Genomic DNA, 93,413 nt, shown 5'->3' on the forward strand with positions numbered 1-93,413 from the left:
CATGCCGGTCAGCGCATCAGCAGCACTGAGATCCGTCAGAGGCTTTAAAACGGTCTCAATGTGATGAGCGACAAAACGTTCAATGCGTGCAGCAACTTTATCGCGCGCTGGGCCAGTCAGCTGCTCATCAGCTAAAATGACCGCGCGCGGCTTCAACACATCATCGCCCGCAACAAGCGTAGCGACCGTCGCACCAACCCAGCGCAGAACACCGTCTGAACCGAGCGCAAAATCACCGTTGGGAGCAGCGGCAAAACGCTCCGCACGACGGTCAAATTCGGCGGCTAGCGCCTTTTGTGCAGCCGTCTTTACTGCCTTCGCATCCGGTCCATCGGACTGAACGTCAGCGGTAAAACGGAATCCTTCCAGTTGCCCGACATTATGGCCTTCGACGTTTACGTCTCCGGTCGAGCTGATTTCTGCTTCTAGCATAGCATTCTCTCTCAGGCGCCTCATAAGCACGCTTGTCCTGCGGTCTACAAAGCGTTTCGTCAACCTTTCATGCAGCGCGTCGGACAATCTGTCCTCAATTTCGCGCGTCTTTTCCTGCCAGTGTGTCGGATCGGCAAGCCATCCTGGCCTGTGCGACACAAAAGTCCAGGTACGGATTTGCGCGACGCGATGAGACAGAGTGTCGATTTCCCCCTCTGTACTATCGGCGCGGCGCACCTGTTCGCTCATATAATCTTCATCAACGCTCCCTCGGCGGACCAGATCCTGATAAATGGTTGCTATGATATCGGCATGTTGAGCCGGCGCGATCTTACGATAATCGGGGAGCGCACAGGTATCCCACAAAAGTTCAATCCGCGCAGGCGTCGTTGCAAGCCGCACAATGTCTTCGTCTTTCGACAAATTTTCAAGAGCCTGCTGATCAACAGCAGGCAAAGCTTTGGTCAAACCGACAACAGGTGTTGGTGTGTCCAAAGAATAGAGCAAGGCATTCAGCGAAGAAAAGTCGAAACGACCCGTCCGCCATTGCAGAACTTTAACTGGGTCAAAGTCATGCGCTTCAACCCGCTCAACCATTTCATCGTCCAGCGGACGAACCTGACCCGTCACGCCAAACGTACCATCACGCAAATGACGACCGGCGCGACCAGCGATCTGCCCTAACTCAGCTGGTGTCAGATCACGGAACTGATAACCATCAAACTTGCGGTTTTGCGCAAAGGCGACATGATCGACATCCAGATTAAGGCCCATGCCAATGGCATCGGTCGCAACGAGAAAGTCAACATCGCCCGACTGATAAAGCTCGACCTGTGCATTGCGTGTGCGTGGGCTCAGCGCGCCCATAACCACCGCAGCACCACCGCGCTGACGGCGGATTAACTCGGCAATCGCATAAACTTCATCGGCAGAAAAAGCGACAACCGCAGAACGGTTGGGCAAACGGATAATCTTCTTGGAACCTGCGTAGGTGAGATGTGACAGGCGCGGACGCGTCACCACCGTAATGCCACGCAACAGCTTTTCCAAAATGCCGCGCATCGTGCCAGCGCCGAGCAACAACGTTTCCTGCCGCCCACGCAGATGCAAAATACGATCCGTGAAAATATGCCCGCGTTCAAGATCGCCAGCGAGCTGCACTTCATCGATAGCCACAAAGGGCATATCCGTGCGGCGCGGCATGGCCTCAACAGTGCAAACAGAATAGCGCGAATTGGGCGGAGCGATTTTTTCTTCGCCGGTGATCAGCGAAACATTAGCCGCGCCCACTCTCTCAACGACACGATTGTAGACTTCGCGCGCAAGCAAACGCAGCGGAAGACCAATCATGCCACTGCCATGTGACAACATACGCTCAATCGCGAGATGCGTCTTGCCGGTATTCGTCGGCCCAAGCACCGCAGTCACACCGCGGCCGCTCAAGGTCAGCGGCAGATCATGGGCAGGGAGTTGGTTCATGCCAATTGTAGAATTCCCGGAACAAATGCCATACGTAAAGCTATGCGATAGCACTATATGACTTGAGCCGAAAGCGCTCCTGTTAAGTTTAGACCTATGTTCTTAAAGCAATTCCGGCGCGGTCAAAGCCGCGACTGTTCTAGCCGGAACTCTTGATGCATGCACCCTCAAAAAAACAAAACGGCTTATCCATGGCACTGCGCCTCAATACACATGATTCACTCTGGGTTTTGGATGCCCGGATATCTTAACAAATACGCCGTTTAACAAATGGAACGACTCTGGAACGAATCGGCGACGAATCGCTGACTCTGCGCTCTTCGCCTTTTGTTCACGGCAACATATAGACATTGACGCCTATCCTGCCACTATATGATGAATCGTAATTGTTAATGCACGGGAGTTTTCGAGTATAAAACTGCGCGATTGTTAACCTTTGCATTCATCGACACAATTCGCAGAGCGCAATAAAATCACCCGTTTCTAAATTATCATTTTTTTCCGAGCCTTAGTTCAATTCAGGCCGATTAAAAACGTATTTTCATTAACCTTCAGTTCAAAGCCAGAACGAATCGGCGACGAATCGCTGATTGATCGATTTTCTGCCTTTGTTCTCACAATATGTAGTGGCTCCGTGATTGGAATCCCCATAGGGCAGCACATATTTGCTGCCCTAATGTCGTTTCAAAGCGTATCAGCGTTAACCTTTAAGCTGTTTATGGCCGCTCGACACACATCGCGACACCCATGCCACCACCGATGCAAAGCGTAGCAAGACCACGCTTTGCGCCACGACGTTCCATCTCATAGAGAAGGGTCGTCAGCACGCGTGCGCCCGATGCGCCTATCGGATGGCCGATAGCAATCGCTCCGCCATTCACATTGACGATCTCTGGGTTAATCCCAAGATCGCGAACCACAGCACAGGATTGCGCGGCGAAAGCTTCGTTGGCTTCGACCAGATCAAGATCAGCAACTGTCCAGCCAGCCTTTTCGAGTGCTTTGCGCGTAGCAGGAATTGGCCCTGTTCCCATGATCGATGGATCGACACCTGCGGTTGCCCAGGAAACAATCCGTGCAAGCGGCTCAACACCACGCTTTGCAGCCTCATCGGCATCCATCAGGACCAGCGCGGCAGCACCATCATTAATGCCGGATGCGTTCCCAGCCGTCACAGTGCCTTCTTTATCAAAAGCAGGCTTGAGTTTTGAAAGCGCCTCAATAGTCGTTCCCGCACGAATATATTCGTCCGCAGAAACAACCGTTTCACCCTTGCGGCTTTTGACTACAAACGGCACGATTTCATCATCGAAACGGCCAGCCTTCTGCGCTGCCTCCGCCTTGTTTTGCGAAGCAAGCGCAAAGCTGTCCTGATCCTCCCGACTCAGATGCCATTGCTTTGCGATGTTTTCGGCAGTGATACCCATGTGGTATCCGTGAAAGGCATCGGTCAGGCCGTCCTTGATCATCGTATCGATCATCTTGAAGTCGCCCATCTTCACGCCACTGCGCAGATGCGCGCAATGCGGCGCCATCGACATCGATTCCTGACCACCTGCAACAATGATTTTCGCATCACCCGAAAGGATCTGCTGCATACCAAGCGCCACGGCACGTAGGCCCGAACCACAAAGCTGGTTGATCGAAAAGGCAGTCGTCTCGATGGGACAACCAGCGACCATAGCGGACTGACGGGCAGGATTCTGCCCCTCACCCGCAGTGAGCACCTGTCCGAGAATGACCTCATCAACATCAGCAGCGTCCACACCTGCACGTTCAAGTGCTGCCTTAATCGCAGCCGCTCCAAGTTCATGCGCGGGTACATTGGCGAAAGCGCCATTAAACGCCCCCACAGCGGTACGCGCTGCACTGGCGATGACGATTGCTTTCTGGGTATGTGATGCAGTCATTCTTTCCTCCTTGAAAATCACCGACAGAGAAAGACCAAAACGCATTGCTTTGCAAGTTTCGTGCATTGCAACGATGCGAAGTATTTTTGCTCAAATCAATAATCTGTTTCGTCATGGAGCGCGCACTTAAAGCCACACGCCTCGCGCAACACGCGTTAAGTTGGGATGACGGAAACTAAGGAGATCACTATGTCCGCGCTCACCCTAGGAAAAGCCAATGCCATCATCACAGCCGCTTTTGCAAAAGCCACGGAACTGAAGCTAAAGCCGTTGGCCGTATCAGTCTTTGATGCCGGTGGTCACCTGAAGGCTTTTCAAAAACAGGACGGCGCATCGATTTTACGTTTTGAAATCGCATCCGGCAAAGCCTTCGGCGCTCTCGCTGTCGGCGCTGGATCACGCTGGCTTAACAACCAGGCAAAAGATAGGCCACATTTCCTTGAAGGCTTGTCCAACGTTTCCGGGGGGAGAATCGTTCCAGTGCCGGGCGGCGTTCTCATCAAGGATTCCAACAACGAAATCATCGGTGCGGTTGGTATTTCCGGCGACACCTCAGACAATGATGAGCTAGCCGCTGTTTCCGGAGTTGAAGCCAGCAATTTTGTCGCTGACGCGGGCTAGCGTGATAAACGCCACGTATCATTCAAGATATGTGGCGTTTGCATTCCCACTAAGGGTAACCCTATCGCAAGTTTTTATCAGCGAAACTCGTAATTGCTGCGGGTGTAAGGCTATCAGAACTCCCCACCTGACAAGGTGTATCTGATATAATTTTAGATACACCTTCATTAACATCCGTACTTTTAAATACATCTAATAAGAAAATTGATGAATTTAATGACAGATCTCCATTATGTATCAGTATATTAAAAAGACCATTCATAACTAAACCCATTTTTTTAAAATTATCTAAAATAACAATTATAAATAGTATCAAAAATCATGTTTTAATTATGATTTTTTACCTTATGGTAAAAATATAAATTCAGACAGCTGCAACGGATTAATAAAAAACGCCGCTTCCGGAAACCGGAAGCGGCGTTTTTGAAAACCATCTTTCAGCTGCGAAGCAGCTTAAGACTATTCCTTAGCTTCGAGGACCTGACGGCCACGATACATACCGCTCTTAAGGTCGATATGATGTGGACGACGAAGTTCGCCCGAGTTCTTGTCCTCGACGTAAGTCGGGGCCTTGAGTGCATCTGCCGAGCGGCGCATGCCGCGCTTCGACGGAGACGTTTTGCGTTTAGGTACTGCCATGGATTCAGCTCCACTGATCGATCAATAAACGTCCGGCACGGCCCCGAGGAGCCTGTCACATCGGACAAAATTCCGGAAAGTCACGTGCCTATACACGCTCTCGCAGCATTTGACCAGCGGAGTCTTATCTTTTTTACACGCTAACCACTTATCGCACGCAAGTCACATAAGGACCAGCGCGTGAAGCACGTCCGGCAACAATACGTGAAATGCGCTGCATGTTGCGCGTAGGTTTGGCAGGATTGCGAAGCGCAGGGTTGGGAAGCGTTACAGCAAGCAAGGCCGATTGCTGCGCATTCAGCCGAGATGCGGGGCGTTTAAAATAGTGCTGCGCCGCCGCCTCAATGCCATAGATGCCCGGACCCCACTCAGCAATATTGAGATAAATCTCCATAATACGTCGCTTTGACAATACGGCATCGGCGGCCAGCGCCAATGGAAACTCCAGCCCCTTGCGCACATAAGACCGGCCATTCCAGAGGAAAAGATTCTTCACCGTCTGCATAGTGATCGTAGAAGCACCTCGACTGGGTGCACCATCACTGTCGAGCACGAGACTAAGTTGATGCCAGTCCACGCCGCCATGGCTGCAAAACTGTCCATCCTCAGCCATCATCACCGAGTTGACCAGAACCGGCGCAACATCGTCGATACTCACCCACTGCCGATCAACACCTTGGAACAGGACATAATCCTTGACCATCAACGTGGAGATTGGACGCACAAAAGGAACTGAATAGAGCAGGATCAGAAAAAGCGGAACAATGGCAAGACCGATCAAAATCTTGAGCATAAGGGCAATTCTGCCACCCCAAACGGGATCAGCCAAGTAATTGCGACCATCTTTGCTCCTGAGAATGATTTTTGCCACATCCACCGCCCGTTATTCCTTATCAAGCGACATAAACTATTCCTTAACAATAATGAACCTGATTCCATAAAGCTTCTGACAAGAAACAACCTGTTTGATGACTGCTGGATGAAAAAGCCTGTGCTGATCGTTGTGCCCAGTTGACCAAATCTGCACTTTGGTCCATCCCCTAACATATGGAAAACGTGTCTGTAGATTTTGCTCAATCCCTGCATCTGCGCGCTCTCGAAGTCGAGACAATGCTGGTCGGGCTTCTGGATCTTCGGTTGCGCACCGGCGAAGTGGCGCGCCCCGAACGATTGCTCGCCGCGATGCGCCATGGTGTGCTGAATGGCGGAAAGCGCCTGCGCCCCTTCCTCGTTGTCGAGAGTGCCGCCATGTTCGGCCAGCACGGCGATTCTGTATTACGCGTGGCGGCGGCGCTAGAATGCATTCACTGCTATTCGCTTGTGCATGATGATCTGCCTGCCATGGACAATGATGATATGCGGCGCGGTCAGCCGACCGTGCATAAGGCTTTTGATGAAGCCGCAGCAATCCTCGCAGGCGACAGCCTGCTGACCTATGCCTTTGATATTGTCTCCTCAGACGAAACCAACCTACCAGCGAGCATTCGCATTGAGCTGGTCTCGGCGCTCGCGCGTGCATCAGGTATTGGCGGCATGGCAGGCGGTCAGGCCCTTGATCTGATGGCAGAAAGCAACAAGCCGGATGAAGCGGGTATCATTACACTGCAAGCAATGAAGACCGGTGCGCTTATTCGTTTTGCGTGTGAGGCAGGAGCAATCATTGCAGGTGCGTCGCGCGAATATCGCGAGCGCATGGCTGAATTCGGCTCAGCTATCGGCCTTGCTTTCCAGCTTGCCGATGATCTTCTGGACGTGACTGCGGATGCGGCCATAATGGGTAAAGCCACGGGAAAAGACGCAGCGGCAGGCAAAGCCACGCTCGTATCGCTTCATGGCATCGACTGGACCCGCAAGCAGCTCTCAGGCCTTGTCGAACAGGCCGAGGGGCTTCTTGAGCCATTTGGTGAAGATGCAACTATTCTCAAGCAGGCCGCTCGCTTTATCGCAGAACGGCAGAGCTAATTACGGCTGATCAGGAAGCGACTTTCTGATCAAGTCCGAAACGGTTTTCGATATATTCGGCAACCATCTTCTGGAAATCAGCGGCAATCTGAGGTCCACGCAGTGTCGTCACCTTCTTGCCATCGACAAAGACCGGTGCGGACGGCGTTTCGCCTGTGCCCGGAAGCGAAATGCCAATATCGGCATGTTTCGATTCGCCCGGACCATTGACTATGCACCCCATAACCGCCACCGAAAGCGATTCCACGCCGGGATATTTCTCGCGCCAGATCGGCATGCTACGGCGAATATCGTCCTGAATATTCTGCGCCAGTTCCTGAAACACGGTTGAGGTCGTGCGTCCGCAACCAGGACATGCGGCAACAATCGGAATAAACTGGCGAAAGCCCATGGTCTGCAACAATTCCTGCGAAACCTGCACTTCGCGCGTGCGATCACCACCCGGCTCCGGTGTGAGTGAAATGCGAATTGTATCGCCAATGCCCTGCTGAAGCAGAATACCCATTGCAGCAGAAGACGCGACAACGCCCTTGGTGCCCATTCCGGCCTCGGTGAGACCAAGATGCAGTGCATGATCGCAACGATTAGCGAGCATCGTGTAAACAGCGATCAGATCCTGCACCTGACTGACTTTGGCCGACAGGATGATCTTGTCGCGGCTCAAACCAATCTCTTCAGCAAGATTTGCCGAAATCAGTGCCGACTGCACAATGGCTTCACGCATGACTTCCTGCGCGCTCAAAGGCGCACCTTCCGCCTGATTCCGATCCATCAGCGTGGTCAACAATTCCTGATCAAGCGAACCCCAGTTGACGCCAATGCGCACTGGCTTGTCGTAACGGATCGCCATTTCGACGATGTCAGCGAACTGCTTGTCTTTTTTGTCTTTGAAACCGACATTGCCCGGATTGATGCGATATTTCGCAAGCGCTTCAGCGCAGGCCGGATGATCGGCCAAAAGCTTGTGACCGATATAATGAAAATCGCCGACCAGCGGCACATTCATGCCGAGGCGTTCAAGACGCTCGCGGATCTTCGGCACAGCCGCAGCCGATTCGTCCCGATCCACTGTAATACGCACGATCTCGGAACCGGCACGATGCAAAGCTGCAACCTGTGCAACAGTTCCATCAACATCAGCCGTATCGGTATTGGTCATCGACTGGACAACAACAGGTTCGCTGCCGCCAACAATAACTCCGCCAACGCTCACGCCAACGGATCGGCGACGGGGAAAAGGATGCGAAAAATAGCTGACGGTCTCGGAAGACATTGTGCTCTGTTCTTTTGTCCTGCTGCAATTGCCGAAGCAAATTATATTTCGCGTATCGGAAACCGCTCTTCGTACGGGCCTGTTTTCAGGTGGCGTAGCAAGGCGCAATTGTCAACGCCTGCCTGCATCGTTTTCTTGTTATATAATCACTTGCCGACGGCTTGTCGCCTCCTCATTATGCAATGATTCCAGAGGAGGAGATGAAACATGGCAAATGCTAAGGCCCACAAAACCGCTATTGTCACGGGTTCCAATTCCGGCATTGGTCTTGGCATCGCCCATGCGTTGGCCGGTTCCGGGCACAATGTTGTGATCAACTCCTTCACAGACCGCAGCGAAGACCACGATCTGGCACAAGCAATCGCCAAAGAACATGGCGTAAGCGTGATCTATATTGCCGCTGATATGTCAAAGCCCGACGATTGCCGCGCGTTGATTACAAAAAGCGTAGATGCTTTTGGCAGCGCAGACATGATCGTCAATAATGCTGGCATCCAGCACGTAGCGCCCGTCGAAGATTTTCCGACAGATCAATGGGACCGGATTATAGCGATCAACCTGACATCGGCGTTTCACACGTCAGCCGCAGCGATCCCACATATGAAAAAAGCTGGCTGGGGCCGTATCATCAATATCGCGTCAGCGCATGGCCTTGTCGCATCACCGTTCAAGTCGGCCTATGTCGCAGCCAAACACGGCATTGTCGGCTTCACAAAAACACTGGCTCTTGAACTCGCGACCGCAAAGATAACAGCCAACGCCATCTGCCCCGGCTATGTATTGACCCCACTTGTCGAAGCACAGATACCTGATCAGATGAAAGCGCATAATATGGATCGCGAAACGGTGATCCGCGAAGTCATGCTGGATAAGCAACCGACAAAGGAATTTGTGACGACTGCGCAGATCGGTGCGCTTGCGGCCTTCCTTGCAACGGATGCCGCAGCGCAGATCAATGGTGCCGCCCTACCCGTCGAGGGCGGCTGGACCGCTGAATAAACATCGAGCGATAATCGCTCGATGCATTTTTTCCACGCATTATCCTACGCAAAACCGCTACGCACTTTTGACTCAAATACTTTAATGCGAACTATCCGCGTATTTCGCCAATCCTGAGAAAGTCAGTACGACCAGCAGCAGAACGGGCAGAGACAAGAACACGACGCTGAAACCGCTATGCTTGGCGACAAAGCCAATCAGCGAAGGCGCAACCAGCATCCCCGAATAGCCCATCGTCGTGGCAATCGACAGGCCAACACTCGGGTTGATGCCAGGTATATTGCCGCCAATCGAGAAGGCAATCGGCACCATGTTGGAGATGCCAATACCGCAAATGGCGAAGCCAAAGATCACCGCATAAGGGTGGCTTGAAATGCCGACGATAACCATACCGACAATCGCTATCGACGTACAAAAGCGCAACGTGTTGATCGCACCGAAACGGTCGCGCACGACGTCGCCAGCAAAACGCATGATCGCCATGGTCATGGAGAAGGCAGCAAAGCCAAAGCCAGCAACAGTCACGGACGCGCCCAGTTCATCACGCAGATAATAAGCACCCCAATCGAGAATTGCGCCTTCCGGGATCATCGAGAACAGAGCAATAATACCCACCAACCATGGCAGTGCGGTGCGTGGCAAAGTCAGCTTCTGCTTTTCACCACTTGGATGATAATGCTTATCGGCAATAATTGAAGGCCAAGCGAAGGCAAGCACGCCTGCGGCAACGACAGTTGCAATCAGTGCATGAGCGGTTGAGCCGACATGCGCAATCAGAAAGCCGCCAGTCGCGGCACCAATCAGACCGCCAAGGCTCCAGAAAGCGTGGCAGGACGACATTATTGCGCGGCGCATGTGTTTTTCAACGCCAACCGCATTCGCGTTCATTGCTACGTCCATCGCGCCGATCATGCCACCAAAATAGAACATGACAATCACGGCTGTGACGATATTGGGCACCAGCGCAATAACGAGCAAAGCCGGGACAAGACCGATTGCAAACATCTTCACAACCGCACCAGAGCCACGATGTGCCGACAGTGCGCCTGCCACCGGCATCATCGAAAGTGAACCGATACCAAACACAAGGATCATCAGACCCATGCCGCTGGTATCAAGCCCAAGACGACCTGCAAACTCGGGTATCTTCGGTGCCCAGCCACCAAAAATATATCCGTTCATCAGAAAGAGCAGCGCTACCGCAATGCGCTCTCTGGTTACGATTGGCGCCCGATCACTCAGCGCATCATTTCGTCCTGCAGTCTGTTCCATGGCTTCCTCAGTCACGCCCTTCTGCGGCGTGTATAATCGTCATGCCTGATGCCCGATAAGGCGCAAGCACATCTTCCTTTGTATCGTATTCGACAGCCATAACATTGACCGCCTCAATGGGTATGACATCATGCGCAGCAACAGTGCCGAGCTTGTCGCTGGTGATTGCCAGCACAACCTTACGGCTACGGCCCGCAATAACCCGTTTGAATTCCGCATCTTCCAGATGAAGCGCTGTAATACCGGTTTCGGCAGAAAAGCCGCATACTCCGAGCATACAAAGATCAGGCCGCACCAGTTCCGCATCGCGCAAAGCGCGCGTACCAACCGCCGCGCTCACGCGACGATCAATAGGACCGCCAATCATCACAACATCGATCTTATCGGACTGCAGAACGATTGCTGCAATCGACGGCGTGTTGGTGACAATCGTGATTGAATCACCCCTATCCACCAACAGACGCGCAAGCGCCAAATTGGTCGAGGAGGAATCGAGAAACACAGTCATGTTCGGCTCGATCAGACAAGCCAGCGTGGCCGCAAGCGTCGTCTTGGCCTCTGGTCTTTCCGTATCACGTTCAGCAAGCGGTGCATAAGAAGGCGCGGCCTTCAAAGCACCGCCATAGACGCGCTTGCAAAGACCCGCAGCCGCCATCTCACGAAGGTCACGTCGGATCGTATCTTCCGAAACACCAAAGTATTCAGCGAGCTCGGTCGCCAATACGCGGCCAGACTGCTCAAGCAGTTGCTGAATGCGCGCTTGTCTTTCGTCCAGTAATAGCTCTGTCATCGCCCATTCCTGTTATCATGCAAAAACATGCATGAATCGGTAAAAACGTGCATAGCAGATTTTTATAGCCGCGCAAGCAAAAGAAAACGCCGCGCTCTTTTTAAGGGCACGGCGTTTTCAAGTTTAGTAAAAAGGGAATTACTCGCCAAAGACGATCAAAAGATCCTTCGCATCGATCTGTTCGCCTGGGCGCACGAGTACTTCAGCAATTGAACCATCGCGTTCAGCACGCAGGGCCGTTTCCATCTTCATCGCTTCGATGGAAAGCAATACATCGCCTGCTTTCACATTCTGGCCCTGCGAGACAGCAACCGTAGACACAACACCCGGCATTGGCGCGCCGACATGCTTGTCATTGCCGAGTTCCGCCTTGCGCTTTACGCCACCCGACGCACCCTTGGCGCGGTTTGGCACTTTGACGCGCCGCGGCTGACCATTGAGCTCGAAGAACACAGTGACCATGCCCTTCTCATCCGTTTCGGACATTGCCTGATTGACGATCACAAGCGTCTTGCCGCGTTCAAGATCAACGAAGACTTCTTCTTCCGGCTTCAAGCCATAGAAATAAACCGGGGTTGGCAGAACACTGGTCGGACCATAATTTTCCTGCGCAGCCGCATAATCCGTGAAGACCTTCGGATACATCAGATAGGAAGCAAATTCCTGATCCGTGATCTCGCGGCCAAGTGTTTCCTCAATCGACTTACGCTCGGCATCGAGATCAGCGGCTGGAAGCAGCGAACCAGGACGAACCGTGAAAGGCTTTTCGTCTTTCAGCACCTTCTTCTGCAGCGATGCTGGCCAGCCCGATGGCGGCTGACCGAGATCGCCGCGCATCATCGACACAACCGAATCCGGGAAAGCAATATCCTTGTCCGGGTTCTCAACATCGGCAACGGTCAAGTCCTGAGAGACCATCATCAACGCCATGTCGCCCACCACTTTGGAGGACGGCGTGACCTTGACGATATCGCCAAACATGCGGTTCACATCGGCATAGGCCTGTGCCACTTCATGCCAGCGAGTTTCTAAACCCAGCGAACGCGCCTGTTCTTTGAGGTTCGTGAACTGGCCGCCCGGCATTTCATGCAAGTACACTTCCGAAGCAGGTCCCTTAAGGTCACTTTCAAAGGCCGCATACTGGTTGCGCACCGCTTCCCAATAGAAGGAAATGCGGCGGATAGTTTCCGTATCAAGGCCCGGATCGCGGTCCGAACCATGCAACGCTTCGACAATCGACCCAAGGCATGGCTGCGATGTATTGCCGGAGAAGGCATCCATTGCCGCATCTACTGCATCGACACCGGCATCGACAGCAGCAAGCACAGTTGCTGCCGAAATACCTGACGTGTCATGCGTGTGGAAATGGATCGGAAGATCGGTTTCCTCGCGCAGCGTCTTAAACAGCACGCGTGCAGCCGCTGGCTTTAACAGGCCTGCCATGTCTTTGACGGCGATGATGTGCGCGCCAGCCTTTTCAACCTGCTTGGCCAGATCGACATAATATTTAAGGTCATATTTGGCGCGCTCAGGATTGAGAATATCGCCCGTATAGCAGATCGCTGCTTCACAAAGCTTGTTTTCTTCCAGAACCGCATCCATCGACACGCGCATGTTCTCAACCCAGTTGAGGCTGTCGAACACGCGGAACAAATCCATGCCGCCACGCGCTGCTTCACGCACGAAATACTTCACCACATTGTCCGGGTAGGACTTGTAGCCAACACCATTGGCGCCGCGCAGCAGCATTTGCAGCAGGATGTTTGGCGCGCCTTCACGCACCATCGCCAGACGTTCCCACGGATCTTCCGTCAGGAAGCGCATCGATACGTCAAAGGTCGCACCGCCCCAGCATTCAAGCGAGAAGAGATTTGGCAGCGCCTGCGCATAGGCATTAGCCACGCGCGCAATATCATAGGTGCGCACACGCGTTGCCAGCAGTGACTGATGACCATCACGCATAGTCGTATCGGTCAACAGAACACGCTTTTCATTGCGCATCCATTCAGCAAACTTCTGCGGTCCGAGCTTGTCGAGCAACTGCTTAGTACCATCGACCACCGGACGATCACCAAACCACGGCACAATCGGCTTGGCCGCATCCTGAGATGGCTCTGCGCGACCTTTGGTTTCCGGATGACCATTAACCGTAACATCAGCAACGTAGGTCAGGAGCTTGGTCGCACGATCCTGACGCTTCATATGCGTGAAGAGCTCAGGCGTCGTATCGATGAAGCGCGTCGTATAATCATTCGACTGGAACTTCGGATGATTGATGATCGCTTCAACGAAGGTGAGATTTGTTGCAACACCACGAATACGGAATTCACGCAACGCGCGGTCCATACGACGGATGGCTTCAATCGGCGTCGAGCCCGACGCTGTGACCTTCACCAGCAGCGGATCATAATAGCGCGTGATAACCGCACCTGAATAGGCAGTGCCGCCATCGAGACGAATGCCAAAACCCGATGCCGAGCGATAGGCCTGAATGCGTCCATAATCTGGAACGAAATTCTGCTCAGGATCTTCAGTGGTAATGCGGCACTGAAGCGCATGACCGTTGAGGCGAATATCCTTCTGCTCCGGCACGCCCGATTCTGGCGTTCCAATCGCATAGCCTTCTAGAATATGAATCTGCGCCTTGACGATATCGATGCCCGTCACTTCTTCCGTGACCGTATGCTCAACCTGAATACGCGGGTTCACTTCGATGAAGTAAAACGCCCCGGTATCAGCATCCATCAGGAATTCGACCGTGCCTGCACCAATATAATCGGTGGCATGGGCGATCTTCAGGCCATAGCTGGCCAGTTCCTGACGCTGTTCGTCATTGAGGTAAGGCGCAGGCGCACGCTCAACGACTTTCTGATTGCGACGCTGGATCGAGCAGTCGCGCTCATAAAGATGAACGGCATTGCCATGCGTATCGCCCAGAATCTGTACTTCGACATGACGCGCGCGTTCGACAAGCTTTTCGAGATAGACTTCATCCTTGCCGAAAGCTGCTTTGGCTTCGCGCTTGGCTTCCGTCACTTCGCGATCAAGGTCTTCTTCAGCGCGAATGGCGCGCATACCGCGACCGCCACCACCCCATGATGCTTTCAGCATCAGCGGATAGCCAATCTTGGCGGCAAGCTTCTTTACTTCTGCTATATCATCTGGCAGCGGATCGGTTGCAGGCACCACCGGAACACCAATCTCAATTGCGAGATTACGCGCCGCAACCTTGTTTCCAAGGCGACGCATGGTTTCAGGCTTCGGGCCGATGAAAATGATGCCGTTCTCAGCACAGGCATCGGCAAATTCGGGGCTTTCCGACAAAAGGCCGTAACCCGGATGGATCGCATCGGCACCCGAAAGCTTGGCGACGCGGATGACTTCATCAATCGACAGATAGCTTTCAATTGGTCCGAGATCTCGCGCCAAATGCGGTCCGCGACCGACCTGATAACTTTCATCCGCTTTAAAGCGATGCAGTGAGAGTTTATCTTCCTCTGCCCATATGGCCACCGTTTTTATGCCAAGCTCGTTGGCTGCACGGAACACGCGGATAGCAATTTCTGAACGGTTGGCGACCAGAATTTTTCTAATGGGCAAGGCAGGACTCCCAAAACTGCAATGATAGATAGGACTTTGATTAGCCTGCAATGTAAGCAAGCGCAAACAAACTGTGCAATCGGGAGAGAAAAACAATATGCCCGGCCAAAAGCCGGGCACACTGCTGAAATTAAAAGCAAAACTTGCTAATATATGAGGCAAAATGCACCGATTTACTCATGAATTAGTGCATTCAGCTGACTGAACATCGTTCAGCACTCATACTGACTGGCTGAGTCTGGCTTACTTCTTCTGGAAGTAGTTATATTTGCCGTCATCACCCTTGCGCCATTCAAACATCACGTAAGGCGAAAGGCTTGGATCACCCTTTGCGTCATAGGACAGATCTCCGAGAACTGTCTTGAATGGACCCTTGCCCTTGAGAGCAGCGGCAACTTCCTGCGGATCATTGTTTCCGGCAGCATTGGCTGCATCAACCAGTGACTGAACACCCGCATAAGCATAGAAGGTGTAGGCTTCTGGCTCAAATCCCTTATCACGGAACGCCTTGATCAGATCAGCATTGGCTGCATCATCACGCGGGTCTGGGCCAAAAGTATTAAGCACACCGGCAACCGCATCACCTGCAATCGAGGCCAGTTCGTTGGAAACAATGCCGTCACCCGAAATGAACTGCGCCTTCAAACCCTGATCGGCCATCTGGCGGATGATGAGTGCCGCTTCCGGGTGCATACCACCCCAGTAAACAGCAGTAATTCCAGCGGCTTTCATCTTGGAAATCAGCGCCGAGAAATCCTTGTCGCCCTGATTGACGCCTTCATAAAGCGTTTCTTCCTTGCCATTGGCATTGAGCGATTTCTTGGTTTCATCGGCAAGGCCCTGACCATAAGGAGTCTTGTCATGCAGGATGGCGACTTTGCCGTCCTTGTAGTTGTCGGCAATGTACTTACCCGCAACGATGCCCTGCTGATCGTCACGACGGCATGTGCGGAAAGTGTTCCACAGATCACGCTCGGTAAATGTTGGGTTCGTTGTACCCGGCGCAATCATCAGCACGCCGTTTTCTGCATAAATATCCGATGTCGGAATGCTTACGCCAGAATTGAAGTGACCGATAACAAACTGCACACCGTCGCCGACAAACTTGTTTGCAACGGAAATGCCCTGACGCGGATCAGCCGCATCGTCACCATAAACGACCGTGATCTGTTCGCCGTTCATGCCACCCTTAGCATTGGCTTCTGCGACAGCGGCTTCAACGCCGCGCTTGATCTGTTCGCCATAGGCAGCCTGACCGCCCGTAAGCGGTGCACCAACGCCCAAAAGTACATCAGCGAAAGAGGCTCCACCCATCGCTACCAAAGCAGAAAGGCAAACGCCACAGAATAAGGATTTCTTCAATTCAACTACTCCCTAACCAATTCACCCCTCCTCAGGGGAACGAATTATACGCCGCGATAAACACCAGCAAAAATCGTTACAGTAGTTAGATTATCTTAGTTTTTTGTTGTCCAGTTTATTTTAGACTAAAAATCATGCTTTTTTCGCATGATGTCATTCCTTTATGAAAATCTAAAATAAAAATGCCCGGCATATAGCCGGGCATCTACGATCAAAACGAAATAATACTACGAAAAACTTACTGCTGAACGTAAGTATATTTCCCGTCAGCGCCCTTTTCCCACTTATACATTACATAACCTGGGAGTTTTGGATCACCCTTCTCGTCATAGGACAGATCGCCAAGCACAGTTGGGAACGGACCTTTTTCCTTCAACGCTTTCGCAACTTCCTGTGGGTCGTTGCTGCCAGCGGCCTTTGCAGCACCTGCCAGCGACTGAACAGCGGCATAAGAGTAGAGCGTGTAAGCTTCCGGCTCAAAGCCTGCGTCGCGGAACTTCTTGACGAGTTCAGCATTTGCAGGGCTGTTACGTGGATCTGGACCAAACGTATTGAGCGTTCCAGCAACCGCGTCACCAGCAATCGAAGCCAGTTCGTTCGAAACGATACCATCGCCCGAAATGAACTGAACCTTCAGACCCTGATCAGCGAGCTGACGGATGATGAGACCAGCTTCAGCGTGAAGACCACCCCAATACAGAACATTCACGCCCTGCTGCTTGAGCTTAGCGATCAGTGCCGAGAAGTCCTTTTCGCCGACATTCACGCCTTCATAGACGGTTTCTGTAACGCCAAGTTCATTCAGCTTCTTCTTGGTTTCATCGGCAAGGCCCTGACCATAAGGGGTCTTGTCGTGAATGACAGCAATCTTGCCGTCCTTGAAATTGTCGAAGATATACTGGCCAGCAACGATGCCCTGCTGATCATCACGGCCACAGGTACGGAACGTGTTCCAGAGGTCGCGCTCGGTATAGACCGGGTTGGTTGCAGCTGGCGAGATTTCGAGAATGCCGTTTTCGGCATAAACTTCAGAAGCCGGGATCGAAACGCCGGAGTTGAAGTGACCGATCACATATTTCACGCCATCAGCAGCAAACTTATTTGCAACGGAAATACCCTGCTTCGGATCAGACACGTCGTCGCCGAGCGTGATCGTGATCTTTTCGCCATTGATACCACCGGCATCATTGATTTCCTTGATAGCCGCTTCAGCACCCTTCTGAATCTGAGCACCGTAAACAGCGTTTGGACCGGTCAATGGTGCACCGATGCCCAAAAGCACGTCTGCCCAAGCCGAGCCACTGAAAGCCATCACTGCTGCAAGAGCAACGCCTGAAAAAAGCGATTTCTTCATTTACTTGAACTCCCGATTATAGTTACCCCGAACGATGTTTTGCATCGCTTATTTTCTTGCTGATTACCCAGCAATATCTACGCTGAATTCTATTTGTTCAACGTGATCTTTTAGAAAAACTCCGCCGCCAGAGCATTTTAGTTTTTATTTTCAGAACGACTGCTTTAGAGCCGTGTTTTTCATGTCTCTTGCGGCGAAATTTTAAATTACTTTGCCTTCCAGCTCAAAGGCGAAGCCTTTTCATAGAGCCAGTTATACTGGCGCACCATCTGCTTGGTGCGGGTAAAGCGAAATCCTACTGTTCCAATGATCACCAGGACGACGAGGTCGACCAGATAATAATGCAGCGACAGCAGCGTACCGCCAAACAAGGCGTAGTGAATGAAGCGAACCGCCGCGCCCAATGGGATGAGATACAGCAGAAGCTGCGGATAAGTCCGCCATGTCTGCGCACAGGCGCGTCCAGTCATCCATGCGGCCCAGCCACCAAGAAGGCAAGTGATGAGAAAAAACAGCCAGAATGACGGTTCTTCGTAGAGAATTCCCTGCATGTTTTTGCTCCTTAATGCCTTCCGCCTTCGAGATAGGCAGCACGCACTTCCGGGTCAGCCAGCAGTTCGCGGCCTGCGCCGCTCATTGTGATTGATCCATTGACCATAACATAACCGCGATCAGCAAGCTTAAGCGCACCAAACGCGTTCTGCTCAACGAGGAACACGGTCAGACCCTGCGTGCGGTTCAATTCCTTGATCGCTTCGAAAATCTGCTTGACGATCAGCGGTGCCAGACCGAGTGAGGGTTCATCCAGAAGCAACAGCTTCGGACGTGCCATCAGCGCACGAGCGATAGCCAGCATCTGTTGCTCGCCACCGGAAAGTGTACCGCCGCGCTGCGTGATACGCTCTTTCAAACGCGGAAACAGATCGAACATCAGCGCAACATCTTCTTCAAAATATTGCTGATTATCGAGGCTTGCGCCCATCTGAAGGTTTTCGAGAACCGTCATGCGTGGGAAAATACGGCGACCTTCCGGCGACTGCGCAATGCGCAGCTTGGCGATCTCATGCGGAGGCATAGCCGTAATGTCCTTGCCACCGAAGAGAATACGGCCTGTACGCGCACGCGGCGAGCCAAAGATCGTCATCATCAGCGTGGACTTACCAGCACCGTTGGCACCAATGAGTGCAACGATTTCGCCTTCATTCACGGTGAGATCAATGCCCTTCAGCGCACGGATATTGCCGTAATAAGTCTCGACCTTTTCGACGGCCAGAAGCGGTTGTTTTGTCTGCATGGTTTCAGCCGTCATCATTCGCTTCCCTTCTTAGGCTTGGCCGGAGCTTTGGTGCCTTTCGGCGCTCGGGCTGCCTTTGCGGGAGTGGTCTTATGGCTTGTTGGGACATCGCCTGCTTCAACACGCGCTGAAAACTCCGTGGCCTGACCGGAGGCAAGCTGTGCCGCCTGTCCAACCCAGCCTTCGCGGGCGATACGACCGTCAAATTCCAGATAGGTTTCTGCCTGCACGATGTCGGCTTCGGTCCACGCGGCAATCTGATCAAAATGATAGATGCCGTGCTCGTTCAGCTTCTTTTCGTTGATTTCACCGATGCCCTTGATGAGCGTCAGATTGTCAGGCGTACCATCACGCGCAGCAGCCAGGCCACCTGCGAAACGAACCGCTTCTTCTGCCTTTTCTTCCTCAATCGCCTCTTCAGCAAGCTGAGCTGCGATAAAGTCAGCAGGGTCACCAGCACCCGGCTTGTCAGCCTCTTCGATCAGATCGGCGATCTCATCATCGTCTACGCCTAGATAGGCAGCGATAACGCGTGGATCGTTGCGGACTTCTTCCGGTGAGCCGTCAGAAATCTTAGTGCCATATTCAAGCACGATGACATGGTCGGAAATTTCCATAACAACCGACATGTCGTGCTCAATGAGCAGGATCGAAGTGCCTGTTTCCTTGCGAATATCGAGCAAAAGCTTATTCAGCTCTGCCGATTCGCGCGGATTAAGACCCGCTGCCGGTTCATCCAAGCAAAGGATTTCCGGTTCGGTGCACATGGCGCGTGCGATTTCCAGACGGCGCTGATCACCATAAGGAAGATCACCCGCCGGATCATCTGCACGATCAATCAGATTGATCTTCTCAAGCCATTGACGTGCTTTCTCAATCGCGTCCTTGGCAGCCTTCCGATAGGTCGGAAAACCAAGCAGACCGAGAATTGTATAACCCGATGAGCGCATCAACGTGTTGTGCTGTGCGACAAGCAGGTTTTCAAGAACAGTCAGGCCTGAAAACAGGCGAATGTTCTGGAAAGTACGCGCAACACGCGCATCCTGCGTGATCTTGAAATCGGGCAGACGTTCAAGAAGAAACTTCTCACCCGTCGTTCTGTTCATTGTCAGCATGCCGCCGGTCGGCTTATAGAAGCCGGTAATGCAGTTAAAAACCGTAGTCTTACCTGCACCGTTTGGGCCAATGATCGCCGTGATGTCACCGCGCTTTACGTTAAAGCTCAGATCGTTGATCGCGACGAGACCGCCAAAGCGCATCGACAGATGCTCAACTGTAAGAATGGTGTCTTTCGAACCATTGCCAGCCATAATTTTTGTCTCCGCCATCAGCCGTGCCCTTCCTTAGTAAAGGCACCTGACACCATCTTCTTCTGATTAAGGAACGCGCTTGGTTCTCGGCTTCCGACAAATCCGCGCGGCTTCCAGACCATGACAACCACCATAGCAAGACCGAAGATCAGCATGCGGTAGAGTTCAGGCGTGAAGTTTGGACCGAAGATAGCTTTCAGGAAGCTCATCTCGCGTAGAATTTCCGTGCCGCCAATCATCGCAATTGCAGCAATAGCAATCCCAACGAGCGAACCCATACCACCCAGAACAACGATAGCCAGAATGACTGCCGATTCAAGGAACACGAAGGATTCCGGGCTGACGAAGCCCTGACGTGCAGCAAAGAACGAACCCGCAAAACCACCGAACATGGCACCCGTCGCAAAGGCGGTGAGCTTTGTTGTTGTGGTGTTGATACCGAGCGAACGGCAGGCGATTTCATCTTCACGCAGCGCTTCCCACGCACGACCAACCGGCATGCGGCGCAGACGGATCGTCACGAGTGCGGTGATCAACGCTAGAATGAGAATGATATAGTAAAGGAAGAACTTGTAGTGCGCCGCCGAGAAGGTCAGACCGTAATAGGCTGCAAAACCGTCCTTGCTGGCATTAAACTGAAGGCCAAAGAACGTTGCCTTGGCGATGCCCGAAATACCAAAAGTACCCTTGGTAAGTTCGGTCCAATTTATCAGCACAAGTCTGATGATTTCACCAAACGCCAGCGTCACGATAGCAAGATAATCGCCGCGAAGCCGCAGAACGGGGAAACCGAGGATAACACCCCACGTTGCCGCCAGAAGACCTGCAATTGGCAACAGAACCCAGAACGACCAACCAAAATAAGCGGACAGAATAGCGTAGGAATAAGCGCCAACCGCGTAGAAGGCGACATAGCCCAGATCAAGCAGGCCTGCGAGGCCAACCACGATGTTGAGACCCCATGCCAGCATCACATAGATGAGGATCTGGACGCCGAAGTTATCGACCCATTTCAGCGAACCCTGCCATCCAACAAGCGCGACAATCAGGATCGGATAAGCAAAAAGAAATGCAACACCGAAATGCGAGAAATGCCTGCGGAAGAACGATGGCGTTTCGACTGCACCTACAGGGCGACTTGCCTTTTCAAACTTGCGCGCCTGAAGCCATGGCTGCAGGAACGCGATGAAAGCAAAGCGACCTACGGCAGCAATCGCAACGAGGATTGCGAGTGCACCCCAGCGCTGTGTCAGCACCAGTTCATTGCTGATATTCTGATCGGTTTTGAAGCCGACGATAAGAATGAAGAGACCCAACGCCAGAAGACCGGCAAGGAAACCTTCACGAATGGCCCGGGCAAAAAGGGAATCCGGGCGTGGACCTGTTTGTTCGGCCATGATTACACCTTTTCGACTTCAGGACGACCAAGAATGCCGGACGGCATGAAGATCAGCACGATTGCCAGGATCGAGAACGCTGCAACATCCTTGTAATCGATCGAGAAATAAGCGGACCACAAGGCCTCGATAAGACCGATCAGCAAGCCACCGACAACAGCACCCGGCAATGAGCCAATCCCACCCAGAACCGCAGCAGTGAATGCCTTAACGCCGGGGATGAAGCCGTCGGCAAAGGAAATCACGCCGTAGAAGGAGAGATAAAGCGTACCCGCAACAGCGGCCAGCATCGCACCCATCACGAAGGTCAACGAAATGACGCGGTCGACATTGATGCCGAGAAGCGCTGCCATCTTGCGATCCTGCTCACAGGCGCGCTGTGCACGACCAAGTGAGGTGCGGTTGACGATGTACCAGAAGATTGTCAGCAGCACTGCCGTCACAACGATAACCACAATCTGCTTGAGCGAGATCGTCACATCGGTTCCGAAGATGCTGTAAGAGCCGTTGAGCAACTGTGGCACCGGCTTATTGCGCGGTCCCTGCGTTACCTGAACGAAGTTGGACAACGCAATCGACATACCGATAGCCGTAATCAACGGTGCCAAACGGAACGATCCGCGCAATGGCCGGTAAGCGGCCCGCTCAATCGTCCAGCTCCACAGCCCCGTGAGAAGCATTGCAACAACCATCATCAGCATCAGCATGAGCGCAATTGGTAGCGCGCCGATGAACGTTGTTATGATTAGAAAAACAATCAGCGCCATAAAGGCGCCGAGCATAAAGACATCACCATGAGCAAAGTTGATCATGCCGATAATGCCGTAGACCATCGTGTAACCGATGGCGATCAGGCCATAAATCGATCCGAGCGCGAGCCCGTTGATCACCTGCTGGAAGAAATATTCCATCGAGAAGCCACCCATTTAACTCTGCCGGGATTTTATTGACGCATCATTATTTCGTGCGCCTTCATTTTTTTCCCGGATAATTACACCTAACGGCTGTATTAAGGATTGCAAGCCCCTTTTGTCTCAGACAAAAGGCTAATGACTTACTTCCTCCACAAACTAGTTATGTCCCCTAAAAAGCGCCTTGTATATATATTTTTCTCCTATTTGAGGCGCGTTATTCCATATTTTTCCCGAAGCGTCACAGACAAAAAATAGGGATCAGATCCCTATTTTTGCCAGCCGTACCGCTTTTACGCAACAGTGAATCCATGCGCGAACGGATCACGATCATCAATGAAGATCGTATTGTACCCGGTCATGCGTGCCCAACCGGCGATTGAAGGTATGATTCCCGCCCCGCCGCCAACTTCCACGGCCCGTTCTACGCGGCCATGAAACAGCGATCCGATGATGGATTCATGCACAAAATCGTCGCCCGGCTTGAGCTTTCCCTTGGCTGCAAGCTGTGCCATACGGGCCGAAGTGCCGGTTCCGCAAGGCGAACGGTCGATTGCCTTGTCGCCATAGAAAACCGCGTTACGTGCATGCGCTTCCGAGTGTCTTGGCTTGCCTGTCCAAAGAATATGCGTAAGGCGATTTATGTCAGCCAGTTCCGGATGCTGGAATTTATATTTCTCATTCAGGCGCTCACGCAGCACTGGACTCCATGCAATAAGTTGCAATGCGGAATAATCTTGCATGTCGGTGTAATTTTCTTGCGGTTCGACAATCGCATAGAAGTTTCCACCATAGGCAACATCAACCTTAAGCGTGCCTAAATCGGGGCATTCCACTTCCATCGCTTCCGCATAAAGGAAAGCTGGAACATTGGTCAGGCGCACCCGGTCGACATATTGGCCGTTCTGCTCATATTCGATTGCAACCAGACCGGCAGGGGTTTCGAGATTGATCTTACCCGGAACCTTTGGCGTTATAAGCCCCTGCTCTATCGCCATGGTAACAGTGCCGATCGTGCCGTGACCGCACATCGGCAGGCAGCCAGATGTTTCAATAAACAGCACGGCTACATCGCAGTCGTCGCGTGTCGGCGGATAAAGGATCGAGCCAGACATCATGTCATGGCCACGTGGCTCAAACATCAGGCCTGTGCGAATCCAGTCATACTCGCGCAAGAAATGTGCGCGCTTTTCCATCATGTTGGAGCCAACGAGGTTTGGGCCACCACCTGCAACCAGCCGCACTGGATTGCCGCATGTATGTCCGTCGACGCAGAAAAAAGAATGTCTTGCCATGATGGTCAGTTCCGAAAACGTTGTGGCTTGAATGGTTCAATATCGAGCGCCGGTGCATTACCCGTAATCAAATCACGAATGATGCGCGCCGTCGCTGCCGATTGTGTGAGGCCGAGATGGCCATGGCCGAAGCCATAGTAAATATTGCCGCCAGCGGAGGCGCGACCGATTACCGGCATGGAATCAGGCATGGACGGGCGATAGCCCATCCATTGGCGTCCACCTTCGGTTTTTAACCCCGGCAAAAACTGTGAAGCTTTTTTCAGCATTGCAGCCGAGCGGGCATAATTCGGCGCGAGTTCCAAACCGCCAAACTCAACCGCGCCACCAACGCGCAAGCCCGTAGCCATAGGCGTCACGACAAAGCCATGACCGGGGAAGGTCAACTGTCGCTTTGCATCAAAGCTGCCAACCGGAAGGGTCGTGTTATAGCCGCGCTCAGTATCGAGCGGCACAACATCACCAAAGCCTTTTGCGAGCTTCTTCGACCAGGCACCTGCCATGAGAACCAGATGTGAAGCAGCGATTTCTGTACCATTATCCAGCCGAACGACTGCGCCGCCATTCGCTACCTGCGCGGTTGTAACGCTGGCTTTGATAAAACACGCGCCTTTGCTTTCGGCATAAGCCCATATGGCCTGACCAAAGAGCTTGGGATCGCTGACATTCTTCCAGCCGGGAACAAAGGTTCCGGCGACAAAGCGTGGGTCGAGACCCGGCTGTAATTCTTTCAACCGCTCGCCACGCACATGTTCATATGCGATACCGGCTTTTGCCTTCGCATCCCAACCGGGCTGAGATGCCTTGAGTTCAGCTTCACTCTCATAGAGTTCTAGGTTGCCGTCTTCGCGCAAACGGTCACGTAAGCCTGCGCGATCAATCAGACCCAGCATCTCGCTTTGCGCAAGCTGCATCATATTGCCCTGCGCAACAGTGGTCTTTTCCAATGCTTGAGCGCTGCTTGCACGCCAAAAGCGATAAAGCCACGGGATCATTTTCGGAAAGTACGACGCGCGGATTGTGAACGGTCCAAGCGGATCCATCAGCCAACCGGGAACTTTGCCCATCACGCCTTTGGAAGCCATCGGCAGAATATCAGAGAAGGCAAGCGCTGCTGCATTGCCGGAACTGGTTTCCTCGCAAATGCCGCTTCGATCAATGACCAAAACTTCGCGGCCAGCCTCTGCGAGTAATGCTGCCGTCGCCACGCCCACGATCCCGCCGCCGATAATAACAATGTCGTGCGAGGCCTTCGGATCAGATTTCATAAATGCACGGCTCCCGACCGTTTCAGCCATAGTCGTCTCAGCACAAAGTTCTGGCACAGTTTTGCGCTGGTAGCACGCTCATCATTCACGCATCTTTTGGAATGACACCATGCGAAAAGCCCGTTATCGATGATAGTCGCTCCTTACCGTTATCGGTATTATTTTTGCGACGGCAAACTGCCTTTCATTGATATATCAGAGATATATCTATAGGCTCAATACCTGTCAATCGCAATCAGTATAAGGCTTCGACTGCATGGAACGTGCAAGTGTCATTGATAAAGCAGCCAGCAACAGCATCGCCCTCATCGACAGCTGGGGCAGCGAAAGCCTTGCTGAACAGGCTTATCGTGTGCTGGAACGTTTGATCGTTACGCTGGAATTGGAACCAGGTTCTATCGTCAATGAACGCACACTGATCGAATTGACTGGTATGGGTCGCACCCCGATCCGCGAAGCGATCCAGCGGCTTGCATGGGAAGGACTGGTTGAAGTTCGGCCACGTTCCGGCATTGCTATCGCGCCAATTGATCCAAAAGACTTCAACAAAGTTCTGGATGCACGCGAAGGTGTTGAGCGCGTATTGGCCCGGGACGCTGCACGCTTTGGCAGCGCCCGCGATTATGAACGACTACAAACTGCCGCCGATGCGATGCGAGAAGCAATCCCATCCGACAATGTTTCATTGTTTCTTGATGCTGACAAAGCCTTCGACATTGTGTTGGGAAGCGCTGCCGCCAATCCCTACGCCACGCGCCTCGCAGCTCCATTGCAAACACATAGCCGTCGTTTCTGGTTTAGGTTGCGTCCAACAACAGGCATCGTTGGCTCGGCAAATGCTCATGCGACACTCATTGAAGCGATCATATCGCGGGAACCAGACCGCGCGAGCGATACCGCCAGCGAATTGATGAGCTATCTGCGCACGCTGGCGCCGTAAAGCGAAACTTCAACCCGCGTTCAGCGTGCGATTTGAATAGAGTGTAGAACTCACGTCAGAATCTGCTGACGAACGGGTATCGAAGATAACTCCGTCATCGGTGCCAATGTCGTTGGTAGCCTGCACATAAGAATGTCGGCTACCATGCGCCATATCGACGTTTTGAACTGTCATGATCGAGAATATGGCTATAAAGCCGAATAGTGCCTGCGACGAGTAACGCATCTCCAACGCTCCGCCATGAATTTGACGGCTCAAATTAAGCGCTGCCTCATGTCAGAATAATGGCATATACATCGCAACAATAAGCGATCACATCACAAACACGCGATCAGCTTCAGCTGACTTTATGGCCTCAGCTTACTTTATGCATTGAGTCTGACATTTTCCGCATAACTTGAAGCGTTGTGTTTAAATCATCGTCGCTGATGCCTTCAAGAAGATCAACGCGCACTTCAGCCGCAAGGTCTACAACCTGCTGGGCGAGCGCTTTACCCTCTTCTGTCATGACGATGCGTTTTGCACGACGGTCGCCTTCAACGGCTTGGCGCTCAACAAATGCCTGACGTTCAAGCCCGTCAATCAGACGAACCATCGTGGCATTCTCAATTTCCAACACCTCTGCCAATTCTTTTTGGTAAAGGCCTTCCTGCTCGATCAGCGTCAACAGGGTGCGTGCGCGTGCCAATGTCAGGCCGCGCTCCTTCACACGAGCATCAAAAACAGTACGAAGCTTGCGGTTGACCTTCGCCATTGCATCGATCATTTCCGCGCTGAGTTCTGCTCTGCTCATTGCATCAACCTTTATATTAGCAACCTAACAATTCTATTATGGGATAAATTGCCGGAATATTATTTTCAAGCGATCTTCCAGACCTCACGCAAGCGTGATGGTATAAGTCGCACTACCGATCAAAACAAAAAAGCGGACCGAAGTCCGCCTTTTCAAATTCTCTTTTAATGGGAAGCCGAAGCTTGTCCCTTTCAGGCCGGAAGCACCGAGCCCTGCAACGTCATCAGCTGATGCAGGAAAATCTCTGCCTTCGTGCGATGTTCGTTGCTTGTAGCATCTTCAAGATGCTTACGTGCAATTTCAATACGCTTCTGAATATCAGCCGGATCAACGTCATCAACATGCGTTGCCGATTCAGCCAGCACAGTGCAGCCCTGTGGGGTAATGTCAGCAAAGCCGCCAAAGACCACGTAGGAATCAGATTTGCCGTCGCTCAGCTTAACCGAAACAACACCCGGCATGATGGTTGTCATCAGCGGCGAATGACCAGCAAGCGCCGTCAGGTAGCCTTCGCTGCCCGGAATGACAACTTCCGTCACTTCAGCCGAAAGCAGAAGGCGCTCTGGCGAAACGAGTTCGAATTGGAAAGCTTGAGCCATGGTTCTCACTTAAATTTCTGGAGCCTGATCCCGAAAACAAAACAGCTTCGATAAAAGATCATACTCAAACACATGAACAGGCATTTTCGGCGGGCTTTAACACCCGCCGAAAATTCAATTCATTAAGCAGCTTCAGCGGCCAGCTTCTTTGCCTTTTCGATCGCTTCTTCAATCGAGCCAACCATGTAGAAGGCTGGTTCTGGAAGATGATCGTATTCACCTGCGCAAAGGCCTTTGAAGCCCTTGATGGTGTCTTCGAGCGCAACAAGCTTACCTGGCGAACCAGTGAACACTTCAGCAACGAAGAACGGCTGCGACAGGAAGCGTTCAATCTTACGAGCTCGCGCAACGGTCAGCTTATCTTCTTCCGACAGTTCGTCCATGCCGAGGATGGCGATGATGTCCTGAAGCGACTTGTAGCGCTGAAGGATCGACTGAACCTGACGGGCAACAGTGTAGTGTTCTTCACCAACGATCATTGGATCGAGCATACGCGATGTGGATTCAAGTGGATCCACAGCCGGGTAAATACCCTTTTCAGCGATCGAACGGTTCAGCGTGGTGGTCGCATCCAAGTGAGCGAACGACGTAGCTGGTGCAGGGTCGGTCAAATCGTCGGCAGGAACGTAAATTGCCTGAACCGAAGTAATCGAACCCTTGGTCGTCGTGGTGATGCGTTCCTGCATCGCGCCCATGTCGGTTGCCAGCGTTGGCTGATAACCCACAGCAGAAGGAATACGGCCGAGAAGAGCCGAAAGTTCCGAACCAGCCTGCGTAAAGCGGAAGATGTTATCCACGAAGAACAGAACGTCCTGGCCCTTGTCACGGAAGTTTTCAGCAACCGTCAGACCCGACAGAGCAACACGAGCGCGCGCACCTGGTGGCTCATTCATCTGACCGTAAACGAGTGCGGCCTTGGAGCCTTCACCGCCACCGAGCTTGTTAACACCCGATTCGATCATTTCGTGGTAAAGGTCGTTACCTTCACGAGTACGTTCACCAACGCCTGCGAACACCGAGTAACCGCCGTGCGCCTTAGCAACGTTGTTGATCAGTTCCATGATGAGAACGGTCTTACCAACGCCCGCACCGCCGAACAGACCAATCTTACCACCCTTTGCGTAAGGAGCGAGAAGGTCAACAACCTTAATGCCCGTTACGAGGATTTCAGCTTCGGTAGACTGTTCGATGTACTCAGGAGCTTCCTGGTGGATCGCGCGACGTGCAGTGGTCTTGATTGGACCTGCTTCGTCAACTGGCTCACCAATAACGTTCATGATGCGGCCAAGCGTTTCTTCGCCAACCGGAACCATGATCGGGTTGCCCGTGTCGCGTACTTCGTGACCACGAACCAGACCTTCGGTCGAGTCCATAGCAATCGTGCGAACGGTGTTTTCACCCAGATGCTGAGCAACTTCGAGAACCAGACGGTTGCCGAGGTTGTCGGTTTCGAGAGCGTTGAGAATCAGCGGAAGCTGACCATCTTCAAACTGAACGTCGACAACAGCGCCGATGACCTGAGTGATCTTGCCGACTGCGCCAGTCGTTGCAGCCTTAGGAGCTGCGTCAGCCTTAGCAGCAGCTGTCTTAGCTGGAGCCCGCTTGGCTGGAGCTTTTGCCGCTGCTGGCGTCGCTTCGGCCGCGGCGGTAGTTTTCGGGGTCGCTGCTTTTGCCATCGATCCTTACCTTCCGTTAGCATGATCCCGAAAAGCCATAGACTTTTCGGAAAAGATCATGCGGTGAACCAAATTTTAAAGCGCTTCCGCGCCCGAAATGATTTCAATGAGCTCTTTGGTGATCTGAGCCTGACGCTGACGGTTATACGTGATCGACAATTTGTTGATCATGTCACCGGCATTGCGCGTTGCATTGTCCATCGCGCTCATCTTCGCGCCCATTTCGCCCGCCACATTTTCCAGCAGAGCGCGGAAAATCTGGACCGAAATGTTGCGCGGGATCAGTGTGCTCAGGATCTCCGCAGGATCAGGTTCGTACTCATAAATCGCATCGCTTGCAGTTCCTGCCTGCTCAGTAGCACCAGCCGAAGCCGGGATAATCTGCTGTGCAGTTGGGATCTGTGCAATCACCGACTTGAACTCGGAATAGAACAGTGTGCAGACATCAAATGCGCCCTGTTCAAACAGTTCGATGATCTTGTGGCCGATCTGGTCGGCATGCACAAAAGCAAGCTGTTTGACTTCACGCAGATTGACATGGTCGATGATCAACGAAGCAAATTCACGACGCAGAATATCTGCACCCTTTTTGCCGATCGTCAGAATCTTGACTGTCTTGCCTTCAGCGAGGAGCTTGCGGGCATGATCACGCGCATAACGCGCGATCTGCGAGTTGAAACCGCCGCAAAGGCCACGTTCTGCAGTAGCGACGACGAGCAAATGCACGTCGTCTTTACCTGTACCAGCCATCAAAGCCGGTGCATCTTCACCGCTCACGTTCTGCGCGATGTTAGCGAGAACGGCGCCCATGCGCTGCGAGTAAGGCCGTGCGGCCTCCGCAGCTTCCTGGGCACGGCGCAGCTTCGCCGCGGCGACCATCTGCATCGCTTTGGTGATTTTCTGCGTCGCCTTGACCGAGGCGATACGGTTTCTCAGATCCTTTAGTGAAGGCATCCGTTCATCCCGTCACAAAGTTCAAGCGAAAGACTTGGCGAACGCGTCGACCGCTGCCTTGAGCTTTGCTTTGATGTTGTCGGTGAGTGCCTTTTCGTCGCGGATCGCGTCGAGAACATCTTTGTGCTCGGTGCGCAGCGAGGAAAGAAGACCCGCTTCGAACTTGCCAACCTGGTTGACGGCGATCTTATCAAGATAACCATTCACGCCAGCGAAGATCACGGCAACCTGTTCTTCCGTCTTAAGCGGCGAGAACTGTGGCTGCTTGAGAAGTTCGGTCAGACGTGCACCGCGGTTAAGCAAACGCTGTGTGGAAGCATCAAGATCCGAACCGAACTGAGCAAATGCTGCCATTTCACGATACTGGGCGAGTTCACCCTTAATCGAACCAGCAACCTGCTTCATGGCCTTGATCTGAGCGGACGAACCAACGCGCGAAACCGACAGACCGACGTTAACAGCCGGACGAATACCCTGATAGAACAGGTTGGTTTCGAGGAAGATCTGGCCGTCAGTGATCGAGATCACGTTGGTCGGAATGAACGCGGAAACGTCGTTACCCTGAGTTTCGATGACTGGCAGAGCCGTCAGCGAACCAGCGCCGTTTTCGTCGTTGAGCTTCGCAGCGCGCTCAAGAAGACGCGAGTGAAGGTAGAAAACGTCACCTGGATAAGCTTCACGGCCCGGAGGACGACGAAGCAGAAGCGACATCTGACGATAAGCAACAGCCTGCTTGGAAAGATCGTCATAGCCGATCAGAGCGTGCTGGCCATTGTCACGGAAATATTCGCCGATTGCGCAGCCTGCGAATGGTGCAAGGTACTGCATCGGAGCCGGATCGGAAGCGGTAGCCGCGATCACGACGGAATATTCAAGAGCGCCGCGTTCTTCGAGAACCTTAACGAACTGAGCAACAGTCGAACGCTTCTGGCCGATAGCAACGTAAACGCAATAAAGCTTTTCGCTGTCTGGGCCGTTGTCGTGGATTGGCTTCTGGTTAAGGAAGGTATCGAGAATGATAGCGGTTTTACCGGTCTGACGGTCACCGATGACCAGCTCGCGCTGACCACGACCAACAGGGATCAGAGCGTCAACAGCCTTGAGGCCGGTCGACATTGGCTCATGAACCGACTTACGCGGAATGATGCCCGGTGCCTTAACGTCGACGCGGCGACGTTCGGTAGCAACGATTGGACCCTTGCCGTCGATTGGATTGCCGAGAGCATCGACAACGCGGCCGAGCAGGCCTGGACCGACTGGAACGTCAACGATCGCGCCGGTACGCTTGACGACGTCGCCTTCCTTGATGTCACGGTCGGCGCCGAAAATAACCACACCGACATTGTCGGTTTCGAGGTTAAGCGCCATGCCGCGAATACCACCAGGGAATTCGACCATTTCGCCAGCCTGAACATTGTCCAGACCGTAAACGCGGGCGATACCGTCGCCAACGGACAGAACCTGACCGACTTCGGAGACCTCAGCCTCCTTGCCGAAGTTCTTGATTTGCTCTTTCAGGATAGCGGAAATTTCCGCGGCGCGGATGTCCATCAGCCGACCTCTTTCAGTGCAAGCTTGAGAGAAGAAAGTTTTGTGCGAAGGGACGTGTCGATCTGACGCGAACCCATTTTGACGACAAGCCCGCCGAGGATCGAAGGATCGACGGTGACATTGATCGTCACGTCCTTGCCGGCGACGCCCTTCAGCGTTGCCTTCAATTCGTTCTGCTGTGCAGCAGTTAATTCGTGCGCAGAAATAACATCGGCGGAAATTTCACCGCGATGTTCGGCTGCAATCGCACGGAAAGCGGCGATAATGCCAGGCAACGCGAAAAGGCGGCGATTAGACGCCACGACGCGCAGGAAATTGCCGACCAGACCTTTGATGCCAGCCTTATCAGCAATCGCGCCAATGGCGTGAAGCTGGTCTTCAGCATTGAAGACCGGGCTGGAAATCAGACGCTTCAGGTCTTCGCTTCCGCTCAGAAGCGCCTCGAAACGGCCAAGATCTTTTTCCACAGCAGCAACGGATTTTGCATCGAGCGCAAGCTCAAACAACGATCCGGCGTAGCGCTGTGCGACACCTGAAATGAGCGAAGACGTTTCTGCCACGAACAACCTGCTCTCTACGTTGAAACCATCTTTTTGGGAGTTCAGCAGGACCAAATGGCCCAAGCAGATGATTTTATTGAATGTTTCCGGGGAACCCCTGACGCGCGAGCGCGACAACACCGAAATGTGATTGCCGTCTAGCATAGACGAACCGGACTCGCAACACGCGAATCCCGCACTTTTGTGTAAGTTTTGCCGCTATTTTAGGTTAGAAAACTACTAACGAAGCTCACTAATCAAGCATGATGCTTTTTAGCAGAGCAATCCAACTTCAGCTGATAAAGCCAAAAGCGTAAAGCAGAGCTCCAGCAGCAAGTGCAAATTCGATCAAAGCGGCGATGATATTGTAAAAAGTTGCACCCTTATCCGACATCATCGAAATGAAGCGTCCGAACAGGGCAAATCCCCAAACAGCCCCAAGCACAACCCACAAAAATGGTTGTGCAAAAATCAAACAACCGAGCCCCACACCCAGATATGGGCCAGCCAGAACAGCACGAATGGAGCTGTAAGCTTCCGGGCGCGCATTGATCGGCTGAAGACGCAGCAGCTTCATTGTAATGCCGGGCGCAAACAACATGACGACACCGGCCAGCGCTGTTACGACTGCCGCACTCCATGCAAGCCATTCGCCGGTTGTCGCAGGAAGATAGAATTCCATTGTGTTTTATCCTCTTATCAATCTTGCACTCTGTAGCTGAAATCAGGGCTTGTTGTCATGCCTGCTTTCTAAGGTGCTTAGACAGCGCAGATTTTGGTTTTGCTAAGCCGAAAACGGTGGATTAGGAGAACCGGCGCGCAGCGTACTTGAAGTACGTGAGCACCGGAAGCGCACGAAGACGCCGTTTGCAGGCCAGCATAATCAAAATATCAGCGGTCTAAAGGAAGCTTTGCGGATCAATGTCTATATTCACCCGGATCGAACCGCGTTCTTTGGGAGACGCAGCCAGCAAAGCACGGATAAACCCTTGAATATCCGCACGTTTTGTTCCGTGTACAAGAATGCGGAAACGATGACGCCCACGCACAATTGCAAGCGGTGCCTCTGCTGGTCCTAGCACAGAAATCTCAGGCGAAGTGGGTGCGGCACGGCGCAACGCACGTGCATGGTTCTCGGCATCAGGCCGGTTATCAGCTGAGATAATCAGTGCAGCAAGGCGACCGAATGGTGGGAGAACACTGCGCTCACGTTCTTCGATTTCGCGTGCATAAAAGGCTTCCGAATCGCCGCTAATAATTGCCTTCATCACTGGATGATCCGGCTGATAGGTCTGCAAAAGCCCAAGGCTCTTACGGCCCGTACGCCCTGCACGGCCCGTCACCTGATTGAGCAACTGGAATGTGCGTTCAGCCGCGCGCGGATCGCCATTGGCAAGGCCAAGGTCAGCATCCACCACGCCAACGAGCGTCATATTGGGGAAGTTATGCCCCTTGGCGACAAGCTGCGTGCCGATCACAATATCCGCCTCGCCCTTGGCAATCGCATCCAGTTCGAGCCGCAGACGCTTCACGCCACCCGCCATATCCGACGACAGCACGATGATTCGCGCATCCGGGAAGGTTGCAGCAACCTCTTCCGCAATACGCTCCACGCCCGGACCGCAGGCGACCAGATGATCAAGCGTACCGCATTCCGGGCATGCTTCCGGCACTGGCTCGTGATAGCCACACTGGTGGCACATCAATTGCTTGCGAAAGCGATGCTCGACCAGCCAGCTTGAACATTGCGGACACTGAAACCTATGCCCACAGACGCGACAGAGCGTAAGCGGTGCATAGCCACGCCGGTTGAGAAACAGCAGTGCTTGTTCACCGCGTTCTACTGTTTTACCCACAGCTTCTGTAAGCGCTGGCGACAAAAATCGTCCCGGCGGCGGCGGGGAGCGCCGCATATCGATGGTTTTCAGCGTTGGCAAAGCCGCTTCAGCATAACGACCATAGAGCTTGATTCGTTTATAACGCCCTTGATCGGCATTGACCTGGCTCTCGATCGATGGCGTTGCTGACGCCAGTATCACCGGAAAGCCACCAATATGGCCGCGCACCACGGCCATATCCCGCGCATTGTAATAAACGCGATCTTCCTGCTTATAAGCTGGATCATGTTCTTCATCGACCACGATCAGACCAAGTTCTTTGAATGGCAAAAACAATGCCGAACGCGCACCGGCAACAACCCGGACTGTGCCTTCTGTCACTTGTCGCCAAACACGCTCGCGGGTTCGCGGTGCAAGATCGGAATGCCATTCGGCTGGCTTTGAACCAAAACGATCATGGAAACGGTCGAGAAACTGCTGCGTCAGCGCAATTTCAGGCAGGAGAATCAGCACCTGCTTGCCCTGATCGAGCGCCTTGGCCACAGCTTCAAAGTAAACTTCGGTTTTGCCTGATCCGGTCACACCATCAAGCAGCGATACAGAAAATGCATCCGCTGCAACTGATTCGGCCAGCATTTCAGCCGCCGCTTGCTGATCTTCTGAAAGTGTAGCGCGCGCATAGCTCGTATCAGGCGTTGCCACCACCGCAGGCGGCGGCAGCATGACTTCCTCAAACACGCCCTGCGTTTTAAGGCCTTCCACAACGGTCTGCGAGACACCGGCTGCATGCGCTAGCCCGGAGCGCGTCCAGGCAAGCCCATCGCGCGCCAGTTCCATCACGCGAGCACGCGCACCGGTCATGCGTTCCGGCTCGTTACCATTATAACGAATTCCCGGTACTTTTGGCTCAGGATCAAAGGCTGCAGGGGCACGCAACACCATACGTGCCACCATTCCGGGCGGCGAAAGCGTGTAATCTGCGGCCCAGCGCATGAAGCGCAGCATTTCGGCATCTACCGGCGGGCAATCGAAAACTTCAGTGATTGCCCGCAGTTTTTTGGAATCCACCGCATCGGTGGCACCATCGCAGACGATGCCCGCAACCTCACGCGGCCCCAATGGCACGCGCACAATCGAACCGGGCTGGACGTGCATTCCAGCCGGCACCATATAAGAATAAGGACGCTCTGCGGGCATAGGTACGAGCACCGGCACCACGCTTTGGGTGGGCTCCGCAAAGAGGCTTAAAATATCGTGCGAATCTTTCGACATGATAGCGTGACCTTGGCGCGGCTTTGCGCTAAAGAAAAGCCACCTTGCCGGATTTAAATCAATTTAAATCCCCTAACCCGCGCTCATTATGGAGGAACGCTGTTATGAAGTTTTTCGTCGACACTGCGGACGTCAAGGAAATCCGCGAACTCAACGATCTCGGTCTGGTTGATGGCGTGACCACCAATCCATCGCTGATCCTGAAGTCTGGCCGCGATATTCTTGAAGTAACCAAAGAAATCTGCTCTTTCGTTAAGGGTCCGGTTTCGGCTGAAGTTGCTGGAACAGAATACGAGCAGATCATGAAGGAAGCGGCTGTCATCGCCAAGATCGCAGACAATATCTGCATCAAGCTTCCACTGACGCTCGACGGCCTCAAGGCTTGTAAGGCACTGACCTCCGATGGTCACAAGACCAACGTGACGCTCTGCTTCTCGGCCAATCAGGCTCTGCTCGCTGCTAAGGCTGGTGCTACGTTAGTTTCGCCATTCATCGGCCGTATCGATGACATGGGCATCAACGGCATGGAACTGATTGCTGAAATCCGTACCATCTTCGACAACTACGATTTCCGCACTGAAATCCTCGCTGCTTCGGTTCGCACAGTAAATCACGTCAAGGAAGCAGCCCTTATCGGCGCAGACGTTGTTACTGCACCGCCAGCAACACTAAAGGCACTCGTCAAGCATCCGCTGACCGACAAGGGCCTCGAAACATTCCTCGCCGACTGGGCGAAGACTGGCCAGAAAATCGCTTAAAGCAAATCGCTTAATCAGTTCACTGATTAAAATACAAAACGGCGGATCAGTGATCCGCCGTTTTTGTTTATCCAAGTTCCGTTTCGCCATCATTCTTAGCAACATGGATCGGCCTGCTGCCGCAATATTCTGTAATCGCTTCGGCAAGCCGCGCCGAATGCGTCACCACCCAAATCTGGCTGCGCTCCGAAGCGCGCGCAATCATCTTAGCAAGCGATGGAATCATATCTGGATGGAGACTTGCTTCCGGTTCGTTCAAAGCAATCAGTGGCGGCAGACGATAGGACAGCAATGCGCCAGCCAAAGCCAGCAAACGTATTTGCCCATCGGACAATTCACCCGGACGAAATACGCGATGCGGAAAGGCAGGGAAACTCAAACCAAATGTTGCCGTCTCTTGCGGATAGGGGATGTCCAGCTTCGCGCCTTCAAGCGCATTTGCAATCAGCTCATCAAGATCGACCGTATCCTGACGGATATGCGCGAGCGTCGCAAAGACCGAAGCGAGATTATTGCCATCTTCATCGAGCATCGAAGCTGTTGCTGCGATTGATGGCTGACGCACAGGTGCATCGCGGTCACTTCTGAAACCATGATAAAAACGCCAGCCGCGCATTTGCGCTGCGAGATCACCGATCTCTGGATAATGCCCGGATTGTCCAAGCACCGACAATGCACTCTCCGACGTCAAAAGACGACTTGGATGTTCGGTTCGCCGCCCCTCCCCGTCGCGCGCAAAAACCGCAGGCCCTTTGCGATCCATCAGATCAACCGGACGCCGCCCGGTATCAAGATTAAGCTGCTCTTCCTTGATCTGTGGCTCAAACGGAAAAGCACCCGATACAGGCGGCGGCAGACCAGCCTCAACCTTGTAAGACAGACGCGAGGCAAGGCGCTCGTCTTCAAACTCGGCTTCCAGAATGATTCGGGCGGGCTCCTGCTTGCGCCTAACACCGCCCCACATGGCGGATTGCATGCCACCTTCGCGGACAATCTCAGTTGAAAATGTACCTTGGGCGGCAGCCTTAACCAATTGCAAGGCGCGATAGAGGTTGGATTTCCCGGCACCATTTTCACCAACAAAAACCGTGACCTGTCCGAGATCAAACCGAACGGATCGAAGCGAACGATAGCCTTTTGCTGAGAATGAAACGAGCCGCATAATTTCCTCTGTCAGATAAGCAAAAGGCGGCACAGGATGCGCCGCCTTTTACAATTCAACGAAATAACTCGCTCAGAGCTTCGACATCTGCATCGCGATGGCGAGATAAATCTGCTCGGCCAGTTCTTCGGCAGCACGCTTGGTCGCATCACGCTCTGCACGCAGGTTAGCAAACTCCTGGCGCGGGCGGTCGAAGGATGCGCCAACAGTGCGCGTGCCAGCTTTCAGCGGCTTGCCGTCTTTGTCAAACAGCACGAAGTTCGACGTTGCATTGACAGTACCAGCCGACGGACGACCCGTGCGGTCCGTCTGATCGCCAATATCAACACTGACGAAGGACGTGACCGACTTGCTCAGACCAAGACGGAGTTTATAGACCGGATTTGCAGGCTCGCCAGCACCGCCCGACAGTAAGAAAATCAGCCGGTTGCGAACCTGAACACCATAAATGTCATTCACCGGCTCAATCGAAATCGATGCCAGCTTCGAGCGCATATCCGGCGTAACACTGCCACCGATGGTGCTGCCAGCATTGCCGCCACCCGAATAGAGCGGCTGCACGGTGCAGCCTGCAAGAAGAACCGCGGCTCCGAGTGCCACAACGGCAACGCGGAAGTTTTTGAAAGCGGTCATGAAGCGATCAGGCAACGACATTGACGATCCTTTGCGGAACCACGATGATCTTCTTCGGCGTGCCCCCTTCGAGGGCTGCCTTGACAAAGTCAAGTTCGAGCACTGCCTGTTGGATTGTAGCTTGATCAGCGTCGCGCGCGATTGTCAAATCACCACGCTTCTTACCGTTGATCTGAACCGGCATAACGATCTCGTTTTCCACGATCATCGCTGCATCAAACTTCGGCCATGGCGCAGTTGCGGCAATCGTTTGCTCACCAGCAATTGTTCCACCAAGCTCGCTCACACACTGTTCGGCCAAATGCGGCATCATCGGTGCCAGCATCAACACCAGCATTTCAGTTGCTTCACGCAAAGCACTCTTCAGCTGATCATCAGCCTTACCGGATGCGACCTGCTGCAACGGTGCTGCGAGCGTGTTGACCAGTTCGTAAAGACGGGCAACAGCGCGGTTAAACGCAAGCTTTTCAATGTCGTCGCCGACAGCCTGAACCGTCTTGTGCGCAGCTTTCGTCACAGCAAGCGCTTCGCCTTCCGCACCGGACTTCGCCACAACATCCTTCAGAGCAGGAGCTGCTTCCGAAACCAGACGCCAGACGCGCTGCACAAAACGATGTGCACCTTCGGCACCAGCTTCGGTCCAGATCACATCGCGTTCTGGCGGGCTGTCGGAGAGCATGAACCAGCGCGCAGTATCGGCACCATAAGAAGAGATAATGTCGTCAGGATCGACCACATTCTTCTTCGACTTCGACATTTTTTCAATCGAGCCGATTTCAACCGGAGCGCCACTGTCGAGCATAGTCGCTGTGCGCTTGCCGTCTGATTCTTCGATGCGAATATCGGCAGGTGCCACCCACTGGCCATCAGCCTTATAGGTTTCATGCACCACCATGCCCTGCGTAAACAGGCCCTTGAATGGCTCATCAATGCCGACATGGCCAGCCACTTTCATGGCGCGGGTGAAGAAGCGCGAATAGAGCAGATGCAGGATCGCGTGCTCAACACCGCCAATATACTGATCAACCGGCAACCAGCGATCCGCAACGGCACGATCTGTCGGCTCGTTTTCCCAAGGAGCCGTGAAGCGTGTGTAATACCATGACGAATCGACGAAGGTATCCATCGTATCGGTTTCTCGACGTGCTTCGCCGCCGCATTTCGGGCACTTCACATGACGCCATGTTGCATGACGATCAAGCGGATTGCCCGGACGGTCAAACTCAACATCATCTGGCAACTTAACCGGCAGATCAGCACGCGGCACCGGATTAACGCCACAGCTTTCGCAATGGATCATCGGGATCGGACAACCCCAGTAACGCTGGCGCGAAATACCCCAGTCACGCAGACGGAACTGAACCTTACGTGCAGCCTGCGGGCGGCCATCAAGCTCAGTCTTTTCCAGACGATCAGCAACTTCCGCGAAAGCTGCTTCTGGCGTCATACCATCGAGGAAGCGCGAATTGATCATCACGCCATCGTCGGTGAAAGCTGTTTCGCCAACGCTGAAGCTTGCAGCATCCTCGCCCTTTGGCAGAACAACTGGTGTGACTTTCAGCGCATATTTATTGGCGAAATCCAGATCGCGCTGATCATGCGCCGGGCAGCCGAATACTGCGCCCGTACCATATTCCATCAGCACGAAATTGGCGACGTAAAGCGGCAGCTCCCAGTTTTCATCAAACGGGTGCTTGACCTTAACGCCAGTATCGAAGCCCTTCTTTTCTGCCTTTTCAAGCGCTTCAAGCGACGTGCCATGCTGATGGCATTCATCAATAAAGCCAGTCAGCTCAGCATTGTTTTCTGCAAGCGTTTTCGCCAGCGGATGATCCGGTGAGATCGCGACAAAAGACGCACCGAACAGTGTGTCCGGGCGGGTCGTGTAAACTTCGACTTCCGAGAAACCAGCAGGAGCGGTCGAAGCGTTCAGCGCAAAACGAACCTGCAAGCCTTCCGACTTACCGATCCAGTTTTTCTGCATGACGCGGACTTTTTCCGGCCACTGGTCAAGCGTATCAAGACCAGCCAGCAGGTCTTCGCTGAAATCGGTGATCTTGAAGAACCACTGCGTCAGTTCACGCTGTTCGACCAGCGCACCCGAACGCCAGCCGCGTCCATCCACGACCTGCTCATTGGCAAGCACCGTGTTGTCGACCGGATCCCAATTAACTTTTGAGGTCTTGCGCGTCACCAGACCTTTTTCAAACAGATCGATGAACAGCATCTGCTGACGATGGTAATATTCGACATCACAGGTCGCAAACTCACGCGACCAGTCAAGCGACAGGCCCATCGATTTCAGCTGACGCTTCATCGTGTCAATGTTCTGATAGGTCCATTCTTTCGGATGCACCTTGTTCTGCATTGCCGCGTTTTCCGCAGGCATGCCGAATGCGTCCCATCCCATCGGATGAAGGACGTTAAAACCCTTGGCGCGCTTATAGCGTGCCACCACATCACCCATCGCATAATTGCGCACATGGCCCATGTGAATGCGCCCTGACGGATAAGGGAACATTTCGAGCACGTAGTATTTTTCGCGCGGATCGCTGTTGTCAGTCTCGAAAGTCTGGTTTTCTTCCCAGATTTTCTGCCAATGTGCTTCCGCAACACGCGGATTATAACGTTCGGATGCCATGAGCGTATTTACTCGTACGAAGGTGATGCAATAAGGAGAGTCGATATTTAATGGCGACCTTCACCACGTATTGGCGAGAGCGTCAAGTTTTTGCGGACTTAAAAGCCTGAAAGCGAGAGTTTCATGTCAGATATTGGTTCGAACCTGAACACGGTCAAGACCGCGATTGAAGATGCCGAGAAAGAAGCGCACCGCAAAAAAGGCTCTGTAATGCTCGTTGCCGTGTCCAAAACATTCGATGCCGACGAAATCCGCCCGGCGCTCGATCTCGGTCAGCGGGTGTTTGGTGAAAACCGCGTTCAGGAAGCTCAAACCAAATGGCCCGGCTTACGCGAAGCCTATTCCGATATTGAATTACATCTCATCGGACCGCTGCAATCCAACAAGGCCGCCGATGCGGTTGCTCTGTTTGATGTGATCGAAACTGTTGACCGAGAGAAGATCGCAGCGGCACTTGCAGTTGAGATCAAAAAGCAAGGCAAAAGCCCAAAACTCTATGTGCAGGTCAATACAGGCCTTGAAGAACAAAAAGCTGGTATCCCACCGAAAGAAGCAGTCAGCTTTGTCCAACGCTGCCGCACGGAACATGGCCTGGCAATCGAAGGTCTGATGTGCATACCGCCTGCAGATGAAAATCCGGGGCCACATTTTGCACTGCTTGAAAAGCTCGCCCGCGAAGCTGGCGTCGAAAAGCTCTCCATGGGCATGTCGGGCGATTACGAGACTGCAGTTGGTTTCGGTGCGACTTCAGTACGCGTTGGTTCGGCAATCTTTGGCGGACGTAGTTATTCACCATCCGCTTGAGGCGGAGCTGGGCGCCGATGCGCCCTCACCCGCTCTATTATCTTGGTGTAAATCCAGGCCAAAGTAATTGCCACCACACAACCCAACGCGATTTCCATTAATCGCGTGAGCGCAAGTAAAAGCTCTTCATTGCGTGTTTGAGCAAAGCGTCCCGCATCCATGACGATCACCACGGTTGCGGGTGCCAAGCGCCAGTTCACTGGATAGCGGTCAATCATCAGGATTACAAAGACGGTGAGCGCTGCTCCGAACAGGCTTGCAACCGGCGAATACCCCACCAGCCAGATCGTGACCATGCCGATGAAGCATCCAACAGCGGTATTAATCGCGCGAGCCTGAGAAAGCGCGAGCGTGGTACGCACATCCGGATCAGAAATAATAAGGACCGTAATCACCGCCCAAATCGGATGATCAACCCCGGCCCATTGCAGCCCAAACCAGCAGATCAGGCAACCAAGCAATGTCTTGGACGCGTATAACAGCGCTTTTTCCGGATGAGAAAGATGAACAAGCGCCATTTGGCCGTCCGCATGCCCCGATTGGAATCAAAACCTGTTGCCAATCATAGAGAAGTGCGGATCAGTGCAACAGTATTTCTCCACGCACATTTTTCCAGTCCGAAGGACCCAGTAATTTGTGATGCGTGTAGACGACCGAATGTAATGGCCCGTCGATCTTTTCTTTCCAAAACTCGATGAAGTGGTGCAGCACCGGAAATTCCGGAGCGAGATCATAATCTTGCCAGACAAAAAGCTGCAACAAATGCGGATGATCAGGCATATGGTAAAAGAGCTTTGCCGTTGTAAGACCGTAACCGGCAAGCTGCAATTCAAAGGCAGACTTTGCAACAAAAGCGGATGTCGTCATGCCGATTTCCCCTTTTTATAGGGATCTCATTGTGAAAATTCAGCGGACCCCACAGAAATTATAATCGCAGAAATTTGTTTTTAAAACGTAAAAACAATATGTTAGCACCATCTAGGCATGAGTGCTACCACGCTGATCATATTTTCGTGCTGCGTCACTGTGGACCATAGTCGATCCGAATGTCTAATTTACGTTGAGCCAGACGGAATGTAGATGAGTCTGGCGATAGCTTCGCCCCGATGCGAGCTATCGATTACGGCGGGAGGATCGCCGGACAGCAAGGAGGACGACATGTCGGAAAAGCTTTACCCTGTTCTGCCGGGGGCAAAGAAAAACACGCTCATCGACAACGAGAAATATCTCGAATGGTACAATGAGAGCGTGACCGACCCGGATGGATTCTGGGCCAAGCACGGCCGACGGATTGATTGGTTCAAACCCTTCACCAAAGTCAAGAACACCGATTTCAACGGCGATGTTTCGATCAAATGGTATGAGGATGGTGTTACCAACATCTCCTACAACTGTATTGACCGTCATCTGAAAAACCGTGGCGATCAGGTTGCGATTATCTGGGAAGGCGACAATCCCTATATCGACAAGAAGATCACCTATCGCGAGCTGCATGAAAATGTCTGCCGCCTTGCCAATGTGCTCAAAAAGCACGGCGTCAAGAAAGGCGATCGCGTCACCATCTATCTACCAATGATCCCGGAAGCCGCTTATGCGATGCTCGCCTGCGCCCGTATTGGCGCGGTGCATTCCGTTGTCTTTGCTGGTTTCTCGCCAGAAGCACTGGCCGGTCGTATCGTCGATTGCGAATCCACTTTCGTTATCACAGCCGACGAAGGTGTGCGCGGCGGCAAGCCCGTCCCTCTGAAAGAGAACACCGACACAGCTATCGATATTGCGGCCAAGCAGTATGTGTTCGTCAACAAGGTTCTGACTGTACGTCGCACCGGCGGCAAGGTCAGCTGGGGCCCGGGCCGCGATCTTTGGTATCATCAGGAAGTCGCAAGCGTAGAGCCAACCTGTGATCCAGAACCAATGAACGCGGAAGATCCGCTATTCATTCTTTATACGTCCGGTTCGACAGGCAAGCCTAAGGGCGTTCTGCACACAACGGGCGGTTACATCGTTTACGCTTCGATGACCCATCAATATGTCTTCGACTATCATGACGGCGACATCTATTGGTGTACGGCAGATGTGGGCTGGGTTACGGGCCATTCCTATATCGTCTATGGACCGCTGGCCAATGGCGCAACAACGCTGATGTTTGAAGGTGTTCCGAACTTCCCCGATCAGGGTCGTTTCTGGGAAGTGATCGACAAGCACCATGTCAATATCTTCTACACCGCACCAACAGCGATACGCGCTCTGATGGGCGCTGGCGATGAATTTGTTACCCGCTCGTCGCGCTCCACTCTGCGCCTTCTCGGCTCGGTCGGGGAACCGATCAACCCGGAAGCATGGGAATGGTATTACAACGTGGTCGGCGACCAACATTCGCCAATCGTTGATACATGGTGGCAGACGGAAACCGGCGGTATTCTGATTACACCTCTGCCCGGCGCAACCGACTTGAAGCCGGGTTCTGCAACCCGTCCATTCTTTGGCGTAAAGCCACAGCTGGTTGATAATGAAGGCTCAGTTGTTGAAGGCGCAGTCGATGGCAATCTCTGCATCATCGACAGCTGGCCGGGCCAGATGCGCACGCTTTACGGCGATCACAAGCGCTTCATCGAGGCTTACTTCTCCACCTATAAGGGCAAGTATTTCACAGGTGACGGCTGCCGTCGCGATGAAGACGGCTACTACTGGATCACAGGCCGCGTCGATGACGTGCTCAACATTTCCGGCCATCGCCTCGGCACCGCGGAAATTGAGTCGGCACTCGTTTCGCACCACTCGGTTTCGGAAGCTGCTGTCGTTGGCTATCCGCACCCAATCAAGGGACAGGGCATTTATTGCTATGTCACGCTGATGACCGGCGAAAGCGTTCAGGACGAAGAAGCCCTGCGCAAAGAGCTGACCTTGCATGTGCGCAAGGAAATCGGGCCTATCGCAACGCCGGATAAGATTCAGTTCTCACCCGGACTGCCAAAGACCCGCTCTGGCAAGATCATGCGCCGTATTCTGCGCAAGATTGCGGAAGACGAGTTCGGCGCACTGGGCGATACTTCAACCCTCGCCGATCCAGGCGTCGTAGATGATCTGATCGAAAATCGTCAGAACAAGAAGTAGTAAAAAGCCCCGGGAAACCGGGGCTTTTCTTTAAAAATCAATGGTACGCCCCTTGATTTCCCAGTCGCCAAAGCGCGCTGGATCTTTACCGCCGCGCCCGCCAATCTCGCGCGGAAGCTTTTCAGCGCTTTCGGCGGCGCGGCGTTCTTCTGCTTCCTTTAACGCGCGCTGAGCTGCGGGCGGCAGCGTGTCAATTTTGCTCCGATCGGCGTTGTCATTCAATTCTGTTTCGTTGAATTTATCGGTCATAAGCGGCAAATCCATTATTGAAGCGGTAACGTTCCATACCCATCATATAGTTAAACTTCGTGGGTAAACAAAACCCCGATTGATGTAAACTATTGCTGAACTGGAGACCTCGACACATGAATATGACGAAAACTGCCATGCTGATTGCTCTCATGACAGTCATGTTCATGAGCATCGGCTATTTGTTGGGCGGCGGCGGCGGCATGATGATCGCGCTGGTGGTCGCTGTGGCCATGAACCTGTTTGGCTATTGGAACTCCGACAAAATGGTGCTGCGCATGTATAATGCGCAAGAGGTCGATGAGCGTTCCGGCTCCGATTATTACCGCATGGTCAGTGGTCTCGCTGCCAATGCAGGACTGCCGATGCCAAAGGTCTACATCATTCACGAAGATCAGCCCAATGCATTTGCCACTGGCCGCAACCCGGAAAATGCTGCCGTAGCCGCCACGACTGGCCTTTTGAACCGCCTGACGCCTGAAGAAGTTGCGGGCGTGATGGCGCATGAACTGGCTCACGTTCAGAACCGCGACACGCTGACCATGACAATCGTGGCAACACTTGCCGGTGCCATTTCTATGCTCGGCAATTTCGCCTTCTTTCTCGGCGGCAACCGCGAAAACGGCAACGGCATCATGGGCGTGATCGGCACGATCCTCGCAATGATCGTCGCACCTTTTGCAGCGATGATCGTGCAGATGGCCGTTAGCCGTACCCGTGAATATGCAGCCGATCGTCGTGGTGCAGAGATTTGCGGTAACCCGCTTTGGCTTTCCTCAGCTCTTGGCAAGATCGCACGCGGTGCCAAGTCTGTTGTCAATGAAGAAGCCGAACATAACCCCGCGACAGCGCATATGTTCATCATCAATCCGCTAAGTGGACGCGGTGCAGACAATCTGTTCTCGACCCACCCGGACACCGACAATCGTATTCAGGCGCTGGAGCAAATGGCGGCTGAAATGGGCATTCGCTCGGCGGGAATGACACAGCGTAACACAGCACCTGCACAAAACAGTGGTCCTTGGGGGCAAACTAGTGGTAATGCAGACAAAAATAACAGTGGTGGTTCAGGTTCCAATTCTGGTTACCGAGGCCCGTGGTCGTAGAAACGCATCCCAAGCGTTAGATAAAGTAGAACAGCGTGAACGATAAGAAACCTGCGCCAAAGCGTGGAAATAACAAGTCGCAGACACATGATTACGTCGCAGACCGTGCTGAACAGCAACGGCCCGGTCTTGCCGCGCGTCTCACTGCGGCCCGCCTGCTTGGTGCAGTGATCGAAAAGAACACTTCACTCGACGGTCTGACTGATAACAGCCATGGCCATCCACAATATCTCGCACTTGAGCCACGCGACCGTTCGCTCGTTCGCGCTATTTTAGGCTCCGCACTGCGCAATCGCGGCAGCATTGATCGCGCAATCAACAAGCGTCTTGATCGCCCATTGCCGGAAAATGCGCATGCGCTCAAACACCTACTGCATGTCGCCGTCGCGCAGATTTTCTATCTCAACCTGCCCGATCATTCAGCGGTTGATCTGGCCGTTGAAGCGGCAAATTATGACCCGCGCAATCGCAAATATGCAGGTCTGGTGAACGCTCTTCTGCGCCGCCTGTCGCGCAACAAAGAACGCGCGCTCGAGCACACATTGCAGCCTGAAAAAAATGTGCCGGAATGGTTTTCAAGAAGCCTAGTCGATTCCTACGGCCCGAAGAAAACCGAAGCTATTTTGACCATGCATGGTTACGAGCCGCCAATTGATTTCACCGTGAAAGGTGATCCGAAGGAGTGGGCAGAGAAGCTCGGCGGTGTAGCTTTGCCCAATGGTTCAGTCCGTCTTGAGACAGTTGCGGGCAACCTCACCGACCTGCCCGGCTTTGCCGAGGGTGACTGGTGGGTGCAGGATGCTGCCGCAAGCCTGCCAGCGCGCCTGATGGGCGACATCCAAGGCAAGCGCGTGGCCGATCTTTGTGCGGCCCCCGGCGGCAAGACAGCACAGCTTGTGCTTCAGGGTGCTGATGTGACAGCCCTTGATATGTCCGAAAACCGCCTCAAGCGGCTTGACGGCAATCTGGAACGTCTGGGCCTAAAAGCCCGCACAGTTGCAAGCAATATGATGGATTTTAAGCCGGATACATTGTTTGATGCCGTATTGCTGGATGCGCCCTGCTCATCCACTGGCACTGTGCGCCGTCACCCAGATGTGCCATGGACCAAGACACCGCAGGATATTAAGAAGCTTGCAACCCTTCAGGCCAAAATGCTTGAAAAGGCCATCACGCTTGTGAAGCCCGGCGGCACAATATTGTTCTCCAATTGCTCGCTGCATCCGCAGGAGGGCGAGGACATGGCCCGCAATGCGCTCAAAAACCCGGCCATTGAAGCCTATCCTATCACGATTGACGATTGCCCCGGCCTTGAAGGCTTAGTCACCAAAGAAGGCTTCCTGCGCTCAACCCCTGCCGATCTGCCTGCGGAAAATTTCGATGGCAATCCGAATATGGCAGGCATGGACGGCTTTTTCGCCGCCCGTTTCAGACGCAAGGCCTAAAGCATGCCACGGAAAAGTGGGAACCGGTTTTCCGATAACGACATGCGTACAAACAATGACTTAAAGCGCGTCTCCTGAATACGAAAAATTGCGGCGCGCTTTAATCAGTTAGCAACTGCTGATTAAAATCGATGGATTTGGCATAATGGGTGCTCTGCACCCATTATGGTTAACACTCGATTCACCATTATAGACGATTCTAAGAATGCATGATTCCGAAGTCCGGAAACCGGCATTTCGATACATCATGACGTGAAAGGACGGACCTGCCTTATCGGGTCCATTGCGAATGAATTTGAATACGGAGAACGAGAGGGTGGCAGTCGCGTTGAGCGAAACCCCGCATCTTTGGGGACTGGCTGTTGCACAGGCTTGGCGCAAGTTCAGCCGTCGCCTGCGCATGGGCCCGCTTTATCGCTGGCGTTTCACCGGCTTCACGCCGGAACGCATCCTGATTGCCCCGCCTGATCTTCGCGTTGCCGACCCGCAATTGGCACAGGAATTCTACCACGGTCGGTTCGCGTTGGCTGGTCGTCTTGTCGAAACTGGCGGCATGTCGCCTTTCGCAGTCGAACCGCCAACACCGGAATGGGAAGCCGCCCTTCAAGGCTTTGGCTGGCTCAGGCATCTCAAAAGTGCCAATAGCGAACTTGCCACCGCAAATGCGCGCGCACTGGTCGACGACTGGATGCGCTTTTATGGCAAGCGCATCGGCGGTCTTGCATGGTCGCCAGAGGTGACAGCCCAGCGTATCATCGCGTGGCTGCAGCATTCCAATCTGATTTTGTCTGGCGCAGAACTACCCGCTTATCGCAAATTTATGCGCTCGCTTGCCATGCAAGTGCGTTATCTGCGCACCGTCGCCTCGGCTATGGATGACGGCGAAGAACGTCTGCGTGCGCGCATTGCGCTTGCCTTTGCAGCACTCGCTTTGCCGGTTTCTCCGCCGACCGCGCGTGCGGCTCGTCGCAATCTTGAATATGAATTGAAGCGTCAGATCCTACCAGACGGCGGACATATCTCGCGCAATCCGGTTACAATTCTCGAACTGTTGGCTGATCTTCTGCCACTGCGTCAGACCTACGCCAATGGCACTGAAGCGCCACCAAAAGCTCTGATTGAAGCTGTCGAGCGCATGCTGCCAGCTTTGCGTTTCTTCCGGCATCAGGATGGCAGCCTTGCGCTGTTTAATGGCGTTGGCCCGACCTTGTCGGAGCGCATCATTTCAGTACTGCGTCATGACGAAACCGCAGGCTCACCGCTGACGCACGCACCCTATTCCGGCTATGAACGCCTTTCGATGGGTGCCACAACGATTATAGCCGATACCGGACTTCCGCCGCCGGTGACTGCGTCACGTGATGCGCATGCCGGTTGCCTCGCCTTTGAGATGTCCTCCGGACGTCAGCGCTATATTGTGAATTCCGGCATCGACCGTTACGGCCCGCCGGAATTTCGTCCGCTGGGACGCTCGACTGCCGCGCACTCGACCGCCACCATCAATGATACGTCATCATGCCGTTTCAGCCATAATACGGGCCTGTCCAGCATGATCGGCACGCCAATCGTGGCCGGCCCGACCCGCGTTCAACGCGATCGTGTGGAAGATCAGGGGCGGCAAGGTTTTGTTGCGAACCATGATGGCTATGTTCGCTTGTTCGGCATTTTTCATGAGCGCCGTGTCGTGCTTTCGCATAATGGCAGCGTTATTCAGGGTGCCGACCGCTTTTATCGTGGCGATGCCAAAGCTTTGAAAGCCAATGGCCGCGATAATGTTGCTGTGCGGTTTCATATCCATCCATCCGTTGACATCTCGTTTGATGAAAACGGACTGATAAATCTAAGCGCTCCGCACGACGACACATGGGCTTTCTCCTGCTTTGAAGTGGCTCCGCAGCTTGAAGACAGCATCTTCTTTGCTGGTTTCCGCGGACCTGTGACATCAAAGCAAATCGTGCTCTCGTTCCCGGCGCATGAGCTTCCGGAAGTGAACTGGCAATTCAGCCGCGTCGCCATTGGCAGCTATACCTGACCATAAAGCCTTTATTACTGGCTTTTAGGGTATGATTCACGTCTCAGCTGTGCTAACTCGCCATCGTCCCACCCTTCCTGAACGCAAAACGCTTCAGCAACGAAGAGACCGTTTCCTATGGCTGTCAGCTCCAAGCATATTCCCGCTCCCGATCTTCATCGGGTGCGCCGCGCCCTTCTTTCCGTATCGGACAAGACCGGTCTCATCGATTTCGCTAAGGCACTTCATGCCCACGGCGTTGAAATTCTCTCGACAGGCGGCACCGCCAAGTCGATTGCCGCCGAAGGCATTCCTGTAAAAGACGTTTCGGAAGTTACCGGCTTCCCGGAAATCATGGACGGACGCGTGAAGACGCTGCACCCATCAGTTCACGGCGGCCTGCTTGCAGTGCGCAACGACCCTGAACATGTTGCGGCCATGGAAGCCCACGGCATTGGCGGCATAGATCTGGCCGTCATTAATCTCTACCCATTTGAAGAAGTTCGCTTCAAGGGCGGCGACTACGACACCACCGTCGAAAATATCGACATTGGTGGCCCGGCCATGATCCGCGCTTCAGCAAAAAACCATGCCTATGTCGCAACGGTTGTCGATCCGGCTGACTATGCAGATGTTGTAGCCGAGCTCGAAAAGAACGAAGGCTCGCTGCCTATTTCTTTCCGCAAGAAGCTCGCTGCCAAGGCGTTCTCGCGCACTGCCGCTTACGATGCAGCCATTTCCAACTGGTTTGCCGAAGCAATCAATGAGGAAACCCCGACCTATCGCTCGGTTGCAGGCAAGCTGCACTCCGTCATGCGCTATGGTGAAAACCCGCATCAGACGGCTGGCTTTTATCTGACCGGCGAACAGCGTCCGGGTGTAGCCACGGCAACCCAGCTTCAGGGTAAGCAGCTTTCCTATAACAACATCAACGATACCGATGCAGCTTTTGAGCTCGTGGCCGAGTTCGACCCAGCCCGCACCGCAGCCGTTGCCATCATCAAGCATGCCAATCCGTGCGGCGTTGCCGAAGCAGCCACCATCACCGAAGCCTATCTAAAGGCGCTCGCCTGCGACCCTGTTTCGGCTTTTGGCGGTATTGTTGCGCTCAACAAGACACTTGATGAAGCCGCAGCTGAAGAAATCGTCAAAATCTTCACCGAAGTCATCATTGCACCCGACGCCACTGAAGGCGCACAGGCCATTGTTGCAGCCAAGAAGAACCTGCGTCTGCTGGTAACGGGCGGTCTGCCAGATCCGCGCGCCAAGGGCATTGCAGCGAAAACCGTTGCAGGCGGCCTGCTGGTTCAATCGCGCGACAACGGCGTTGTCGATGATCTTGACCTCAAGGTTGTCACCAAACGCGCTCCAAGCGAAGCCGAACTCAACGATATGAAGTTCGCTTTCCGCGTTGGCAAGCATGTGAAGTCCAATGCAATCGTCTATGTCAAGGATGGCGCAACGGTTGGCATCGGCGCAGGCCAAATGAGCCGTGTGGACTCGGCCCGTATCGCTGCCCGCAAGGCAGAAGATGCAGCAGAAGCCGCCGGTCTTGCCGAGCCGCTGACCAAGGGCTGTGTTGTTGCGTCCGACGCGTTCTTCCCGTTTGCTGACGGTCTGCTGTCTGCTGTTCAGGCAGGTGCGACTGCTGTTATCCAGCCAGGCGGCTCAATGCGTGACGATGAAGTAATCGCTGCTGCTGACGAACATGGCATTGCCATGGTGATGACTGGTATGCGTCACTTCCGTCATTAATCTCAGCAACTGCTGAAACAATTTATAGCCCCCACAACTTCGGTGTTGCGGGGGCTATTTCTTTGTATTCATATCATTTTCGTTTAAGTTCGGTTTAGACTGCAATGAAACGTGGAGGAGCATATTTAATGACACAGTTCGTCGGTTCTATCGATCAGGGAACCACCAGTTCGCGTTTCATTATTTTTGATAGAAACGGCGATATTGTCGCCATGGATCAGCGCGAACACGAGCAGATCTATCCCAAGGCTGGCTGGGTTGAGCACAATGCCAATGAAATCTGGCGCAACACGCAGCATGTCATCGCCGAAACACTGAAGAAAGCGAAGCTCAAGGCTTCCGATATTGCATCCGTCGGCATCACCAATCAGCGCGAAACAACGCTGCTGTGGGACAGGAAGACCGGCGCACCGCTTTACAATGCCATTGTCTGGATGGATACCCGCACAGACGAACTGGTCGATCATTTTGTCAAAGATGGTGGCGCAGATCGCCTGCGTGATAAGACCGGACTGCCGATTTCGACTTACTTCTCGGGCCTTAAACTGCGCTGGATACTCGATAATGTTCCCGGTGCGCGCGAAAAGGCAGAAGCAGGCGATGCGCTGTTCGGCACGATGGATAGCTGGCTTGTCTGGAATCTCACCGGCGGCGCAAAAGGCGGTATTCACATCACCGATGTAACCAACGCGTCACGCACGCAGTTGATGGACTTGTCTACGCTCAAATGGGATGAGGAAATCCTGCAGCTGTTCGGTATTCCCGCAGCTTGCCTGCCGGAAATTCGTTCTTCCAGCGAAGTCTATGGCGAGATTACCCTGCCCGTGCTTGTCAGTGTCAAGCTTGCAGGCATTCTGGGCGATCAGCAGGCAGCCCTTTTCGGTCAGGCCTGCCTTGAGCCGGGCGAAGCAAAGAACACCTATGGCACCGGCTGCTTCATGCTGATGAATACTGGCGAAAAGCTGGTTCCGTCCACCTATGGGCTTCTAACGACTGTTGCCTATCAGCTTGGTAAGCAAAAGCCGGTCTATGCGCTGGAAGGTTCCATCGCGATCACCGGCGCACTGGTGCAATGGCTGCGCGATAATCTTGGCATTATCAAAACCAGCGCTGACATTGAAACACTGGCGCGCACGGTCGAAGACAATGGCGATGTATATTTCGTTCCGGCCTTCTCCGGCCTTTATGCACCACATTGGGAAGATTCTGCACGCGGCGTCATTGCTGGTCTGACGCGCTTTGCCAATAAGGGTCACATTGCCCGCGCCGCCCTTGAAGCAAGCGCCTATCAGGTGCGCGAAGTGCTGGAAGCCATGGCCAAGGATTCAGGTGTAGAGATCACTGAACTGCGCGCCGATGGCGGCATGATCATCAACGAACTGCTCATGCAGTTTCAGTCTGATATTCTGAATGTTCCGGTCGTGCGTCCGAAGATCATCGAAACCACTGCCCTTGGTGCAGCTTATGCGGCTGGGCTTGCGGTCGGCTATTGGAAGTCGACGAACGACATTATTGAGAACTGGCAGGTCGGCCAGCGCTGGCATCCAAAGATGACAGCAAAGGAGCGCACCAGCCTGTTCAACGCGTGGGAGAAGGCCGTCCAGCGGTCTCTCAACTGGGTCGATTAGAGCATAATCCGACCGGAGTGGAACGAGGATCGATAAGATTATGCTTAAAGTAAAAAGTTTTAGAGCGCCGATCTGATTCAATCAGATCGAAACGCCTCTAAAACTAAGGCTTTTTTAACAGACCGAACTTGAAAACGATCAATAATTATCAACAGCCGGTGAGCACATCCGCTCACCGGGCGGCTTTTTAGTACCTAAATTATTTTCTCGGAGTAGATAATGAGCAATGGTTTTATCGGTGAATTTCTCGGCACGATGGTGCTTATCCTGTTGGGCGATGGCGTGGTTGCAAACGTACTTCTTGCAAAATCCAAAGGCCAGAATTCCGGCTGGTTCGTCATTACCGCAGGCTGGGGCTTTGCAGTTCTATGCGGTGTGATGGTTGCCGTTGCAGCTGGCAGTGCGGGTCATCTAAACCCTGCCGTGACGCTTGCTTTTTATGCGGCTGGCACTTTTCCGGCGACTGAAGTTGCACCCTATATTGCGGCGCAGATGCTTGGTGCTTTCGCAGGTGCGTTGCTTGTCTATCTCGCCTACCTGCCACACTGGAAGCCAACGGAAGACAAAGGCCTCAAGCTCGGCGTCTTCTGCACCGGACCAGCCATCCGCAATCTTCCGGCAAATTGCCTCACCGAGATCATCGGTACCTTCGTGCTGGTATTCGTTGTCATTGCCATTGGCGCAAAGGCTGTTGGTGCAACAGGTGTTCTTGGACCACTGATGGTCGGCCTGCTTGTCTGGGCACTTGGTGTTTCACTGGGTGGTCCAACCGGCTATGCAATCAATCCGGCACGCGATCTCGGACCACGTATCGCCCACGCATTGCTGCCTATTCCGGGTAAAGGCGGCTCGGATTGGTCTTATGCCTGGGTGCCCGTAGCAGCGCCGATCATCGGTGGACTGATGGCAATTACCTGCGCGAAAGCTGCTGGCATGATGTGAACTATAGGGCGCAGCATTATCGCTGCGCCCTATTTTCAAACACGTTCAGCCGGATAAGGCGTGGCTTTAGCCAGTAAAAAACCTGCACCAAATAACACAACCAAAACCGACATGCCGAGCGCTGCCGATCCGCTAAGCGCTGTAACAGTCGCCACCAGAAATGGCCCGATAAAGCTGGTCGCGCGTCCGGCAAGCGCATAGATACCAAAATAGCGGCCCGACTCTTCGGGCTTAATGCTGCGCGCAAACCATGACCGCGATGATGCCTGTACCGGCCCAAACGCCGCACCGATCATCAACCCGTAAATCAGATAAGCGTGTTCGGCAGGTGTTGCGAACAAGCCTTTCGCATCAGTCGGCGCGAAAGAAATTAGGCCAAACATCGTATAGTCATGGCCAGTCGATACAATCCCAAGAGTCGCGATGAAAAGCAGGACGATTGAGCCAAGGACAACAGCCTTTGACCCCACCCGCGTATCCAGCTTGCTTGCAACCAAGCAACTAAAAATAGCCATCACATTCAGGATCATACCAAACAGACCAATTTCGGTGATCGACCAGCTGAATAGCACGGCGGCATAACCAGCGCCAAGCGCCAGCAAGGCATTGACACCATCCTGATAAACCATACGCGCAATCAGGAAGCGGACGATCCCCGGACGTCTGCGAACTTCACCAAGCGTCTTTTTCAATTCACTCAAACCTGAGCGCAAAGCTGGTGCGAGTTTTTCACCCTTTGCCACATCAGGCGTGAAGAAAAACATCGGCAGGATAAACACAAAATACCAGAGGGCGGAAATCGGTCCGGCTATGCGTCCGTCTTCGCCTTTCACTGGATCAAGCCCAAACAGCGGATCAATCCCAATGATTGTTTTTCCTGTTTGAGGTGAAGCAGCCAGACAAAAAACGATGAAAATCAGCACCGTCATGCCACCAAGATAGCCAAGCCCCCAGGCAATATTCGACACCCGGCCAATATCTTTTTGTGGGACAAGCCTTGGCATCATAGAATCATTGAAGACAATCGAGAACTCTGCGGCAATCATCGCCAACGCGAATGCAAACAGCACCCAGTAAATATTCGCACCCGGAACAGCGAACCACAGCGTACAAAGCGCTGTAATCTTAATAATTGCAAAGAACGCTATCCATGGTTTTCGCGGTCCTGTTCTGTCAGACACAGCTCCGAGGATTGGCGATAGGATCGCTACGGCAAGCCCTGCTGCTGCAAAGCCATAGCCCCACGCGATCTGCCCAGCCTCTGGGCTTTCTGCCATGCGGGAGATGAAATAAGGTCCGAAAATAAACGTCGTGACGACTGTAAAAAACGGCTGCGCCGCCCAGTCAAAAAATATCCAGCCCCACACACCGCGGCGTGAAGAATAGCTGTCTTTCGGCATTGCATGTTCCGTCATATTTCGCGCCCATCCCCCATGAAGCGCTCCGAACTTACACTGCTCGCTTTCACACCACAACAAAGCAAAAAGGGCAGCCGGAGCTGCCCTTTTCATTTCCAATAGAATGCATCCTATTGTGCCAAGTCTGACATCAGCCCCGCTGCAACCGCGAGACGCGAAACGGTGAGATCACCGCCCTCGGTCAATGCGACCATACGATTTCGGACCTGATCAATACGGACGGCATCTTCTGCAAACCATGCAGCCGCGGCGTCCTTGTCCTTGCCGTACTTCTTAAGTGCCGCAATGGTAATGCCGCGAGCCGCTTGCGTGATCGTATCGCTCGCACGCGACAGTGCCAGACCATCATAATAGTCGGTGACTGGAATAGTGCGTGCTGCTTCTTCGATACGGCCAATGCGGAACGCTTCCGAAACGCCAAAATAAGCCTTGGCGGCTGCCACCAGATCAGCATTGGCCAGATGTGCAATCAACGCAATATCCGGCATGATGCCCGCAAGCTGGAGATTAGCCAGACGCTGTGCAAGCTTCTCTGGCGCACCCTTTTCAACGAAGGCTGCCTTGTCGGACTGAACTGCCTCAATGAGGTAATCCGGCATCAAACCGTCAAAGCGTGGCTCAAGCGCTGCACGAGCAGTGGTGATCGTGTTCACCAGTTCTGTGAGGTTTGCACGCGTTGTGTCATTGCGCAGTACCCATGCTGTTGTTGCAAGCAGCATTTCGCCAACCAGATGATAGAACTGATTCTGCACATCACCCGCCACCTTGTTATCGAGCGCATCAATGGCGTCATAGATCGCATCGATCTCAAAGCCATCACGCACCGCAACATAGGCGCGAACAATATCGGCAGGCGACTTGCCTGTCGTATCAGCCAGACGGCTGATGAAGGTGATGCCGCCGCGATTGATCACATCATTAGCCAACAAAGTAGCCACGATTTCGCGCTTCAAACGGTGGTTTGAAATTTCCTCTGCATAGGTTTTGACCATGCGTTTTGGGAAATAACCAAACAGCAGCTGCTCGAAATATGGCTCATCAGGTAGCTTGCTTGCAACCAGATCATCCGATAGCGACAGCTTGGCATAAGCGAGCAGAACAGCGAGTTCTGGACGCGTCAGCGGCTGGCCAGATTTCTGACGATCATTGAGCACCGCATCAGAAGGCAGATATTCGACCTTACGGTCCAAAAGCTTACGGGCTTCAAGCTCGGCCATGAAGCGTGCCTGATAAGGCAGCTCCGTGAGACCATGACGTTCGCTCAAAGACAGAGCCAGCGGCTGGAGATAGTTGTTGCGCAGTACCAGTTCCGACACATCGTCGGTCATGCTCACCAGCAGCTTATCGCGTGCCGGACGCTTTAGCTTGCCCGATCGCATGGCAGCAGCCAGTGCAATCTTGATGTTAACCTCAACGTCAGAGCAATTGACGCCTGCCGAGTTGTCGATAGCGTCGGTATTGTTGCGACCACCGGTCAGCGCATATTCAATACGACCGCGCTGCGTCAGGCCAAGATTTGCACCTTCGCCGATTACCCGTGCACGCACTTCCGACCCCGTGATGCGGATCGCATCATTGGCACGATCACCAACCTGCGCGTCCGTTTCGGCGGTTGAGCGGATATAAGTGCCGATACCACCAAACCACAGAAGATCGACCTGAGCTTTCAGGATCGTCGTCATGATTTCCTGCGGTGAAGCAGTGGTTTTGCCAAGGCCGATGGCCTTCGCTGCTTCCGCTGAAAGCGTGATTGTCTTCTGACTACGGCTATAGACGCCGCCACCTTCCGACAGCTTCGAGCGATCATAATCCTGCCAGCTCGAGCGCGGCAGATCAAACAGACGCTTGCGCTCTGCAAAGCCGTCGGCAGGGACCGGATTTGGATCGATGAAGATGTCACGGTGATCGAAGGCTGCAACCAGCCTGATCTGCTCAGACAACAGCATACCATTGCCGAACACGTCGCCCGACATATCACCCACACCAGCAACCGTGAACGGCTCGGTCTGAATGTCTGTGTCGAGTTCACGGAAATGCCGCTTCACAGCTTCCCATGCGCCGCGCGCGGTGATTGCCATGCCCTTGTGATCATAACCGGCAGAGCCACCCGATGCAAAAGCATCATCGAGCCAGAAGTCATGCGCCTGGCTGATCGCATTCGCCGTATCGGAGAATGTCGCGGTGCCTTTATCAGCAGCAACCACGAAATACGGATCATCCTTATCGTGGCGAACAACATCAACAGGCGGCACAACATCATTGTCGTGAATGTTGTCAGTGACGGAGAGAAGCGTCGAGATGAAAACCTTATAGGCATCACGACCGGCTTCAAACACCGCATTGCGATCGCCGCCAACCGGCAGACGCTTCGGATAGAAGCCGCCCTTGGCACCAACCGGCACAATCACCGCATTCTTGACCTGTTGTGCCTTCACCAGACCGAGGACTTCTGTGCGGTAATCCTGTGCACGATCTGACCAGCGCAGACCACCACGTGCAACAGCGCCAAAGCGTAAGTGCACGCCTTCCACTTCCGGACCATAGACGAAGATTTCGCGATATGGGCGCGGATCAGGCAGACCTTCCACAAGCCGCGGATTGAGCTTGAACGCGAATGTCACGCGAGGCTTGCCATCTGCATCAAGCTGATAGGCATTGGTGCGCAGCGTTGCTTCGATCAAATTGCGGAAACGACGCAGAATCTGATCGTCGTCGATGCTTGGCACACCAAGAAGTGCGGTTTCAATAGCATCAACCAGTTTGGTCTCTGCCGCTTCACGACGCTTAGCCGATGGGTTGAAACGCAGATCAAACAGCGAATAGAGGTCGTTAGCGATTTCTGGATAGCGGTTTAATGCAGCTGCAATGAAGCCCTGCGAGTAAGCAATGCCCGCCTGTTGCAGATAACGACCATAGGCACGCAGGATCATGATCTGACGAGCGCTGAGACGTGCAGTCTGCACCAGCGCATTATAAGCATCATTGTCAGCGAGAGCGTCCCACACAGTGCGGAACACATCTTCCAGCATTTCGCCATCGTCCGACAGATCCACCGGCGCGCCATAGGCGTTTACGAGCTGCATGTCATGCACATAAACAGCTGCACCATCTTTGCCGGCTAACGGCAGATCAATGGTCTGCTCGCTGACAACACGGAAGCCCATATTTTCAAGAAGCGGCACACGCTGCGACAGCACAACCGGCGCACCGTGATGATAGATCTTCAGCGAAACTGCATCCGGTCCATCAGTACGATAGCGATAAAAGTCCACGAAAAGCGGAGCTTCTGCACTCAGGCCAGCAATGCGTTCTGCATCGACCAGTGCTTCCGGCGCTGTGAAAATTTCGCGATAGGATTGTGGGAAGCTTGAAGCGAGAGCAATAGTCTTCGCGTCAGCACTATCCGCGCTTTCACGCACGGCATCATCCCATGTGCGAACGATTGAACGCACTTCTTCTTCCAGCGCATCGCGATCCACATGCGGCGTTGAACGCTCATGGCGACGAATGACGAACTGCACACGCGTCAGGCCGTTCTGCAAGAACACCGGATGGAATTCAAAGCTGTCGCCGCTATAAATATCGACGAGATAGCGACCGATTTTTTCACGCACAACTGAGTCGTAACGGTCACGCGGAATATAGACCAGCACAGTGGCAAAACGGCCAAAGCGATCAAGACGCGGGATCGCGCGCACGCGCGGACGTTCACCCAATGCCAGAATAAGTTCGGCATTGGCCGTTAGGCTTTCCGTATCAATCTGGAAAAGCTCATCGCGCGGATATTCTTCCAGCACATTGATAAGCGCCTTGCCCGAATGATCTTCACGATTAAAGCCAAGGTGCTTGATAACCGTATCCGCCTTAGAGCGGATGAACGGAATACCAGCAACCGAAGTGATATAAGCAACGGATGTGAACAGGCCGACGACACGAAGCTCACCAATGGCTTCTCCGTTTGGCCCGAAAATCTTCACGCCGACATAATCAAGATACGACCGGCGGTGCACCAGCGAAAGTGAATTCGCCTTGGTTACGATCAGCGGTTCACTGCCATCGAGGAAGTCTGTGATTTCCCGTGGTGTCGCTTTGTCGTCATCATCCTTACGCAGAACGCGGACTTCGCCGTCATTGAGAATGCCAAGCGTTTCTTTATCCGCAACAAGATCGCGCTTATCACCCTTACCTTTGAAGGTCAGCTCACGCATACCAAGGAAGATGAAACGATCATCACGCAGCCATTCAAGGAAGGCGATTGCTTCCGGCATAGCCGGATCAAGGGTGAGCTTCTGAACGCGCTTGTAATCATCAATCGCCACGTCAAGGCGCTTGATCATTGGCTTCCAGTCGCTGACAGCAGAGCGAACCTGTCCGAGAACACGCTTGAGAGCGGCAGTCAAATCAGACTTAGCCTGCTTATCGAGCAGCGGCAGATGGATCTGCACAAGGCTGACGCGCTCAATGCCCTTAGCAGGAGCGAGCTGTGATGCTTCGCCCAAAATAGTCAGGCTGTCCTTTTCCCGCTCAATATCGAGAACCGGGTGAACAACCATGAAAATCTGGCTGACATGATCGTTCAGCTCACCCATGATCGAGTCAAGCAGGAACGGCATGTTGTCGTTGACGATGGTAATGACGCTGACAGGGCGGCCATGGCGTTCGATACTGTTATCGACGCTGATGATGCTCTTACCCTTGCGATAGGACTCAAGCGCTTCATAGCCATACTGGGCAGATTTATCGAGCGCTGCGGCATCATATGCCGCAAGATCTTCGGGCGGTGCCCATTCGAAGAGAAGCTGCGAAAAAGCGTTTAGCGTCTTCGACTTTCCTCCCTTCTTTTCCTCCTTGGCTGCCTTAGAACCCTTAACTTTGCTCGACCGATCCTGCTTTGCAGTCACGTCGGATACTCCTGTCATGATGGCAATGCGCGCCAAACTAGCAGATTGCCCGCTCGTTTCGATGACAAATCGTTGAAAACAACCAAATATTTCCGTGAAAGTCAGAAAATACGCATCTAATCCATTTAAATTGGAACAAAACTTCGGAAAGCTTTTGAAAAATTTCAGAATGTGCCGTCGAGGCTGTACGGAAATGACACAGCTTCTTTACGTAAGCGTCACAAAAGCTAAATTTCGCCACAAATCATGGCCGAATCTGGTGCTGCTAATCGCGCTTAAAGCTCGATCAAATGGTCATCCAATTCATTGATATTATGCGCGCCTGCCGGAAAATGTTTCTCCAGCAATTTACCTGCCTGACCAATGGCCAGCACGAAACCTTCAGCCACTTCCGAGCGTGATGCATGCTGCGTCAGCGTAGCAACGATCTCGTTCCATTCTTCCTGTTCCACCCGCGCATGAATGCCTGCATCGGCAATCACTTCCGCATAATGTTCAGCCATAGAAACAAACAGCAAAATGCCAGTTCGGTGTTCGGTGATATGGACATTGCGTGCCAGAAACTGCTGCAAAGCATTCAAATGCGCGCGCTTGTAGCGAATACGACGCGGCACCAGCAACATGCGAATAGATGGAACCAACCACAGAAGCAGCATCGCTGTGGCAAAAGCTGCAAGTATCGCGAGGCCAAACATCGGCAGGCTGATATCGAACCAGTACCAATGTGCGAGGAAGGCCATGATAACCGAAGCAATCAGAATGCCACAGGTCGCAACAAAACCTGCCGCGAAGAAATAATCATCGCTGGTACGGGCCAGAACTGCGTAGATTTCACCACTCGTATTAGCTTCCGCATCCCGGATGGCAACAGCAATACGCTCGTGATCCTGTCCGCTGATAAGGTTTTTAGAACTCACAGATGTCTCCCTTACCAGCTACCCGAAGCGCCACCGCCACCGGACGAACCACCGCCGCCGGAGAAGCCGCCACCACCACTGCTGCTGCCTGATGACCAACCGCCACCACCGCCAGAAAATCCACCGCCACCGCCGGAGCCGCCACGGGAATTGAAATCCATCACCATTCCCAGCCAGCGATATTTTCCGGGGCCGATCTTTTGTCCAAAGATCGGTGCCAGGATCGCCATGCCAAAGCCGCCAAAGAAGATCACGGCCCAGAAGATGATGAAGATAACAAAGACCCAATCAATATCATCGGACCCGGAACTGGTCTGAACATTCCGCTTGGCACGCGCTTCAAGCTCAGCAGCATCACCGGAAAGAACCGACAAAATGCCGTCGACACCTTGCACAATACCATCAGAGTAATTGCCGCTACGAAATTCCGGAATGATCGTGCCATTAATGATGACGCTCGAAAGCGCATCGGTCATCGTACCTTCAAGCCCGTAACCGACCTCGATACGCACCTTACGATCATTGGGTGCCACAACCAGCAGAACACCATTGTTCTCCTGCTTCTGCCCTAAGGCCCAAGCCCGGAACAGACGATTGGAATAGCTTTCAATGTCTTCGCCATTGAGGCTCGGCACCGTTACCACGACCACCTGATCGGATGAATTTGCTTCAAAATCAGCCAACTTCTGTGTGAGTTGCTGCAACTGTGACGGATCGATAATCCCAGCCGCATCAACCACACGACCTGTCAGTGCTTGCGCTGGCTTTGCCGCATCCTGCGCATTGGCGCCAACTGCAACAAAGCTTGCAAACAGGAAAAGCAGAAACGCCGCGAGCATTCGCGGCCCATTCAGGCCACGAACCACGGCTTTACGCATTGGGAGCAAAGCTGCCACGGGCGCAGGCTCCGTTGTTAAAACTTGACCTGTGGAGCGCTCTGGCTTGACGCATCGGCACTAAATGTCTGCATTGGTGCAGCATCGCGATACCAGATCCATGTCCAGATCATCGTCGGCATCGTGCGGATCGATGTATTATAGACGCGGACCGCTTCAATATAATCACGCCGTGCGACAGCTATGCGGTTTTCCGTGCCTTCCAGCTGCGATTGCAACGCAAGGAAGTTCTGATTGGCCTTCAGATCAGGATAACGCTCCACTACTACCATCAGGCGCGAAAGCGCGCTGGTGAGGTTTGCCTGATTATCCTGAAACTGCTTGAAGAGTTCAGGATTGTTCAATGTCTCTGGCGTGATCTGCACCTGTGTCGCCTTGGCACGTGCTTCGATCACGGCTTCCAGCGTTTCCTTTTCGTGCGCAGCATAGCCCTTCACTGTTTCTACCAGATTGGGCACCAGATCAGCGCGGCGCTGGTACTGGTTCTGCACTTCGCTCCAAGCAGCTTTGGCTTTTTCATCATTGGTTGGAATTGTGTTGAAACCGCACGCTGAAAGCAGTGGAACCAAAACAGCCAAACCCAGAGCAACGAAAATGCGACGGAATGAAAACGCACGAATAGCCGTTACAGCCGACATGGTATTCTCCTGAACAAGGCGCCTTTTCAGCGCTGTAAAACTCTATGCTCGCATATGCGCATTCACGAAAATGCGAGCCGTCAAATCAATAAGATAGACGAAATTCCGGCATTTTCCAGTCGATTTGCTCGAAGTCGAAAACCAAATAAAAAAGGCAGCGGATTGCTCCGCTGCCTTTTCTTTCGCAAGTTGCGAAAAATTATTCGCTTGCAGCTTCTTCAGCTGGTGCAGCTGCTGCGGCAGCAGCGGCTTCAGCTTCAGCAGCAGCCTTTGCAGCTGCATCTTCTTCAGCCTGCTTAGCCATAGCAAGACGTTCCTGAGCCTTCTTGCCTGGCAGACCCTTGGTCAGGTTGCTGCGTTCTTCACGCTTTGCAATACCGGCCTGATCGAGGAAGCGAAGAACGCGATCGGTTGGCTGTGCGCCCTGTGCAATCCAATGCTGGATGCGGTCAGCGTCGAGCTTTACGCGCTCTGCGTCTTTCGCAAGCATTGGGTTCCATGCACCAACGGTTTCGATGAAACGGCCATCGCGTGGGCTGCGAGCGTCAGCAACAACAACGTGGTAGTAAGGACGCTTCTTGGAGCCAGCGCGGGCGAGACGGATCTTAAGAGCCATTTTTTCTTTCCTTTAGTCAATTATTCTGCCCTGTCGGGCAATCGGTTAAGCCAGTTTGGCTATTCAGTTTCCGCTGTGATTTGCAGCGGCATGCTCATGGTGCCGAATGACTTCCTTCACGATGAAGTTCAGGAATTTTTCAGCAAAATCGGGATCGAGATGGGCATCAACAGCCAGCGCACGCAGACGCTCGACCTGACGCTTCTCGCGGGCCGGGTCAGCAGCAGCAAGGCCGCGCTCGGCTTTCAATACACCAACAGCTTTTGTGCAGCGAAAACGCTCAGCAAGCATATGGATGAGTGCCGCATCGATATTATCGATGGAAGCACGCAGAGAGAGAAGTTCAGCGGGTACGGTGTTCTGTTCGTCAGCCATCTTACTCACTTCTTCTTTGGCAGGCCGGGAAGACCGCCACCAAAACCGGGAAGTTTAGGACCGCCCAAACCCGGCAGACCTCCACCGGGAAGACCAGGCATTCCGCCGCCTTTGGTCAAACCAGCGGCTTCTGCCTGTTTGGCCAGCGCTTCAAGCTGCTTAGGATCCATCTTGGACAGATCAGGCATACCACCCATTCCACCGCCAAGACCACCGAGGCCCATCTTGCCAGCAAGACCACCCATCATCTGCTTCATCATTCCGCCCTTGCCCTTACCCATGACTTTCATCATGTCGGCCATCTGGCGGTGCATCTTGAGAAGCTTGTTAATGTCGGCAGAACTGGTGCCAGAACCCTTAGCGATGCGCTGCTTGCGGCTGTGCTTGAGAAGATCAGGATTGGCGCGCTCGGCCTTTGTCATCGAACCGATGATGGCCAGCTGACGATCAAATACCTTGTCGTCAAGACCGGCAGCTGCTGCCTTGTCCTTCATTCCGCCCATGCCGGGCATCATACCCATGATGCTGCCCATGCCGCCGAGCTTTTTCATCTGGCCAAGCTGATCGGCAAGATCATTGAGATCGAACTTGCCCGACTGCATCTTTTTGGCCATCGCTGCGGCTTTTTCCGCATCGATGTTTTCAGCAGCCTTTTCGACCAGCGAAACAATGTCGCCCATGCCAAGAATACGGTCGGCAATACGCTTTGGATAAAACTCCTCAAGCGCATCCATTTTTTCGCCAGTGGCGATCAACTTGATTGGCTTGCCGGTGATTGCGCGCATCGAAAGTGCAGCACCGCCACGGCCATCACCATCCATACGGGTGAGAACAATACCGGTGATGCCAACGCGCTCATCGAAGTTGCGCGCGAGGTTTACCGCGTCCTGACCAGTCAGACTGTCTGCCACGAGCAGAATTTCATGAGGATTGGCGGCTTTGCGGATATCCGCCATTTCCACCATCAGCGGCTCGTCGATATGCGTGCGACCAGCGGTATCGAGGATCACTACATCATGACCGCCGAGCTTTGCAGCCTGAACGGCGCGCTTGGCGATTTCAACCGGCGACTGGCCGGCGATGATTGGCAATGTATCAACAGAAGTCTGGATACCGAGCTGACGGAGCTGTTCCTGCGCTGCCGGACGACGCGTATCAAGCGACGCCATCAGCACCTTTTTGCGTTGACGTTCTGTCAGGCGCTTGGAAAGCTTGCCCGTCGTTGTTGTCTTACCCGAACCCTGCAAACCAACCATCATAATGACGACAGGTGCCGGTGCATTCAGATCAACTGTAACGCCTTCGGTGCCAAGCATTTCGATAAGTTCGTCATGGACGATCTTAACGACCATCTGGCCGGGCTTGATGCTTTTGAGAATCTCTGCGCCGACAGCCTTCTCGCGAACGCGGTCAGTGAAAGAACGAACCACTTCCAGCGAAACGTCGGCTTCGATCAGCGCACGACGCACTTCGCGCAGCGCAGCCGCCACGTCGCTTTCAGAGAGAGCGCCGCGTCCGGTCAGGCCGTTCAGAATGGAGCCAAGACGCTCCTGAAGTGATTCAAACATCTAATTTCCTTTTAATCCGCGAGGACGCTCAGTGCTTCATCGGGATAGATCGTTCTTTGACCAAACCAGTTCAAGAACCAACCAAAGCGATACAACACCCGAGGGCGCATCGCGCTGTCGGATGTGGACCTCCGGGATCTTTTTATACCAAATGGGTCCCGGTCGGTGGCTCGCGTTCTAGAGATCGCGGATAGACTGGCTGTCGCTTTAAAGTGGAGAGCCTGTCATGTCAAGCAAAAGCCAGAAAACAGCACTTTTAAACGGCTATTTGGCCCATAAATGCAGGCAATTTCGCACCAGTTTACTAAAACTTGAAGATTACGTGGAAAAAGGATTATAAGCGCGCCGCTGTTCTTCGGGCTTATAGGCCCATTGCAGCATGACATTCGGTGTAAAGAATGGCAAATTCGCGCCGAGGTAGAATCAACTCCGAAGGAGAAACGAATGGCATTGTTTGCCAAGGGCCGGACATGGACGGCAGCAGCAGTACTTGCAGTGAGCATGATGGCTGGTACAAGCATCGTCGAAGCAGCCCAGTGTGGCAACAATGGCGCTGGCTATAATGCCTGGCTCCAGCAGACAGTCAAGGAAGCGCAGTCGCGCGGCATTGGCAATCGCGCCATCAACGCTCTGAAGAATACAAAATATGCGCAGGCTACCATCAATGCCGACCGCAATCAGAAGAGCTTCAAGCTGACGTTTGAGCAGTTCATGCAGAAGCGTGGTGCAAACACCATTATTCAGCGTGGCAAGTCGATCAAGAAGCAGAATGCAGCGCTCTTCGCAGCAATCGAAAAGCGTTACGGCGTTCCTGCTGGTCCATTGATCGCAATCTGGGGCATGGAAACCGGCTTCGGCGCTTATCTTGGCAAGCAGCACACGCTTTCGGCGGTTGCTACACTGGCTTATGACTGCCGCCGCAGCGACTACTTCACACAGCAGCTTTACGCAGCACTCAAGCTGATCGACAATCAGGATCTCGATCCGAATGCGGTTGGCGCAATGCACGGCGAAATCGGCCAGACACAGTTCCTGCCAGTCAACGTTCTGAAATACGGCGTCGATGGTGATGGCAGCGGCCATATCGACATGGCGCGTTCAAAGGCTGACGCTCTTTATTCGACCGCCAACTTCCTCGTCGGCCACGGCTGGAAACGCGGCGCTGGCTTCCAGCCGGGAGAGCCAAACTATGGTGCGATCCAGGGTTGGAATGCTGCGCAGGTTTACCAGCGCGCTATTGCTGTCATGGGCAAAGCAATCGACGAGTAATTATAGATATGGCGAAGCAGACATTGTGCTTCGTCCTATAAACAATAAAGAAAAGCCCCGAAAATCGGGGCTTTTTTGTTTTATGCTGTTGCTTCAGAGGCGTTTACAACTGCCCCTTCGGGTCTCTTAAAATCACCCGTCTGCTGGTCCATAACCCAAAGTTCGCCGGTCGAAATGTCGAACCACGCGCCATACAGGGTGAGCTTACCCTTCTTCTCAAGAATATCGACACATGGGAATGTGCGAAGATTGTTGAGCGAATAGCGGATCGAAATGCGTTCCAGCGCTGTCTGGCGCTCCGTCGGTGTCATCAGTTCATTGCCGCTGATCGTTTCGGCAGCCGGAGCAATCAGGCTCATCCATTTGCCTATGAAATCGCTTGGTGAGAGCGGCGCAAATTGTGTATCAAGAGCCGCCTTGATACCACCGCATCGGCCATGGCCCATGACGACGATATTTTTCACCTTGAGGCTCTGCACAGCAAACTCTAGCGCCGCCGAAGCCGCATGGAATTCGCCATCCGGCTCATAAGGCGGGATGAGATTTGCAACGTTACGAAGAACGAAAATCTCACCGGGAGCGGTATTGAAAATTGTTTCTGGAGCGGCGCGGGAATCGCAGCAGGCAATGACCAGCGTTTCTGGTGCCTGACCTTTTTCAGCGAGTTCCTTATAACGTGCCGTTTCAGACGCGAAATGCTCGCTCATAAAGGTTTGGTAACCGGCGAGGAGTGTATCTGGAATATCAGCCATGACTTTCCATTATCCCTATCGAAAACGCAGAGCAATCAAAAAACATCAAGCCATAATCCTTGCGACCCGTTGCCGCTTATAAATGCACTATGCACGCAAGCCTTTGGTCGGATGAACCAGCCGTCTTGTCTGCACCATGGCCATAGGCTTGGCCAAACTCGATGCATCGGCTTCCAGCATCAACTCATCGGCACCGCGTTTCGCTGAACGCGCCATGATTTCAAAGACGGCAGCTGTAGTGCTTTGGAGAGATTTCTCCTCCGAAAAGCCAGCCAGTCTTCGCGCAAGGAATACAGCAGAAGTAAGATCGCCAAGACCATTGGTCGGCCCGTCAACGCAGCGATGCTCCGCCATAAGTGCTGAAGTCGGCGTCAGTAAAATGTTACCGATACTTCCGGTCATCAGCGGGAAGGCTGATGTCACCAGCATCGTTGCCGGTCCGGTATCAAGGGCTGCTTCCATCAATGCCTTGTTGTCTTCGAGTTCAACACCCGTCAGCCATGAAAGCTCAAAACGATTGGGCGTTGCAATATCGGCAAGCGGCATCAGATGATCACGAATACCGACCGCCGTCGCTTCCGGTACATAAAGCCCTTTCTGATCACCAATCACCGGGTCGCAGAGATACAGCGCATTTGGATTGCGCTCCTTCACCTTTTTAACAAGTCCGGCAACCGCCTCTGCTTGTTCAGGATTGCCGAGATAACCTGTCAGAATAGCGCCCACCTCCCCAAGCCAAGGGGCGCGCTCAAGATCCTGCATCAGTGTTGCAAACTCTTGTGGAGGCGGCACAATTCGCCCCGCAGGACCATGGCCCGGATGCCACGGCAGTACCACTGTCGGCACAGCCCAAACTGGGAAACCGAGCGTTTCGAGTGCGAATACAGCGGCGCGATTTCCAACGGAACCGCGCACGACATGGCTTGAGATGACAATAACGGTTGTCGCGTCCGAAGGCGCAGAAAGCGTCATGTTAAACCTGGCTTTGCATGAGATAGGATATCAGCCAGACGATAATCGCCAGCGTGATGATGAGGCCAAGCCAGCGCCCGACGCGCGTGGCCCAGAGTTCGATAGGATCGTTTTCGGGCGCATCATCGGCAGAGAGATGTTTGCTTGTACGAGAAAGCCCACGCCGAACCATGGCTTGCGGGCCGGTTTGCTCGCGCGCCAGCCGCTCAAGAATACGCTGGGCTTCATCCTGACGCTCGCGTCCCGGATTTCCGCCCTCGCCTATGCCCGCCTGATGGCGTTCTCCCATATTCTGCCTGCCTTCAAGAAAGACTCGTGCCCCGGATTAGACGATACAGCATTATGCCCGGAAGGCAGTTCTGCAAGCAGAATATTGTCTGCTTATGTCAGTTTCACGATGAGCTTACCGAAATTGCCGCCTTCGAGCATTGAAATGAAAGCTTTTGGCGCGTTTTCAAGCCCTTCAACAATATCTTCACGGTAGCGGACATGACCATCGGCAATCCACTTCGCCATATCATGATAAAAAGCTGGACGCTGATCGGCAAAATCACGCTGAATGAAACCGCGAATAGTCAGGCTCTTGGTCAGAATATCGCGCATCAGCAGCGGCATCCGATCCGGTCCATCAAACGCGCCCTTCTGATTATATTGCGCAATCAGACCGCACACGGGAATACGTGCAAACGGATTGAGAAGCGGCAGAACCGCATCGAAAACCTTGCCGCCGACATTCTCGAAATAAACATCAATGCCTTTCGGGCAAGCCAGCGCCAATTCCTGAGCAAAATTCGCACTGCGATGATCAAGTGCTTCATCAAAGCCAAATTCATCAATCAGTGCTTTGCATTTGTCGGGTCCACCCGCAATACCGATGGCACGCGCACCTTTAAGCTTGGCAATCTGACCGACAGCAGAGCCAACCGGGCCAGTCGCGGCGGCTACCACAACTGTTTCACCCTCTTTGGGCTGACCGATTGTCAGAAGTCCTGAATAGGCAGTGAAGCCCGGCATACCCATGACGCCAAGAGCAGTCGTAACCGGCGCTTGTTTCGAGTCAAGCTTGCGCAACGTCGATGCATCGACAACCGCAAAGCTCTGCCAGCCTGAATGGGAGAGAACAAAGTCGCCGGGAAGAAAGCCCGCACTGTTGCTTTTCACAACTTCGCCGACTGTACCGCCTTCCATTGGAGCGCCGATCTCGACCGGAGCAGCATAGGATTTGGCTGCACTCATGCGCCCGCGCATATAGGGATCAAGCGACAGATAGCGGATTTTAAGCAGAACTTCGCCTTCACCCGGCTCAGGGATTGCGGCTTCATCAAGACGGAAATTGTCGGCACTTGGCTTTCCATCCGGGCGCGATGCAAGGACGATCCGCTGATTGATTTTTCCGCTCATAAATCCGTCTCCTGATATTCTCGATAAGACGTAATCTAGTGTGGGTTCAGGAAAAGTGCACCTGTTTCGTTGCAGAGATTACATAAAGAAAACCTCGCCTATGGCGGGGGCACCATGGGCGAGGTCTCTCACTTGGAGGGAGAAGTAAGGTGGCGCGTACTGCTTACGGGAACGCGCAACCTCATGAGAAGTAGGTTACTTCATCGTTGGAATGACGAACTCTGCGCCATTCTTAACGCCATGCCGTGCGCCCGCAGCGAAGCGAGGACGCACAACATGAAAAAAGTCTGGTGTTACTTCATCGTCGGGATGACGAATTCTGCACCATCCTTAACGCCAGACGGCCAACGCGAGGTAACAGTCTTGGTCTTGGTGTAGAAGCGGAATGCATCCGGGCCGTGCTGGTTGAGATCACCGAAGCCCGAAGCTTTCCAGCCGCCGAAGGTGTAGTAAGCGATTGGAACCGGGATCGGCACATTGATACCTACCATGCCGACCTGAACGCGGCTTGCGAAATCGCGTGCCGCATCGCCATCACGGGTAAAGATCGCGACGCCATTGCCGTATTCATGTTCGTTCGGCAGAGCGAGCGCTTCTTCGTAGGTCTTGGCGCGAACCACTGAAAGAACCGGACCGAAAATTTCTTCCTTATAGATGCGCATGTCGGAGGTGACATTGTCGAAGAGACAGCCGCCCATGTAGAAGCCATCTTCATAGCCCTGCATCTTGAAGCCACGGCCATCGACAACGAGCTTCGCGCCTTCTTCAACGCCAAGATCAACATAGCCGCGCACACGATCAAGGGCTGCTTTCGAGACCAGCGGACCGTAGTCGGCAGAATTGTCAGTCGAGGTGCCGATTTTCAGCGCTTCAACACGTGGAATGAGCTTTTCCATCAGACGGTTTGCGGTGTCTTCACCAACAGGGACAGCAACAGAAATTGCCATGCAGCGCTCGCCAGCCGAACCGTAACCAGCACCGATCAACGCATCAACAGTCTGATCCATATCGGCATCTGGCATGATCAGCATGTGGTTCTTCGCACCACCGAAGCATTGAACGCGCTTGCCGTTCGAGCAGCCACGACCATAAATATATTGCGCGATTGGTGTCGAGCCAACGAAGCCAATGGCCTGCACGTCTGGATCGTCAAGCAGCGCGTCGACCGCATCCTTGTCGCCATTGACGACGTTGAAAATGCCCGCTGGAAGACCGGCTTCCATGAACAATTCAGCGAGACGCATCGGTACGCCCGGATCACGCTCTGAAGGCTTGAGGATAAAGGCGTTACCGCAAGCAATTGCTGGACCGGCTTTCCAAAGCGGAATCATGGCTGGGAAGTTGAACGGCGTAATACCGGCAACAACACCAAGAGCCTGGCGCATGGAATAGGTGTCGATACCTGTACCAGCATTATCAGTGAATTCGCCCTTGAGCATATGTGCTGAACCGAGGCAGACTTCCACCACTTCAAGACCACGCTGAATGTCGCCCTTAGCATCCGCAATCGTCTTGCCGTGTTCGCGGGCAAGCAGTTCTGCAAGGCTGTCATATTCGGCTTCAACCAGTTCAAGGAACTTGCGCAGAATACGCACGCGGCGCTGTGGATTGGTCGCAGCCCATGCTGGCTGTGCTGCCTTGGCGTTTTCGACTGCCGCACGCACTTCATCTTTCGTGGCGAGCGCAACAGTGCCCTGCACCGAACCGTCCAGTGGCTGATAAATATCTGTGGTGCGTCCGCTTTTTCCGGCAACATGCTTGCCGCCGATGAAATGTCCTACAGTGCGCATCGAAATGCCTCCCAGCTGTTATGTTCCATAAGGCGACATTAAGAGTCACCCTCTTGGCGCATATCTTGACTCTGCAAAATCATGATTGCAAGTCGCTGAAAAGCGTATCCGTTGTGCATTTTTTATAGTACGGTTTTCGGAGAAACACGCTTTAGCAGAGAATGCCATGAACTGGGATGATATTCGGATATTTCTGGCGGTAGCACGCTCTGGGCAGATTCTCGGCGCCGCGAAACGGCTTGGTATCAACCACACCACCGTTGCGCGTCGGCTGACTGCACTTGAAGCAGCTCTGTCGACCACGCTTTTGACACGCCGCACCAATGGATCGACACTTACCCACGCGGGCGAAGAATTTCTGCTTGCTGCTGAACGCATGGAAGCGGAAATGCTTTCGGCACGTTCAAATATTGGCAACGCCGATGTCGCCGTCTCCGGCACAGTTCGCATCGGCGCACCTGATGGTTTTGGTGTGAATTTTCTCGCTCCGCGATTGGCACGGCTCACACAGCAATATCCTGACCTGACCATACAGCTCGTTCCCGTGCCGCGATCATTTTCGCTTTCACGACGCGAGGCAGATATTGCCATTACCGTGGAACGCCCTGAACAGGGACGGTTGATTGCCCGCAGGCTCGTGGATTATACGCTCGGCCTATATGCGCATCGCAGCTATCTTGAAGAACACGGCACACCGCAAAGCACGGAAGAGCTGAGCAACCACCGACTGATTGGCTATGTCGAAGATCTTGTGGTCAACCCATCACTGGCATATGCCCCTGAAATAAGCCGCGACTGGAAGCCAGATTTCGAGGTCTCCAGTGCGCTTGGTCAGGTGGAAGCGGTTCGAGCAGGTGCTGGTATTGGCATCCTTCATGCGTTTATTGCGCGGGCTGATCCCGATCTTGTACCGCTGTTCCCAGATCGTACGATCCGGCGCGCCTATTGGCTCACGTATCACGAATCCGCACGCACCTTGCGGCGTGTCACGGCAGTTTCGGCGCTAATTTCAGAGCTGGTCGAGAGCGAGAAATCGCTGTTTAGCTAACCAATACGCCAATAAATCGCCATAACGGCAGCGATCATAACGACTGGAATATAGAGTGCATCCAGTCCAATAAAATAATGCCCCAAGCCGCCACAAACCGCTCCGATCATCAGCGAAAGCCAGACGGAAAAATGTTGCAACCAACGCCAGCGCGGAACTTCTCCGCGTATATACCCAGCAAGATCGGCTGCTGAATTAAAGAGCGTTCCGGTTACATAAGTAACACCCAAGCGCGCAGAACCAATCGGCTGTACGGCGGCATTTTGTGCGCCCATAGCAGCCGCAAGCATCAACACCGGATGGATCAAATCCAGTCGGAAATGGCGCAAGACGCAGACCAGAACGAGTGTCAACGCCACAATCGCCATGACGGCAATACTACCATTTCGGCCATAAGCACGAACGACAAGCGTGCCGAACAGGGCGCCAGCAAAAAACAAACCGATCAGCGCAACCGGAAGCCAGACAATTATCCGGCCCATAATATCCGGCTGTCTGGCGATGGCGAGACCAAGCTGTGTCGTGTTGCCACTCATGAAAGAAGCAAAAAAGCCTCCCAATTCCAGAAAGGCTATTCCATCAACAAAACCAGCGGCAGCCGTTAAAGCCAAACCAAGCGACAGCTTTGAATTCGGTGTCATTTTTCCAAGCTTTGAAAGAAAGTCGCCCGGTTGTGACAACCGGGCAAAAATTTCGTCAAACGCGTTTGACGATCCGCAGAATAATCAAAAGGATTGCCGCACCAATAAACGCATTGACGATGGAAGCGATCACGCCGCCGCCCACCGAAAAGCCGAGACGCGGCAACAACCAACCTGCAAAGAAGGCCCCAATCACACCGACAATAATATTACCGATGAGACCAAAGCCACCGCCCTGCACGACTTTGCCTGCCAGCCAACCTGCAATCAGACCAACGAACAGAAATACAAGAAGACTCATACCATCCATAAGCATCTCTCCCTATCAGAGCACATCTCCGACGCGCCTTTAGCGAGTTGACAATGAGTCGGCTTAGCAAACAAGAGGGCTTACAAATTATGGTGCGAGATGCTGGAAAGCGCTCACGACCTCTTCATAAACCTTGCGCTTGAAAGGCACGATCAGCTCAGGCAATTCCTGCATGGGCTTCCACGCCCATTCCTCAAACTCAGCCGTGTGTCCACCGGGCGGCGGGTTGATCGCGATTTCGCTCTCATCACCTTCAAAACGGTAAGCAAACCACTTTTGAGTCTGTCCGCGATATTTGCCCTTAAGCGCCTGACCAACAAGATGCGGTGGCAGATCATAATTGATCCAGTTTGGTGCTTCTTCAAGCAAAGTGACCGACTTCATGCCGGTTTCTTCATAAAGCTCACGCAACGAAGCAACAGCAGGGTCTTCACCTTTGTCGATACCGCCCTGTGGCATCTGCCAAAGCTGTGTTGCTCCATCCATTTCATCACCCGGAATGACGATGCGGCGACCCGCCCAGACGAGACCAGCCTTATTGAGTACCATCAGCCCAACGCAGGGCCGATAAGGTAGGCTTTCAGGATCGACAAGGCCTTTGTGCTTCGACATGGTATCTCCGTATGCGGGGGTTTGAATAAGTCTTATGCGGCAGTTTATAGTGTTTCAATGTTATTGACGTGCGACAAAAAGAAAACGCGGAAGCCTGAACTCCCGCGTCTATAATTGTCACATCGAAAACCAGTTAGTTCAAAACGGCTTTCTTGGGGTCTGGTGGGAATGACGCATTGGCGACTTCACCACGCAGGAGCTTCAATGCTTCATTGAGCTGCACGTCATCCTTGGCTTCAAGCGGCACATAGGCAGCCGATCCCGATCCCTGATCGTCTTCAGCATTACCTTTGATGTGGCCCTTAAGCTCGGACTCACCACGCACAACATCCTGACCGAGCATTTCTGGCGGCAACGGCTGCTCAACTTTGATGTCCGGCGTAATACCCTTGCCCTGAATCGACTTGCCCGACGGCGTGTAATAGAGCGCGGTCGTCAGACGCAGCGAACCATTTTCACCCAGTGGAATGATCGTCTGGACCGAGCCCTTGCCGAAGGACTGCGTGCCAAGCACCGTGGCGCGGCGATGATCCTGCAATGCACCAGCTACAATTTCAGACGCACTGGCTGAACCGCCATTGATCAGCACGATCACCGGCTTTCCATCAACAAGATCACCCTTGCGTGCATCAAAACGGGTTACATCCTGCGGATCACGACCACGGGTCGAAACAATTTCGCCCTTGTCGAGGAAAGTGTCTGAAACAGCGACAGCCTGATCAAGCAAACCACCCGGATTGAGACGAAGATCAAGCACATAGCCCTTGAGCTTATCGCCTGGAATCTTTTCCTGAATATCCTTGATTGCCTTACGCAGATCATCAGAAGTCTGTTCCGTAAACGAAATCACACGCAAGTAGCCAACGTCATTTTCAACACGCGATCGAACAGCCTTCACCTTGATCACAGCGCGATCAATCTTGAGCGTGATCGGCTTTTCCGCACCTTCGCGAATAAGGGTCAGTTCAATCGGCGAACCAACCTCACCACGCATCTTTTCCACCGCGTCACTGAGGCTCAGACCACGCACTTCCGTGCCATCAATCTTGCTGATCAGATCGCCCGCGAGAACACCAGCTTTTGAAGCAGGCGTGTCATCAATCGGCGCAATGACCTTTACAAGGTCGTTGTCCATCGTGACTTCAATGCCAAGACCACCAAATTCACCCTTGGTCTGCACGCGCATGTCCTGCGCTGCTTCCGGGTTGAGGTAAGAAGAGTGCGGATCAAGCGAGGTCAACATGCCGTTGATCGCACTTTCCGTCAGCTTCTTATCATCAGGCGGCGTCACATATTGCTGGCGCACACGCTCAAAAATATCACCGAAAAGAGCCAGGTCCTTATAGACATCGCTGTCTTTTCCCGCTGCTGCAAAAGCAGTGGAAGCAGGCGCGCCCTGAACCATCACCATGGCTGACGCGCCCAACAGGGCTCCGGCGAACAGCAGCGACAGTTTACGTATCATTTTGTGTCCTTCCAGAAAGCCGCTCGGTCCACCATGGGGCCGGATCAACGGGTTTTCCATCTTTTCGAAACTCAATGTAGAGCAATGGAGCGCCATTGCCCACCTCAATTGGTGCAACACTTGCGAGAAGTTTTTCTCCCATCGCGCCAACAGGCTCACCCGCCAAAACGAACTGACCCTGAGCAACGTCGATTCGACCCATGCCAGCCATGACAATATGATATCCATTGCCAGCATCGAGGATCAAGAGCTGTCCATAAGATCTGAATGTTCCTGCATATAACACAACGCCATCGGAAGGTGACGTAATCGTGGCAGCGGGCAAGGTTTCAACCACCTGCCCCATCATGTTGCCGCCGACACCATCCTTCTCTGCAAAATGCCGGATCGTCTTTCCAGCGGCAGGCAGCGCCAGCCTTCCCTGTAACGATGCAAAATCTATCTGCGCATGAAGGCGGTTCTCATCAGGCGTTGATTCTCCGGCCTTTTCCTGCGCTTTTGCAAGGCGTTCAGCTTCGGCCTTGCGCGCTGCATCCGCAGCATCGCGTACGCCCGCCATTTGCTTATCAAGCCCGTCAATCAGCTCTTTCAGGCTGCCTGCCCGATCTGCAAGCTCTTCAGAGCGTTTACGCTGGGCTTCAATTTCCTGCTCGGATTGTGACTGCAACTTCTTTTTTTCTTCAAGAAGAAGTGATTGACGCTTTTGCTCTTCCGCCTGTTGCGTGCGTGTTTCTTTGAGCCTCTCCTGCTCCTGCGATATGGATGCAGTCACCCGCTGCATATCGTCAAGATCACCCGTCAGCTCTTCAACCTGACCACGCATTTCCGGCACAACGGCTCCAAGCAGTACAGCACTCCTCACCGATGCGAGCGCATCATCTGGTCTCACAAGGATCGCAGGTGGCGGGTTCAACCCCATACGCTGCAAGGCTGCCAAAACTTCCGCCAGAACCCCGCGTCGCGCACGCAAAGACGTTCGAATGCCATCTTCCTGCTCACGCAAGGATTCAAGCTTATCGGCACTATCAGCAATATCCTGCTGTAACTTCTTATCCGTCTTTGCAGACTGAATGAGTGCAGCCGTAATCGTCGCCTGATCTTTCTTGAGGTTCGCCACCTCGCCTTCAAGCTGTTTGAGCTTGTCACCCGTCACCGACAATTCGGTGGTTAGCTGCTCATATTCACTTGCTGCCTGATCGCGCTGCTGCTGAATAGCCTGTTGCGCATAGGACTGAGACGCACCTGCCAAAAGCGCAGTCGCAGCAAAGCCAGCCCGCAAAAGAGCGAGCAAAGGCAGCTTTGAGAAAGGGCAAACAGAATTCATGGCGCGCTATATCTGAAAGAAACAAGGCCAAAACTAGCCCGAGAGCATTAAGGAATTGTTAGCCATAGATAGCAAGCGCGCAATATTACGGCAAAAGATCAGGATAGCTCTGTGCATATTCATGCATCTCACGACGATAGCGCCAAACCGCGCGAGCGCGATGTTTCCAGAGATCGCGACGTGGCCTTTTCCATGGTTTTTCAGGACCATGAAAATGGACAATGATCTCAGGGCTAACTCTGCTTTCCTCAGCATCGCCGCCAAGCCGCGCAATATGACGCCGCTGCCGCGCCACTTGACTCCATGATGAATTATAGGCCGGGTTGAGCAGATGTACGCGACCCAGAAAGACGTTGTTCAGGTGATCCTGGTCACCCAGCGCATAAGCAGATGCTCGGGCCAAATCATGCATGGCCTGATGCAGTTCGGGTTCTGCGCGAATGGCATCGGTATCCAGCAAAAGAACACCAGCATTAAAGTAACGCGAGATATCGCTTTGCTGCATCAATTCTTGCAATTCACGCACACGTGGTATCGATTTTTCGCGCACCTTGAGACTGCGCGACGACCATTTCGCCACAACGCAATCGCGCACCGCACCAATCGGACAACCATTAAGATCAAGCGCGAAAAGAGGGGAGACATCACCCACCACTTGCGTATCACCATCAATATAAAGAACGCGGCCAGAAATACGCGACGGTATATGAAGTCGCCCCATTGTAGCCGCCGAAATATGCGAGGTTGGCCCCTTGGCACCTTCCAGATCATCTGCAGTCAAACGCAAGCTATTGAGTGTTACGGCTGGATTTGTGGCTGCCACGCGGTGCACAGCCTCCCAATCTTCATCTTGGAGACCGTCGCCCCAGAAATGCACAATACCGGGCTGCGTTAAGTGACGCAGCACACCCCACATCGCAACAAGCGTGGGTTTGAGAAAGCCGCGATCAGTTACGAATGCGATCTGCGGCAACCTTGTGTTCGTCGATGAAAGCGACATCTAATTCTTCAAATGATGCACGAGGCAGTTACGAAACCCGACCCGTTGCATCAGTTATGAGAAGAACATGAAAGAATTAGGATCGGTGATACGGATGCCCTGCAAGAATTGTTGCGGCCCGATATAATTGCTCAGCAACCAAAATGCGGGCGATCTGATGCGGCCACGTTAAAGCACCCAGAGCTAAAACCAGATCAGCACGCGAGCGCAATGCCGGGTCGTGTCCATCCGGGCCACCAATGGCGACAATCAACTGCCGTTTGCCATCATCACGCATACGACCAATACGTTCGGCAAAATCTTCCGAACCAAGCGTCTTCCCGCGCTCGTCGAGTAAAATCAACGCGGCACCATTATCCAGTGCTTCATTAATGCGCTGTGCTTCTTCGGCTTTGCGTAGCTCTGCCGTCTGTCCACGGCTTTCTGGGATTTCGCTCACACCGGCGAATTCAAGACCAAGTGGCGGTCCAGACTTGGAAAAACGGTCAAAATAACGCTCGACCAACTCCCGCTCGGGGCCGGCTTTCATCCGGCCCACGGCAAACACACTCACACGCATAGCGCCCTCACTCAGACTGGATTAGTGCACAGTTCCCGATGCACGTTTGTCTTCGAGGTCATTGTCGATCCAGATCTTTTCCAGATTGTAGAAATCACGGATTTCCGGACGGAAAATATGGACGACAATATCGCCTGTATCGATAAGAACCCAATCACCAGCTTCGAGTCCTTCAACCCGAATGTCTTTGCAGCCCATCTCACGAAGCGCCTGCAAAAGATGATCCGCGACAGCCGAAACATGGCGATGCGAACGACCAGATGCGATGATCATAAAATCACCGATCGAAGATCGTGAGCGAATGTCGATGGGGATGATGGATTCTGCTTTGGAGTTTTCGAGACTGGCCAAAGCCGCATCGAAGGCCTGGGACACGAAAGTTGTTTCGTTCATCCCGACCGGTGAAGGCGCGTGGTGAGCCTTCTTCTCAATTGCTGTTCTCAGTGTATTTCCTTTCAGCAAGAACAACGCAATACGGCAGTTATAAGCACCGTACATGCGTAAGATAGGCAGAGTCCCTGCATTCTTTCAAGAGTTTTGGCTTGTTAAGCCCATTCACTTTTTCGATTTCTGTTTACGAAGCGCACTTGAAGACAATGTCGAGCGGGGACCATGGATAAAGGTCCATGCAGGAGGCGCGCGACGTGCCAGCAATGGCGCATAGTGTTCATCAATACGACTGGCCGAGAATGTCTGCGCCATCCGTGACGACAAATAAGCAAGCGTTGAGCCCGGGCGATCAATCACGGCAATGGGGAAATTCTTTGCAATTTCGCGCCACCGCTGCCAGCGATGAAACGATGCAAGATTGTCCGCACCCATCACCCAGACGAAATGCACACCGGGATTGGCTTTTTGTATCAGGGCCAGAGTATCGGCAGTGTAGCGCGTATGGAAAACCGCTTCGAGCGCTGTAACCTTAATGCGAGGATCGGTCGATATATCTTCGCTCAGCTTTAAACGCTCTGCAAGCGATGCCAGTTCGCGCGTATCTTTCAGCGGGTTGCCGGGTGTGACCATCCACCAGAGCTGATCGAGCTTCAGGCGCCTAATAGCGATTTCAGCGACCAGCGCATGCCCCCCATGTGGAGGATTGAACGAGCCGCCAAACAAGCCAACAGTCAGACCCTTCTCAACATAAGGCATACGCAGATAATGCGCATCAACATCTGGATAGTTGGCTTTTAACGCGGACAGCCCGAAGCCGAATTTCATCAGCCCCGAACCTGACCATTGCCACGAACACGATATTTGAACGATGTCAGCTGTTCGACACCGACCGGACCACGCGCATGCATTTTTCCGGTAGCAATGCCGATTTCCGCCCCCATGCCAAACTCACCGCCATCCGCAAATTGGGTCGAGGCGTTGTGCAAAAGAATAGCCGAGTCGATCTCGTTGAAGAAACGCGCCACAACCTCTGCATCTTCCGCAATAACCGCTTCGGTATGATGCGATGAATATTGCCCAATATGCGCAATTGCATCTGAAACGCCGTCAACCAACTTCACGGATATGATCGCATCGAGATATTCCGTCGACCAGTCTTGTTCCGTTGCAGGCGTAGCATCAGGATAAAGCACCAACACCTCTTCGCTGCCGCGTATTTCACAGCCCTTGGCAGCCAAATCTCGCAAAATTGGCACAAGATGGGTGTCAGCCACTGCACTGTCCACCAGCAGCGTTTCAGCAGAACCACAAATTCCAGTGCGGCGCATTTTGGAATTGAGCGCAATCGCGCGCGCCATATCAAGATCGGCGGACTTATCAATGTAGAGATGGCAAATGCCTTCGAGATGCGCAAAAACTGGCACACGCGCTTCCGATTGCACCCGTGCGACAAGGCTTTTGCCGCCGCGTGGTACAATCACATCAATCGCACCATTCAGTCCTTTGAGCATTTCGCCAACCGCTGCACGATCCGTCACCGGCACGATCTGGATCGCATCTACTGGCAAATTTCCAGCTTCCAACCCCACCACCAGCGCCTTGTGAATGGCTGCCGAGGAATGCGCGGAATCAGAACCGCCGCGCAGAATAACCGCATTACCAGCCTTGAGGCAAAGCGCACCAGCATCTGCCGTTACATTGGGGCGGCTTTCATAGATGACGCCAATCACACCGAGCGGCGTGCGCACACGCTCAATGTGCAGACCATTCGGGCGATCCCACTCCGCAATCACTTCGCCAACCGGATCAGGCAGAGCAGCAATTGCGCGAATACCATCGGCGATGGCCTGAATACGACTATCATCCAGCGTCAGGCGATCCACAAACGAAGCCGCCATGCCACTTTGCGCAGCATTGGCAAGGTCGAGCTTATTGGCTTCAAGGATTGCATCTTTGCTTGCCAGAACGGCATCAGCAGCGGCAAGCAAGGCTTTGTTTTTCTGTTGAGGCGAAGCAATGGAAAGCGGAGCCGCTGCCTGTCTGGCTTTACGACCAACCTCAGCCATAATAGCCGCGATATCAGTTCCGGCGTCCACTTTGTTCAACATCCTCTTCCCCTACGCTTCTTCCGTCTCGCTAGTGGTTACACCCCGTACCACCAGATCATTGCGATGGATCATTGCAGCGCGTGCATCATAACCAAGAATATCACTGATCTCATCGCTTTTATGACCAGCAATTTTGCGCGCATCATCAGCGTCATATGCGATCAGACCGCGTGCAATTTCACGACCATCTTCGTTGAGAACAGCAACAGTGTCTCCACGCTCGAACTGGCCTTCGATGTCTTTGACACCGGCGGGCAACAGCGACTTGCCAGATTTGAGCGCCTTGGCGGCACCCGCATCAACCGTCAAACGACCAGCGGGTTCCAGATTGCCGGAAATCCACGTTTTCCATGCATTGACCGGCGCATTGGACGGCTCAAACAAAGTTGCGCGCTCACCGCGATCAATCGCTGAAAGTGGTGCCATTCGGGTGCCAGAGGTAATGATCATGGCCGTGCCGGCGGCATTGGCAATCTTGCCTGCATCAAGCTTGGTTTTCATACCCCCGCGCGAAAGCTCGGAAGCAGCAGCACCCGCCATGGCTTCGATCTGTGGCGTAATACTTGCCACAAGCGGTATGAACTGCGCGTTCGGGTCTTTATGTGGCGGCGCCGTGTAAAGCCCGTCAATATCGGAAAGCAGAATGAGAAGATCAGCGCCCATCATAGTGGCTACGCGCGCAGCCAGACGATCATTATCACCATAACGAATTTCAGTCGTCGCAACCGTATCATTCTCATTGATGATCGGCACCGCACCGAGCTTCAGCAAAGTCTCGATTGTTGCCCGTGCATTGAGATAACGGCGACGCTCTTCAGTATCATCCAGCGTGAGCAGAATCTGACCCGATTTAACGCCATGCCCGCCCAACACATCGGCATAGGCTTTGGCCAAAGCGATCTGACCAGCCGCAGCCGCAGCCTGACTTTCCTCAAGCTTTAGCGATTTCTTTGGCAGTCCAAGCACCGTGCGCCCCAATGCGATAGCACCAGAGGAGACAACCAGCACTTCAACACCGGCGCGCGAAAGGTTTGCGATGTCCTGCCCGAGACTTTCAAGCCAGCTCTGCTTGAGGCCAGTCGAACGATCCACGAGCAGCGCAGATCCAATTTTGATAACAATGCGGCGATAGTCTTTGAGTTGTTTCAGCATGTCTTCAGTTCCTGCGCCGCATTACCAATTTTTATTCTTCTTCGACAGCGCCTGCTTCGGCAGCGCGGCTTTTATCAATCACACTCGCAAGCTGACGCAGAACATCGTTCAAACCTTCATGGCTGACAGCTGAAAGCAGCATCGGATCGCGTCCACATGCCTTTTTAAGCGCCTTGATCTTTTCCTTACGAGTCTCAGGATCAATCGTATCAATCTGCGACAGAGCTACAATTTCCGTCTTTTCAGACAGACCATGTTCATAGGCTTCAAGTTCACCACGAATAACCGTGTAAGCTTTCGCCACATCTTCTTCCTGCGCCGATACAAGATGCAATAGCACGCGGGTACGCTCGACATGGCCGAGGAAGCGATCACCGAGGCCCACACCTTCGCTTGCACCTTCAATCAGCCCTGGAATATCCGCAATTACAAACTCACGGCCATCGACACGCGAAACACCAAGGTTTGGATGCAACGTGGTAAAAGGATAATCTGCGATCTTTGGCTTTGCAGCCGTCACACTTGCGAGGAATGTGGATTTACCCGCATTTGGCAATCCAACCAGACCCGCATCAGCAATCAGTTTCAGGCGCAGCCATAATGTGCGCTCAATGCCATCCTGACCGGGATTGGCATGACGCGGCGCGCGGTTTCGCGATGTCGTGAAATGCAGATTACCAAAACCGCCATTGCCGCCCTTCGCCAGTCGATAACGCTGGCCAAGTTCGGTAATGTCGCAAATCAGCGTTTCGTTATCTTCTTCGAAAATCTGCGTCCCAACTGGCACCTTGAGAATAACATCATTGCCCTTGCCGCCGGTCATGTTACGACCCATGCCGTGCATGCCGATCTGAGCCTTGAAATGCTGCTGGTAACGATAATCGATCAGCGTGTTAAGGCCGTCAACGGCCTCAACCCAGACATCACCACCGCGACCACCATCGCCGCCATCAGGACCACCAAATTCAAGAAATTTCTCGCGCCGGAACGAAACAGCGCCTGCACCGCCCGCGCCGGAGCGAATGTAAATCTTGGCCTGATCGAGAAATTTCATTGAACTTACCTCTTGTGACGCACCGTATTTGTATCGGAGCGCGTCTTAAACTTTGGGATTGTGCAAAGTCCCGCGCAATCCGATTTGCAATTACAGCAAAACCCGCGTCCTGCAAACAGCAGAACTCATAGGTTTTCAGCTTAAATTCAGTTTCCAAGCTGGATCACTGAAATCGATATAGAGCAGTTCCTGATCCAGATACTGCCCCTGCACATAAAGTGACTTGCGCTCAAGGCCATAGGATTTGAAGCCAAGCTCGTCATAAATGCGCTTGGCAGGCTCATTCGTTGCCACAACCTTCGCATCCAGTATCACGACATGCTGTGCTGCATGTTCGATAACATGCTGAACAAGCGCCTTGCCAAGGTGCAGCCCGCGCGCTTCGGGTGCAACATAGACACTTACTAAAGTGCCACGGTGCCGTTCCGATTTGCGCTCATGCCGAAACATTCCGGCGATGCCCATCAGGTTCTCACCATCAAATGCACCGAAAATAACGTTACCATTCACCTGTTCAAGACGACGCGCGAACACGCTTTCGGAATAGGCATTTTCTTCTTCAAAGGTCGATCCAAAAGCTTGCGGCGCAAGCTGTAAAGCCGAAAGACGTATCGCACGAAACCGATGCAGGTCGCCCTTATCCAGCGCCCGAACCTCCACCCTCTCGCGGGTGATTGCGTATATATCGTTCATATTATTCCCCGATAATTATCGGCCCTGCGCTCTAACGATTTGTTTTAACGCGCATCTTATCCGAAAATCGTTTCACACTTTTCGGGATGCGCTCTAAACGCAGGGCCATTCTTTATCATTATGACTGCCAGCTTCTCAGGCCGATCCATGTACGCCGATCGAGAACATAGCGCTCGACAGGAACATTTCCGGCAGCAAGTGAATCCGCCATTCCCATGCTGCTGAACTGGAAACCGCACTTATGGATCACCTTGCGCGAACCGCTATTGCTGGCGTGGCACGAAACATGCAACCGCTCGATTGGCGTGGCACGAAAGGCCAGATCGATCAATGCGTGGGCAGCTTCGGTGGCAAAACCATGCCCCCAATAGGGCTCGCCCAGCCAATAGCCGATCTCCAGACCTTCGCTGTGGCTGTGCGGATGGATGCCACAACAGCCCATAAAGATACCGGTTTCAGCTTGGGTAATTGCGTAAATGCAATTGCCCATCTCGCCTTTTCGCACGCGCTCGACAAAGTCCACGGCATTTTCGCGGGTGTATGGATGAGGCATACGGGCGAGCATAGTGGAGACGCGGGCGTTATTAGCAAGATAGGAAATTGCATCCACGTCTTCGACATGCGGCGGGCGAAGAACCAGCCTGTCAGTCACGAGAACGGGGCAATCCAACTGATCTGCTAATCCCGGCGAGAGATCAGCATAGCTGGCCTCCCGCTCACTACAGCTCTCGTAATAATCTTCTTCTAAAACTTCGATGACCATTGTTCTGTCCTCCAGACGAAAAAAAGGAAGATGGTTGTCCCATCTTCCCTTTGATCTTCTGGCAGGTCGCCATATGTACCGGGTCCATGGGACGCCGGTACTTTATAGAGGTCCGGCTTACTCTGCTGCTTCCGCGATCGGGGTAACCGACACGTAAGTACGACCGTTGGCTTTCGTGCGGAAAGCAACGGAACCATTGGTGGTAGCAAAAATGGTGTGGTCTTTACCGAGGCCAACATTAACGCCCGGATGCCACTTGGTGCCGCGCTGGCGCACGATGATGTTGCCAGAAACGACAGCTTCGCCACCGAACTTCTTCACGCCAAGGCGCTTCGACTCTGAATCGCGACCGTTACGCGACGAACCACCAGCTTTTTTGTGTGCCATTGGATTTCTCCTTTAATCTCTTCTACTTACTCAGCCGAATCGGCCTTGGCTGCAGCCTTCTTAGGCGCTGCCTTCTTTGGCTTTGCGACTTCGCCTTCAGCGGCGTCTGCCTTTGGAGCCTTCTTATCAGCAGCCTTCTTGGAAGGCTTCGCGCCGTCGGTAAGGATCTCCGAGATACGGATTGTCGTCAGTTCCTGACGATGACCGCGGGTGCGCTTCGAGTTCTGACGACGACGCTTCTTGAACGCGATAACCTTGCGTGCACGACCCTGCTCAACGACTTCTGCCGTTACGAGAGCGCCTGCAACAACTGGCGCGCCAATGGTCGAACCAACCATCAGAACTTCTGCAAATTCTACGATGTCGCCAGCTTCGCCAGCAACCTTTTCAACCTTGATCAGGTCGTTTGCGGCAACGCGGTACTGCTTGCCACCAGTCTTAATGACTGCGAACATTTGTTTTCCTTTCGGGTCGTTCGGTCCAGCTCTCATACCCTGCAACGCAAGCGCCTTGGGCACGGGCCGTCTTTTTATCAGTCGGTTGATTTTGAAAGCTTTTCAGCCTCCAGATCAGAGCCCGGTAAACCGAAAATCTCCAATCAAAACAATAGGCGCGGATAAATCTGCGCTTAAAGTCTGGTGCTTATAGGTGTGAGACAGCGGAAAAGTCAAGAATTTTCGCACTGTTATGCAAATTAGGTCTTGTCTAATTGCATTTGGCCCGTTATTGAGCCGCTACACACTTAGCATTCGCTTTAGATGCTTACCAACGGCACGGTTTTTATAGATCGTATTACCGTAGTGCACCATGCGGAGAGGTGGCTGAGTGGTCGAAAGTACCGCACTCGAAATGCGGCGTGGGGGTAACTCCACCGTGGGTTCGAATCCCACCCTCTCCGCCATTTTTTTGAAATCAATGTCTTAAAGATGTCCCGCATGCTTTGTGCTCGTGGCGCAATTCTTATCGCATAATACCGATTTCAGCCGTTGCCCAAGCGCCCCCAAATCTCCAAGCACTTGATGAACTGTTCGCTTTATGCCCTATACTTACAAAGAGTTGGTGCGTAAGGGGGCGCTGAAATGTCGAAAAATATGTGTTCCCGGCCAAAGTCGACCGCCAGCATTCTAGCCATCTGGCTCATGTTTATGGCACTTTATCTGGCGGTTTCGACTAACAGATCGCTCAAAAACGAGGCCACCGAGTTAAACGAAGCTGGCTTTCTTTTACATCGTATGATTTCGCAGCGCGTGGCGCAGCACGACGCACATATGACGACGCTAGCCTCGCTAATTCTCGCAGATGAAAGTAAAAAGCCACAGCTTATCACCCAGGTCAGCGATAGCATCATGCGGTTTTATCCTCGCATCAAAGCTATTCAGGAAATCGAAATTACATGGCGTGAACCCTCAGCTACTACGGATGTGCTCCAAATTTTATCCGTACCTCTTGATGCAACGTTACCGGATTACCAATCACTCGGCAGGGAAATTTTTGTCCAGAAAGCCGGAGAAGTCAGAAGCTATATCAGCCCCTCTTCCGATCAGGGATATCTACTGGCCAAGAAGCTGAAAGATACAAATCCAGCCGTTGCGCTCGTCATGCAGATCGATGCCCAGAAGCTTATCGATCTGGACGAGCTTCCTGCGTGGGCGAACATCAGGCTCATACTCGACGGCTCCATGGTAATGGAGCAAAAAGCCAAGCAAAAGGCATCGGGATGGCTCGCTTCACCGTGGTTCAGTCGAGTGATCGATAGCGGATCACAGCCGCTTCTTCTCACAATGGATTACCCCATCGCACTAACTGACCTTGTTGATGGCACTTCATTAGCTATGGTGGCAATTGTCAGTCTTATTGTGCTTTCTCTTCTTGGATATAGTTTGCAGCACAGGCGTGAAGTGCGTCGTCTCAAAGCTTCCGCAGAAATGGCCGAGCAACGCAGCATAACACTCGCGCGTGAGACACGTCTGGCGCATGCGGCGAGAGTTAACTCCATGGGAGAACTGGCTTCCGGCATTGCGCATGAACTGGCACAACCTCTGACAGCACTGATGAGCCAAAGCCGCGCCGCTGAACGTCTTGTCGAGCAGTCAGGCATCGACAACGCACTGTTGAAAAAAGCGATGGCTGCCAATGTGCGTGAAGCCAGACGCGCTGGTGATATGCTCAAACGGATGCGTGATTATATCAGCAACCGCCCACCCAAGCCTGTGCCGGTCGAGATCAACAACGTCATTCATGATACGGCAGAGCTTCTGCATACCGAACTCGAACAACGCAACATAGCGCTGAATTTCACGCTCGAACCCAACCTGCCCACTATAATGGCCGACCCAGTTGAACTCGAGCAGGTCTTCAACAACCTGATTCGGAATGCCTCCGATAGTCTCAACGAAGCCGGTATTTCGGGAGGGAAGATCAGCGTCTCAACGAAGCGCGAAGGCGAACATATCTGCGTTAGTATATGCGACAATGGACCGGGAATTCCTGCAGATCTGCAACCGCGCCTGTTTGAACCTTTTTTCACGACAAAGAAAGACGGGATGGGGCTTGGCCTCACTCTGTGCTCAACACTCATTGAGCGCGTTGGTGGGCACATCAAAGCACAGAACAATGATGATGGCGGAGCATGTTTCATGGTCTGGCTGCCAATTCAGAATAAGGGAGCCAATACATGAGCGGAACGATGATCTATCTAGTTGATGACGACGAAGCGGTGCGGGATGGGCTTTCACTGCTACTTTCAACCTACGGCATGACGGTCGAGACCTTTGCCGATCCAACAACGTTTCTCGCACATATTGATGAGCATCGCCCCGGAATCTTGTTGCTTGATCTGCGCATGCCGCTGATCAGCGGATTACAGGTGCAGCAGAAGCTGACGGAACGCCGCATCAACTGGCCAGTCATCATGATCACTGGTCATGGCGATGTGAACGCGTGCCGCCGTGCCTTCAAAGCGGGTATCAGTGACTTTCTCAGCAAGCCAATTGACGAAGACGTGTTGCTGGACGCAATCCATTCTGCGCAAACACTCCTGCAAACGCGTCTCGAAAAGCAGGAAGCGGTTGATCTTCTGGCAAGCCTCACAAGTCGGGAACGCGAAGTGTTTGACCTTGTCTGCGAAGGTTTCGCCAGCAAGGATATTGCCGCAGCCCTTGATATTTCAGCGCGCACGATTGATGCGCATCGCGCCAATATTGCCGAGAAGCTCAAAACAAGCTCAGTGGCGGAATTTGTCCGCCTCACAATAGCGGCCTCTCAGTAGAACTACCTACCCAGCTTCGTGTGATCGCGGATTACGCAAAATGCGGCTGACCTTTAGAACTGTCATCAGAAAGCGAGGCTTTCAGGGAAAGTTCCAAAGGAGACACGACTATGAAACGCATTTTTCTAGCCGCTACTGCCGCCGCCCTCATGACCTCGGCTGCATCCGCACAGATCCTTGAAGAAAAGAATATGCCAATGGAATTGGCCAGCACCATTGCGCGTGAAGCAGTCGCTGCCTGTTCCGCTGAAGGCTACAATGTTTCCGCAGCCGTTGTTGATCGCGCCGGTGTCCTTCGCGCTCTGTTGCGTGCCGACAATGCCGGCTCTCATACACCAGAAGCCGCACGCCAGAAGGCTTACACCTCATCGTCCTCGCGTATGCCAACCAGTGCTATGGCTGAAAACATCACCAAGAACCCAGCAGCTGCCGAACTCGCATCCATTGATGGCTTCCTCGTTCTGGCTGGCGGCGTTCCAGTCAAGGTCGGCGATGTAACGATCGGTGCAGTTGGTGTGGGTGGCGCACCTGGCGGCCAGTTTGACGAAGCATGTGCGATTGCAGCGATCAACAAGGTTCAGGACCAGCTCAAGTAATCATTGCTTTTGAAACCAAAAATAAGCCGCGCAACCAGTCACTGGATGCGCGGCGTTTTTTACATCATTTGGAATAGCTCTATCAGATATTCTTCTGAGCAAACCGATCAAATGCCTTGAGGAAATCACCGAGGAACTTTGCCGTGTCGGGCACCAGTTTACCGCTTTCATCCAGCATTTTATCAACATGCGCGAGATAAGCCTCTGGTTGCTGCAAGGTCGGCATATCCAGAAAAACGAGCGACTGACGCAGGTGATGATTGGCACCAAATGCTGAAATATTACCCGGCGAACCGCTGATAATTGCTGCTGGCTTTCCACCCCACACGCTCTTGCCATAAGGGCGTGACCCGACATCAAGGGCATTTTTAAGAGCAGCCGGAACAGACCGATTATATTCAGGCGTTACGAATAAAACGGCATTGGCTTTCGCGAGCTCCGAGCGAAACCGCGTCCAGGCTTCGGGCGGTGTATCCGTATCAAGATCAGGGTTATAGAGCGGGAGGTCGCCAATCTCGACAAGGGTGAGGGCCATGTCATCCGGCGTTACCGCATTCAAACCCACCGCAACTTTGCGATTGAATGAATCTTTTCTCAAGCTTCCAACCAGAACAGCCACATTCAATTTCGGCATCGCTAATTCCCATCCTCAATGTTGATCTGCAACAAAGTAAAACAGAAGATCATGAGGTCAAGCTTATAAACACGCAATAAGAGTCGAAACTGTAAAGCGTTTTTGGAATTACTGTCATTCAAAAAGAAATACATATTCTTTCATGCAGAAAAGCAATCGTAAGAAGCTTTAATTTGCGGTAATTTTCGCCTTAACGAACACGTCGTAGCGTGTGCTTTTGCCCAAAATCTGATGCGACGGTTTGCGTAAACCCTCCATAGGCTCCGCCCGCAACGGCCATTTCAGAACAACACGGTTCTGCGCATATTCCAATGCAATCTGCATGAGCAATTGTGAATCCGGGTCTGCACCCACAATTTCACGGATCTGGCGCATTTCCTTTTTAACGAGTGCCGTATTTCCACGCGGCGGGTGCATCGGATCAACCAGTACAACCATAGGCTTGAGTGTGGGCAAAAGCAGACATGAATCTCCATGGAGCAAGGTCATTCGCTCCACTGTTTGCGCATATTTTCCGCCTTCGGCACTTGCGCGTACGAGCCCTTCAGCAAGAAGATCATACATCCTCTTCGAACGCTCAATCAAAGTTACCCGCGCCCCAAGAGCGGCGAGCAAAAAAGCATCGCGACCAAGTCCAGCCGTTGCATCCACGATATCAGGCGTAACACTACCCGTAAGCCCAGCGGCCTTAGCCAGTGCCTGCCCTCGCCCCTCTCCCATGCGGAACCGGTGCCCGACTGCACCACCTATAAAATCTACGATCAGTTCTGCTGGTTCAGCCTTTTGCGACATGGTGCACTCAGAATGGGCAGGGAACAGTAAATGTGACATCACGGCCGTCTGGATGCTGAAACGTCAATTCTTCAGCATGCAGCAATAGGCGTTCGGAAGCATCAAGCGAGGCACCTTCAGCGTAGAAGGCATCGCCAAGTATGACATGGCCTAGCGCCTTCATATGAACACGTAACTGGTGTGTTCGTCCGGTCAATGGAAAAAGCCGGAGCCGGGTCGTATTCTCACCACGTGCTAAAACTTGCCACCGCGTTTGGGCGGGCTTACCGTTTTGATGGTCCACGCGATGACGTGGCTTATTTTCTGCATCAATCGCCAGCGGCAAATCAATTAAGCCCTCATCCTCAGCAACCTGCCCCCATACTTGAGCTATATAAGCCTTATGGGTCGTTCGCGCCTCAAATTGAGCCGCTATAGCAGCATGAGCCTTACGATTAAGGGACATCAACACAAGGCCAGACGTGTCTTTATCCAGACGATTGATCATCAAAGCATCGGGAAACTGCTTCTGCACCCGGACAGCAAGGCTGTCCGACAAAGCTGGATGACGTCCGGGGACAGATAATAGCCCGCTCGGCTTATCGAGAACCAAAATATCAGCATCCCGGTGGATGATCGATACATATGGCTCAAGCGGCGGATTATAAACAGGAAAGTCGGGCATTGGTGCATTCATAACGGCGTTTTAGCACGGTTTGCACGGCGACGAAAAGTGTTGATCAATATGGCAGTGACCATGCATAAGCCGTATATCAAGTGTTCTAGCTTGATCTATCGCGTCGTGACAATTCTGGACAATCAATGGCATCAAAAACCACTTTGAATGCAAAAAATCTCGAAGCGCTCGGTGTTGAACGCCTTGCGGAGCTATTGATTGAGGTCAGTACCGGCAATGCCAACCATAAGCGTCGGCTTCGCATGGAGCTTGCAGGTAACTCAAGCAGTGCGGAACTTGCAAGAGAGGTTCGCAAACGCTTGGGCAGCATTGCACGTGCACAAAGCTGGATAGGCTGGAGAAAGATTAAATCCTTCAAGGCCGATCTTGAAAGCCAGCGTAATACCATTGTCAAAAAGATAGCCCCCTCCGATCCAGAGGACGGATTTGAATTGATATGGCAGTTTCTTTCGCTTTCAGACCAGATATTTGAACGCTCTGACGATGGCAATGGTACGCTCTTGGAGAGCTTTCATGCTGCAAATCGAGACGCTGGACACATAGCGACACTGGCTAATCCCCCGACGGAAAGGCTTGTTGACCAAATATTTCAGGCCCTTCTGAACAATGAATATGGTCAATATGACCAACTTATCAGTTCTATGGCACCAGCACTGAACGAAAACGGTCTTCGAAAACTCCAGCAACGTTTTGAAGAATGGAATGATGATCACTCAACACATAAACATAGCGTCACAGCTGATGCTCGTTCCGGCGCAGTAAAAATCTCACTTCAAAAAATAGCTGACGAACTCAATGATGTTGATCTTTTCGTCGCCCAACATTCTGCACACACACATCGATTACCAAGCGTTTCCACTGAAATCGCTAAGAGACTGCTTTCAGCGGGCCGTCCCCAGGAAGCATTGGAAATGCTCGATGGTGCTCAGTTTAGTGGAGAACGTGAAACACTGCCAGAATGGCAATTGACGCGAGTTAACGCACTAGAGGCATTGGGGCACTTGGAAGAAGCTCAGCAATTTCGTTGGGACGGCTTCAGGCAAACACTCAACGTCGATCTTCTGCGCGGTTTTCTACGTAAGCTGCCAGATTTTGATGATATTGATGCTGAGGAAAAAGCCTTTAAACTTGTCGGCGATTATCCAGATGCCAACAAGGCAATTCTATTTTTTATGCAGTATCCATCTGTTAGTCAGATGGCCAAATTCGTAATTCATCGCTCATCCGAACTTGATGGCGAAAAATACGAGTTGATGTCAGAAGCAGCGGAGAAGCTTGTCGACAAGTATCCAGTTGCAGCAATCCTATTATTCAGGCGCATGATAGACTTCGCACTTACGCGCAGCCGAACGAGCCGATACAAGCAAGCAGCGCAGCATCTGTCGGAATGCATCTTACTCGATCGCAATGTTACAAGTTACGGCACGATCGTTCAGCACGATGTTTACCTTTCGAACCTTCGTAAGCAACACCACAAGAAATATAGTTTTTGGGATCTGGTAAATTGACGATTCCTATTTTAGATAATACTCATGTATTCCATGAATGAGACCTCTCTGAAAAAGCTACAGGATGATTTGGAGCGCCTGCAGATTGAGCTGGCGAACAAAGATCGGCTTATTCATGAGCAGGAACAAACGCTTTCACATTTCAGAAAAATCTACGGTCAATCTTCCATTGTTGCTCAGATTGGTATCTGGGAATGTACGTTACCCGACGAGGAGTTAACCTGGTCGGATTATGTTTACGATATTTTTGAACTACCCAAGGGAGAACCTCTCACGCGTGCCGATACACTGGCATGCTATACGGAGGCTTCAAAGATAGAACTTCAAAAACGCCGGTCAGATGCCATTGCGCAACGCAACGGCTTTACGTTCGAAGCAGAGATAACTACTTTTCGTGGAAACAAGCGTTGGATACGCATTACGGCGTCGGTCGAATGCCAGGATGAAACACCAGTCCGCATCTTTGGCATGAAACAGGATATTACGGAGCAGAAAGCATTATTCGACAAAATAATGCATCTTGCCGAATACGATCAGATGTCTGGCCTCGCAAATAAAAGCCAGTTCCACACAAAACTTTCATCGATGCTGGATCTCGTCAATAATGAGAAAGAAAACAGCTTCCTCCTATTGATTGATCTCGATGGTTTTAAGAAAATAAATGATGAATTTGGCCATCTTGCAGGAGATGAATGCATTAAAGAAATTGGATCTCGACTTAGTGGCCTAAATTCGTTCGGTAGTCATACTTATCGAATTGGTGGCGACGAGTTTGCAGTCATTACATCAGGGTCTTGTGACCAAAAGCAAGCCGAGGACATTGCGCAAATAATAATAGCTCGCGTTAGCTCACCTATAGCATTTAATGGCAAGAATCTTAAACTTGGAGCATCTGTTGGCATAGCCCCATTAGTAGGGCTCACAGAATCTGATGTCTTTAACAACGCGGATGCTGCACTGTATTGCGCTAAAGCTGAAGGGAAGGCGACATTTCGTTGCTACCAACCCCATTTACAAGCGGCCAGCGCTTGAGCCGAAGCATTATATAAATCAGTAACAAGTCCTATTTTCCTAATCAGTTAGGTCTTGTCCTAGCTGCGCTAATAAAAGTTTGCAGCTTCCAGAGCATTATATGACGATCCAACGCTCGCATCTTATAGCGCGGCGCTGTTTCAGAATTCTATTTTCTAAAGCAAAAAGCCCGCTTTGGGCGGGCTGTTGTTGGGTGTGTTTTGCGCACGTGTGCATACGAGCTTTTATTTATCGGATTATATAGTTTTTGTTAGATTTGGTTGCGGGGGCAGGATTTGAACCTGCGGCCTTCAGGTTATGAGCCTGACGA

Annotated in this window: 84 protein-coding genes and 1 tRNA gene (1 of these 85 running past the window's edge); 21 read left to right on the top strand and 64 right to left on the bottom strand. The window is 52.9% G+C overall.

The annotated features are described in order from the left end of the window. Window positions 1-1,911, bottom strand: the 5' portion of a protein-coding gene (locus J2782_RS18770; protein WP_310015345.1) for a helicase-related protein. Its footprint begins 1,191 nt before the window's first position; only the first 1,911 of its 3,102 coding nucleotides appear in the window; the start codon lies at window positions 1,909-1,911; the stop codon falls past the left edge of the window. 716 nt (window positions 1,912-2,627) lie between these two features. Continuing rightward, window positions 2,628-3,821, bottom strand: a complete 1,194-nt coding sequence (locus J2782_RS18775) for an acetyl-CoA C-acetyltransferase (protein WP_310015347.1) — start codon at window positions 3,819-3,821, stop codon at window positions 2,628-2,630. Between the two features lie 189 nt (window positions 3,822-4,010). Between J2782_RS18775 and J2782_RS18780 the strand changes: the two genes are divergently transcribed. Continuing rightward, window positions 4,011-4,442: a GlcG/HbpS family heme-binding protein gene (locus tag J2782_RS18780; RefSeq protein WP_310015348.1), complete on the top strand. Its 432-nt coding sequence runs from the start codon at window positions 4,011-4,013 to the stop codon at window positions 4,440-4,442. A 459-nt stretch (window positions 4,443-4,901) separates the two neighbouring features. Here the strand turns inward: J2782_RS18780 and rpmF are convergent, their stop codons facing one another. Together rpmF and mtgA are read right to left on the bottom strand one after the other, a co-directional pair. Continuing rightward, a complete protein-coding gene (gene rpmF, locus J2782_RS18785; RefSeq protein WP_006467787.1) occupies window positions 4,902-5,081 on the bottom strand; it encodes a 50S ribosomal protein L32 in 180 nt (59 codons plus the stop codon). A gap of 148 nt (window positions 5,082-5,229) precedes the next feature. Continuing rightward, a complete protein-coding gene (gene mtgA, locus J2782_RS18790) occupies window positions 5,230-5,952 on the bottom strand; it encodes a monofunctional biosynthetic peptidoglycan transglycosylase (RefSeq protein ID WP_310015349.1) in 723 nt (240 codons plus the stop codon). A 176-nt stretch (window positions 5,953-6,128) separates the two neighbouring features. Between mtgA and J2782_RS18795 the strand changes: the two genes are divergently transcribed. Next, window positions 6,129-7,043 carry a polyprenyl synthetase family protein gene (locus J2782_RS18795; RefSeq protein ID WP_310015351.1) on the top strand — a complete coding sequence of 305 codons (915 nt, stop codon included), beginning with the start codon at window positions 6,129-6,131 and terminating at the stop codon, window positions 7,041-7,043. Window positions 7,044-7,053: 10 nt separating this feature from the next. Here the strand turns inward: J2782_RS18795 and ispG are convergent, their stop codons facing one another. Next, the gene (gene ispG, locus J2782_RS18800; RefSeq protein WP_310015352.1) at window positions 7,054-8,316 is read right to left on the bottom strand and encodes a flavodoxin-dependent (E)-4-hydroxy-3-methylbut-2-enyl-diphosphate synthase; all 1,263 of its coding nucleotides are present in this window, start codon (window positions 8,314-8,316) and stop codon (window positions 7,054-7,056) included. A 207-nt stretch (window positions 8,317-8,523) separates the two neighbouring features. Here ispG and J2782_RS18805 point away from each other — a divergent pair, with 207 nt between their 5' ends. Further along, on the top strand, window positions 8,524-9,315 hold the full coding sequence (locus J2782_RS18805) for a 3-hydroxybutyrate dehydrogenase (RefSeq protein ID WP_310015354.1): 792 nt from the start codon (window positions 8,524-8,526) through the stop codon (window positions 9,313-9,315). An 81-nt stretch (window positions 9,316-9,396) separates the two neighbouring features. Here the strand turns inward: J2782_RS18805 and J2782_RS18810 are convergent, their stop codons facing one another. From J2782_RS18810 to J2782_RS18865, 12 genes are all read right to left on the bottom strand, one after another. Next, a complete protein-coding gene (locus J2782_RS18810; protein ID WP_310015355.1) occupies window positions 9,397-10,587 on the bottom strand; it encodes an MFS transporter in 1,191 nt (396 codons plus the stop codon). 7 nt (window positions 10,588-10,594) lie between these two features. Further along, entirely contained in the window at window positions 10,595-11,377 is a 783-nt protein-coding gene (locus J2782_RS18815; RefSeq protein ID WP_310015357.1) for a DeoR/GlpR family DNA-binding transcription regulator, read from the bottom strand. A 138-nt stretch (window positions 11,378-11,515) separates the two neighbouring features. After that, window positions 11,516-14,977 carry a pyruvate carboxylase gene (pyc, locus tag J2782_RS18820; protein ID WP_310015360.1) on the bottom strand — a complete coding sequence of 1,154 codons (3,462 nt, stop codon included), beginning with the start codon at window positions 14,975-14,977 and terminating at the stop codon, window positions 11,516-11,518. A gap of 243 nt (window positions 14,978-15,220) precedes the next feature. Further along, complete coding sequence (locus J2782_RS18825; protein ID WP_310015362.1) at window positions 15,221-16,339, bottom strand: branched-chain amino acid ABC transporter substrate-binding protein; 1,119 nt, start codon at window positions 16,337-16,339, stop codon at window positions 15,221-15,223. Between the two features lie 238 nt (window positions 16,340-16,577). Continuing rightward, window positions 16,578-17,693: a branched-chain amino acid ABC transporter substrate-binding protein gene (locus J2782_RS18830; protein WP_310015363.1), complete on the bottom strand. Its 1,116-nt coding sequence runs from the start codon at window positions 17,691-17,693 to the stop codon at window positions 16,578-16,580. A 206-nt stretch (window positions 17,694-17,899) separates the two neighbouring features. After that, window positions 17,900-18,244 carry a DUF6867 family protein gene (locus tag J2782_RS18835; RefSeq protein ID WP_250041199.1) on the bottom strand — a complete coding sequence of 115 codons (345 nt, stop codon included), beginning with the start codon at window positions 18,242-18,244 and terminating at the stop codon, window positions 17,900-17,902. 11 nt (window positions 18,245-18,255) lie between these two features. Then, on the bottom strand, window positions 18,256-19,002 hold the full coding sequence (locus J2782_RS18840; RefSeq protein ID WP_250041340.1) for an ABC transporter ATP-binding protein: 747 nt from the start codon (window positions 19,000-19,002) through the stop codon (window positions 18,256-18,258). Further along, window positions 19,002-20,297: an ATP-binding cassette domain-containing protein gene (locus J2782_RS18845; RefSeq protein ID WP_310015482.1), complete on the bottom strand. Its 1,296-nt coding sequence runs from the start codon at window positions 20,295-20,297 to the stop codon at window positions 19,002-19,004. The genes J2782_RS18840 and J2782_RS18845 overlap by 1 nt, the downstream gene beginning before the upstream one ends. 17 nt (window positions 20,298-20,314) lie before the next feature. After that, window positions 20,315-21,694 carry a high-affinity branched-chain amino acid ABC transporter permease LivM gene (gene livM / locus J2782_RS18850; RefSeq protein ID WP_310015365.1) on the bottom strand — a complete coding sequence of 460 codons (1,380 nt, stop codon included), beginning with the start codon at window positions 21,692-21,694 and terminating at the stop codon, window positions 20,315-20,317. Between the two features lie 2 nt (window positions 21,695-21,696). Next, on the bottom strand, window positions 21,697-22,605 hold the full coding sequence (locus J2782_RS18855) for a branched-chain amino acid ABC transporter permease (protein ID WP_187546558.1): 909 nt from the start codon (window positions 22,603-22,605) through the stop codon (window positions 21,697-21,699). Between the two features lie 293 nt (window positions 22,606-22,898). Next, window positions 22,899-23,900 carry a 4-hydroxyproline epimerase gene (locus J2782_RS18860; RefSeq protein WP_310015366.1) on the bottom strand — a complete coding sequence of 334 codons (1,002 nt, stop codon included), beginning with the start codon at window positions 23,898-23,900 and terminating at the stop codon, window positions 22,899-22,901. Between the two features lie 5 nt (window positions 23,901-23,905). Beyond that, window positions 23,906-25,168, bottom strand: coding sequence for an NAD(P)/FAD-dependent oxidoreductase (locus J2782_RS18865; protein WP_310015367.1), 1,263 nt, complete (start codon window positions 25,166-25,168; stop codon window positions 23,906-23,908). Window positions 25,169-25,424: 256 nt separating this feature from the next. Here J2782_RS18865 and J2782_RS18870 point away from each other — a divergent pair, with 256 nt between their 5' ends. Next, a complete protein-coding gene (locus J2782_RS18870; RefSeq protein ID WP_310015369.1) occupies window positions 25,425-26,108 on the top strand; it encodes a GntR family transcriptional regulator in 684 nt (227 codons plus the stop codon). A 9-nt stretch (window positions 26,109-26,117) separates the two neighbouring features. Here J2782_RS18870 and J2782_RS18875 read toward each other — a convergent pair whose 3' ends face one another. The 9 genes from J2782_RS18875 to J2782_RS18915 form a co-directional block, all read right to left on the bottom strand. Beyond that, window positions 26,118-26,333, bottom strand: coding sequence for a hypothetical protein (locus J2782_RS18875; RefSeq protein ID WP_310015370.1), 216 nt, complete (start codon window positions 26,331-26,333; stop codon window positions 26,118-26,120). Between the two features lie 130 nt (window positions 26,334-26,463). Next, complete coding sequence (locus J2782_RS18880) at window positions 26,464-26,901, bottom strand: MarR family winged helix-turn-helix transcriptional regulator (RefSeq protein WP_310015372.1); 438 nt, start codon at window positions 26,899-26,901, stop codon at window positions 26,464-26,466. Window positions 26,902-27,092: 191 nt separating this feature from the next. Beyond that, window positions 27,093-27,500 (bottom strand): F0F1 ATP synthase subunit epsilon, encoded by a 408-nt coding sequence (locus J2782_RS18885; RefSeq protein ID WP_250041216.1) that lies wholly within the window; start codon window positions 27,498-27,500, stop codon window positions 27,093-27,095. 122 nt (window positions 27,501-27,622) lie between these two features. Next, complete coding sequence (gene atpD, locus J2782_RS18890) at window positions 27,623-29,176, bottom strand: F0F1 ATP synthase subunit beta (protein ID WP_250041217.1); 1,554 nt, start codon at window positions 29,174-29,176, stop codon at window positions 27,623-27,625. Between the two features lie 75 nt (window positions 29,177-29,251). Further along, entirely contained in the window at window positions 29,252-30,130 is an 879-nt protein-coding gene (locus J2782_RS18895; RefSeq protein WP_250041220.1) for a F0F1 ATP synthase subunit gamma, read from the bottom strand. Between the two features lie 21 nt (window positions 30,131-30,151). After that, complete coding sequence (gene atpA, locus J2782_RS18900; RefSeq protein WP_310015377.1) at window positions 30,152-31,681, bottom strand: F0F1 ATP synthase subunit alpha; 1,530 nt, start codon at window positions 31,679-31,681, stop codon at window positions 30,152-30,154. Beyond that, a complete protein-coding gene (locus tag J2782_RS18905) occupies window positions 31,681-32,241 on the bottom strand; it encodes a F0F1 ATP synthase subunit delta (RefSeq protein ID WP_250041224.1) in 561 nt (186 codons plus the stop codon). Before J2782_RS18905 ends, atpA begins: the two co-directional genes overlap by 1 nt. A gap of 271 nt (window positions 32,242-32,512) precedes the next feature. After that, on the bottom strand, window positions 32,513-32,902 hold the full coding sequence (locus J2782_RS18910; protein ID WP_310015378.1) for an AGROH133_08824 family phage infection protein: 390 nt from the start codon (window positions 32,900-32,902) through the stop codon (window positions 32,513-32,515). A gap of 217 nt (window positions 32,903-33,119) precedes the next feature. Beyond that, the gene (locus tag J2782_RS18915) at window positions 33,120-35,330 is read right to left on the bottom strand and encodes a primosomal protein N' (RefSeq protein ID WP_310015381.1); all 2,211 of its coding nucleotides are present in this window, start codon (window positions 35,328-35,330) and stop codon (window positions 33,120-33,122) included. A gap of 104 nt (window positions 35,331-35,434) precedes the next feature. On the opposite strand from J2782_RS18915, the gene fsa reads away from it, so the two are divergent. After that, a complete protein-coding gene (gene fsa, locus J2782_RS18920) occupies window positions 35,435-36,088 on the top strand; it encodes a fructose-6-phosphate aldolase (protein ID WP_310015382.1) in 654 nt (217 codons plus the stop codon). A 67-nt stretch (window positions 36,089-36,155) separates the two neighbouring features. Here the strand turns inward: fsa and J2782_RS18925 are convergent, their stop codons facing one another. The 3 genes from J2782_RS18925 to leuS all read right to left on the bottom strand — a co-directional run bounded on the left by J2782_RS18925 (window position 36,156) and on the right by leuS (window position 40,524). Then, window positions 36,156-37,250, bottom strand: coding sequence for an AAA family ATPase (locus tag J2782_RS18925; RefSeq protein ID WP_310015384.1), 1,095 nt, complete (start codon window positions 37,248-37,250; stop codon window positions 36,156-36,158). Window positions 37,251-37,322: 72 nt separating this feature from the next. After that, window positions 37,323-37,904: an LPS assembly lipoprotein LptE gene (lptE, locus tag J2782_RS18930; RefSeq protein WP_310015386.1), complete on the bottom strand. Its 582-nt coding sequence runs from the start codon at window positions 37,902-37,904 to the stop codon at window positions 37,323-37,325. After that, a complete protein-coding gene (leuS, locus tag J2782_RS18935; RefSeq protein ID WP_310015388.1) occupies window positions 37,891-40,524 on the bottom strand; it encodes a leucine--tRNA ligase in 2,634 nt (877 codons plus the stop codon). Before leuS ends, lptE begins: the two co-directional genes overlap by 14 nt. Window positions 40,525-40,647: 123 nt before the next feature. Here leuS and J2782_RS18940 point away from each other — a divergent pair, with 123 nt between their 5' ends. Continuing rightward, window positions 40,648-41,328, top strand: a complete 681-nt coding sequence (locus J2782_RS18940) for a YggS family pyridoxal phosphate-dependent enzyme (RefSeq protein WP_310015390.1) — start codon at window positions 40,648-40,650, stop codon at window positions 41,326-41,328. Here J2782_RS18940 and J2782_RS18945 read toward each other — a convergent pair. After that, on the bottom strand, window positions 41,310-41,846 hold the full coding sequence (locus J2782_RS18945) for an FUSC family protein (RefSeq protein ID WP_310015392.1): 537 nt from the start codon (window positions 41,844-41,846) through the stop codon (window positions 41,310-41,312). The two genes, J2782_RS18940 and J2782_RS18945, sit on opposite strands and share 19 nt — an antisense overlap. A gap of 61 nt (window positions 41,847-41,907) precedes the next feature. Beyond that, window positions 41,908-42,195: an usg protein gene (locus J2782_RS18950; protein WP_310015394.1), complete on the bottom strand. Its 288-nt coding sequence runs from the start codon at window positions 42,193-42,195 to the stop codon at window positions 41,908-41,910. Window positions 42,196-42,486: 291 nt separating this feature from the next. Between J2782_RS18950 and acs the strand changes: the two genes are divergently transcribed. Next, on the top strand, window positions 42,487-44,442 hold the full coding sequence (gene acs, locus J2782_RS18955; RefSeq protein ID WP_310015397.1) for an acetate--CoA ligase: 1,956 nt from the start codon (window positions 42,487-42,489) through the stop codon (window positions 44,440-44,442). Window positions 44,443-44,472: 30 nt separating this feature from the next. Here the strand turns inward: acs and J2782_RS18960 are convergent, their stop codons facing one another. Continuing rightward, window positions 44,473-44,691 (bottom strand): DUF1674 domain-containing protein, encoded by a 219-nt coding sequence (locus J2782_RS18960; RefSeq protein ID WP_310015399.1) that lies wholly within the window; start codon window positions 44,689-44,691, stop codon window positions 44,473-44,475. 116 nt (window positions 44,692-44,807) lie between these two features. Here J2782_RS18960 and htpX point away from each other — a divergent pair, with 116 nt between their 5' ends. The 6 genes from htpX to J2782_RS18990 all read left to right on the top strand — a co-directional run bounded on the left by htpX (window position 44,808) and on the right by J2782_RS18990 (window position 53,578). Continuing rightward, window positions 44,808-45,797, top strand: coding sequence for a zinc metalloprotease HtpX (gene htpX / locus J2782_RS18965; protein WP_310015401.1), 990 nt, complete (start codon window positions 44,808-44,810; stop codon window positions 45,795-45,797). A gap of 35 nt (window positions 45,798-45,832) precedes the next feature. Continuing rightward, a complete protein-coding gene (locus tag J2782_RS18970) occupies window positions 45,833-47,242 on the top strand; it encodes an RsmB/NOP family class I SAM-dependent RNA methyltransferase (RefSeq protein ID WP_310015403.1) in 1,410 nt (469 codons plus the stop codon). 289 nt (window positions 47,243-47,531) lie between these two features. Continuing rightward, window positions 47,532-49,274, top strand: coding sequence for a heparinase II/III family protein (locus J2782_RS18975; protein WP_310015404.1), 1,743 nt, complete (start codon window positions 47,532-47,534; stop codon window positions 49,272-49,274). 117 nt (window positions 49,275-49,391) lie between these two features. Then, entirely contained in the window at window positions 49,392-51,008 is a 1,617-nt protein-coding gene (gene purH, locus J2782_RS18980; protein ID WP_310015405.1) for a bifunctional phosphoribosylaminoimidazolecarboxamide formyltransferase/IMP cyclohydrolase, read from the top strand. A gap of 128 nt (window positions 51,009-51,136) precedes the next feature. Next, window positions 51,137-52,636, top strand: a complete 1,500-nt coding sequence (gene glpK, locus J2782_RS18985; protein WP_310015406.1) for a glycerol kinase GlpK — start codon at window positions 51,137-51,139, stop codon at window positions 52,634-52,636. Window positions 52,637-52,855: 219 nt separating this feature from the next. Next, the gene (locus J2782_RS18990; protein WP_310015407.1) at window positions 52,856-53,578 is read left to right on the top strand and encodes an MIP/aquaporin family protein; all 723 of its coding nucleotides are present in this window, start codon (window positions 52,856-52,858) and stop codon (window positions 53,576-53,578) included. A gap of 35 nt (window positions 53,579-53,613) precedes the next feature. On the opposite strand, the gene J2782_RS18995 is transcribed toward J2782_RS18990, so the two are convergent. The 8 genes from J2782_RS18995 to ffh all read right to left on the bottom strand — a co-directional run bounded on the left by J2782_RS18995 (window position 53,614) and on the right by ffh (window position 64,907). Beyond that, entirely contained in the window at window positions 53,614-54,993 is a 1,380-nt protein-coding gene (locus J2782_RS18995) for an MFS transporter (RefSeq protein ID WP_310015409.1), read from the bottom strand. A gap of 113 nt (window positions 54,994-55,106) precedes the next feature. Next, window positions 55,107-59,897: an NAD-glutamate dehydrogenase gene (locus J2782_RS19000; RefSeq protein WP_310015484.1), complete on the bottom strand. Its 4,791-nt coding sequence runs from the start codon at window positions 59,895-59,897 to the stop codon at window positions 55,107-55,109. Window positions 59,898-60,172: 275 nt separating this feature from the next. Next, window positions 60,173-60,814: a TPM domain-containing protein gene (locus J2782_RS19005; RefSeq protein ID WP_310015411.1), complete on the bottom strand. Its 642-nt coding sequence runs from the start codon at window positions 60,812-60,814 to the stop codon at window positions 60,173-60,175. Window positions 60,815-60,825: 11 nt separating this feature from the next. Further along, the gene (locus tag J2782_RS19010) at window positions 60,826-61,638 is read right to left on the bottom strand and encodes a TPM domain-containing protein (protein ID WP_310015486.1); all 813 of its coding nucleotides are present in this window, start codon (window positions 61,636-61,638) and stop codon (window positions 60,826-60,828) included. A gap of 89 nt (window positions 61,639-61,727) precedes the next feature. After that, window positions 61,728-62,348: a LemA family protein gene (locus J2782_RS19015; RefSeq protein WP_250041259.1), complete on the bottom strand. Its 621-nt coding sequence runs from the start codon at window positions 62,346-62,348 to the stop codon at window positions 61,728-61,730. Window positions 62,349-62,547: 199 nt separating this feature from the next. Next, window positions 62,548-62,964, bottom strand: a complete 417-nt coding sequence (rpsP, locus tag J2782_RS19020) for a 30S ribosomal protein S16 (protein ID WP_250041261.1) — start codon at window positions 62,962-62,964, stop codon at window positions 62,548-62,550. Between the two features lie 63 nt (window positions 62,965-63,027). Beyond that, entirely contained in the window at window positions 63,028-63,339 is a 312-nt protein-coding gene (locus J2782_RS19025) for a chorismate mutase (RefSeq protein WP_036566570.1), read from the bottom strand. 5 nt (window positions 63,340-63,344) lie between these two features. After that, entirely contained in the window at window positions 63,345-64,907 is a 1,563-nt protein-coding gene (gene ffh, locus J2782_RS19030) for a signal recognition particle protein (RefSeq protein ID WP_310015415.1), read from the bottom strand. Between the two features lie 444 nt (window positions 64,908-65,351). Here ffh and J2782_RS19035 point away from each other — a divergent pair, with 444 nt between their 5' ends. Beyond that, window positions 65,352-66,176, top strand: coding sequence for a lytic murein transglycosylase (locus J2782_RS19035; RefSeq protein ID WP_310015417.1), 825 nt, complete (start codon window positions 65,352-65,354; stop codon window positions 66,174-66,176). Between the two features lie 80 nt (window positions 66,177-66,256). Here the strand turns inward: J2782_RS19035 and J2782_RS19040 are convergent, their stop codons facing one another. The 5 genes from J2782_RS19040 to J2782_RS19060 all read right to left on the bottom strand — a co-directional run bounded on the left by J2782_RS19040 (window position 66,257) and on the right by J2782_RS19060 (window position 71,091). After that, window positions 66,257-66,928, bottom strand: coding sequence for a carbonic anhydrase (locus tag J2782_RS19040; protein ID WP_310015418.1), 672 nt, complete (start codon window positions 66,926-66,928; stop codon window positions 66,257-66,259). 87 nt (window positions 66,929-67,015) lie between these two features. Beyond that, the gene (pdxY, locus tag J2782_RS19045) at window positions 67,016-67,900 is read right to left on the bottom strand and encodes a pyridoxal kinase PdxY (protein ID WP_310015420.1); all 885 of its coding nucleotides are present in this window, start codon (window positions 67,898-67,900) and stop codon (window positions 67,016-67,018) included. A gap of 1 nt (window position 67,901) precedes the next feature. Then, the gene (locus J2782_RS19050; protein ID WP_310015421.1) at window positions 67,902-68,189 is read right to left on the bottom strand and encodes a hypothetical protein; all 288 of its coding nucleotides are present in this window, start codon (window positions 68,187-68,189) and stop codon (window positions 67,902-67,904) included. Window positions 68,190-68,281: 92 nt separating this feature from the next. Further along, a complete protein-coding gene (locus J2782_RS19055; RefSeq protein WP_310015422.1) occupies window positions 68,282-69,301 on the bottom strand; it encodes an NADP-dependent oxidoreductase in 1,020 nt (339 codons plus the stop codon). Window positions 69,302-69,594: 293 nt separating this feature from the next. Further along, window positions 69,595-71,091, bottom strand: a complete 1,497-nt coding sequence (locus J2782_RS19060; RefSeq protein WP_310015423.1) for a CoA-acylating methylmalonate-semialdehyde dehydrogenase — start codon at window positions 71,089-71,091, stop codon at window positions 69,595-69,597. Window positions 71,092-71,257: 166 nt separating this feature from the next. Between J2782_RS19060 and J2782_RS19065 the strand changes: the two genes are divergently transcribed. Beyond that, on the top strand, window positions 71,258-72,139 hold the full coding sequence (locus J2782_RS19065; protein WP_310015426.1) for a LysR family transcriptional regulator: 882 nt from the start codon (window positions 71,258-71,260) through the stop codon (window positions 72,137-72,139). Here J2782_RS19065 and J2782_RS19070 read toward each other — a convergent pair. From J2782_RS19070 to rplU, 16 genes are all read right to left on the bottom strand, one after another. Beyond that, entirely contained in the window at window positions 72,136-72,780 is a 645-nt protein-coding gene (locus J2782_RS19070) for a YoaK family protein (protein WP_310015428.1), read from the bottom strand. The genes J2782_RS19065 and J2782_RS19070 overlap by 4 nt on opposite strands. 55 nt (window positions 72,781-72,835) lie before the next feature. Then, window positions 72,836-73,090: a GlsB/YeaQ/YmgE family stress response membrane protein gene (locus J2782_RS19075; protein WP_250041285.1), complete on the bottom strand. Its 255-nt coding sequence runs from the start codon at window positions 73,088-73,090 to the stop codon at window positions 72,836-72,838. 87 nt (window positions 73,091-73,177) lie between these two features. Further along, complete coding sequence (locus tag J2782_RS19080; RefSeq protein WP_310015430.1) at window positions 73,178-73,702, bottom strand: RNA pyrophosphohydrolase; 525 nt, start codon at window positions 73,700-73,702, stop codon at window positions 73,178-73,180. Between the two features lie 133 nt (window positions 73,703-73,835). Beyond that, window positions 73,836-75,167, bottom strand: coding sequence for a S41 family peptidase (locus J2782_RS19085; RefSeq protein WP_250041288.1), 1,332 nt, complete (start codon window positions 75,165-75,167; stop codon window positions 73,836-73,838). Then, entirely contained in the window at window positions 75,157-76,491 is a 1,335-nt protein-coding gene (locus tag J2782_RS19090) for a murein hydrolase activator EnvC family protein (RefSeq protein WP_310015432.1), read from the bottom strand. The genes J2782_RS19085 and J2782_RS19090 overlap by 11 nt, the downstream gene beginning before the upstream one ends. 85 nt (window positions 76,492-76,576) lie before the next feature. Continuing rightward, the gene (locus J2782_RS19095; protein ID WP_310015435.1) at window positions 76,577-77,491 is read right to left on the bottom strand and encodes a glycosyltransferase family 8 protein; all 915 of its coding nucleotides are present in this window, start codon (window positions 77,489-77,491) and stop codon (window positions 76,577-76,579) included. Window positions 77,492-77,567: 76 nt separating this feature from the next. Then, window positions 77,568-78,050: a 23S rRNA (pseudouridine(1915)-N(3))-methyltransferase RlmH gene (rlmH, locus tag J2782_RS19100; RefSeq protein ID WP_310015437.1), complete on the bottom strand. Its 483-nt coding sequence runs from the start codon at window positions 78,048-78,050 to the stop codon at window positions 77,568-77,570. Window positions 78,051-78,071: 21 nt separating this feature from the next. Beyond that, window positions 78,072-78,443, bottom strand: coding sequence for a ribosome silencing factor (gene rsfS / locus J2782_RS19105; RefSeq protein WP_310015487.1), 372 nt, complete (start codon window positions 78,441-78,443; stop codon window positions 78,072-78,074). Between the two features lie 162 nt (window positions 78,444-78,605). Next, window positions 78,606-79,265, bottom strand: a complete 660-nt coding sequence (locus tag J2782_RS19110; RefSeq protein WP_310015439.1) for a nicotinate-nucleotide adenylyltransferase — start codon at window positions 79,263-79,265, stop codon at window positions 78,606-78,608. After that, window positions 79,265-80,548, bottom strand: a complete 1,284-nt coding sequence (locus J2782_RS19115; RefSeq protein ID WP_310015441.1) for a glutamate-5-semialdehyde dehydrogenase — start codon at window positions 80,546-80,548, stop codon at window positions 79,265-79,267. The genes J2782_RS19110 and J2782_RS19115 overlap by 1 nt, the downstream gene beginning before the upstream one ends. Window positions 80,549-80,557: 9 nt before the next feature. Further along, the gene (gene proB, locus J2782_RS19120; protein ID WP_310015443.1) at window positions 80,558-81,700 is read right to left on the bottom strand and encodes a glutamate 5-kinase; all 1,143 of its coding nucleotides are present in this window, start codon (window positions 81,698-81,700) and stop codon (window positions 80,558-80,560) included. Between the two features lie 31 nt (window positions 81,701-81,731). Next, on the bottom strand, window positions 81,732-82,754 hold the full coding sequence (gene obgE / locus J2782_RS19125; protein WP_250041302.1) for a GTPase ObgE: 1,023 nt from the start codon (window positions 82,752-82,754) through the stop codon (window positions 81,732-81,734). Window positions 82,755-82,889: 135 nt separating this feature from the next. Further along, the gene (locus J2782_RS19130) at window positions 82,890-83,447 is read right to left on the bottom strand and encodes a GNAT family N-acetyltransferase (protein WP_310015446.1); all 558 of its coding nucleotides are present in this window, start codon (window positions 83,445-83,447) and stop codon (window positions 82,890-82,892) included. A gap of 118 nt (window positions 83,448-83,565) precedes the next feature. Next, window positions 83,566-84,210, bottom strand: a complete 645-nt coding sequence (locus J2782_RS19135; RefSeq protein WP_310015448.1) for a GNAT family N-acetyltransferase — start codon at window positions 84,208-84,210, stop codon at window positions 83,566-83,568. Between the two features lie 117 nt (window positions 84,211-84,327). Beyond that, window positions 84,328-84,597: a 50S ribosomal protein L27 gene (gene rpmA, locus J2782_RS19140; protein WP_310015450.1), complete on the bottom strand. Its 270-nt coding sequence runs from the start codon at window positions 84,595-84,597 to the stop codon at window positions 84,328-84,330. A gap of 26 nt (window positions 84,598-84,623) precedes the next feature. Continuing rightward, a complete protein-coding gene (gene rplU, locus J2782_RS19145) occupies window positions 84,624-85,052 on the bottom strand; it encodes a 50S ribosomal protein L21 (RefSeq protein ID WP_310015452.1) in 429 nt (142 codons plus the stop codon). 356 nt (window positions 85,053-85,408) lie between these two features. On the opposite strand from rplU, the gene J2782_RS19150 reads away from it, so the two are divergent. The 4 genes from J2782_RS19150 to J2782_RS19165 all read left to right on the top strand — a co-directional run bounded on the left by J2782_RS19150 (window position 85,409) and on the right by J2782_RS19165 (window position 88,461). Beyond that, window positions 85,409-85,498: transfer RNA gene (locus tag J2782_RS19150), tRNA-Ser, on the top strand. Window positions 85,499-85,676: 178 nt separating this feature from the next. Beyond that, complete coding sequence (locus J2782_RS19155) at window positions 85,677-87,275, top strand: sensor histidine kinase (protein ID WP_310015454.1); 1,599 nt, start codon at window positions 85,677-85,679, stop codon at window positions 87,273-87,275. Continuing rightward, on the top strand, window positions 87,272-87,865 hold the full coding sequence (locus tag J2782_RS19160) for a response regulator transcription factor (protein WP_310015457.1): 594 nt from the start codon (window positions 87,272-87,274) through the stop codon (window positions 87,863-87,865). The genes J2782_RS19155 and J2782_RS19160 overlap by 4 nt, the downstream gene beginning before the upstream one ends. Before the next feature lie 110 nt (window positions 87,866-87,975). Next, window positions 87,976-88,461 (top strand): GlcG/HbpS family heme-binding protein, encoded by a 486-nt coding sequence (locus J2782_RS19165; RefSeq protein ID WP_250043494.1) that lies wholly within the window; start codon window positions 87,976-87,978, stop codon window positions 88,459-88,461. Window positions 88,462-88,543: 82 nt separating this feature from the next. Here J2782_RS19165 and J2782_RS19170 read toward each other — a convergent pair whose 3' ends face one another. The 3 genes from J2782_RS19170 to J2782_RS19180 all read right to left on the bottom strand — a co-directional run bounded on the left by J2782_RS19170 (window position 88,544) and on the right by J2782_RS19180 (window position 90,551). Further along, a complete protein-coding gene (locus J2782_RS19170) occupies window positions 88,544-89,095 on the bottom strand; it encodes an NADPH-dependent FMN reductase (protein WP_310015460.1) in 552 nt (183 codons plus the stop codon). Window positions 89,096-89,263: 168 nt separating this feature from the next. Next, window positions 89,264-89,887, bottom strand: a complete 624-nt coding sequence (locus J2782_RS19175) for a class I SAM-dependent methyltransferase (RefSeq protein ID WP_310015462.1) — start codon at window positions 89,885-89,887, stop codon at window positions 89,264-89,266. 7 nt (window positions 89,888-89,894) lie between these two features. Then, window positions 89,895-90,551, bottom strand: coding sequence for an RluA family pseudouridine synthase (locus tag J2782_RS19180; RefSeq protein WP_404989676.1), 657 nt, complete (start codon window positions 90,549-90,551; stop codon window positions 89,895-89,897). A gap of 137 nt (window positions 90,552-90,688) precedes the next feature. Between J2782_RS19180 and J2782_RS19185 the strand changes: the two genes are divergently transcribed. Both J2782_RS19185 and J2782_RS19190 read left to right on the top strand, forming a co-directional pair. Then, window positions 90,689-92,071: a DUF6880 family protein gene (locus J2782_RS19185; protein ID WP_310015466.1), complete on the top strand. Its 1,383-nt coding sequence runs from the start codon at window positions 90,689-90,691 to the stop codon at window positions 92,069-92,071. Between the two features lie 24 nt (window positions 92,072-92,095). Beyond that, window positions 92,096-93,103 (top strand): sensor domain-containing diguanylate cyclase, encoded by a 1,008-nt coding sequence (locus J2782_RS19190; RefSeq protein ID WP_310015467.1) that lies wholly within the window; start codon window positions 92,096-92,098, stop codon window positions 93,101-93,103. The last annotated feature ends 310 nt before the right edge of the window (window positions 93,104-93,413 follow it).

The sequence above is a fragment of the Brucella pseudogrignonensis genome, assembly GCF_031454375.1.
Taxonomy (GTDB): Bacteria; Pseudomonadota; Alphaproteobacteria; order Rhizobiales; family Rhizobiaceae; genus Brucella; species Brucella pseudogrignonensis_A.

Bases quoted from the DNA above. Each gene is read 5' to 3' on its own strand.
- J2782_RS19055 (WP_310015422.1), bottom strand. From the start codon at position 69,301: ATGAGCGGAAAAATCAATCAGCGGATCGTCCTTGCATCGCGCCCGGAT.
- atpD (WP_250041217.1), bottom strand. From the start codon at position 29,176: ATGGCAAAAGCAGCGACCCCGAAAACTACCGCCGCGGCCGAAGCGACG.
- J2782_RS19160 (WP_310015457.1), top strand. From the start codon at position 87,272: ATGAGCGGAACGATGATCTATCTAGTTGATGACGACGAAGCGGTGCGG.
- rpmF (WP_006467787.1), bottom strand. From the start codon at position 5,081: ATGGCAGTACCTAAACGCAAAACGTCTCCGTCGAAGCGCGGCATGCGC.
- acs (WP_310015397.1), top strand. From the start codon at position 42,487: ATGTCGGAAAAGCTTTACCCTGTTCTGCCGGGGGCAAAGAAAAACACG.
- J2782_RS18885 (WP_250041216.1), bottom strand. From the start codon at position 27,500: ATGGCTCAAGCTTTCCAATTCGAACTCGTTTCGCCAGAGCGCCTTCTG.
- J2782_RS18810 (WP_310015355.1), bottom strand. From the start codon at position 10,587: ATGGAACAGACTGCAGGACGAAATGATGCGCTGAGTGATCGGGCGCCA.
- purH (WP_310015405.1), top strand. From the start codon at position 49,392: ATGGCTGTCAGCTCCAAGCATATTCCCGCTCCCGATCTTCATCGGGTG.
- J2782_RS19015 (WP_250041259.1), bottom strand. From the start codon at position 62,348: ATGTCGGCTGTAACGGCTATTCGTGCGTTTTCATTCCGTCGCATTTTC.
- J2782_RS18940 (WP_310015390.1), top strand. From the start codon at position 40,648: ATGTCAGATATTGGTTCGAACCTGAACACGGTCAAGACCGCGATTGAA.
- J2782_RS19175 (WP_310015462.1), bottom strand. From the start codon at position 89,887: ATGTCGCAAAAGGCTGAACCAGCAGAACTGATCGTAGATTTTATAGGT.
- lptE (WP_310015386.1), bottom strand. From the start codon at position 37,904: ATGTCGTTGCCTGATCGCTTCATGACCGCTTTCAAAAACTTCCGCGTT.
- J2782_RS19110 (WP_310015439.1), bottom strand. From the start codon at position 79,265: ATGAAATTCGGCTTCGGGCTGTCCGCGTTAAAAGCCAACTATCCAGAT.
- J2782_RS18895 (WP_250041220.1), bottom strand. From the start codon at position 30,130: ATGCCTTCACTAAAGGATCTGAGAAACCGTATCGCCTCGGTCAAGGCG.
- J2782_RS18795 (WP_310015351.1), top strand. From the start codon at position 6,129: ATGGAAAACGTGTCTGTAGATTTTGCTCAATCCCTGCATCTGCGCGCT.
- rlmH (WP_310015437.1), bottom strand. From the start codon at position 78,050: ATGCGTGTGAGTGTGTTTGCCGTGGGCCGGATGAAAGCCGGCCCCGAG.
- atpA (WP_310015377.1), bottom strand. From the start codon at position 31,681: ATGGACATCCGCGCCGCGGAAATTTCCGCTATCCTGAAAGAGCAAATC.
- J2782_RS19075 (WP_250041285.1), bottom strand. From the start codon at position 73,090: ATGGATGGTATGAGTCTTCTTGTATTTCTGTTCGTTGGTCTGATTGCA.
- J2782_RS19180 (WP_404989676.1), bottom strand. From the start codon at position 90,551: ATGCCCGACTTTCCTGTTTATAATCCGCCGCTTGAGCCATATGTATCG.
- J2782_RS19130 (WP_310015446.1), bottom strand. From the start codon at position 83,447: ATGAACGATATATACGCAATCACCCGCGAGAGGGTGGAGGTTCGGGCG.
- J2782_RS19025 (WP_036566570.1), bottom strand. From the start codon at position 63,339: ATGGCTGACGAACAGAACACCGTACCCGCTGAACTTCTCTCTCTGCGT.
- J2782_RS18950 (WP_310015394.1), bottom strand. From the start codon at position 42,195: ATGACGACATCCGCTTTTGTTGCAAAGTCTGCCTTTGAATTGCAGCTT.
- J2782_RS19155 (WP_310015454.1), top strand. From the start codon at position 85,677: ATGTCGAAAAATATGTGTTCCCGGCCAAAGTCGACCGCCAGCATTCTA.
- J2782_RS18945 (WP_310015392.1), bottom strand. From the start codon at position 41,846: ATGGCGCTTGTTCATCTTTCTCATCCGGAAAAAGCGCTGTTATACGCG.
- J2782_RS18845 (WP_310015482.1), bottom strand. From the start codon at position 20,297: ATGGCTGGCAATGGTTCGAAAGACACCATTCTTACAGTTGAGCATCTG.
- rpmA (WP_310015450.1), bottom strand. From the start codon at position 84,597: ATGGCACACAAAAAAGCTGGTGGTTCGTCGCGTAACGGTCGCGATTCA.
- J2782_RS18990 (WP_310015407.1), top strand. From the start codon at position 52,856: ATGAGCAATGGTTTTATCGGTGAATTTCTCGGCACGATGGTGCTTATC.
- rpsP (WP_250041261.1), bottom strand. From the start codon at position 62,964: ATGGCTCTTAAGATCCGTCTCGCCCGCGCTGGCTCCAAGAAGCGTCCT.
- J2782_RS19090 (WP_310015432.1), bottom strand. From the start codon at position 76,491: ATGAATTCTGTTTGCCCTTTCTCAAAGCTGCCTTTGCTCGCTCTTTTG.
- rplU (WP_310015452.1), bottom strand. From the start codon at position 85,052: ATGTTCGCAGTCATTAAGACTGGTGGCAAGCAGTACCGCGTTGCCGCA.
- ispG (WP_310015352.1), bottom strand. From the start codon at position 8,316: ATGTCTTCCGAGACCGTCAGCTATTTTTCGCATCCTTTTCCCCGTCGC.
- livM (WP_310015365.1), bottom strand. From the start codon at position 21,694: ATGGCCGAACAAACAGGTCCACGCCCGGATTCCCTTTTTGCCCGGGCC.
- J2782_RS18960 (WP_310015399.1), bottom strand. From the start codon at position 44,691: ATGACCGATAAATTCAACGAAACAGAATTGAATGACAACGCCGATCGG.
- fsa (WP_310015382.1), top strand. From the start codon at position 35,435: ATGAAGTTTTTCGTCGACACTGCGGACGTCAAGGAAATCCGCGAACTC.
- J2782_RS18870 (WP_310015369.1), top strand. From the start codon at position 25,425: ATGGAACGTGCAAGTGTCATTGATAAAGCAGCCAGCAACAGCATCGCC.
- J2782_RS19070 (WP_310015428.1), bottom strand. From the start codon at position 72,780: ATGACACCGAATTCAAAGCTGTCGCTTGGTTTGGCTTTAACGGCTGCC.
- J2782_RS18880 (WP_310015372.1), bottom strand. From the start codon at position 26,901: ATGAGCAGAGCAGAACTCAGCGCGGAAATGATCGATGCAATGGCGAAG.
- J2782_RS19040 (WP_310015418.1), bottom strand. From the start codon at position 66,928: ATGGCTGATATTCCAGATACACTCCTCGCCGGTTACCAAACCTTTATG.
- J2782_RS18925 (WP_310015384.1), bottom strand. From the start codon at position 37,250: ATGCGGCTCGTTTCATTCTCAGCAAAAGGCTATCGTTCGCTTCGATCC.
- J2782_RS19095 (WP_310015435.1), bottom strand. From the start codon at position 77,491: ATGTCGCTTTCATCGACGAACACAAGGTTGCCGCAGATCGCATTCGTA.
- J2782_RS18860 (WP_310015366.1), bottom strand. From the start codon at position 23,900: ATGGCAAGACATTCTTTTTTCTGCGTCGACGGACATACATGCGGCAAT.
- J2782_RS18815 (WP_310015357.1), bottom strand. From the start codon at position 11,377: ATGACAGAGCTATTACTGGACGAAAGACAAGCGCGCATTCAGCAACTG.
- J2782_RS19080 (WP_310015430.1), bottom strand. From the start codon at position 73,702: ATGTCGAAGCACAAAGGCCTTGTCGATCCTGAAAGCCTACCTTATCGG.
- J2782_RS19060 (WP_310015423.1), bottom strand. From the start codon at position 71,091: ATGCGCACTGTAGGACATTTCATCGGCGGCAAGCATGTTGCCGGAAAA.
- J2782_RS18840 (WP_250041340.1), bottom strand. From the start codon at position 19,002: ATGACGGCTGAAACCATGCAGACAAAACAACCGCTTCTGGCCGTCGAA.
- J2782_RS18855 (WP_187546558.1), bottom strand. From the start codon at position 22,605: ATGGAATATTTCTTCCAGCAGGTGATCAACGGGCTCGCGCTCGGATCG.
- J2782_RS18775 (WP_310015347.1), bottom strand. From the start codon at position 3,821: ATGACTGCATCACATACCCAGAAAGCAATCGTCATCGCCAGTGCAGCG.
- ffh (WP_310015415.1), bottom strand. From the start codon at position 64,907: ATGTTTGAATCACTTCAGGAGCGTCTTGGCTCCATTCTGAACGGCCTG.
- J2782_RS19165 (WP_250043494.1), top strand. From the start codon at position 87,976: ATGAAACGCATTTTTCTAGCCGCTACTGCCGCCGCCCTCATGACCTCG.
- J2782_RS19135 (WP_310015448.1), bottom strand. From the start codon at position 84,210: ATGGTCATCGAAGTTTTAGAAGAAGATTATTACGAGAGCTGTAGTGAG.
- J2782_RS18830 (WP_310015363.1), bottom strand. From the start codon at position 17,693: ATGAAGAAATCGCTTTTTTCAGGCGTTGCTCTTGCAGCAGTGATGGCT.
- J2782_RS18915 (WP_310015381.1), bottom strand. From the start codon at position 35,330: ATGTCGAAAGATTCGCACGATATTTTAAGCCTCTTTGCGGAGCCCACC.
- J2782_RS18910 (WP_310015378.1), bottom strand. From the start codon at position 32,902: ATGGAATTCTATCTTCCTGCGACAACCGGCGAATGGCTTGCATGGAGT.
- J2782_RS18975 (WP_310015404.1), top strand. From the start codon at position 47,532: ATGAATTTGAATACGGAGAACGAGAGGGTGGCAGTCGCGTTGAGCGAA.
- J2782_RS19085 (WP_250041288.1), bottom strand. From the start codon at position 75,167: ATGATACGTAAACTGTCGCTGCTGTTCGCCGGAGCCCTGTTGGGCGCG.
- J2782_RS19170 (WP_310015460.1), bottom strand. From the start codon at position 89,095: ATGCCGAAATTGAATGTGGCTGTTCTGGTTGGAAGCTTGAGAAAAGAT.
- J2782_RS19035 (WP_310015417.1), top strand. From the start codon at position 65,352: ATGGCATTGTTTGCCAAGGGCCGGACATGGACGGCAGCAGCAGTACTT.
- rsfS (WP_310015487.1), bottom strand. From the start codon at position 78,443: ATGAACGAAACAACTTTCGTGTCCCAGGCCTTCGATGCGGCTTTGGCC.
- pdxY (WP_310015420.1), bottom strand. From the start codon at position 67,900: ATGACGCTTTCTGCGCCTTCGGACGCGACAACCGTTATTGTCATCTCA.
- obgE (WP_250041302.1), bottom strand. From the start codon at position 82,754: ATGAAATTTCTCGATCAGGCCAAGATTTACATTCGCTCCGGCGCGGGC.
- J2782_RS18865 (WP_310015367.1), bottom strand. From the start codon at position 25,168: ATGAAATCTGATCCGAAGGCCTCGCACGACATTGTTATTATCGGCGGC.
- J2782_RS19050 (WP_310015421.1), bottom strand. From the start codon at position 68,189: ATGGGAGAACGCCATCAGGCGGGCATAGGCGAGGGCGGAAATCCGGGA.
- J2782_RS19115 (WP_310015441.1), bottom strand. From the start codon at position 80,548: ATGTTGAACAAAGTGGACGCCGGAACTGATATCGCGGCTATTATGGCT.
- J2782_RS18875 (WP_310015370.1), bottom strand. From the start codon at position 26,333: ATGCGTTACTCGTCGCAGGCACTATTCGGCTTTATAGCCATATTCTCG.
- htpX (WP_310015401.1), top strand. From the start codon at position 44,808: ATGAATATGACGAAAACTGCCATGCTGATTGCTCTCATGACAGTCATG.
- J2782_RS18780 (WP_310015348.1), top strand. From the start codon at position 4,011: ATGTCCGCGCTCACCCTAGGAAAAGCCAATGCCATCATCACAGCCGCT.
- J2782_RS19190 (WP_310015467.1), top strand. From the start codon at position 92,096: ATGTATTCCATGAATGAGACCTCTCTGAAAAAGCTACAGGATGATTTG.
- glpK (WP_310015406.1), top strand. From the start codon at position 51,137: ATGACACAGTTCGTCGGTTCTATCGATCAGGGAACCACCAGTTCGCGT.
- J2782_RS18995 (WP_310015409.1), bottom strand. From the start codon at position 54,993: ATGACGGAACATGCAATGCCGAAAGACAGCTATTCTTCACGCCGCGGT.
- J2782_RS19185 (WP_310015466.1), top strand. From the start codon at position 90,689: ATGGCATCAAAAACCACTTTGAATGCAAAAAATCTCGAAGCGCTCGGT.
- leuS (WP_310015388.1), bottom strand. From the start codon at position 40,524: ATGGCATCCGAACGTTATAATCCGCGTGTTGCGGAAGCACATTGGCAG.
- proB (WP_310015443.1), bottom strand. From the start codon at position 81,700: ATGCTGAAACAACTCAAAGACTATCGCCGCATTGTTATCAAAATTGGA.
- J2782_RS18805 (WP_310015354.1), top strand. From the start codon at position 8,524: ATGGCAAATGCTAAGGCCCACAAAACCGCTATTGTCACGGGTTCCAAT.
- J2782_RS18835 (WP_250041199.1), bottom strand. From the start codon at position 18,244: ATGCAGGGAATTCTCTACGAAGAACCGTCATTCTGGCTGTTTTTTCTC.
- J2782_RS19065 (WP_310015426.1), top strand. From the start codon at position 71,258: ATGAACTGGGATGATATTCGGATATTTCTGGCGGTAGCACGCTCTGGG.